Annotated in this window: 102 protein-coding genes, 1 tRNA gene and 1 riboswitch (2 of these 104 only partly in view); of the genes, 26 read left to right on the top strand and 77 right to left on the bottom strand. The window is 49.8% G+C overall.

Translation table 11 applies throughout. The features are described 5' to 3' along the window. The 4 genes from AC6R10_RS06725 to AC6R10_RS06740 form a co-directional block, all read left to right on the top strand. Positions 1 to 1852, top strand: partial view of a diguanylate cyclase gene (locus AC6R10_RS06725; protein ID WP_500671831.1) — the 3' portion only. The gene continues 59 nt to the left of window position 1, outside the view; the window shows 1852 of its 1911 coding nt (coding positions 60-1911); its start codon lies off the left edge, out of view; the stop codon is at positions 1850 to 1852. Between the two features lie 130 nt (positions 1853 to 1982). Continuing rightward, positions 1983 to 2699 (top strand): ABC transporter ATP-binding protein, encoded by a 717-nt coding sequence (locus AC6R10_RS06730; RefSeq protein ID WP_334552662.1) that lies wholly within the window; start codon positions 1983 to 1985, stop codon positions 2697 to 2699. A 2-nt stretch (positions 2700 to 2701) separates the two neighbouring features. Beyond that, positions 2702 to 4138: an ABC transporter permease gene (locus AC6R10_RS06735; RefSeq protein ID WP_500671832.1), complete on the top strand. Its 1437-nt coding sequence runs from the start codon at positions 2702 to 2704 to the stop codon at positions 4136 to 4138. Further along, positions 4135 to 5403: a DUF3526 domain-containing protein gene (locus AC6R10_RS06740; RefSeq protein WP_500671833.1), complete on the top strand. Its 1269-nt coding sequence runs from the start codon at positions 4135 to 4137 to the stop codon at positions 5401 to 5403. Before AC6R10_RS06735 ends, AC6R10_RS06740 begins: the two co-directional genes overlap by 4 nt. 80 nt (positions 5404 to 5483) lie before the next feature. Here the strand turns inward: AC6R10_RS06740 and AC6R10_RS06745 are convergent, their stop codons facing one another. The 4 genes from AC6R10_RS06745 to AC6R10_RS06760 form a co-directional block, all read right to left on the bottom strand. Then, a complete protein-coding gene (locus tag AC6R10_RS06745) occupies positions 5484 to 5966 on the bottom strand; it encodes an NUDIX domain-containing protein (RefSeq protein ID WP_500632253.1) in 483 nt (160 codons plus the stop codon). A 2-nt stretch (positions 5967 to 5968) separates the two neighbouring features. Next, positions 5969 to 6880 carry a histone deacetylase family protein gene (locus tag AC6R10_RS06750; RefSeq protein ID WP_500671834.1) on the bottom strand — a complete coding sequence of 304 codons (912 nt, stop codon included), beginning with the start codon at positions 6878 to 6880 and terminating at the stop codon, positions 5969 to 5971. A gap of 62 nt (positions 6881 to 6942) precedes the next feature. Further along, a complete protein-coding gene (locus AC6R10_RS06755; RefSeq protein WP_500626040.1) occupies positions 6943 to 7959 on the bottom strand; it encodes a LacI family DNA-binding transcriptional regulator in 1017 nt (338 codons plus the stop codon). A gap of 167 nt (positions 7960 to 8126) precedes the next feature. Beyond that, positions 8127 to 11219: a GH116 family glycosyl hydrolase gene (locus tag AC6R10_RS06760; RefSeq protein ID WP_500671835.1), complete on the bottom strand. Its 3093-nt coding sequence runs from the start codon at positions 11217 to 11219 to the stop codon at positions 8127 to 8129. A gap of 66 nt (positions 11220 to 11285) precedes the next feature. Here AC6R10_RS06760 and AC6R10_RS06765 point away from each other — a divergent pair, with 66 nt between their 5' ends. Beyond that, on the top strand, positions 11286 to 12236 hold the full coding sequence (locus AC6R10_RS06765) for an aldose 1-epimerase (RefSeq protein ID WP_500671836.1): 951 nt from the start codon (positions 11286 to 11288) through the stop codon (positions 12234 to 12236). Positions 12237 to 12275: 39 nt separating this feature from the next. On the opposite strand, the gene AC6R10_RS06770 is transcribed toward AC6R10_RS06765, so the two are convergent. From AC6R10_RS06770 to AC6R10_RS06820, 11 genes are all read right to left on the bottom strand, one after another. Then, on the bottom strand, positions 12276 to 14687 hold the full coding sequence (locus AC6R10_RS06770) for a glycoside hydrolase family 94 protein (protein ID WP_500671837.1): 2412 nt from the start codon (positions 14685 to 14687) through the stop codon (positions 12276 to 12278). Between the two features lie 86 nt (positions 14688 to 14773). Further along, a complete protein-coding gene (locus tag AC6R10_RS06775) occupies positions 14774 to 15865 on the bottom strand; it encodes an ABC transporter ATP-binding protein (RefSeq protein WP_487903504.1) in 1092 nt (363 codons plus the stop codon). After that, a complete protein-coding gene (locus AC6R10_RS06780; RefSeq protein WP_500671838.1) occupies positions 15865 to 17214 on the bottom strand; it encodes a GH1 family beta-glucosidase in 1350 nt (449 codons plus the stop codon). Before AC6R10_RS06780 ends, AC6R10_RS06775 begins: the two co-directional genes overlap by 1 nt. 13 nt (positions 17215 to 17227) lie before the next feature. Next, on the bottom strand, positions 17228 to 18124 hold the full coding sequence (locus AC6R10_RS06785; RefSeq protein WP_334552683.1) for a carbohydrate ABC transporter permease: 897 nt from the start codon (positions 18122 to 18124) through the stop codon (positions 17228 to 17230). A 2-nt stretch (positions 18125 to 18126) separates the two neighbouring features. After that, positions 18127 to 19092, bottom strand: coding sequence for a carbohydrate ABC transporter permease (locus AC6R10_RS06790; RefSeq protein ID WP_420378211.1), 966 nt, complete (start codon positions 19090 to 19092; stop codon positions 18127 to 18129). An 87-nt stretch (positions 19093 to 19179) separates the two neighbouring features. Continuing rightward, entirely contained in the window at positions 19180 to 20424 is a 1245-nt protein-coding gene (locus AC6R10_RS06795; protein WP_487903507.1) for an extracellular solute-binding protein, read from the bottom strand. 39 nt (positions 20425 to 20463) lie between these two features. Continuing rightward, positions 20464 to 21471, bottom strand: coding sequence for a LacI family DNA-binding transcriptional regulator (locus AC6R10_RS06800; protein ID WP_500632261.1), 1008 nt, complete (start codon positions 21469 to 21471; stop codon positions 20464 to 20466). Between the two features lie 288 nt (positions 21472 to 21759). Beyond that, positions 21760 to 23760 carry a methyl-accepting chemotaxis protein gene (locus AC6R10_RS06805; protein ID WP_500671839.1) on the bottom strand — a complete coding sequence of 667 codons (2001 nt, stop codon included), beginning with the start codon at positions 23758 to 23760 and terminating at the stop codon, positions 21760 to 21762. A 162-nt stretch (positions 23761 to 23922) separates the two neighbouring features. Continuing rightward, positions 23923 to 25260, bottom strand: coding sequence for a carbohydrate porin (locus AC6R10_RS06810; RefSeq protein WP_500671840.1), 1338 nt, complete (start codon positions 25258 to 25260; stop codon positions 23923 to 23925). A gap of 311 nt (positions 25261 to 25571) precedes the next feature. Further along, positions 25572 to 27518 (bottom strand): DNA topoisomerase III, encoded by a 1947-nt coding sequence (locus tag AC6R10_RS06815; protein ID WP_500671841.1) that lies wholly within the window; start codon positions 27516 to 27518, stop codon positions 25572 to 25574. Between the two features lie 95 nt (positions 27519 to 27613). Beyond that, positions 27614 to 27949, bottom strand: coding sequence for a Grx4 family monothiol glutaredoxin (locus AC6R10_RS06820; protein ID WP_334552696.1), 336 nt, complete (start codon positions 27947 to 27949; stop codon positions 27614 to 27616). A gap of 340 nt (positions 27950 to 28289) precedes the next feature. On the opposite strand from AC6R10_RS06820, the gene sodB reads away from it, so the two are divergent. From sodB to AC6R10_RS06835, 3 genes are all read left to right on the top strand, one after another. Beyond that, positions 28290 to 28874: a superoxide dismutase [Fe] gene (sodB, locus tag AC6R10_RS06825; protein ID WP_334552697.1), complete on the top strand. Its 585-nt coding sequence runs from the start codon at positions 28290 to 28292 to the stop codon at positions 28872 to 28874. Between the two features lie 122 nt (positions 28875 to 28996). Next, entirely contained in the window at positions 28997 to 29506 is a 510-nt protein-coding gene (locus tag AC6R10_RS06830) for a VC2046/SO_2500 family protein (protein WP_334552698.1), read from the top strand. Between the two features lie 219 nt (positions 29507 to 29725). Next, the gene (locus AC6R10_RS06835; RefSeq protein WP_500632264.1) at positions 29726 to 30388 is read left to right on the top strand and encodes an SDR family oxidoreductase; all 663 of its coding nucleotides are present in this window, start codon (positions 29726 to 29728) and stop codon (positions 30386 to 30388) included. On the opposite strand, the gene AC6R10_RS06840 is transcribed toward AC6R10_RS06835, so the two are convergent. The 3 genes from AC6R10_RS06840 to AC6R10_RS06850 all read right to left on the bottom strand — a co-directional run bounded on the left by AC6R10_RS06840 (position 30385) and on the right by AC6R10_RS06850 (position 32140). Further along, positions 30385 to 30846 (bottom strand): low molecular weight protein-tyrosine-phosphatase, encoded by a 462-nt coding sequence (locus AC6R10_RS06840; RefSeq protein ID WP_500671842.1) that lies wholly within the window; start codon positions 30844 to 30846, stop codon positions 30385 to 30387. The two genes, AC6R10_RS06835 and AC6R10_RS06840, sit on opposite strands and share 4 nt — an antisense overlap. A 140-nt stretch (positions 30847 to 30986) precedes the next feature. After that, the gene (locus AC6R10_RS06845) at positions 30987 to 31235 is read right to left on the bottom strand and encodes a DUF3297 family protein (protein ID WP_334552704.1); all 249 of its coding nucleotides are present in this window, start codon (positions 31233 to 31235) and stop codon (positions 30987 to 30989) included. Positions 31236 to 31345: 110 nt separating this feature from the next. Further along, a complete protein-coding gene (locus AC6R10_RS06850) occupies positions 31346 to 32140 on the bottom strand; it encodes a family 16 glycosylhydrolase (RefSeq protein WP_500671843.1) in 795 nt (264 codons plus the stop codon). 259 nt (positions 32141 to 32399) lie between these two features. On the opposite strand from AC6R10_RS06850, the gene cobO reads away from it, so the two are divergent. Next, the gene (cobO, locus tag AC6R10_RS06855) at positions 32400 to 33011 is read left to right on the top strand and encodes a cob(I)yrinic acid a,c-diamide adenosyltransferase (protein ID WP_500671844.1); all 612 of its coding nucleotides are present in this window, start codon (positions 32400 to 32402) and stop codon (positions 33009 to 33011) included. Between the two features lie 94 nt (positions 33012 to 33105). Here cobO and AC6R10_RS06860 read toward each other — a convergent pair whose 3' ends face one another. The 3 genes from AC6R10_RS06860 to apbC all read right to left on the bottom strand — a co-directional run bounded on the left by AC6R10_RS06860 (position 33106) and on the right by apbC (position 37330). Next, positions 33106 to 35277, bottom strand: a complete 2172-nt coding sequence (locus AC6R10_RS06860; protein ID WP_500671845.1) for an AsmA family protein — start codon at positions 35275 to 35277, stop codon at positions 33106 to 33108. A gap of 139 nt (positions 35278 to 35416) precedes the next feature. After that, positions 35417 to 36058 (bottom strand): uridine kinase, encoded by a 642-nt coding sequence (gene udk, locus AC6R10_RS06865; RefSeq protein ID WP_487903407.1) that lies wholly within the window; start codon positions 36056 to 36058, stop codon positions 35417 to 35419. Positions 36059 to 36256: 198 nt separating this feature from the next. Further along, on the bottom strand, positions 36257 to 37330 hold the full coding sequence (gene apbC / locus AC6R10_RS06870; RefSeq protein WP_500671846.1) for an iron-sulfur cluster carrier protein ApbC: 1074 nt from the start codon (positions 37328 to 37330) through the stop codon (positions 36257 to 36259). Positions 37331 to 37552: 222 nt separating this feature from the next. Between apbC and metG the strand changes: the two genes are divergently transcribed. After that, entirely contained in the window at positions 37553 to 39628 is a 2076-nt protein-coding gene (gene metG, locus AC6R10_RS06875; protein ID WP_500671847.1) for a methionine--tRNA ligase, read from the top strand. A gap of 206 nt (positions 39629 to 39834) precedes the next feature. After that, entirely contained in the window at positions 39835 to 40647 is an 813-nt protein-coding gene (locus AC6R10_RS06880) for a hypothetical protein (protein WP_334552717.1), read from the top strand. Positions 40648 to 40799: 152 nt separating this feature from the next. Here AC6R10_RS06880 and udp read toward each other — a convergent pair whose 3' ends face one another. Continuing rightward, on the bottom strand, positions 40800 to 41558 hold the full coding sequence (gene udp / locus AC6R10_RS06885) for a uridine phosphorylase (protein ID WP_334552719.1): 759 nt from the start codon (positions 41556 to 41558) through the stop codon (positions 40800 to 40802). Positions 41559 to 41858: 300 nt separating this feature from the next. Beyond that, entirely contained in the window at positions 41859 to 42275 is a 417-nt protein-coding gene (locus tag AC6R10_RS06890) for a CBS domain-containing protein (RefSeq protein ID WP_334552721.1), read from the bottom strand. Positions 42276 to 42425: 150 nt separating this feature from the next. Between AC6R10_RS06890 and AC6R10_RS06895 the strand changes: the two genes are divergently transcribed. Then, a complete protein-coding gene (locus AC6R10_RS06895) occupies positions 42426 to 43388 on the top strand; it encodes a GGDEF domain-containing protein (protein WP_500671848.1) in 963 nt (320 codons plus the stop codon). Positions 43389 to 43401: 13 nt separating this feature from the next. Here the strand turns inward: AC6R10_RS06895 and moaE are convergent, their stop codons facing one another. From moaE to moaA, 5 genes are all read right to left on the bottom strand, one after another. Then, positions 43402 to 43860, bottom strand: a complete 459-nt coding sequence (moaE, locus tag AC6R10_RS06900) for a molybdopterin synthase catalytic subunit MoaE (protein WP_487903401.1) — start codon at positions 43858 to 43860, stop codon at positions 43402 to 43404. Positions 43861 to 43862: 2 nt separating this feature from the next. Continuing rightward, positions 43863 to 44108, bottom strand: coding sequence for a molybdopterin synthase sulfur carrier subunit (gene moaD, locus AC6R10_RS06905; protein ID WP_334552725.1), 246 nt, complete (start codon positions 44106 to 44108; stop codon positions 43863 to 43865). Beyond that, positions 44101 to 44583 carry a cyclic pyranopterin monophosphate synthase MoaC gene (gene moaC / locus AC6R10_RS06910; protein ID WP_334552727.1) on the bottom strand — a complete coding sequence of 161 codons (483 nt, stop codon included), beginning with the start codon at positions 44581 to 44583 and terminating at the stop codon, positions 44101 to 44103. Before moaC ends, moaD begins: the two co-directional genes overlap by 8 nt. Before the next feature lie 9 nt (positions 44584 to 44592). Then, positions 44593 to 45105 carry a molybdenum cofactor biosynthesis protein B gene (moaB, locus tag AC6R10_RS06915; protein WP_487903400.1) on the bottom strand — a complete coding sequence of 171 codons (513 nt, stop codon included), beginning with the start codon at positions 45103 to 45105 and terminating at the stop codon, positions 44593 to 44595. 90 nt (positions 45106 to 45195) lie between these two features. Continuing rightward, complete coding sequence (moaA, locus tag AC6R10_RS06920) at positions 45196 to 46185, bottom strand: GTP 3',8-cyclase MoaA (protein WP_500671849.1); 990 nt, start codon at positions 46183 to 46185, stop codon at positions 45196 to 45198. After that, a riboswitch (molybdenum cofactor riboswitch) is annotated at positions 46174 to 46314 on the bottom strand. (Overlaps the previous gene by 12 nt.) Before the next feature lie 170 nt (positions 46315 to 46484). Between moaA and AC6R10_RS06925 the strand changes: the two genes are divergently transcribed. Beyond that, the gene (locus tag AC6R10_RS06925; protein WP_500671850.1) at positions 46485 to 47372 is read left to right on the top strand and encodes a YvcK family protein; all 888 of its coding nucleotides are present in this window, start codon (positions 46485 to 46487) and stop codon (positions 47370 to 47372) included. Here the strand turns inward: AC6R10_RS06925 and luxU are convergent. The 3 genes from luxU to uvrB all read right to left on the bottom strand — a co-directional run bounded on the left by luxU (position 47358) and on the right by uvrB (position 51363). Continuing rightward, positions 47358 to 47702, bottom strand: coding sequence for a quorum-sensing phosphorelay protein LuxU (luxU, locus tag AC6R10_RS06930; RefSeq protein ID WP_334552734.1), 345 nt, complete (start codon positions 47700 to 47702; stop codon positions 47358 to 47360). The genes AC6R10_RS06925 and luxU overlap by 15 nt on opposite strands. Further along, positions 47702 to 49081 (bottom strand): quorum-sensing sigma-54 dependent transcriptional regulator LuxO, encoded by a 1380-nt coding sequence (gene luxO, locus AC6R10_RS06935; RefSeq protein ID WP_334552735.1) that lies wholly within the window; start codon positions 49079 to 49081, stop codon positions 47702 to 47704. Before luxO ends, luxU begins: the two co-directional genes overlap by 1 nt. A gap of 251 nt (positions 49082 to 49332) precedes the next feature. Continuing rightward, complete coding sequence (uvrB, locus tag AC6R10_RS06940) at positions 49333 to 51363, bottom strand: excinuclease ABC subunit UvrB (RefSeq protein ID WP_487903397.1); 2031 nt, start codon at positions 51361 to 51363, stop codon at positions 49333 to 49335. 544 nt (positions 51364 to 51907) lie between these two features. On the opposite strand from uvrB, the gene AC6R10_RS06945 reads away from it, so the two are divergent. Next, positions 51908 to 51983: transfer RNA gene (locus AC6R10_RS06945), tRNA-Asn, on the top strand. Between the two features lie 833 nt (positions 51984 to 52816). On the opposite strand, the gene AC6R10_RS06950 is transcribed toward AC6R10_RS06945, so the two are convergent. The 12 genes from AC6R10_RS06950 to fabB form a co-directional block, all read right to left on the bottom strand. Continuing rightward, positions 52817 to 54385, bottom strand: a complete 1569-nt coding sequence (locus AC6R10_RS06950) for a polysaccharide lyase 6 family protein (RefSeq protein ID WP_500671851.1) — start codon at positions 54383 to 54385, stop codon at positions 52817 to 52819. A gap of 578 nt (positions 54386 to 54963) precedes the next feature. Next, a complete protein-coding gene (locus AC6R10_RS06955; RefSeq protein WP_500671852.1) occupies positions 54964 to 56805 on the bottom strand; it encodes an ATP-dependent nuclease in 1842 nt (613 codons plus the stop codon). A 367-nt stretch (positions 56806 to 57172) separates the two neighbouring features. Beyond that, positions 57173 to 58687, bottom strand: a complete 1515-nt coding sequence (gene purF, locus AC6R10_RS06960; protein ID WP_487903799.1) for an amidophosphoribosyltransferase — start codon at positions 58685 to 58687, stop codon at positions 57173 to 57175. Between the two features lie 35 nt (positions 58688 to 58722). Next, positions 58723 to 59214 carry a CvpA family protein gene (locus AC6R10_RS06965; RefSeq protein WP_334552740.1) on the bottom strand — a complete coding sequence of 164 codons (492 nt, stop codon included), beginning with the start codon at positions 59212 to 59214 and terminating at the stop codon, positions 58723 to 58725. A 62-nt stretch (positions 59215 to 59276) separates the two neighbouring features. Next, positions 59277 to 59810, bottom strand: a complete 534-nt coding sequence (locus AC6R10_RS06970; RefSeq protein WP_500671853.1) for an SPOR domain-containing protein — start codon at positions 59808 to 59810, stop codon at positions 59277 to 59279. Positions 59811 to 59819: 9 nt separating this feature from the next. Next, the gene (folC, locus tag AC6R10_RS06975) at positions 59820 to 61076 is read right to left on the bottom strand and encodes a bifunctional tetrahydrofolate synthase/dihydrofolate synthase (RefSeq protein WP_500671854.1); all 1257 of its coding nucleotides are present in this window, start codon (positions 61074 to 61076) and stop codon (positions 59820 to 59822) included. 43 nt (positions 61077 to 61119) lie between these two features. Continuing rightward, complete coding sequence (gene accD, locus AC6R10_RS06980; RefSeq protein ID WP_500626009.1) at positions 61120 to 62046, bottom strand: acetyl-CoA carboxylase, carboxyltransferase subunit beta; 927 nt, start codon at positions 62044 to 62046, stop codon at positions 61120 to 61122. Between the two features lie 174 nt (positions 62047 to 62220). Next, positions 62221 to 63015 (bottom strand): tRNA pseudouridine(38-40) synthase TruA, encoded by a 795-nt coding sequence (gene truA / locus AC6R10_RS06985; RefSeq protein WP_500671855.1) that lies wholly within the window; start codon positions 63013 to 63015, stop codon positions 62221 to 62223. A 94-nt stretch (positions 63016 to 63109) separates the two neighbouring features. Continuing rightward, positions 63110 to 67927, bottom strand: a complete 4818-nt coding sequence (locus tag AC6R10_RS06990; protein ID WP_500671856.1) for a FimV/HubP family polar landmark protein — start codon at positions 67925 to 67927, stop codon at positions 63110 to 63112. A 196-nt stretch (positions 67928 to 68123) separates the two neighbouring features. Further along, positions 68124 to 69137, bottom strand: coding sequence for an aspartate-semialdehyde dehydrogenase (locus tag AC6R10_RS06995; RefSeq protein ID WP_500632280.1), 1014 nt, complete (start codon positions 69135 to 69137; stop codon positions 68124 to 68126). Next, positions 69134 to 70267 carry a 4-phosphoerythronate dehydrogenase gene (locus AC6R10_RS07000; RefSeq protein ID WP_500629272.1) on the bottom strand — a complete coding sequence of 378 codons (1134 nt, stop codon included), beginning with the start codon at positions 70265 to 70267 and terminating at the stop codon, positions 69134 to 69136. The genes AC6R10_RS06995 and AC6R10_RS07000 overlap by 4 nt, the downstream gene beginning before the upstream one ends. A 234-nt stretch (positions 70268 to 70501) precedes the next feature. After that, positions 70502 to 71713, bottom strand: a complete 1212-nt coding sequence (gene fabB, locus AC6R10_RS07005) for a beta-ketoacyl-ACP synthase I (RefSeq protein ID WP_487902647.1) — start codon at positions 71711 to 71713, stop codon at positions 70502 to 70504. 130 nt (positions 71714 to 71843) lie between these two features. Here fabB and mnmC point away from each other — a divergent pair, with 130 nt between their 5' ends. Beyond that, positions 71844 to 73859: a bifunctional tRNA (5-methylaminomethyl-2-thiouridine)(34)-methyltransferase MnmC2/FAD-dependent 5-carboxymethylaminomethyl-2-thiouridine(34) oxidoreductase MnmC1 gene (mnmC, locus tag AC6R10_RS07010; protein WP_500671857.1), complete on the top strand. Its 2016-nt coding sequence runs from the start codon at positions 71844 to 71846 to the stop codon at positions 73857 to 73859. Between the two features lie 78 nt (positions 73860 to 73937). Here mnmC and AC6R10_RS07015 read toward each other — a convergent pair whose 3' ends face one another. After that, on the bottom strand, positions 73938 to 74210 hold the full coding sequence (locus AC6R10_RS07015; RefSeq protein WP_500632283.1) for a YfcL family protein: 273 nt from the start codon (positions 74208 to 74210) through the stop codon (positions 73938 to 73940). Between the two features lie 157 nt (positions 74211 to 74367). Here AC6R10_RS07015 and AC6R10_RS07020 point away from each other — a divergent pair, with 157 nt between their 5' ends. Then, the gene (locus tag AC6R10_RS07020) at positions 74368 to 76506 is read left to right on the top strand and encodes an LruC domain-containing protein (RefSeq protein WP_500671858.1); all 2139 of its coding nucleotides are present in this window, start codon (positions 74368 to 74370) and stop codon (positions 76504 to 76506) included. Positions 76507 to 76518: 12 nt separating this feature from the next. After that, entirely contained in the window at positions 76519 to 77028 is a 510-nt protein-coding gene (locus AC6R10_RS07025) for a hypothetical protein (protein WP_500671859.1), read from the top strand. On the opposite strand, the gene AC6R10_RS07030 is transcribed toward AC6R10_RS07025, so the two are convergent. The 3 genes from AC6R10_RS07030 to prmB form a co-directional block, all read right to left on the bottom strand. After that, entirely contained in the window at positions 77021 to 77551 is a 531-nt protein-coding gene (locus AC6R10_RS07030; protein ID WP_500671860.1) for an elongation factor P hydroxylase, read from the bottom strand. The genes AC6R10_RS07025 and AC6R10_RS07030 overlap by 8 nt on opposite strands. A gap of 112 nt (positions 77552 to 77663) precedes the next feature. Further along, positions 77664 to 78749 (bottom strand): chorismate synthase, encoded by a 1086-nt coding sequence (gene aroC / locus AC6R10_RS07035; protein ID WP_334555261.1) that lies wholly within the window; start codon positions 78747 to 78749, stop codon positions 77664 to 77666. Positions 78750 to 78942: 193 nt separating this feature from the next. Continuing rightward, positions 78943 to 79875 carry a 50S ribosomal protein L3 N(5)-glutamine methyltransferase gene (gene prmB, locus AC6R10_RS07040; protein WP_334555260.1) on the bottom strand — a complete coding sequence of 311 codons (933 nt, stop codon included), beginning with the start codon at positions 79873 to 79875 and terminating at the stop codon, positions 78943 to 78945. A gap of 63 nt (positions 79876 to 79938) precedes the next feature. Between prmB and smrB the strand changes: the two genes are divergently transcribed. Beyond that, the gene (gene smrB, locus AC6R10_RS07045) at positions 79939 to 80469 is read left to right on the top strand and encodes an endonuclease SmrB (RefSeq protein WP_334555259.1); all 531 of its coding nucleotides are present in this window, start codon (positions 79939 to 79941) and stop codon (positions 80467 to 80469) included. A 3-nt stretch (positions 80470 to 80472) separates the two neighbouring features. On the opposite strand, the gene flhB is transcribed toward smrB, so the two are convergent. From flhB to AC6R10_RS07180, 27 genes are all read right to left on the bottom strand, one after another. Next, positions 80473 to 81603, bottom strand: a complete 1131-nt coding sequence (flhB, locus tag AC6R10_RS07050; protein WP_500671861.1) for a flagellar biosynthesis protein FlhB — start codon at positions 81601 to 81603, stop codon at positions 80473 to 80475. 9 nt (positions 81604 to 81612) lie between these two features. Beyond that, a complete protein-coding gene (gene fliR, locus AC6R10_RS07055; protein WP_334555257.1) occupies positions 81613 to 82395 on the bottom strand; it encodes a flagellar biosynthetic protein FliR in 783 nt (260 codons plus the stop codon). A gap of 8 nt (positions 82396 to 82403) precedes the next feature. Then, the gene (gene fliQ, locus AC6R10_RS07060) at positions 82404 to 82673 is read right to left on the bottom strand and encodes a flagellar biosynthesis protein FliQ (RefSeq protein ID WP_500638021.1); all 270 of its coding nucleotides are present in this window, start codon (positions 82671 to 82673) and stop codon (positions 82404 to 82406) included. Between the two features lie 12 nt (positions 82674 to 82685). After that, complete coding sequence (fliP, locus tag AC6R10_RS07065; protein ID WP_334555277.1) at positions 82686 to 83540, bottom strand: flagellar type III secretion system pore protein FliP; 855 nt, start codon at positions 83538 to 83540, stop codon at positions 82686 to 82688. A 19-nt stretch (positions 83541 to 83559) separates the two neighbouring features. Then, positions 83560 to 83901, bottom strand: a complete 342-nt coding sequence (fliO, locus tag AC6R10_RS07070; protein WP_500671862.1) for a flagellar biosynthetic protein FliO — start codon at positions 83899 to 83901, stop codon at positions 83560 to 83562. A gap of 3 nt (positions 83902 to 83904) precedes the next feature. Beyond that, positions 83905 to 84315 carry a flagellar motor switch protein FliN gene (gene fliN / locus AC6R10_RS07075; RefSeq protein WP_334555254.1) on the bottom strand — a complete coding sequence of 137 codons (411 nt, stop codon included), beginning with the start codon at positions 84313 to 84315 and terminating at the stop codon, positions 83905 to 83907. A gap of 20 nt (positions 84316 to 84335) precedes the next feature. After that, positions 84336 to 85385 (bottom strand): flagellar motor switch protein FliM, encoded by a 1050-nt coding sequence (gene fliM / locus AC6R10_RS07080; protein ID WP_334555253.1) that lies wholly within the window; start codon positions 85383 to 85385, stop codon positions 84336 to 84338. 7 nt (positions 85386 to 85392) lie between these two features. Continuing rightward, a complete protein-coding gene (gene fliL, locus AC6R10_RS07085; RefSeq protein WP_334555252.1) occupies positions 85393 to 85890 on the bottom strand; it encodes a flagellar basal body-associated protein FliL in 498 nt (165 codons plus the stop codon). Between the two features lie 37 nt (positions 85891 to 85927). Beyond that, positions 85928 to 88030: a flagellar hook-length control protein FliK gene (locus AC6R10_RS07090; protein ID WP_500671863.1), complete on the bottom strand. Its 2103-nt coding sequence runs from the start codon at positions 88028 to 88030 to the stop codon at positions 85928 to 85930. A gap of 126 nt (positions 88031 to 88156) precedes the next feature. Continuing rightward, positions 88157 to 88597 (bottom strand): flagellar export protein FliJ, encoded by a 441-nt coding sequence (fliJ, locus tag AC6R10_RS07095; protein WP_500671864.1) that lies wholly within the window; start codon positions 88595 to 88597, stop codon positions 88157 to 88159. Between the two features lie 6 nt (positions 88598 to 88603). Continuing rightward, positions 88604 to 89926: a flagellar protein export ATPase FliI gene (fliI, locus tag AC6R10_RS07100; RefSeq protein ID WP_487902638.1), complete on the bottom strand. Its 1323-nt coding sequence runs from the start codon at positions 89924 to 89926 to the stop codon at positions 88604 to 88606. After that, positions 89926 to 90729, bottom strand: a complete 804-nt coding sequence (gene fliH, locus AC6R10_RS07105; RefSeq protein WP_500671865.1) for a flagellar assembly protein FliH — start codon at positions 90727 to 90729, stop codon at positions 89926 to 89928. Before fliH ends, fliI begins: the two co-directional genes overlap by 1 nt. 107 nt (positions 90730 to 90836) lie before the next feature. Further along, positions 90837 to 91889, bottom strand: a complete 1053-nt coding sequence (gene fliG / locus AC6R10_RS07110; RefSeq protein ID WP_487902636.1) for a flagellar motor switch protein FliG — start codon at positions 91887 to 91889, stop codon at positions 90837 to 90839. Continuing rightward, complete coding sequence (fliF, locus tag AC6R10_RS07115; RefSeq protein ID WP_487902635.1) at positions 91882 to 93624, bottom strand: flagellar basal-body MS-ring/collar protein FliF; 1743 nt, start codon at positions 93622 to 93624, stop codon at positions 91882 to 91884. Before fliF ends, fliG begins: the two co-directional genes overlap by 8 nt. Positions 93625 to 93639: 15 nt before the next feature. Then, entirely contained in the window at positions 93640 to 93951 is a 312-nt protein-coding gene (gene fliE, locus AC6R10_RS07120) for a flagellar hook-basal body complex protein FliE (protein ID WP_334555246.1), read from the bottom strand. Between the two features lie 96 nt (positions 93952 to 94047). Further along, positions 94048 to 95454 (bottom strand): sigma-54-dependent transcriptional regulator, encoded by a 1407-nt coding sequence (locus tag AC6R10_RS07125; RefSeq protein ID WP_500671866.1) that lies wholly within the window; start codon positions 95452 to 95454, stop codon positions 94048 to 94050. 2 nt (positions 95455 to 95456) lie between these two features. Beyond that, positions 95457 to 96515: a sensor histidine kinase gene (locus AC6R10_RS07130; RefSeq protein WP_487902633.1), complete on the bottom strand. Its 1059-nt coding sequence runs from the start codon at positions 96513 to 96515 to the stop codon at positions 95457 to 95459. Positions 96516 to 96635: 120 nt separating this feature from the next. After that, on the bottom strand, positions 96636 to 98102 hold the full coding sequence (locus AC6R10_RS07135) for a sigma-54 dependent transcriptional regulator (RefSeq protein WP_334555243.1): 1467 nt from the start codon (positions 98100 to 98102) through the stop codon (positions 96636 to 96638). Positions 98103 to 98357: 255 nt separating this feature from the next. Continuing rightward, the gene (fliS, locus tag AC6R10_RS07140; protein WP_500629280.1) at positions 98358 to 98768 is read right to left on the bottom strand and encodes a flagellar export chaperone FliS; all 411 of its coding nucleotides are present in this window, start codon (positions 98766 to 98768) and stop codon (positions 98358 to 98360) included. Between the two features lie 12 nt (positions 98769 to 98780). After that, entirely contained in the window at positions 98781 to 99104 is a 324-nt protein-coding gene (fliT, locus tag AC6R10_RS07145; protein WP_500629281.1) for a flagellar protein FliT, read from the bottom strand. After that, positions 99088 to 101112 carry a flagellar filament capping protein FliD gene (gene fliD / locus AC6R10_RS07150; RefSeq protein WP_500671867.1) on the bottom strand — a complete coding sequence of 675 codons (2025 nt, stop codon included), beginning with the start codon at positions 101110 to 101112 and terminating at the stop codon, positions 99088 to 99090. The genes fliT and fliD overlap by 17 nt, the downstream gene beginning before the upstream one ends. A gap of 20 nt (positions 101113 to 101132) precedes the next feature. After that, a complete protein-coding gene (gene flaG, locus AC6R10_RS07155; protein ID WP_334555239.1) occupies positions 101133 to 101561 on the bottom strand; it encodes a flagellar protein FlaG in 429 nt (142 codons plus the stop codon). Between the two features lie 70 nt (positions 101562 to 101631). Next, entirely contained in the window at positions 101632 to 102765 is a 1134-nt protein-coding gene (locus AC6R10_RS07160) for a flagellin (protein ID WP_334555238.1), read from the bottom strand. Positions 102766 to 103018: 253 nt separating this feature from the next. Next, a complete protein-coding gene (locus AC6R10_RS07165; protein WP_334555237.1) occupies positions 103019 to 104152 on the bottom strand; it encodes a flagellin in 1134 nt (377 codons plus the stop codon). 269 nt (positions 104153 to 104421) lie between these two features. Then, positions 104422 to 105555 (bottom strand): flagellin, encoded by a 1134-nt coding sequence (locus tag AC6R10_RS07170; RefSeq protein WP_500671868.1) that lies wholly within the window; start codon positions 105553 to 105555, stop codon positions 104422 to 104424. 127 nt (positions 105556 to 105682) lie between these two features. Beyond that, the gene (locus AC6R10_RS07175; protein ID WP_500628870.1) at positions 105683 to 106585 is read right to left on the bottom strand and encodes a Dyp-type peroxidase; all 903 of its coding nucleotides are present in this window, start codon (positions 106583 to 106585) and stop codon (positions 105683 to 105685) included. Between the two features lie 119 nt (positions 106586 to 106704). Next, on the bottom strand, positions 106705 to 107184 hold the full coding sequence (locus tag AC6R10_RS07180) for a DUF2919 domain-containing protein (RefSeq protein ID WP_500672020.1): 480 nt from the start codon (positions 107182 to 107184) through the stop codon (positions 106705 to 106707). Positions 107185 to 107317: 133 nt separating this feature from the next. Between AC6R10_RS07180 and AC6R10_RS07185 the strand changes: the two genes are divergently transcribed. Then, complete coding sequence (locus AC6R10_RS07185) at positions 107318 to 107659, top strand: DUF2956 domain-containing protein (protein WP_334555234.1); 342 nt, start codon at positions 107318 to 107320, stop codon at positions 107657 to 107659. Continuing rightward, complete coding sequence (locus AC6R10_RS07190; protein WP_500671869.1) at positions 107643 to 108002, top strand: DUF4156 domain-containing protein; 360 nt, start codon at positions 107643 to 107645, stop codon at positions 108000 to 108002. The genes AC6R10_RS07185 and AC6R10_RS07190 overlap by 17 nt, the downstream gene beginning before the upstream one ends. A gap of 47 nt (positions 108003 to 108049) precedes the next feature. On the opposite strand, the gene AC6R10_RS07195 is transcribed toward AC6R10_RS07190, so the two are convergent. After that, positions 108050 to 108337: a winged helix-turn-helix domain-containing protein gene (locus tag AC6R10_RS07195; RefSeq protein ID WP_334555233.1), complete on the bottom strand. Its 288-nt coding sequence runs from the start codon at positions 108335 to 108337 to the stop codon at positions 108050 to 108052. A 200-nt stretch (positions 108338 to 108537) separates the two neighbouring features. Between AC6R10_RS07195 and AC6R10_RS07200 the strand changes: the two genes are divergently transcribed. From AC6R10_RS07200 to AC6R10_RS07215, 4 genes are read left to right on the top strand one after another with little or no spacing between them, the layout of a single operon-like run. Then, positions 108538 to 108885: an ArsC family reductase gene (locus tag AC6R10_RS07200; RefSeq protein ID WP_500671870.1), complete on the top strand. Its 348-nt coding sequence runs from the start codon at positions 108538 to 108540 to the stop codon at positions 108883 to 108885. Between the two features lie 58 nt (positions 108886 to 108943). Then, complete coding sequence (dapE, locus tag AC6R10_RS07205) at positions 108944 to 110077, top strand: succinyl-diaminopimelate desuccinylase (RefSeq protein ID WP_500671871.1); 1134 nt, start codon at positions 108944 to 108946, stop codon at positions 110075 to 110077. A 2-nt stretch (positions 110078 to 110079) separates the two neighbouring features. Next, the gene (locus AC6R10_RS07210; protein WP_500671872.1) at positions 110080 to 110754 is read left to right on the top strand and encodes a M15 family metallopeptidase; all 675 of its coding nucleotides are present in this window, start codon (positions 110080 to 110082) and stop codon (positions 110752 to 110754) included. Positions 110755 to 110761: 7 nt separating this feature from the next. Then, positions 110762 to 111031 carry a DUF2897 family protein gene (locus tag AC6R10_RS07215; RefSeq protein ID WP_500671873.1) on the top strand — a complete coding sequence of 90 codons (270 nt, stop codon included), beginning with the start codon at positions 110762 to 110764 and terminating at the stop codon, positions 111029 to 111031. Between the two features lie 72 nt (positions 111032 to 111103). On the opposite strand, the gene AC6R10_RS07220 is transcribed toward AC6R10_RS07215, so the two are convergent. Together AC6R10_RS07220 and syd are read right to left on the bottom strand one after the other, a co-directional pair. Next, positions 111104 to 111880 carry a Zn-ribbon-containing protein gene (locus AC6R10_RS07220; protein ID WP_500625982.1) on the bottom strand — a complete coding sequence of 259 codons (777 nt, stop codon included), beginning with the start codon at positions 111878 to 111880 and terminating at the stop codon, positions 111104 to 111106. Continuing rightward, the gene (syd, locus tag AC6R10_RS07225; RefSeq protein ID WP_500671874.1) at positions 111867 to 112430 is read right to left on the bottom strand and encodes a SecY-interacting protein; all 564 of its coding nucleotides are present in this window, start codon (positions 112428 to 112430) and stop codon (positions 111867 to 111869) included. Before syd ends, AC6R10_RS07220 begins: the two co-directional genes overlap by 14 nt. A gap of 82 nt (positions 112431 to 112512) precedes the next feature. Between syd and queF the strand changes: the two genes are divergently transcribed. Together queF and AC6R10_RS07235 are read left to right on the top strand one after the other, a co-directional pair. Beyond that, positions 112513 to 113358, top strand: a complete 846-nt coding sequence (gene queF / locus AC6R10_RS07230; RefSeq protein WP_500671875.1) for an NADPH-dependent 7-cyano-7-deazaguanine reductase QueF — start codon at positions 112513 to 112515, stop codon at positions 113356 to 113358. A 42-nt stretch (positions 113359 to 113400) separates the two neighbouring features. Continuing rightward, positions 113401 to 115343, top strand: partial view of a tetratricopeptide repeat protein gene (locus AC6R10_RS07235; protein WP_500671876.1) — the 5' portion only. Its footprint extends 328 nt past the window's final position; the window shows 1943 of its 2271 coding nt (coding positions 1-1943); it begins with the start codon at positions 113401 to 113403; the stop codon falls past the right edge of the window.

Genomic DNA, 115343 nt, shown 5'->3' on the forward strand with positions numbered 1-115343 from the left:
AATCCCATTGTTGGTGATTGAGCTTTTGTTGCTGACCCTGTATTTCAGTATTAACGCCTACTTTTCTGAAAAAACCCGTTCGACTCTTATTGAAGAAGTCACCCTTTCGCTCAATGAAATCACCGCCAACGAAGCGCTGCGCGTGAACCTTCAGTTGCAAGCGGTCTCGCGTTCAGCGCAGCTCCTTCAGACCAACCACCAGCAGTTTTTTACTCAAGCGATTTGCACCTTGCCTCATGGTGAGCCTGATTTTGCGGTGCACGCCAACGGCGCGATGTACAAAATCAACGCCGTCGGTGCCAGCCTTTATTATTCTCGAAGCACTCCAATTGGCGAGGTGCAACAACAAAAAGCACGTTGCAGTGAAGCGCTCGACCCACTGTTGATGACCATAGTCGACACCAATCCGGCCATCGTTCAGGCGTACATCAACACCTGGGATGACATGAATCGCCTCTACCCGTTTATGGACGATGCGCCCAGTCAATATGGGCCAGAGATCGACATGGAAGCGTTCAATTTTTACTATGACGCAGACGCCGAGCACAACCCAAGTCGCGGCCCCGTGTGGACAGAGGTCTATTTAGACCCCGCCGGGCAAGGTTGGATGCTGTCGAGTTTAGTGCCCATCTACAACGGCGAGGTGCTGGAAGGGGTCAGCGGTATCGATGTGACGGTCGAGTCTTTTATCGATCATGTGCTGAGTCATGAATACCCTTGGCAGTCCGCCTCTTTTGTGATTGACGAAGCAGGGACCATTCTCGCCATGCAGCCTGAGGCTGAGCGCCTACTTGGTCTTACCGAGCTGAAGCACCACGATTACCAAGCTAGCGTCACCGATACTGTGACCAAGCCCGGCGCCTTTCAGCTCGCCGCTCTCACCACATTGCCCAGCGATATTGCTCGCCTCTCTTCACAGCCTCGTCAAATCGAGTTAGCGGGCCGTGATTACCTCGTTGACACTAACCTCATCGAAGAGACCGGATGGAAAATCATCACCCTTGTCGATATGGCGTCATTTCTCTCTCCCGTCATCAGCTTAACTCGCTTTTCACATCAGTTGGGGTATCTTGCTGTTGCGATTATGGTGTTGTTCTACTTTGCTTTTTTCTTGTATTTACAGTCCAAATCAAAACGCCTCGCCGCAGAAGTTTCTCGCCCGATTGAAGCATTAACTACGGCCACCAGCAAACTGGGCAAACATTGGCAGTTGGGCGATCTGGTGGATACCCACGTGGAGGAGATTCATAGCCTCAATCGCAATTTCCAAAACCTGTTTGATGAGTTGAAATCTCGCACCGCAGAGTTGGTTGAATCCACCATTAATGTCCGCGTGCAGATGCGCGAGAAAGAGTTGCTTGCTCAGCTTGCGCATACCGACACATTAACTGGCATGCCCAATCGACTTAAACTCGATGAAGTGCTTCAGCACCACCACAGCAAAGCCAAAACGGATACCCATACTTACAGCGTCTTGCTCCTCGACATCGACCACTTCAAACGAGTCAATGACACCTATGGCCACCAAACGGGCGACATCGTGCTGACCGAACTGTCTGACTTGCTGACACAAAACGTCCGAGATACCGATATTGTTGGTCGCTGGGGTGGCGAAGAGTTTCTGGTGATATGCAGCGGCGGCGATCCCGCCACACTCTCAGACTTAGCAGAACGACTTCGCGAAGTGGTCGCGACCTTCTCCTTCACCGACATTCCCGCGTTGACCATCAGTATCGGTGTCGCCAGATATCACGATGGCGATGACATCAATACCCTTCTCTCACGCGCTGACCATGCGCTCTATCAAGCCAAAGACCAAGGACGTAACCGCGTCGTACTCGCCTCTGACTGATGGCTTCGCGCCACGATCCCCCTAGAGTCGATAAACAGCGATGAGAATGTGGACTTAATCCACTTGATTGCAAATACGTTATAACATAACATTTGCGACCAATTCTCATTAACCAACTTGGAAAACTCCCATGACACAACCCGTGGTCGTCGCCAACGCTCTGTGCGTCGAGTTCGCACACAACCCGGTTCTCAATGATGTTCACTTTAGCGTCCAGCAAGGGGAAGTCTTTGCTTTGCTCGGTGGCAATGGCGCCGGCAAATCGACAACGCTCAAAACCTTTTTGGGCACCGTGACGCCATCATCAGGCCATGCCGAGGTACTCGGTCTCTCAACCACCACTCATATTGATGAGATTCGTAGTAAAGTCGCTTACTTGCCTGAATCCGTCATGCTGTATGGGCATCTAAGCGGCCTTGAAAACATCGACTACTTTTTGTCTCTCTCGGGCGTTACTCGCTCACGTCCTGAGGTGGAACAAGCTCTTGCGCAAGTGGCACTCCAGCCCAATGCCTGGCATCAACGTCTCTCCAGCTATTCCAAAGGAATGCGACAAAAAACCGCGATCGCCCTCGCGCTGCTGCGTGAAGCGCCCGTGCTGTTTCTTGATGAGCCAACATCAGGCCTAGATCCAAGAGCCATTGACGAGTTCAACCAGTTGATCAGTGCGCTTGCCAAACAAGGCACGACCGTGTTTATGGTCACCCACGATGTCTACGGCGCATGCCAAGTGGCCGACCGAATCGGCCTATTAGACAAAGGACGCATTGTCGGTCTGTTTGAGCGTTCAGAACAAGGCAGCATCGACACCGAACAAGTCCACGCCGCGTTCGCGCAAAGGGGCTAAGCATGAAAACTCTCTCTCTTATTCTGTTCGATGAGTGGCGTTTTTGGCGTCGCAGCAAAGTTGCCGCTACGGTGCTGGTGATCGGCGTATTACTCACTCTGGCATCTGTGGTGGTCAATCATGTTGAGACACAACACGCCGATGCTGAGCGTCGCCAACTTCAGCAGTACTCTGAATCCCAATTTATGGCCCAACCTGACCGTCACCCACATCGAATGGTCCATTACGGTCACTACGTGTTTCGTAATCCCACGCCATTGAGTGCACTGGATCCTGGTGTTGATGCGTATACGGGTCATGCGATTTTTCTTGAGGGCCATCGCCAAAACACCGCGATGTTCGCTGAGCAAAACCAGTCTAGCGGCATGACGCGCTTTAGTTCTCTGTCTCCTGCCTTTTTGGTCCAGGTGCTGTTGCCACTGCTAATTGTTTTGGTCGGTTACAGCTGCGTCACGCGGGAAAAAGAGGCCGGTACCTTGACCGTACTCATCACGCAAGGGGTGAACGCCCGTCAACTGCTGAGTGGTAAGTTCCTGGCATTGGTCTTGGCCGGAGTCGTCATGTTATTACCCTTAATTATTGCGAGCCTGCTCGCCATTGGCGAGGGTGAAAGTGTCTTGACCAGCAGCGCCTTTATCGCCGGTTACCTTGGCTACATCGTCATTTGGAGTGCGCTGGTGCTGTGGGTCTCGAGCGTGAGTCAACGCAGTCACGCCAGCTTCGCCATATTGATTAGCCTATGGGTGGTATTTGCGGTATTGATGCCACGTATTGCCAGTTCAAGTGCCGCCACACTGGCGCCGGCGATGGGCAAATTGGAGACAGATTTTGGCGTGATTGAGGAGCTGCGTCAGCTTGGCGACGGACACAACGCCGCTGACCCGGCCTTTGAAAAACTCAAACGCGATCTCCTTGAGCAATACCAAGTGGATGACATCGCCGAGTTGCCAGTCAACTTTCGCGGCGCCGTCGCCGCGTATTCAGAAGAGAAACTGACTAAGGTGCTCAATCGCTACGCCGAAGACAACATGGACAAAGAGCAAAACCAAGCGAACATTGCGCGCCAATTTGGTTGGTTATCGCCGACGGTCTCCATGGCCAACCTCTCTATGATGCTGGCTGGTACCAACTTGGAAACGCACCATCGCTTTTTACGCCAAGCCGAAGATCTGCGTTTTGAGTTCGTTCAAGCGCTAAATCACGTCCACCTGCACGATCTTGATTACCAAACTGACGTGAATCGCTATAAAGACGACGCGACAGCCAAAGCCGCGCGCGTCAACGCTCACCACTGGCAAGTGCTCTCCTCTTTTACTTTTACGCCACAAGCGCCCAACGCCCGCCTCGCCCAAAGTCTGCGATATGCGTTGCAAATGGGACTTTGGTTACTGATTCTGGCGGGCCTTATCCGTTTCGCGACTAGGAGATTGATGTCATGATGTCTTTAACGGATCTCATCCGTGAAACCCGTTTTCTCGCTAAACAAGGTTACGTTGTCGGCTTTTTGCTGGTTGTGTTTGCCCTGACGAGCTTTGCCATCGTTAGCGGCGTAAATGAAATTCGTGAGCAGCAAGAGACCTTAGTTCGCTTGCAGGCGAAGGATGCCACAGAGCGCGAACACATTCTCGCCGAGCAGCACGACTACGGCAGCGCCGCTTACTACAGCTTCCACCTCACCTACTCTGAGCCTCAGCCGCTTGCCTTTGCAGCCATGGGCCAGCGTGATGTGACGTCTTGGAAGCACCGCATCCGCATGCTAGCGCTCGAAGGGCAGATCTACGAAACCGACGCACAAAACCCGGAACTCTCCTTGGCAGGCTTTTTTGATTTTGCGTTTATCGTCAGCATACTACTGCCTCTGTTTGTGATTCTGTTACTCCATGATTTACGGGCGGGAGAGCGCGAAGCGGGTCGCTACGATCTGCTGTTGGTGAGCGCTAAACGTCAAGGCTCGCTATGGGCTGCGCGTGCGTTGATTCTCTGCACCGGGCTCGCGCTGGCACTGTTGGTCCCCTTTGGTCTTGGTGCATGGACGATGGCAGTGCCCATCACCCAAGTCCTCGCGGTGATGGCCATCGTACTTGTCCACCTCGCGTTTTGGGCATGGTTGACCTTACTCATCGGAAAAACACTCACACAGAAAGGTCAGCGCTCGGCGCGCATTGCCTCAGCTTTACTTGGTATTTGGTTAGCCTCGACGGTGGTGGTGCCCGTGGTCAGTGATAGCGTGATTAACCACACCATCACAGGTCCAAGTGGCGGCGACATCGTACTGCTGCAACGCGAAGAGGTAAACGGTGCGTGGGACAAACCCTTTTCTGATACTTGGGCGTCATTCTTAACTACCCACCCAGAATGGGCGCAAGCAACCGATATGCAATCACTGTTCGAATGGAAATGGTACTACGCGTTTCAGCAAGTGGGCGATCAAAAAGCCGCGCCACTGTCACAAGCGTATCGCCAAACACTACGCGAACGTGATGCCGCCGCTGGCTATGCAGCGTGGCTTTCGCCTTCAACGCTCACCCAACGTTGGATGACATCGCTGGCGAATACCGATGTTAAAGCGAGCATGCGCTACGAGCAACGTGTGCGCGATTTCCACCAATCGCTGAGACACTTCTACTACCCGCTGCTGTTTGGTGACGCGCCATTTAGCCATGATGAACTGGAGTCCATGCCGGTTTTCTCTGACGAGGGCTAAGGCTCGCTCACTCAAGCAATGAGCGAAAAAAAAGGCGCAGAGCAATCACTTGCCTGCGCCTTTTTCATAAATCTGCTCAGTTAAAGCTGGTTAATGTCTTCAAACGATCCTTGAATGTAAGAGCCGAGATGCGTGGCGTAGTGTCCACTTTCAATCAGCGCTAACAACTTGTGTTTAAGCTCCACTGGATAGAGACGTTTCTCTGCCAACTGTTCAATCGGCACCCACTCGACGCTTTGAATAAACTGCTCGTCATTCAGCCCTTTGAGGTTCTCTAAGTTCGGTGTGCCTTGATAATGGGTGATGTGATAAAAGAACTCGGCATGGTAGCGATGATTTTCCGTTTCAAGAAACTCGCGCACGCACACGAGCTCACCCACTTTCACGCTCAGCCCTGTCTCTTCAACGAATTCACGTTCAACACACGCCTTCGTGCTGCGATCAACCGATTCCATGCCGCCACCCGGCGGTATCCAGTACTCACCGGTAAAATCGTTGACTCTGAGCAACAACACGGCGCCTTGATCGACCAGTATGCCCGCGGCACGTATCCTGTGTTCCATGACTAATCCTTGTAAACATCCATTGCAGCTTGAATCAGCTGCATGTGTATCGGCACTAAATCCTCATGACGAGTGCGATAACCACCACCGACGACGCAGGCAATCGGCACACCTCGCCTCGTCGCTACTTCAAACATAGCTCTATCTCGTTGATATATCGCCTGTGTTGAGACATTAAAATACCCCAGTTCATCCTCTTGGTGAATATCCACACCGGCATCATAGAGAATAAAATCAGGCTGATGCAGATTCACAGCCATCTCAACCACGCTAGTAAAGTGACTTAAAAATGTCGCATCGTCTGTGCCCTTTGAAAGCGCCACATCAAGATTAGAATCCGGTTTGCGCGCCGGAAAGTTCTTGTCGCAATGAAACGATAGGGTAATGATCTCCGCCTCATCTCGACACAAGGTCGCCGTGCCATCGCCGTGATGCACATCGCTATCAACAATAAGCACAGTATCCACATGCTCATTGGTCAAGGCTCGTTTGGCCGCGATCACCAAATCGTTGATCAGACAAAACCCACTGCCAAAATCATAGTGCGCGTGATGGTAGCCGCCGCTCAAATGAATCGCCACGCCTCGCTCTAGCGCCGCGTCAACCGTTGCACAGGTACCCCCTGCCGAAGTGAGGGTGCGAGCGATCAGTTGCTCACTCCAAGGAAAGCCAATTCGGCGCATTTTGGCAGCAGGCAGTGCGCCGCGACACAAGAGATCAAGATATTGGTCGCAATGGGTAAGCGCGGCTTCCTCCATCGTGATGGCACTGGGCGTGACCCAATCGATACGGTGTCGCCAAGGCGCTTGCTTGCGTATCGCCTCATACAGATAGCGATATTTGTTGATCGGGTAACGATGCCCGTCAGGCAAGGGTAAATCGGAGTAGATCGGGTGGTATATCAGGGGGATCATGAGGACAACAAACACGTAACCATAACGCCCATGCTAGCAGCTCATGGGCGCAGGGAAAACGACTATCGATAGATGGACTTGGTGGATTGTCGAATCATCAAGTCTATCGGTGGTAAACGAGCCTCATGTCGTTCACCTGACAATAAGTTCAGCATCGAACGCGCAGAGACGGCGCCAATCTCTTCAATCGGCTGACGCAGTGTAGTTAAAGCGGGCGTAAAGTATTGAGAGGTGGGCAAATCATCAAAACCGACGATGGAGACATCCTCTGGCACTCGAAAGCCGTGGTCAGTTAGGGCTTTCATTGCGCCATACGCCGTTTGATCATTAGCGGCAAACAACGCAGAGAAATGCACTTTAGATTCAATCAGTTCGACCGTTTTCTCATACCCTGTTTCAGAGCTGAAATCGCCCTGTTTGATCAATTTTGGATTGGGTTTGATTTGCGCTTCGGTTAACGCTTTCTTGTACCCGGTAAAGCGCGCTCCCGAATCTGGCTGACTGGAGAGCCCTTTAATGTGGGCAATATTCACATGGCCAAGTTGCAACAGGTGCAGCGTTGCAATATATCCGCCCAGTACATTATCTAGATTCAAGGAGCGAACATTCTCCCCTTGAATGTCATAGCCTACCGCGACAACCGGAATGGATTTCGCCGTGGTGAGAATCGACTGCTCACTCAAGTTGCCCGTCACAACGATGATGCCATCGACGTTGCTTTTCATCAGGTACTCAAGCGCATGAATCTCCAGCTTATTTTGCCAATGTCCAGTCGCTAAAACCAAGGAGTAACCTTGCGCCAGCAATACATTCTCCATGTCATTGAGAATACGACTGGTGTAAGGACTGTCTGGATGCTGAATCAGCACACCAATCGTCATCGAGCGACGAGTGGTGCTTTGCTGCATATGAAAATTGGGCTTGTAACCCAACGTGGTGATCGCCTGCTCGATCTTGTGGCTCTTGTCATCAGACACATAGGTGGTGCGGTTTAAAAAACGCGACACCGTACTAGGCGAGACGCCAGCCAACGTCGCGACATCGTACACCGTGGGGGATTTTTTCTTCTTGTTTGTCATAAGGTTGCTCGGCTCATCATGAGTCACTCACCGTTAGTGGCTGAACTATAATGGGACTGAGTCGTGTACTCAATCCCAACGATTGCGGCTTTGTGAGGTTCAGGCAAAACTCAATGGCAACCAGATATGACATCGCTCTGCCTGCGCCCACGTATGCGCGTCCCTCATTATTGGTACAGATAAGCGAAAATCATTCCCGGTCTGAAGTATCGCCCTGCGGTGTACTTTAACCCCGTGCTGAGTAACCACTTATGCAGCTCAGCGTGATCCGGCCAATTATCCTTAGCAGCAAACTCGTCAGACGCGAGAGAGCGAATAAACTCATCGGTATCATCCGTCAGATTTGGATTCACACGCCCATCGCTAAGTAGATGACCTAAGTGTTGCAAATACGATACCCACTGCTGAGCGCGAGTCTTATCGATGTCAAATCGCTGCGCCATCGACTCTGGCGTCACCACGACCGAGCAATTGAAACCCTCCGGTGCGGCGAAAGGAATCTTCGCCATTTTGTACAGCGCCTGATAGACGGTATCCATCAAGGTTTCCGCTTGCGTTTGCTTACCCGCCAAACGCAGCGCGGTGGCAACACTGAATTGAACGCCAATCCAGACATCTTGCGCTTGGAATGCCTCGTGAGGACGCCCGTCCGCTAGGGTCATATTCGCCACCCCCAGCTTAGGACTGTTAGAAACAAAGTTAGTTTGGTAGATAAAATCCAAAGTTCGCTCAGTCCGCTGCGGCGCAAACAAGCGAGGTAGCCCCACCAATTGCAGGTAGCTGTCAGCCAGTAACGCATCACCAAAACTGTTATCTGAATCCTCCACCAGCTCAGCAAACTGAGAGGTAAAGGCGGCGGGTGCGCGGCTCAATAACTGCTGCTTCTTCACTTTACGCTGCGCCCTTTGGCCATCGTCACTCGCCTCGTCGACCTCATCAAGATACGCGTTCAACACCGCGGCATCGCTCACTGCGTCACCACTCACCGCTAACCCCAATCCTTGTAGATCAGCCAAACCTTCTCCTGTCAGATGCTTGGTTTGGACCGGCGTAACGAAAAAGTGGTAATAGCCTTGCTTCTCATCCCATAAGGCACGTTCGAGGGTTGCCAAAGCGCGCTCGCTACGTTCATTGTAACCCTCGCTCAGCGCCATCTCACCAACACATTGAGCTAACTCAGCTGCCGCGCGCAACCCTGCGGCCCATAAGCTACCACAGTAGATAGAGATGCCATGAGACGACAGGTTATCAAACGTATCGTCCGTGCCACGTGTCAAAGGTAGATCCTCACCAGGGCCAATCAGTTGACTGAGGTACTCGATGCTCTCTTTCACCGCCGGCCAGCACTGTTCCACCACCGCCTGATCGCCGGTTTTCTGCCAGTGGCGGTAGATCATCAGGATGTATTTAGGTGCGAGATCCTTCCACTCTTTGACGTTATGCCAACTGTAGGCATCTGGCTGAATATCGTAAGGGCTGCCAAGATCGTGTATCACCGCACCACGCTCGGCACGTGTCCCTTGGTATTTTTCGTCAACCAGCTCAGCGTAAGGTTTGTCTTCATACTCCCAATAGCGACGCAGAGTCGCGTCACTGGCTAAAATCGCCCGCGCAAAATGCTTCATCACCGCCCCATCGAGTTGCGGCAACAAATACAGCAGTGAGAACGAACCGTAAAAATAGACATCCAGTGAGTTAAAGAAGGGATAATCGACACACTCTTTGACCAGCAAGGTATCTTCGACGTCCCACACGGTTGATTCCGCTAAAAACGATAGGCTGTTCATCGCCATCGTCGAGTAACGCAGGGCACTCTCTTGGCCACTAAACTTGGCCACCGCCTGGTCATAAAAGCCTTGTTGCTGGGTGACAATACGCTGCTCTACCTCTGAAAGCTTAGGCAAGGTCTGGGTTAATATCGTTTCAGCGCGTGATGGCTCAGCGAAGTAGCGAGCGTACGCTTTGTGACTTTGCCAACCGTCGAGAAGGATTTTGCTGTGATCCATCACTTGCGCAAAACGCAGCGATTGCGTTTCACCCGGCTCAAGCTTCACCTGAACACAAACTAGAGCACTGAGTGGCTCACGGCCACTGTAGATACCGCGGTCAAAATGATCATTGGTTCGCCCTGTATGCAGTGCACGCCACACTTGTTGCTGCGCCTTGCTGGCGTAAACCTGTGATTTAAGCGACACGGTTATCTTGCCCGCTTGAACTGTGCTCGCTGACGCTTGAACGCCGTAAATCACTTCGCCTTCAATATCACTGGCATACGGTGAGTTGGACGCCAAGCGCACACCACTGAACTGCGTCTCACCTTGATCAAGCACAATCGGTTGATGCAGATGCCCAATAGGGTTTTGCACCAAGTGACAACACGAATCTTGTACGCCATCTCGCGCCTTTTGGTAGGTCGCTCCCATCAAGTTATTCAGCGGCTGGACCACGGTGACCCACTGAGCTTTATTGCTGCGGTTGGTGAGCTGAAATTGGTTCCAGTGCAAAGGTAGACTGCAAAGTTCTGGGGCATCTTTGACCACAGGAGAGACCACTTGGCGAGTTAACTCAATATCACCGAGTCCATGATAGTCATACTCCGCCAACGGATACAGCGCCCGATAATGCACTCGACTGGCCTCAACAGAGGGCACCACTGCGCCGCGTTGCGGTGTCAATGACCACGCGTGGGTCGACCCATTGACTAACAGACCATTAAAAAAGTCGATCGCGACCAGTAGCTGAGTCTCAACGCTTGTCTCGTCAGCCTGAATTGCCTGATGCGTCGCGGCGCTAAATTCAATATTCCAGCGTAGGAAGTGCTCTTTGTTGATCAAGTAGAACTGACCAGACAAAATAGTTTCCCTAATTAACGACAATAGCTCATCTTTATTTTTACATTGTGATGCCTCACGTAAAAATATCGCCGGATAGTAACTTAAATACAGTTTCGCTTCAGAAAAATCCGATATATCCAGATTCTCAACGTGATGTTCATCCATCACAGAAATATAGAAATCGTTGAAGTAGATATCATCCTCTTGGCAATCAATAAATATACCAGGAATGAAACTAAAATTCGGCGTTTTACCTTGCGGCGTTAGGGTGAACGTGTTGCCAATACCACCCACTGCCATACCTGTATTCTCAGGAGTGGTTGAGATAGGCGTATACCAAGGCTGGATAAATTCAACGGCGTTGCCTTTACTGCACAGAACATCCGATGTACCAAAATATGAAGTGTATGGAATTTTATTTATCATAATGTGAAAACCAACATTGAATATTTATATTCATCAATTAATATCATCTTCAAAGGAGATATTAATATGTTTAAAATCGTTAAAGGGAAATTTGGAGATTTTCACTCCACAACACTCTTAAATTCAAAACTCGGCATCTGCGTCGAAATTATTCAAGACTTTGGTGCCATTATTAACCAATATCGGGTCAATCATAGTCCTTTCTCATTTATTGTTGGCTACCAAGACAGTCAAAATGTGATTCAATCTCACCCTTTTTTCTCTCGTAGTGCCAAACTGTTTCCCTTCCCTAACCGCCTAAAAAACGGTCAATATCACTACCAAGGGCATGACTACAGATTAGCGGCGAACTTTCCTTGGTCTGAACATGCCGTACATGGCCTACTTTACAATCAACCGTTTCAAGTCGTTGAGACCGATGCACAAGAGCACTTCGCCACGGCGCGCTTTCGCTATGAGACCGACCATCTTGCCGACGGCTTTCCTTTCGCTTTCCGGCTCGACGTCAGCTATCACATTGATGATAATGGCCGCCTTCGCTGTTATACCGAGATCACCAATACCGGCGAATCCCCTTTCCCTTATGGCGATGCTTGGCATCCTTATTTTTCGCTCGGTGATTCGCTGGCGCAGTGCCAACTGAGCCTAAGCCCTCATCAAGAGGTCGTGCACCGCGATGATTTACCCACCGGCGAATACACGAGTAACACCGCCCTCAGTAGCCCAACGACGCTCGCCGATGTCACACTCAATCATTGCTATCGATTTCATCACAGCAGTGATCAATCGCTCACCCTAACCCGAGCGGATCAACAAGCCCGTCTCGACTACCAGCAAGGGGCAAATTACCCTTTTATTCAGCTCTACACGCCAGCGTCGGAGCCGAGTATTGCAATTGAACCTATGTCATGCCCTGCTGATGCGTTTAACAATCACATGGGTTTATTGGAACTTAATCCCGAGCAAACCGCGCAGTTTGAGTGGCAGTGCCACGCACACTATCAGCCACGGCGCTGATGCACCATCGTCGGGGAGGCGAGCCTCCCCGAGCATTGGTTAGCCTAGCGTCACCTCAATGCGGTGGTCACCCGCCGCCAATACGGGCACTTTATTGCCCTCGACACGTTCACCGTTAACACGTAACTCAGCCACCCCCTTACTCACCCGGTTAGGGTTATCGACATGGATGTGGTACGTGGCGCCGCGAAATTGTCGAGTCACACGAAATTCTGGCCACGCTTTGGGAATGCAGGGGTCGATGATCAATCCATCGATGTCCGGTCTTACGCCCAAAATCCACTGTGTGCCCGCGACGTAAGTCCAAGACGAGGTGCCCGATAGCCAAGCATTGCGTCCCAATCCAAACTGCGGATGCTCATCACCCAGAATGTTTTGTGGGTAACAGTATGGCTCCGATTCGAATGTCTCAATCACATCATTTTTCGAGGCAGGATTGATTTGACGATAGTACTGATACGCACGATCACCATTGCCCATCTTCGCCTCAGCAATCATCACCCAAGGGTTGGCGTGCAGGAAGATGCCGCCATTTTCTTTCGCCCCAGGTGGATACGTCGAGACGCCACCTAAGTTAGGATCAAAGCCGTTATAGCCTGGTGTTGACAGCTTAATCCCATTAGCGGTATTGAGTTTCGAGTAGACAGAATTCAGCGCCGTGGTGGCACGCTCGCCATCAGCAAACCCGGAAATCACTGGCCAGCTTTGACCATTAGTGTAGATTTGCCCTTGCGCGTTGATGTGTGAGCCAATTGGCTGACCTTGCTCATCAAAATAACGGATAAACCATTCGCCATCCCATCCACATTCGTTGACGGTGGATTTCATCTGCTCGTACTGCGCTTGGTATTGCTGCGCACGTTGCTCGTCACCCCGTAAGCGACACAAATCAAGCATATCCAACAGCGCTCTACCGTACATGTTGGCGACCATCATCGACTCGGCGCCAGTGGGTAAGTTAACCGTGTCATTCCAATCTGCAAAACCCAGTAGCGGCAAACCGTGTTGACCGGTATTGCTGCGCGTGAACTCTATCGCTCGGCATAAATGCTCCCACACTGAGGCAGATTCAAGCGGCTGACCCTGTTTATCTTTTTGATAAAACGGGATCGATTTGTCGAGAAACGCACCGTTGCCTGTTTCTTTGACGTATTGGGTGACCGCATAGATGATCCACAAGTGATCATCGCCATAGTAATCCGGTCGGTCTTCTTCTTCTCGCGAGTCACCGGCATTGGCTTCCATCGTAGAGGGGAAGAACTGGTGCATCGCGGAGCCATCTTGGTTTTGGACCGATAAAAGACGCTCAATAAACTCACGCGCCTCTTCCGGCATATGGGTAATCACGCCCAAGGTATCTTGTGATGAGTCTCGAAAACCAATACCACGCGCACCGTAGCCAAGCTGATACAGAGACAAGTAACGTGACCAGTTCTTAGTAGTATGACACTGACGCGGGTTGTGGATGTTCAGCATCGAGTTCATCGCCGGATCGGGCGTTTCTACCTGTACGGTCGCCAGGTAAGCTTGCCAATGATCGGCTAGCTCAGCAAAGGCTTTGTCCACTTGGGCGTGATCGCGGTATTTCTCCAGCATGGGCGCGGCCTCAGCCAAACTCGACATTTGCGTCAGTTGCACGACTGTGCGCTCACTCGCTTGAGGCTCAATCCAACCCAAACGCAAATTGAGCGCGCCGATGTTGTCGCCACGTAAACACTCGCTGTTGCCAAGTTCGTCTGCAAACAGCTTTTCTGGCGCAGCCCAACTGCCATAACCGTGATTTCCGAGAAACACTTGGCGGTCGCCATCGAATGAGGTCGCCACTCGGTCGGCGGTCATCAAGTTGACGGCATAATCGCGCTTCATAAAGGCGTATTGCTCTAAGACGGTATGACCGCTCGCCTGTTGATGCGCGTTGAGCGTCATCGTTTGCGGCACCCAGTCCGCGTTGACGAGCTGCTTAAGGGCATCAAAATGGGTAAATTCGAACACTGGCACAACGTCTACGTGCAAAGCCTCGTCACTGATGTTGGTGATTCGGATGTCTTCGAGCAAGACGGGGGCATCTTTAGGTACAAAGAAGGTCGCCTCACAGCGCACCCCATACCCTTCGGCGATGATGGTGGTGTATGACAGCCCGGTATGGTTCTCAAACTTATCGAGAGGTTTAAGCGTCGGCGTATAGAAGGGTGAAAACGCCTGAACGTCGCCTTGGCGGTTTTTCACCTTTAGGTATAAGGTCGACCCTTTAAACTCTGAGTTAGGCAATTGAGCGATGTATTTGGTGATGCGGTTGAGGGCTGGGTCACCTTTACACAATACCACGCCGCCATTGCTGTCGACCAAGCCGCCAAACTCGAGTGTGCCCACGTAGTTACACCACTTGATTGGCGTACATGGTGTGGTGGCGACGTATTCTTTGTTGTTATCGTCAAAATATCCGAAATTCATGTCACTATCCCTGGCTCCCCCAACCAGAGGGAGCAAATCATTAAATCGTGTAATAAAGCGAATTAGGTTTGCCGAGAGTGGCAGCCTTAACTCGCGAGCGAGTTTTCGCTCAGCGCGTCAAACAGATGAATCGCGTCGAGATCGAGGTATAAAGTCAAATCCTTCACATCCACTTCTGCCGCTTGGGTTTCAACCATCAACGGCTGACCACTGACCTCGGTTTTCAGCAAAATGCTGGCGCCGAGCAGCTCTTTGTCTTTGATAGTGACGGGAATCGGCAGCACGCGGTCATGGTCCACTTGCTCAGCACGCAAATGAATGTCGGTTGGGCGCACACCAAAGTGCAGTGCGAGGTTTTTCGACGCGTGCGCTTTGAAACGCTCTGGCAACGGAATCTCGACGTCGCCTAGGGCAACAAAGAACGCCCCTTGCTTTTCAATCAACTTCGCATCCAACATGTTCATCGACGGGTTACCGATGAACTGCGCAACAAATTTGTTGGCAGGGCGTTTAAAGACTTCGGTTGGCGTACCGACCTGCGCCACATAGCCATCTTTAAGAATGACGATGCGATCGGCGAGCGTCATCGCCTCAATCTGATCGTGGGTCACGTAAATCGTGGTGGTTTTCAGTTCACGATGCAGTTGCTTGATTTCTTCACGCATCACACCGCGAAGCTTCGCATCAAGGTTCGATAACGGTTCATCAAACAAGAACACCTTAGGTGTACGAACCATAGCGCGCCCCATGGCCACACGCTGGCGCTGCCCGCCCGATAACTCTTTCGGTTTACGATCAAGCAAGGGCTCGAGCTCAAGCATTTTGGCCGCTTTGCGCACTTCAACGTCGATGTCTGGCTTTTTCATACCCTTCAGTTTGAGAGCAAACGCGATGTTCTCGTACACCGTCATGTGCGGGTAGAGCGCGTAACTTTGAAACACCATCGCCAAATCACGATCTTTGGCGTCGATTTTGTTCATCAGCTTATCGCCGACAAAAATATCGCCAGACGAGATGCTCTCCAACCCCGCGAGCATGCGCAGCGTGGTCGATTTACCGCAGCCAGAAGGGCCAAGGAACACCACAAACTCACCGTCATTGACGGTAAAATCGAAGTGCTTTACGACGTCCACATCACCAAACGATTTTTTAATGTTACGAAATTCTACTTTAGCCATTAGTTGTTCTCCTCAGCGCGCTCTAGCAACATATTGCGATAGGCAATGGCGCTCTGTTTCAAAGTTCTTTGTTGAGTTTGGTAATCGACATGGACGATGCCGAAACGTTGGTGGTAGCCAAATGACCATTCGAAGTTATCCATCAGGCTCCACGCAAAATAACCATCGACGCGAACCCCCGCTTTGATAGCGTTGTCGACCGCTTCTAAATGCGATTGGAAGTAGGCCACACGTTGCGTGTCGTCAACGCGGCCGGCGCAGACTTCATCATCACCGGCAGCGCCGTTTTCTGTGATATAGACAGGCGGTAGATTGGCGTAGCGCTCTTTAAAGCGCACCAAGAGATCCGTCAGACCCTGCGGATAAATTTCCCAGCCAATGTGGGTGTACTCCGACTCTTGCGGTTTGATGGTCTCAATTTCACCTTGCTCGTTGTAACGGGCAACGCTGCGGCTGTAGTAGTTCAAGCCAACGTAGTCCACCGGCGCTGAAATCACTGCCAAATCACCATCGAGGATCATCGGCATATTGGCGGCGTGTTTTTCCATTACCACCGCTGGGTACTCCCCTTTGAGTACCGGATCCATGAACCAGTGATAACTCTCCGCTTCACAGTAATCTGCCGCGCCTTGGTCTTCTGGCGTTAGTGGGTAAGACGGCGTCGCGTTAAATACAATGCCATGCAAAGAGTCCGGTGCATTGGCGCGCAGGATTGGCATCGCTAAGCCGTGGCCAAGCATCAAGTGATGAGACGCTAAAAAGCCCTCTTTGTCCCCTTCGATACCCGGTGCATGAATGCCCCAGCGGTAGCCAAGAAAAGCGGCAACAAACGGTTCGTTAAGGGTGGTGTAAACATCAATTTTGTTGCCAAAATACTCGCTGACAACTTGGGCATACTCAGCAAACTTGTAAGCGGTTTCACGATTTAACCAGCCGCCCTTGTCTTCAAGGTATTGAGGCAGATCCCAATGATAGAGCGTGACATAGACCTTTAAACCACGAGCATGACACTCATCGATGATCTGCTCGTAGAACGCCAATCCTTGCTCATTGACTACGCCGTCTTGTGGCAAAATGCGCGGCCACGCCATGGATAAGCGGTAAGCATCCACACCGAGACTTTGAATCATCTCGATGTCTTGTTTCCATAAATGGTAGTGATCGCAGGCTACAGCGCCGGTGTCACCATTGTCGACTTTACCTGGCACGGCGCAAAAGGTATCCCAAATAGAGGGCGTACGACCGCCTTCATGGATGCCACCTTCGATTTGGTAAGACGAGGTCGCCACACCAAAGACAAATTCCTTACTGCGTAATTTTGAGTCACTTGGAAGTTGATATTTATTCATTTTCTTACCTTATCTAACCTTTTACTGCACCCGACGTTAAGCCGCTGATCATCTGTTTTGACGCGAAGAGATACGTCACCACCAAAGGCAAAATGGAAATGGTGGTCCCCAGCATCACCGCGCCCCATGGCGTATTAGGAATCCCTTGCACACTGCGCAGGGCTTGAGTAATCACGTAGTTTTCTGGCGTCGTCAGTACAACTAACGGCTGCATGAACATATTCCAGAAGAAGACGAACTGAACGATAGCCAATGTTGCCAACGCTGGTTTCATCAATGGCAAAACCACGCTCCAGTAAGTTCTAAACTCCCCCGCTCCATCCAGTTTAGCCGCTTCAAGCAACTCTTTCGGGATCGAGGCCACAACGTGCTGACGCATCAAGAAAATACCAAACGGCGTCGTAGTAAACGGCAGCCAAACCGCCATGTGGTTATCAAGCAAGCCAAGGAACTTGACGATCATAAAGTAGGGAATCAAGCTCAGTACGGGCGGGATCATCATGGATCCAACCAACATGCCAAACAGGATATTTTTGCCGCGGAACTTGAACACGGCGAAGGCATAGCCCCCCATGCTACAAAACAGTAGCGAAATCGTGGTGCCTAGGAAGGCGACATAAATCGAGTTAAACATCGCTTGCCAAAAAGGCATGATCTCTTGCAGTTTGGCGTAGTTGATCGCCAAGCTGTCACCAATGGCAAAGCTGATACCCGAACCAAAGATTTCGGTGCGGTCGCGTGTGGATAACAGCGCCGACCAAACAAACGGAAACACCGTCACAATCGCAGAGACAATCAGAATGATGCCCAATACGACCATCAGCACCTTAGTGAAAATTTCAATCGCTCGGTCGCTGGGCTTGATGGCTGCCCAAATCGACACTGGCGAAGTCGCAGAGTGAGTCGTCATGGTTATTGCTCCCCTAAGCCTTTTTTACCGAAGAAGAAGAATTGAATCGTGGTACACGCAGCGATCAAGGCAAACAGCAACCAAGAAATCGCCGAAGCGGTGCCCATCTCTAGCCATTCCCAACCCACTTTGTAGAGGTACATGGAGATGGTGAGGCCCGATTGACCCGTACCGCCAGTACCACGTGTCAGAACGAACGGTTCTTCAAACAGCTGCAGGTTACCGATGATGGTCATGGTGACCGCGAAGAAGACAAACGGACGAATCATAGGCAGTGAGATGTTCCAAAAACGGCGCAGTGCGTTGGCGCCATCCATACGGGCAGCTTCTAGGATGTCTTTGGGTATGGTCATCAAGCCTGTGGTGTAGAGCACGATGTTGAAACCGGTGTATTTCCAAAACACCATGATGGCAATCGATGGTTTCACCATAGTCGCGTCATCTAACCAACGAATCGGCTGGTACTCATTGACCCAACTGAACGCCCAGCCAAACAGAGAACTGTCAGCCAACGCCATCAAGGTTTGGTTGATGATGCCGGAGTTTGGCGAGTACATGTTGAAGAAGATCAGCGATGCCGCAACGGTAGAGGTAATAAACGGCAGAAAATACGCTGACGTTAACCAATGACGAAGACGGTCACCCATTGACACCAAAATGTACGCCACAGGAATGGCGACAAGGTGCTGAGCCACACCGGATGTGATGGCTAACCACAACGTATTTTTCAATGAGCGCCAAAGCCACGGGTCGGTCAATGCGATGTAGTAGTTCTCATACCCCACATATTGCATCGCGCCGAGTCCTTCGACTGGGTTCCACTCATGGAACGAGAGATAAACAGAAAAAAGTAACGGGAAAATCCCAAATACAGAAAAAATAATCAAAAACGGCAATAGGAATCCGTACGGTGTAAGCGCTTTCAAATTTAGGCGAGAAAAAAGACTCTGACCGGTTGAAGTTTCCATGGCGCTGCTCGCTGCTTGATTCATAGTAACGACCTCTTACCTAGGGAGACGCAGAGTGCGTCTCCCAAACTTAAAACAAACGTTGACTTACAGGTTGCGCGTACGACGCTTGATCAAACGCTCTGCTTCTTGCAGTGCGGTTTTGATGTCTTTTCCTTCATCCAGCACTTCCATCAACGCGTTTTCTAAGATGATAGAGCGCGCGACGTGGTCACCTTTTGCTGGCGCCACTGGCTTGATGTTCTTCGCCACTTCAGCAAACAACAAACGCGCTTTCTGTCCACCGAGGAAGGCCACTTCTTCTTGGAACAGATCGTCATCGTAGGTCGTCACGTTCGCTGGGAACGCAGCAATAGTTTCAAAGTGCTTGAGCTGCACATCACGGTTAGTCGTCATGTATTCAATCAACTTCCACGCTTCGTCTTGCTTAGTCGATTGTGTCGGAATAGACAGGAATGAACCGCCCCAGCTGCCGTAGATGCCATCTGGTAGGTTCGATACGCCCCACTTACCGGCGGTGTCTGGTGCGATCCAGTTATTTAGGTGACCCAATAGCCAAGCACCTGACAGCTGCGTGGCGAACGTGCCATTACGGAAACCTTCGTACCACTCGTTTGACCATGCCAAGATACGGCCATCTAAGCCTTTGTCACGGATCTGCTTCGCCACTTCGAACGCATGAACAAAGCGCTCAGACGTCACCACAGGCTCACCTTTGGCATCAAAGTACAGACCTTCGCCTTCCGGCACAGTCGTAAAGATAATCGCTTGCGCGACGTCCGCCGCAGAGGCAATCAACTGGACATTTTGTGCTTTAAGTTTTTCACCCGCCGCGATGTAAGAATCCCAATCTTTAATGGCTTCATTGACATCAATACCAGCGTTTTCAAAAATGTCCGTACGGTAGTACATCACACCTGGGCCTAGGTCGACAGGGATACCGTAGACATCACCATCACCGCCCTTGCCTTGTGTCCATGCATAAGGCGCAAAGCGATCGGCGTATTTGTCTGCCCCATATTGCTCAGATAAGTTCACCAAACCGCCAGAGGCAACAAACGGACCGATTTTTTCGACATCGACTACGATCACATCACCTGCGCCCGACCCTGTTGCCAAGTTGGTAGTCAACTTGGTGTGGTGGTCACCATGGTTGTTCATCAGGTAGTCGACCTTGATGCCAGACTCTTTTTCAAATTCAGGCAGAAGCACTTTTAAGCTGCTGTCAAAATCTGGAAATCCATCAAAGCGAATTTGACTATCTGCTGCTGTCGCTGTAGCAGCAAGCCCGAGTGCAACCGCGCTCGAAAGCGCTAAGGTCTTAAATTTCATGTCTTATCCTTAATCTTGTTATTGGTGTTTAAACGAGTGCTATAGGGTACTGTTTAGGTCCTTGACTGAATCTCGCACTACCAACGCGGGGTTGAGTTTGAAATTCACATCACGCTTGTTTTTGTTCAGTTTTTGCAAGGTGAGCTGTACGGCCTCAATGCTCATTTGCTCAATGGGGAAGTTGATTGTGGTTAACGATGGGGTCAGGTAACGAGCGAAAATGTTATCGTCAAATCCCACCAGCGACACCTCCTCCGGGATAGAGAAACCTGCGCTGCGTAGCACCTCAAATGCACCAAACGCCATGTGATCGTTCGACGCAAAAATCGCGCTGAATCGGCACCGACGCTTGAGCAGTTTTTTGGTGGCGATAACACCGGTCTCTTCGGTAAACCCTGCCTCCGAGACCAGCGCTTCGTTGTACTCCAAGCCTGCTTCCTCCAGTGCACTTCGGTAACCCTGCAAACGCCCCCGTGCGTCTGACTTATCCAAAGGCCCTGTGATACAAGCAATCTCGGTGTGCCCCTGCTGCAAAAGATATTGAGTCGCCAGTTTGCCCCCCAACTCGTTGTCAATATCGATGCAGCTCTGATACATCTCTGGAATAAAACGGTTCACTAACACAACAGGAATCCCTTGTTCTTCCAGAGCGATCAGATAGTCATCACACAGGTGTTGAACATGAAGAATTAATGCATCGACCCTACGTCCTAGCAAGAATTCCACTGACTCACGTTGCCCCTGCTCCGTGTTTGAGCCAGCTGTCACCACTGCGTGATAACCAAAGCGGCGCAGGTTTTCCTCTAGACAATGGAGAATGCCCGAGAAGAAAGGCCCACCTAGCTCCGGTACAACAATCCCTACGCTACCGGTACGACTCGACGCTAAGGCTTGAGCAATCGAATTGGGACGATAGCCCAGCTCTTTGATCGCTTTTTCCACCTTGAGCTTCTTGTCGTGACTCACGCGACTGGTACCGTTAATGACTCGAGATACCGTTGCCTGAGAAACCCCCGCATGCTCGGAAACGTGTTTAATTGTTGCCACTGAAACCTCAATACTGCTTTGACTTGAAACCGCTTACAGGCTGAGTATTCCGTAGTTGAAGGGAGGAATGAGTGAGTGTCATCACACTAATTTTTGGAAAAAAATGGCGGTTTTGGAAAAATAGAGAGCCGCTACAGTTTCAATCGTCGCCATGAAACAGTTTCATGAAATAACCACACATCTTTTATTTATCAGGCCAGAAAATAACCTAGTGGCATGTGTTTTTATGGGGCATAAAATACAAAAAGAGAGGTAAATACCTCTCTAATATAATACTTAATAGTGAAATTAATGGCGCAATATAAAGCTGGCCGTTAATTCAAATTGCACTTGCGCCAGTTGTTCCAATTCTTTTCCTTGAGTCGCGAGCTGGTGTGAGCGATCTAAATTCTGCTCTGCTAAGGAGTGAATGTGACTGACGTTCTTAGTGACATCACTGGCCACCGACTGGTGCTCTGTTGTCGCACACGCGATTTGATGGCTACGCTGAGAAACCTGATCCAATCGGCTATGCACTTCATGCAGTCGCGCATTGACTCGCTCGGTTTGCTGCATGCTTTGCCCCATCCCATTCAAACAACTGGCAATTTGTTGGCTAGCGAGATCCGAGCGCTGCTGCAATCGCTCAATTTTGTTTTGAATCTCTTTCGCACTGCTGGTGGTCTGCGCTGCTAAGATTCGCACTTCATCGGCCACTACAGAGAATCCTCGGCCATGCTCACCGGCGCGCGCGGCTTCAATCGCCGCATTCAGTGCAAGTAAATTGGTCTGCTCTGAAATACCGGAAATGGCCTCCAATATCGACTCAATGCTGGCACTTTCAGCCTCCAGTACTCCAATAGTTTCAGTGACTTGGTTAAGCTCTTCAGAGAGCGATTCCAACATCGCCACATTGCTATTCATCTCTGTCTGCGCGTGCTGGGAGTGCTCAACGGCGCCTGTGACTAGGGAGAGCGTCTGCTCTGCTGAGCTCGCGATGTCTGTCACCGAGCACTCGATTTGCTCCATCGCCGTCGCTACCAATAGCGTTTGCTCTGTCTGTTGACTGATCGCTTGATTGAGCTCTGCGCTAATGGTTTGGTTGGAGAGTGATGCCTCATTGACCTGCGCACTGGATTGACGAATACGCTCAATCATCTCCGACAGATGACGCACCACGACATTGACCTTTTGCGCCACCTGGCCAAACTCGTTGCGCGCTGAATAATCGACATCAGACGTAAGATCTTTCTGCGCGATGGCATCGAGTGCCCCCAGTAAGAGCCGTGTCGGTCGGCGCACCATACTGGCAAAACTCAAACCCAATACAAGCGCGACAACAATAGAGCCAAACGAGATGCCGATAAACAAGGTTTGAGTTGCCTCGGTGGACGATTTTGCCTCTTCATACAGGTCATTGGCGACCTGATTGGCAAAGCGTGACAAGCCATCGATATGTTCGAGCTGGCGATCAATGGCTTGTTCCAATTCCTGACGTAGTTGTCGCAATTGTTCTGCCTGCTCTACGGTTTGCAGGTGCCAATGCACTGCACCCTCTTGAGAAAACGCATGTAGCTTTAGGCGCTGTAAGGTACCTTCTAACGTTTGATAGACCTTTGGCGCTACCGCGGTTAAGGCTTGTTCGCTCTCCTCCAAATAACGCTGACGCGTGGTAAAACGTCGCGCCACTGAGCGCAGCTCTGTCATGTCTTTCTGCTTGTAGACCTCATTCGCTTCATTGCCCAGCAACGACACTTGACTGGTCAACCCATCCAACGCTCGCTGAGCTGACTCTGATTGTGCATTTGTACGCGCACGTTGAAGCGAGTTACTCAACTGCGTCATCAGTTGTTGGAATTGAGATTGAAGATAGTCACTGCGATCTTGCGCATCAAGCACATCGGTATAGGCGCCCATCACCGCTTCCAAACCACTGAGCGCCAATTGCCCTTGTTCTTTGACGGGTGTGAGGAATGGCATGAGCTGAGGTTGATGCTGCGCTGCCGATTCAAACCACTCCAACTGACTCAGATAGACATCTCGATTGACGGCTATCCGCTCTTCAAAAGGGGGCAACTCATCCAAATATTGAGCCGATAAAAAGGGCGTAAGACTACGATTGATATTAAGAAAATCTATGGTCAACTGCGCAGAGCGCAACATCAATGGAGTCGTATCACGAGTAATCGACTCCATCTTATCTGTGACATCTTGGCTACTGTGTACAGAGAGCCACGCCGATCCGACCATAATCGCAATCAAGCAGATAAAGCCCAAATAGAGGCGTGACACAAGGGTTTGAAATGGCATAGGTTCACCCGTTCTTGACCGAATCTAGAACACTTCGGTGTTTGACAAGGATAAAAAATGGGCACAAAACTGTGCCCAAACTGGAGTTAAATTGGCTGGTCGACCCGGTCCCACCAATCTGCCTTGTGGGACCAATAAGTTGGACAGTAAATTACCCTAGGCTTACCACCACGCTTCGAACATGGCACCGACAGCCACGGTGTCATACGTCGCGTTATCAACTTCTACTGAACCTAGGTCATTGAAGTTCTGTACATCTCTATCAACATCGCCGACAGTCGCGTAGAAACGTAGCATCGGACGGCTCCAAGGTAGTCCTCCCAGAGAGACGTTTTGAGACAACGTCAACTTCCAACCACTGTTTTCATCACCATTGCCGTAATCTTCAATGGCATAACCCGCTTCTAACCATGTTGAATGAACATCATCCCATTGGTATTGAGGGCGTACGATAACCGCATACTCAGTGACATCTTTATTTATTTCATCCGCATTCACGTCATTAGTGGCTTTTACATCACCTCCGGAAATATCTTTGTATGACACTAAGTAATCGATAATAAATTGTTCAGACGCTTTGTAGCCCCCTTCAACACTTGCGTAGAAAACCTGCTTGTCACCCGCGAGATCAAAGGCTGAATTGTCCGCTCCGTCCGCGTACTTCATGACAAGTTTGTTCGAACTCCCTAGACCAAGCACGGCGCCAACTTGCCAAGCTGTTTCATTTTTCACATCATCGCCGGCTTCATCAGAGGCAAAACCGTAGTTAGCATACAGGTCAAGGTTGCCAATACCTGCGTTAATACCATGTAACTTAGAGGTGATCGCATAACGGCCAGAGTCATTACCTAAAGCGCCATCTTCGCTATCCACTGCTCCAACAAAGCCCATATCCAACTTCACACCACCCAAGTTTAGGTTGTTGAAGCCCGCGCCTTGGCCATCATGGGTCATCCAGAAGTAATCATTCAAACCTTGTTGTGGACGCTGATGGAAGTCACGACCCGCCCACATGTAGAGCTCTGGTTGGCTTTCAAAAATGTTAGTGACGCCGGCATACATTTTCTTCAAATTCACGCCGCCTGATGAACCCCATTGGTCGTTGTTCCAATCATCCACCATGAAAACCAAATCCCATTTGGCACCATTGTCTGCTTGGAAGATTTTGGCTAATTGAACTTCACCACCGTTCGCTTCGTTACCCAAACGGCCAAGAGAGCGACCAGTGCTGCCCACTTCGACATAACGGTTGTCGCCTGACGAGTGGTGCGCGCCATAACGTGCGTAACCTGAGAAGATAATGCCTTGAGGCACTTGCGTATCTGGAGTCAACACAGCTTGTTGTTGGTCATTAACGTAGTCAATTTCAACCAGCTTTGACTCTAATTCTTGAATACGTTGCTCTAATGCCGAAATATCGGTTTCCGCAGCAAGGACAGAGGCAGAAGCGAGAGTGGAAGCCACCGCTAAAGTTATTGGTAAAACTCTAAAATGTTTCATGTTATATCCCTATTTAATTTAGGTTTGTTTTAATTCAGGGAAATAATAAGCAATGAAACCTTTGAAAATATTTGCCGACTTCACATCCGATTATTGAAATAAGCGTCATGAAACTGTTCTATTCAAGAGATTTAAAAATTAAAACAAGACTTTCATAGAGTTATGACGTTGTTTTTCAGGTTAGGCGAGGATGAAATCGGTTTCATTTCATGAGATTTGGCGAAATTTGTCACGAAAACGAGTCGATAAACAGGCGAACAAAAAACAACTCACATGAAAACTTTCAGCATTATGAAAGCTTTCATGCTCGCTCAACGGCTTTTCTTCGCTCTTGGTGATTTGCCTTTAAAAGAACGTCTCTTTTTGTAGGCCGGACGCTCAACCTTAGGTAAATGACGCAGCGATGGCGGCACGTCACCGGATTTGACCTGCTGCATCAATCCGTCGATGCTCTGTTGGAGTGCTTGCATGAAAGGTTGGTAGGCTTGATTTCGCTCGGCCATACCTTGCAACTGGTGCTCCCAGTGGGCGGTCATGTCAGGGTAGGTGGATTCGCTTGGCAAGGCGTGAATTAGCCCGCGCCCGGCGGCGGAGCTCAATATGGCTTTGCCTTGGCGGGTGAGGAGATGACGCTTAAACAGCGTATCCAAAATACCGGCTCGAGTGGCTTCGGTGCCTAACCCGTCGGTCTCTTTTAAGATGGCTTTTAATGCTTTGTCTTCAACGAATCGGGCGATGCCTGTCATCGCTTGCAGGAGCGTGGCTTCGGTAAAGTGTTTCGGCGGCTCTGTTTTCCTCTCCTTGATCTCTCCCTCTCGGCAGGTCAGCACTTCTCCTTTCGCCAGCGGTGGCACCGTCTCAACGCCTTGATCCTCATCATCCACTTTGCCCATCAGTGCCTTCCACCCCGCTAAGACCAATTGTCGACCTTTGGCGACAAACGCCCCGCCGGCGATCTCAAACACCAACTTGGCTTCGGCATACACGGCTGCAGGGTAAAACTGCATCAGATATTGGCGAGCAATCTGCTGATAGATTTTCATTTCACTTGCAGAGAGCGCATTGACTGACGCTTTTTTAGGCGTCGGAATAATCGCGTGGTGCGCATCCACCTTGCTGTCATTCCATGCTTTGGACTTCAAGGAGAGATTCGCCTCCTCCACCGCCGTGGACAGATCCTTGGCGTTATTGGCAATCGCATCACAGACCGAACGCGCCTGCGAGTAGTGCTCAAACGGCAGGTAGCGGCAATCTGAGCGTGGGTAGGTGATGAGCTTATGTTTTTCGTACAAAGATTGGCAGGTATCAAGCACTTGTTGTGCGCTCATACCAAAACGCTTGGCGGCGTCAATTTGCAGGGCAGAGAGCGAATAAGGAAGCGGCGCCGACTGTTTAGTCTGCTTTTGTTCGGACTCCACCACTGTCGCGGGCTGATTGGCAATACGGCTTGCAACGTTCTCAACCAGCTTGCGGCTCAATACTCGGCCTTCTTCATCGAGCCAAGGCTGACAGGCTTCACTCGGCTTCCATCTCGCGCGAATATCAAACGCCTGATCACCCTGCTGATAGGGAATCAACGCATGCAAAGTAAAATAATCTTTAGGTACAAACTGCTCAATATCTTCATCTCGGCGCACCACTAAGCCGAGTACCGGAGTCTGAACGCGCCCAACGGATAAAACGCCCTGATAGCCCGCTTTTTGCCCCAACAAGGTATAGGCTCGCGACATATTCATCCCATACAACCAGTCGGCGCGTGAACGCGCCAACGCGGAAACAGAAAGGGGGATAAAGTCACGGTTGCTGCGCATTTGGTCAAGCGCACGTTTAACGGCTGGTAAGTTCAAGTCACTGATCAGCAGACGTTGCATCGACGTCCTCTTACCTTGGGGGACGCGACAGTATTCAATCACTTCATCCACCAGCAATTGCCCTTCTCTGTCTGGATCCCCAGCGTGGACGATCTGCTGCGCCTCTTTCAGTAACTTACGGACCACTGTGAGCTGCTTGCTGGCGGACTTTCTCGGTCTGAGTTGCCACTGTGACGGGACAATAGGCAAGTCAGCGAGATTCCACTTTTTGTAGCGCTCGTCATAACTGTCTGGCTCGACCTGCTCTAACAGATGGCCAATACACCAGGTCACTACATCGCCATTACCGCAACGAATATAGCCTGACTCATTTTTCTTTGGGCCAGGCAGCGCGGCCGCGATCGCACGGCCAAGACTGGGTTTTTCAGCAATAAACAGACGGGACATAGGGAGTTTAGACGCGAGTCAAATGGCAAAAAATAAGGGCAACATTAACCAATGTCGCCCTTACAAATCAAGAAAAACTGTAAATATAACCAGTATTATTCTTCGTCGCTGCCTGCTCGCGCCGCGGCTTCTTTAATCAGTGGCTGCAATTCGCCTTTTTGGAACATCTCAATAATGATGTCACATCCACCGATCAGCTCACCTTCTACCCACAATTGTGGGAACGTTGGCCACTGCGCATACGCTGGCAGTTCTGCACGGATGTCTGGATTTTGTAGAATATCTACGTAAGCGAATTTTTCGCCACAAGCCATCAAAGCCTGCGCTGCTTGAGATGAGAAACCGCAACTTGGTAGTTTTGGGGAACCTTTCATGTAAAGAAGGATCGTGTTTTCTGCGATTTGCTGTTTGATTTTATCGATAGTTTCCATTGCTTCCTCTTAATGGAGTTACTGCAAATATTCTGGACATTCTAAACCATTAGCGCAGAATAAAAAGCCTACAATAAGAAGGGATTTAATCCTTGCACAGATTTGGGCTTGAATGCGACACTGTTTGCACAATGCGGTGTCTTGCAAAAGCCGACGGGCTCATGACGAGAATTTTGCAGTGATCGGATCCGAATAACTCTTTTAATAAAGTAAAAACTTGCTAAACTAGAACGCAAGTCAGCACATTGACCACAGCAAGCCGCGTGCAAGCTGTGAATAATAAATAACACTGGAAGCAATCGAAAGGGCTAACCCTTTCAAATCAATGGAGAATCGAGCAATGGCATTTGAACTACCCGCTCTTCCTTACGCGAAAGACGCACTAGAACCACACATCTCAGCAGAAACCCTAGATTTCCACCACGGCAAGCACCACAACACTTACGTGGTTAAGCTCAACGGCCTAATCCCAGGTACTGAGTTCGAAGGCAAAACACTCGAAGAGATCATCAAGACATCTTCTGGCGGCATCTTTAACAACGCTGCACAGATCTGGAACCACACCTTCTACTGGCACTGTCTTGCTCCAAACGCGGGTGGTGAGCCAACAGGCGCAGTAGCCGATGCCATCAACGCAGCCTTTGGTTCGTTCGACGCATTCAAAGCGAAGTTTACTGATGCGGCAATCAACAACTTCGGTTCTTCTTGGACATGGCTTGTGAAAAAAGCTGACGGCTCACTAGATATCGTGAACACGTCAAACGCAGCGACGCCACTAACAGAAGAAGGCACCACGCCACTACTGACGGTTGACCTATGGGAACACGCGTACTACATCGACTACCGTAACGTTCGTCCAGATTACATGAACGGTTTCTGGGCACTGGTTAACTGGGACTTCGTTGCAGAAAACCTAGCAAAATAATCCCTTCCCCCGAAAGGATTGGAATTTAGTCGCCTAAAAAGCCAGCAGTCAGCTGGCTTTTTTCATACCTGCTCTCAAGCTTTTTGCCCCCTCGCCGCTACATAGACATCAAGCGAGGACATATGCACACCCCGATTCATACCTTAGACAAAGCGAGCGTCATCAACGAGCTTCAGTTTGGCACTGGCATTAATCATGCGGTGCACGAAGGCCGCCGTGCCGATTTTGCGCTGATTCTCTCTTTGTTCTCTGATGATGTCCGCGATACAACGCCAGTGGAAAAAATCGATACGGTTGACAGCAGTGAAGCAGCCCTGCGCCGTCGATTTGAGTTGCCGTCTCCACAAACTCTGCGTTCGGATCAAAGCTCATACGCAGTTTCCGCGCAGCAAGCGGCGCTGTTTCACTCCAGTGGTCTCGCCAGTGCCAAGTTGTCTCACTACCTAACACCGGAAACCTTGACGTATCTACCCGAAGAGACACATGACCTTCCTGAAGAGGTCTATCACAACCTTTCTGGTCACCAGAGGCGTCAACTGGCAGAACAAACACCGCGTGAGCTAATGCCGGCCGATCTCTACAATCAGCTGATCCACGCTCAACGTCAGTTCCAAATTTCCCTACAAACTTAATGGGTTAACATCTTTGCTATTGACGCAGGATCACATTCTCGTTGTCTCATTTTGTATACATATTCACCCGTTCAACTAGAGAGTGTGAAATACCGCAAAGAAACACGCTCTGCTCAAAGATGCGCACAACTTATTTGAAGTTATTCACATATAAGTAACAGTTAATCTACCATGCTATATGAACAAAGTAGTCAAGTGTGACGAGAAGGAAGGCGAGCGATGGATATAAAAAATGCAGTAATATTAATTACTTCTGCAGGCTCTCAGCTTGGTGGTACGCTCGCGTCTCATTTCGCATCGCTAGGTGCCACCTTGGTTCTGTGCGACAAAAACTCCGCTCGCTTGCAACAAACAGTGCAAAGCTGTCAGCAGATCTCCACTAAAATCTACTCCTGTGCGATTGTCGATTACAGTGTCGATGCCATTCACGATCTGTTTCACTACATGGACGACACGCTAGGGCATTCACCCGATGTGTTGATCAACGCCATCACTAGCCATGCGATGCCGACCATTCTTGAACAGAGTGGCCGCGAGATTTTTACTCAGCAGCTTTCCCACATGGCAGCGACGCTATTTAGCTTCGGCCAAGCTACCGCAGAGCGAATGAGGACGGAAAAGAAAAACGGGGTAATCGTCAACGTTATCGCCCATGCGGATTATCGAGATTTATCTGGCTTCGACAACGCCACCTCCATGGTGGCCGGATTTACCCAAAGCTGGGCTAAAGAGCTAACGCCTTTCAACATTCGCGTTGGCGGTGTCGTGCCCAGCTATGATGTTGACGATGTTCATTGGTCGGAGATTCACGACGAGCTGATCCGCAATACCGAGTATATCGTCGCCAATGATTACTTCAGTGGACGCGTAATGGCCGCTTAGCGTTGCAAAATGGCCTCGCTCGCCTGCTCAATCAGATCGAGCACATTCTCGAACCCTTCATCTCCGCCATAATATGGGTCAGGTATTTCATCCACGTCTGCATCAATGTAACTGAGAAACAGTTTGAGCTTATGTTGATGCTCACGTGGGCACTGCGCTTGAAGATCGGCTAAGTTGTCCCTATCTGCCGCCAAAATGAGATCAAAGCGAGCAAAATCATTGGGCTCTACTTGCCGCGCTCGAATCCCTTTAAACGAATATCCCCGCTTTTTTCCTGCCGCCTGGGCACGTGGGTCCGGCGCATGACCTTGGTGGTAACCGATGGTTCCTGCCGAGTCTATCTCCACTTCAACGCCTAGCTCTTTTGCTTTCGCTCTGAGCACCGCTTCGCCCGTCGGAGAGCGACAGATATTGCCCATGCAGACGACAAGGATGGAGGAACACTGAGTGATGTTCATGATGGATTTCCTTTTCAGTTGACCAATGTGCCGGCGTTTTCTCTCATTGAGGAAACGCGCCGTCGATTCCAAGACAATACGCGCAGATAAAAAAAGAGTGAAGCACGGGCTTCACTCTTTCGAATTCTCATAGGGGCGGTTTACTTGTAGTAAGCCTCAACCTCGCCTTTGAGTTTAATCAGCATCGGTTGACCCCAGCGATCTTTTGCTTTCGGTGATGGGATTTTTACCCAGCCTTCGCTGATGCAGTACTCTTCCACATCGGTGCGCTCTTTGCCATTTAGGCGAATGCCGATTTGGTGTTCAAAACACTCAGCGATGTGATGTGGGCTGCGTGGGTTGCCTGATAGGTGATCCGGTAACTCAGGTTTGGCGTTGGTATCGCTCATACTTGTGACCTAATAGTAGTAATCAAAACGTGGATTCTAGTTGAGACGCTAGGCGGGTTCAACTCTCACATCAAGACAAAGGGTAAGAATACCGATTGTCGGCGCCTCAACTACTCGCCACTGGATAAGCGAAGGTGCAACAGACCATTGTCGACAAACGCGTTATCGGGATGAAAGGTAACCAGATTCGATTCAAAAGACCAATCCCCTGCTCCCCAGCGCGTGTGATCGAAACTATCAAAATCATCACGCCACACCTTCTCAAATTGCCCATCTTGATAGCGGTAGTACTCCATCCAATCCACTTGCTGGGTGAGTGGCAGTTGCTCAGGCTGAAACTTACCCACCCAATCCGCCGCTTCAGAGACCCAAAGGTTCATGCGGTAACTTTGTGGACTGTCTCGCATGTCTATCACCTGTTGCGAGTCCTTGGCTAATACGCGATGCAACACCTCACCATTGACCAACCAAGTGATTTCATCTGGAGTCCAGATGAGCGTGTATTCCTGAAAGGTATTCAGTGGCACGGGATGGAGATGTTCGGAGTGAATCCGCTCGCCAAGGGCGCCTGTGATGAGATTGGTTTGCAGTTGGTTGGGCGCTTTGCCGATCGCCTCGATATCTATCTCACGCCAAGGAATGCCGCCTTGCCAAGATTCATTATCATAGGTGAAAAAAGACGAGACGACGCCGGGCGCAGAGACCAACTTCATCCTCATTACGAACTTGCCAAAGGTGACCTTGTCATGGCTGTATACTTCTGCGCCATAGAGTGGAACAGACGTCGTATTTAACCGCCCAGATTGAACCAAAGTATCTTGATTGGACACGTCAGCTTGTGTGTTAAATGCGATAAAACTCAAGGCTGCGACCATCACGTATCGTTGCCAAGTCGGGTGTATCATCTCTGTGCCTCCTTCTCAAAATACATCTTGGTTATACACCGTGGCTAAGGGATACAACATTCGTAAATTCAAGTTGTTATCCACATCTTGAACAGCGACACTTTTTAGATTGGCGATATGAAATCTATCCCCGCAGGATGAAACTTCTCCCTCTCAAAATGTGATATCACGCGAGAGAGTAACCACAGTCGATGACGGTTTTTTCCCTTTGCGTTGTCCGCTATGATGGCGAGCAAAGGAATGATCACAAGGTAACGATATGTCAGACCAAGCACCTTCTCACAAAGAGCAAAAACACCAACAGCGTCAACAGAAAGTCAAAGAACAAGTTGATAAGAAAATTGCAGCGGCGCAAGAAGAGAAAGGCTTGTTGCTCATCATCACGGGCAACGGCAAAGGCAAATCCACCTCAGGGTTTGGCACAATTGCTCGCGCGGTCGGTCATGGTAAACAGTGTGCTGTCGCGCAGTTTATCAAAGGAACCTGGGAGAACGGCGAACGCAACCTGCTGGAAAAACTTGGCGTCGAGTTTCAAGTGATGGCGACAGGCTTTACATGGGAAACGCAAAACAAAACCACGGATACCGAAGCGGCTCAAGTGGTGTGGAAAGAGTGCCAGCGCATGCTCAAAGACGAATCACTGGATGTGATTCTGTTTGACGAGCTCACCTACATGGTGAGCTATGGGTATATTGAACTCGAAGAAGTCATCGAGGCACTCGAGCAACGCCCAGCAATGCAATCGGTGATCATCACCGGGCGTGGTGCCCATCGCAGTTTGATTGAGATGGCCGATACCGTCTCAGAAGTGAAAAACATCAAGCACGCCTTTGAATCCGGTGTCAAAGCCCTCAAAGGGGTGGATTGGTAACACGATTTCCCCATTACCGGGAGTTAAAAAAGCCTAGCTCATTGCGACAATCGCGAGCTAGACTTTTTGTTTGTTGCTGTGGTGCGCTGTGAGGTTAGTTGAACAAACCTTTGATCAAACTGTTGACGGCTTCCTTGGTTTTTTCGTCTTTGATTTTCCCGTCTAACTTCTCTAAGCCGCGGTCGATCTCTTTCTGCGCTTTTTGCTTCAGTACATCATCAAAAACTAACTTGAACTTAGGCGCATCCCACGAGCCGGAGATGTTAATTGGAATCGTGACATCCTTCAGCTCATCGATATCTTTACCGCCTTGACCTTCCAAAGAACCGACCACTGAAGTGCTCACGGTAAAGTTCACTGTCTGCTTGATGTAGTTCGCTCCGCCTTGACCACGGATTCGTAGCAGAGGGGATTGCATGGTGAGATCGTTGGTCGATACATTGCCTTTGTTAAGGACTAACGTAGCTTTCATCGCACTAAAGTCGGTTTTCTGAACACCCGTTGCGGCTTCCACTTTTTGACCTTTGATCTTGGCGTAGTTTTCACGAATCAACTGCGCAACGTTGATCCCATTGACCGCACCATCGGTGAAACTTATTCCTATCGTGCCAACAAGATTTTGCTGAATACCACTTGGAGTCAAACTGCTACCTTTGACGTCAACATCGATGTTACCTGTGCCTTCCAACTGATCAGTGTTGGCCACATCCACCAGCAAAGGCTGCACTTTCACGCCGCGAATCTGTTTTGTGGCACTGTAGGTCGCAGGGCTCTTACGCGCATCCAATCGTCCTGTGGCTGTGACGCTCCCCTGGTAGAGGTTAGCGGTAAAAGCGCTCAAATCAACCACACCTCGGTCAATCGAGAAGCTTGTGCTCACCTTCTCCATCTTGGCGTTGTTGGCCTTGAACTTATCGATGGTGATGTCACCCTTCACGTCCAAATTGGCCAACGCTGACAAGTCAGGTTCTACTTCTGCACTCGGTTGTTTCGCAGCTGACGTCCCCGCTTGTGACGTGCCTGATTGCGTTGAAGAACTAGACGTCGATTGAGATGAGTCGGAAGACTCGCCTTGATTTGAGCTGGCTTCGCCTAATCCAAGAAATTCATCCAAGTCGATGTTTGGACTGTGAAGCGCAAAGCGCACTTTCGCGATTTCGGCCAAGGTGACGTCGGCTTTGCCATCAAATTGCAATGCATTGGCAGTCAGTTTACTCAGCACAAGGCTCAGATGACTCTTAGTGAGATCAAAACGTATGTCCGATAACAAGCCAATAGCCATAGGGGATTGAGGTAGGCTCTCGCCTTGCAATTGACCGTCGAGCGTGAATTGATTCACTTGCACTAGCGTCATCGCTTTATCAACGCTCAGTTTGGCCGCGCCCGTCATATCGATGTCCATATCAGCGGCTTGGCCTTTGATCTCGAAAGTCAACGGATTCACCGCATCAAACTGAAACGTCTCTAGCGCCAGCTTAATGGATTCCATCTTGGTGCTTGGATCGCTAAAACGGCTATCTAGGTTGATATTGCGCAGCGCATAATCACTCAACCCGGGGGCTAATTTGAGCTCAAGGTCACCCTTGGTTTCAAACACTTGTTGGTTGTTTTGCCCTTTCGCTGCAAACGTCACTGAACTCCATTCATCGAACACAAACTCAGACAAGTTAAACGCCACATCGAACAGTTTGGTGAAACTACCTGTACGCAGGTCTTGGATCTCTACAGCGGCATTACTGACGCTCACGCCAGCGAGATTGATGCTCCAAGCGGCCCCAGCTTCTGTTGCGGTTGACGACGGCTCGCTGCTGGTTGAGCTTGCTACGTCCCCTGCCGTACTCTGGGTTTGAGTCGCCGGTTGCGATGAGGATGACGATTGAGTCAAAGCATCCAAATTGGTCGAACCATCTTTGCGCGTGATCAGCGCGAACTCAGCACCATCGAGGCGAAGTTTTCCAATGTTGAGCTGCTGGCTAAATAGCGGCATGACCGAGACATCAATACCCACTGAATCGACTTTAAACAGATTTTGTTTATCAAACCCGGCTGGGTTTCTCAGTTCAGTTTTACCGAGCTCAAAACCAATCGATGGGAAAAACTGCCAACTGATATCCCCCTCAATGACCAGATCTAAGCCGGTGTGCTTTTTGGCCTGTTCGACAATCAGGGGTTTAAATTGGTTGGGATTGACGAGGGTTACCAATGCAACCACCCCGCCAAGGAGGACCACAACGACGACCGCTATGGCTATGAGTAACTTCTTCATCAGCATTATCCTTGCTAAGTAAGAGACAATTTTAGGTCTTCCCCAAGTATAAGTCGTGATTGAACAAATACTTGTCGCCATAAAAAGAAAGTGGCACTTAAAGTGCCACTTCTCGCTAAAAAAATAAACCCCGCGGGGATTATGCTTTCAGAAGTTTTGCAATGTGCGCTTTTAACACGTCAATGGCGATACGGTTTTTACCGCCACGAGGCACAATGATGTCCGCATATTGTTTAGAAGGCTCAATGAACTGCATAAACATCGGACGAACCGTTTTCTGATATTGCTTCAAAACGGAATCCATCGTACGACCACGCTCTTCCACATCACGCTTCACGCGGCGCAGCAAACAGATATCAAGCGGCGTGTCCATAAAGACCGTCGCATGCATCAAATCGCGCAGACGCGGGTCCGTCAGGAGCAGAATGCCTTCAAGGATGATGACTTTCTTTGGGGTTAACGTGGTGGTTTTATCTAGGCGGGTATGCTCAGTATAACTGTACTCAGGGACTTCCACCGCTTCACCGCGGGTCAACTGTTCTAGATGGTCACAAAGCAAGTCATGGTCTAGCGCACTTGGGTGGTCATAATTGGTTTTTACACGCTCTTCCATGCTTAGGTGGCTTTGATCGTTGTAGTAGCTATCTTCCGTAATCACACCAATTTGATGATCGCCCACCTTCTCACGCAACTCACGGTAAATCGTACTTGCGATTAAACTTTTCCCAGAAGCAGACGCGCCAGCAATACCGACGATCACACATTGATTATTCTCAGACATTATTCTTGCACTCGATGTTTGAATTGGTGTCATATTCACTAATATTAGCAAGTGTGCAAATAGACGCATGCATATCAGTGTAAATTGGTTAAACCGCCTGATTATAGGGAGAAGCGCGGTTTGTTGCTAGTCACACTTAGCAACAAAACCGCATTTGAAGAGAGAAAAACGCAAGCAATCGATTACACCGAGTGAGGGTTACTCGACCATGGTGAATTGGATTGCCGCAGGGCGCTCCTCACCTTGCCAATACATGCGCGCAGTGATCGCTTCGGCAAGGGTAAGGTAGATTTGACTGTGCTCTGAGTCTGGCCTTGCCGCCACCGTAGGCACGCCTTGATCGATGTCTTCACGCATCGCAATATGCAGCGGCACTTGAGCGAGCAGATCCAACCCATATTCTTGTGCCATTTTCTCTGCGCCGCCTGCGCCAAAGATGTGCTCACGCTCACCGCAATGAGAACAGATATGGTAGCTCATGTTCTCGACCAAGCCGACAACTGGCACCTCTACTTTATTGAACATCGCCGCGCCTTTACGTGCATCGGCGAGCGCCAAATCTTGCGGTGTGGTGACAATCAAAGCACTGGTGACGGGGATTTGCTGCGCCAGCGTCAGTTGAATATCCCCCGTACCCGGCGGCATATCGACCACTAAATAGTCCAAATCTGGCCATTCGGTCTCATTCAACAGCTGAGCTAACGCCTTAGAGGCCATCGGCCCACGCCAAATCGCGGCTTCGTCTTTGGAGACCAGATAACCGATAGATTGCGTCACAATGCCGTGCGCCTTGATAGGTTGCATCCACTTGTTGTCTCTCACTTGTGGCTTCGCGTCTTGCTGACCAATCATCATCGGCACCGATGGCCCATAAATATCCGCATCCAACAAACCGACGTTGGCACCTGTTGCGGCGAGCGCCAACGCCAAGTTGACCGACGTTGTCGATTTTCCCACACCGCCTTTGGCTGAGGTTACGGCAAGGATATTTTTCACGCCTTTCACTTCCGCGCTCACATGAGTGCTGAGCGGTTTCACTTCGATTTGGATAGAATACGGGAAACGCTGGATTTGACCGCGCTCTATCTGACCTTCAATCCAAGTATTGAGTTCACTAGGCAAAGAGCGCGAAGAAAACGGCAGTCGAATCTGACATTGGTCGGCGGCGACATGAACGAGATGTGGCGTTGAGGCCCAATCGGCCACAAGCTGTGGATGTTGAAACTGATTAAGCCAGTCGCATAGCGCTTGCTTGGAAGTAAACTGCTGCATGAATGCTCCTTGTTATAAGACCCACTGAACTGGCAGAAGGCGCGCAGAAAACACACGCTCTTTGTACAGAAGGATAGCACTGCCCATGCTATCACTCCCGAGGTCCTGACAGAACCCTGAAAAAACTGGGTGTTTGAGCAACTAGATACCTTGGAGTCACTGGTGGGATAAGGTAGTATTACCGTCTATTTTTTCCTACACCTTAAGAAGCGAATATTAAGTATGGCAAACGATCCAAGAACCCTTGATCCAAGGAAACTGCTGGTAACTTGTGCCCTTCCGTACGCTAACGGTTCGATTCACCTAGGTCACATGCTTGAGCACATTCAAGCCGATATCTGGGTACGCTACCAACGCCTACGTGGCAACACTGTAAACTTCATCTGTGCTGACGATGCTCACGGCACGCCAATCATGCTAAAAGCACAACAGATGGGGATAACACCAGAAGAGATGATCGCTGCCGTAAGTGAAGAGCACCAAAAAGACTTCGCTGGCTTCGATATTAGCTTTGATAACTACCACAGCACACACTCAGAAGAGAACCGTGAGCTAGCGTCACACATCTACTTAGAGCTAAAGAAAAACGGCTTTATTTCTAGCCGTACCATTTCTCAACTGTTTGACCCTGAGAAAGAGATGTTCCTTCCGGACCGTTTCGTAAAAGGGACCTGTCCGAAGTGTAAATCCGAAGACCAGTACGGAGATAACTGTGACAACTGTGGCGAAACCTACAGCCCAACGGAACTGATTGATCCTAAATCAGCGGTCTCAGGCGCGACGCCCATCATGAAAGATTCTGAGCACTTCTTCTTCGACTTGCCTCAGTTCGAAAGCATGCTGAAAGAGTGGACACGTTCTGGTTCTCTTCAAGCTGAAACCGCCAACAAGATGCAAGAATGGTTTGAGTCAGGCCTGCAGCAGTGGGATATTTCACGTGACGCCCCTTACTTTGGCTTCGAGATCCCAGGTGAAAAGGACAAGTTCTTTTATGTTTGGCTAGATGCGCCAATTGGCTACATGGGCTCGTTCAAAAACCTGTGTGACAAGCGTGATGATCTCGACTTCGACGAGTACTGGAAAAAAGACAGCACAACAGAGCTTTACCACTTTATCGGTAAAGACATTGTTTACTTCCACTCTCTGTTTTGGCCAGCGATGCTTGAAGGCAGCGGTTTCCGCAAACCAGACAACGTATTCGTCCACGGCTATGTAACGGTTAACGGCGCGAAGATGTCTAAGTCTAAAGGCACCTTCATCAAAGCAGCCACTTACCTAGATCACCTAGATCCAGAGTGCCTACGTTACTACTACGCGGCGAAGCTCAACAGCCGCATCGATGACCTCGACCTCAACCTTGAAGACTTCACTCAGCGCGTGAACGCTGACGTCGTGAACAAGATTGTTAACCTAGCATCACGTAACGCAGGCTTCATCAGTAAGCGCTTTGACGGCAAGCTTTCAGCACAGTTTGTAGAGCCAGAACTATACAACGAGTTCGCAACAGCGGCTTCTCGCATCGCAGAGCTTTATGAGAGCCGTGAATTTGGTCGCGCAATCCGCGAAATCACGGCCCTTGCTGACAAAGCAAACCAATACGTCGATGAGAAAGCGCCGTGGGTGATTGCGAAAGAAGAAGGTAAAGACCAAGAGCTGCAAGACATCTGCTCTGTGGGTATCAACCTATTCCGCGTATTGATGACATACCTAAAACCTGTGATGCCTGCGCTCGCTGCACGCACTGAAGCCTTCCTAAACGAAGAGCTGACATGGGAAGGGGTCGCGTCACCACTGACCGATCACGAAATCACTAAGTTCAAAGCGCTGTTCAATCGCATTGATCCGAAGAAAGTGGAAGCGATGGTGGAAGCGTCTAAAGAAGATGCGGCAGCCGAAGTGGCAGCGAAGGAAGCAGCAGAAGCGGCTAAGCACCAAGCGAGCCAAACTGAGCTGGATAAAGATCCTATCGCCGATGAGATTGAATTTGATGCATTCGCCGCAGTGGACATGCGTATCGCTCGTATCATCTCTTGTGAAGAAGTGCCAAAAGCCAACAAACTGCTTAAGTTCCAACTCGATATCGGCGGTGAAACTCGTCAAGTCTTCTCTGGTATTAAGTCTGCTTACAAACCCGAAGAGCTTGAAGGCAAACTCACCGTGATGGTTGCGAACCTTAAGCCGCGTAAGATGAAATTTGGTATGTCGGAAGGCATGATCCTAGCAGCAGGCCCTGGTGGCAGCGAGCTATGGATTCTTGAGCCTCATGAAGGCGCACAGCCAGGTATGCGCGTGATGTAATCACCAGGCTCATATCACTCATCCCCGCGTGACACCGTCCGCGGGGATTTTTTGTGCCCTCAATCACAATATTAGGGCTTACTTTGCACCAAAACCGTTCAACCCCTTCGCCCTACAGAATATAACCCACTGTATTTAAACAACTTATAAGTTGGCACTGTTCCTGCTCTACCCACTTAGTAGTAGGCGAGTACAAGGAGTACGTTATGTTTGTGTTGATCTCAGTGGTTCTATCGATAGCCGTATTGGCTGTCATGCTTTACTTCTCTAAAAAGCGTCAAAGCACTTTAGAGCGCAAGTTTGAAACACTGGTCTTGCTGCGACAGGTGATGTTGCTTAGCCGCAAACATCGTAGCGCGACCCACTTGGCGTTAACCAAGGAGGTGACGGATAGTGAGCTGGAAGAAATTGAAGCGCTCTACGATCAAATGGTCGATATCACCAATGGCTTGGTGGCCAACGCGCCCTTTGACAACAAACCCATGTACCGAATTTTCCAATTAAAACTCAAAGGCATGCATAAAGAGTGGCAAGACAGAACCGTGATTCGCAACCAAGTCATCCACGGTAAAACCATTCGTCACTGCATGTTCTTGATGGATGAAGTCGCGATTGCATGGTTGATTGAGTCTGAGCGTGAAGATCTCAGTGATGAGTACCACATGAACTGGCAACAAATCCTCGACAGTATGGAAGTGCTGACTCAACTGCGTTTGTGCATTCCAGAAATCGATACTATTGATGGTCGCTTGCGCGTTAAATACTATTGCGACAAAACACGTCGTAAACTTAACCAACTGTCGATCATCAGTCCATTGAGTGTTGCCTCACCAGCCAGCAGTGCCGCGATGCGTGACCTGACTGAAATCGCCATCAGCGAAGAGCTAGATTGGACAGAAGAAGCCTTGTATGAACTGACCAGTGACGTGTCTGCGGTCATCTCGCAAGTCTATGACCAAGTGTTATCGGACATGACGGAAACGCTCTACCTGCCACTTCCTCGAGTAGCGATAGCGTGAACGGCTAACGATACACGTTTTAGCAAAATCTATTGTTGCCAATCTATTGTAAAAAAATAAAAACGGCCAGGTGATAAGACCTGGCCGTTTTCATCATTGTTTGCTCAACGCGAATATGCGCTAAAGAACTCTGATACTTAGAGCTTTGTTACTTAGAGCATTTTGCGCGCCGCTTCGACGACAACTTTAATCGAGCGTGCTTCGGTTTCTTTTAGCGTAGAGTGATCAGGGATCTCTTTTTGAGTTCGGTTGATGATGACACCCGCCACACAACCTGCTTTTAGGCCAGAGCTTGCACACATCGTCAATAAGGTCGCTGACTCCATCTCGAAGTTCAGTACGCCCATATCTTGCCACTCTTTCATCGAGCCTTGGAAACGTTTCACCACGCGACCTGAAAAGGTATCGTAACGCTCTTGACCAGGGTAGAAGGTATCACTGGAAGCCGTGACACCCATGTGAACCGTTGCACCTGTCTCTTCTACCGCCGCTTTCATCGCTGTTGCCACATCAAAATCAGCCACCGCTGGGAACTCCATAGGCGCGAAATGCAGACTGGCACCATCGAGACGCACAGAGCCGGTTGAAACAATCATATCGCCAACATTCACATGCGGTTGGATTGCACCAGTGGTACCAACACGTAGGAAGGTACGCACACCACACTGCGCTAACTCTTCAACCGCAATAGAAGTCGATGGGCCACCAATACCGGTGGAACACACAACAACAGGCTTGCCCTCTAATTCAGCGCGGTACAGCGTGTATTCACGGTGACTGGCGAGAAAGACGGGATTATCCATCTCTTCAGCAATTTTTTGCACACGTGCAGGATCGCCAGGGATGATCGCGAGTGTCGCACCAGCAAGATCGTCTTTCGTAACACCAAGGTGGAAAACAGCTTGAGACATAGGGGAGGCTCCTTATAGTGACAGGCTCATCGAATGAGTGGCGGCCTGTTCTTACATTTGTTTGGGTACCCGGCTACTCTAACCAAGTCAGCAATAATATAGAGTGATTTAGATCACACATAACAAAGCAACAAAACATTCAATTTCACAATAAACCGTTTTGCATCACACTTTAATACGCAATATCGTCAATTTTGCACATAAAACCGCCGTTTGATCTCACGTTTTCTCATCGCTACATCCATCACCCCGAGGTCGACAGCGATGCCTCCGAGAGCGAAATAAACGACGAGACGTAGATTAGACCGGATGCTTAAAGCAATCGTTGATGGTTTTACCGATCGCGCGTAACACATCTCTTCTCGTGATGATCCCAACCAATCGACCATTATCAATGACAGGGTAGACCTTGGGCTTACCGACCTTCATCATATCCGCTAACTCGATAATAGAGGTCTCAGGGGTCACTGAAAGTACCTCCTTGCTCATACAGTCCGATACGATATGGGTATCTTGGCAGTAGTAACTCACCTTGATGAGTTTATCCAACAGGTCTTGACCCGATAGAAAACCAATCACTTTTTTGCTCTCGTCAATCACGGGCCCACCGAGATAATTCGAGTTCATCACCTTTTCAAGCGCCGCACTCAACGACATATTGGGGGTAAATGTCACCGCTTGTAACGTCATATAGTCTCTGACCTTTAATGATTCCATCTGCGTCTCCTTGTCCGTGCTCTGGGCGGGTCATACTATATATTGTCGTCTAATTTCTTGATTTCACAAATGGCGCTGCGCATTTTTCCACCGACCCTCAACTTAATGACTAAACTGTAATTAGTGATAGCGATGGAGAGGTATGAGCCCGTGAACTCAACGTTGACTGAATTGATGAAAGTGAACCCCGCGTTGATGCATACGGTGTTTGCCTCTTTGCCTGAGCCGACCTTTTTAATCAGCAAAACGGGCGTCTATGTGGAGGCGTGGGGTGGACGCGATACGACGCGTCACCATGACCCAAGAATCATTATCGGGCTAGATCAGTACCAGGTACTCCCCGCTGATAAAGCGGTGTGGTTTAGCCAAGTGGTGGTCGATGTCATAGAGAGTCAAACCCCGGCAGAGCTGGAATACTCCCTTGACCCAAAGTCGTTGAGCTGTTTTAACGAGGTGGAAGGGCCAAAAGATCGACAGTTTTTTAATGCGTTGGTGATCCCCCTCCCCGATACGGAGTTTGTCCTCTGGACGGTTCGCAACATCACCGAGCACCAAAATGCGCTAGAAAGGTTGGCAAAGCAGCAGCTTGAATTGGAAAAAATTACCCATCTTGACCATTTGACTAAGGTCTACAACCGCTACGCCTTGGATGTGATGGTCCCGGATGTCTTAGAGCTGGCCTATCTTAACCAAACCGGATGTGCGCTGCTGATGATCGATCTTGATTGTTTTAAACAATACAACGATCGCTATGGCCATTTGAAAGGCGATGATGTGCTTGAATCACTGGGGGCAACGCTGATGAACTGGTGCAGTGCGCACGACCTCTGTTTTCGCTATGGTGGTGATGAGTTTCTGATTGTGTGTCCCAACATCAGGGAGAGTGAGTGTTTCGAGCGTGCAGAGCAATTGCGAGATCAGGTTAACGCTCTAGCGATTGAGCATCTATCTTCAACCGTAAGCAATTGTGTGTCGATTACGATTGGCATCCATTATTGCCCGCACATTCCCCACCCGATGAGCACTGAGCGTCTAGTCGCTGTCGCAGACAAAGCGCTGTTCTTTGCCAAAAAACAGCGCCGGGGTACGATTCATCAAATCAATCAGTGGTAGAGCAAGGCATCCACTAGGGTTGTTGCCAGCGCTGTGCGGCTTGCGCATCGGACTCACGCGATTCCACCCAGCGCGTATCGGTTGTCGTGCGCTCTTTTTTCCAAAACGGCGCTTGTGTCTTAAGGTAGTCCATCACAAATTCGCACGCTTCAAACGCGGCTTTGCGATGCGCACTCGTTACGCCGACAAACACAATTTGATCGCCAATATCAAGATCGCCAATACGGTGGATCACACGCACACAATCCAGCGGCCAACGCGCCAATGCGCTGTCGCCAATCTTTTGCAGCGATGACTCCGTCATTCCTGGGTAATGTTCAAGGGTAAGACCGATCACTTGGTCGCCCAAGTTCATGTCCCTCACCTTGCCGACAAAGGTCACCACTGCGCCAATACTGGCGTCTTTCGCCAACTGACCATACTCCTCACCGACATCAAAATCATCCGCTTGAACAGAGATACGAACCGTCATCGTTAGCCCCCAGTCACTGGTGGGAAAAAGGCCACTTCATCGCCATCTTTCAGCGGATGGGTAAGCGGCACAATCGCTTGATTCACCGCTGCGAGCAGTTTACCCGCTTCAAGTGCGAGAGACCATTTGCCCTCTTGCTGCGCAAGATGCGCACGCAATGACTCCACGGTGTCAAATTGGTCAGGGAGCGTTAATGTATCAACGCCAACCAACTCGCGCGTCTGCGCAAAAAACAATACGTTAATCATAATCCACCTTGAAATGCCCGGATTTTCCGCCCGTTTTCTCCAAAAGACGCACCGAACCGATCACTATGTCTTTTTGAACCGCTTTACACATGTCGTAGATGGTCAGCGCCGCCACTGAAGCCGCGGTCAATGCTTCCATCTCCACACCGGTCTTACCGGCGAGCTTGCACACCGACTCGATGCGCACCTGACTCTTTTCGGTCAGCGCTTCCAACTGTACTTCCACTTTGGACAGGAGCAGCGGGTGGCATAACGGAATCAAGTCCCAGGTTTTTTTCGCGGCTTGAATACCAGCAATACGAGCGGTGGCAAACACGTCACCTTTGTGATGCTCTCCAGAGAGAATCAGTTGCAGCGTCTCTGGCGCCATGTGAACAAAAGCTTCAGCGCGCGCCTCGCGCACTGTGTCTGCTTTGCTCGACACATCGACCATATTCGCTTCACCCGAAGCATTGATGTGAGTCAGTTCACTCATGCGATCCCCTTATACTGATAAGTGAGGCATAAAGTTACAAGGACGATGGCTGGCATCCAACTGCTGCTTGATGATCTTAGTCCAGCCTGTGCGACACGCGCCTGTCGAACCCGGCATGGCAAAAATCACGGTGTGATTGGCAAAGCCAGCAATGGCGCGTGACTGAATCGTTGAAGTGCCGATTTCTTCAAAAGAGACCATGCGAAATAGCTCGCCAAACCCTTCCACTTCTTTATCAAATAAAGGCTTCAGTGCTTCAGGCGTACTGTCGCGAGAAGTAAACCCCGTACCGCCAGTGATCATCACCGCTTGGATTGACTCATCCGCAATCCACTGAGAGACGATGGCACGAATCTTATACATGTCATCAATCACAATTTGTTTATCGACCACCTGGTGTCCTGCCTCTTGAGCTTGCTCGACCAAGTAGCGTCCCGAGGTATCGTTTTCTTCGTTACGGGTATCCGACACGGTTAACACTGCGATTGTCGCCGGTTGAAATTTGCTTTCTGCGTGACCCATTTGTTCACCTTTCACATAATTTACGTTGTTATTTTTTCCATCACGAGTGTCCCCCGTGATCACAATTTCGCTTTCGTCACTCTGACGTGGCTATCCACCGATAGAGGCTAAATGAGGTGTAGCACCTGAGTTTCCATCATGAAGAAAGTGACTGACGGATTTGGTTTGAAGTGCTTGCTGAATACGCGACGTCAGCGCCGCTTGTTGACCATCACTTTGGAGCAAATCTCGCAGATCCACCCCCTCTTCACCAAACAGACATAAGTGCAATTTTCCGATTGCCGAGACTCGTAGACGATTGCAACTTTGGCAAAAATCCTTCTCGTAAGGCATGATCAAACCAATTTCACCTTGGTATTCTGGGTGAATAAACACCTGAGCCGGGCCATCGTTACTGGCCCGAGCCTTGAGCAGCCAGCCGTTGGCAATAAGCTGATTGCGAATCGCCACACCGGAGACATGATGTCGTTGAAACAGCTCATCCATCTCACCCGTTTGCATCAGTTCAATGAAACGTAACTGGATTGGCCGGTCTTTTATCCAAGCGAGAAACGCCGGCAGTTCTTGCGCATTGAGATCTTTCATCAACACGACGTTCACTTTGATCTGCGAATACCCCACTTCAAACGCTTTATCAATGCCCGCCATGACTTGGGTAAATTTGTTCTCACCGGTGATCTGGTGGAACATGCGCGAGTCAAGGCTATCGACGCTAACGTTAATGTGAGTTAACCCAGCTTGCTTCCACTGTTCAACCTGCTTCTCCATCCGGTAGCCATTGGTCGTAGTGGCGACTTTCTTGATGCCCGGCGTACTTGAGACGGTATGAATGATATCCGTGAAGTCTTTACGTAAGCTGGGCTCTCCGCCTGTGATGCGCACCTTGTTAGTGCCGCACTCGGCGAACGCATTGACGACCCGTTGGATCTCTTCTATCGATAAAAAAGACGAGCTACGACGCCCCGCAGGTTGATAACCATCAGGCAAGCAGTAGGTACATTTGAAGTTACAGACATCTGTAACAGAGAGACGCAAGTAGTAAAACTTGCGTTGAAAACTATCTTCGAATTGTTGCGCCACGAAACACCTTTCCAAACACGGGAGGCATGACCATTTCCAATCAAGCCCTTGTGACCTTATGTCACTGGCTTAGCGCGCTTATTCTCTTGTTGAAAACTTAGCCCGATAAGCTCGGAGTTATGGCAACCGGTTCCGTTTTGAACCAGCAGCTAAGCGATAAAATACTTAAAATTTGTGGGCCTTTCTACCTTTGGCGTAAAAAAACCGAATCTCGCGCCCAAAATACCCACTATTGAGTACTTGCGGCGCCTCGATTACTCTACATTGTAGTTCATAGTGATAATAACAATGACACACACATGACGTTATACAATACAAAAAAAGTGGTCGCAGTTGGCGGCGGTCACGGTCTAGGGCGCATGTTGGCGGCTCTAAAAGATTTCGGTAGTAACGCCACGGGGATCGTGGCGACGACAGATAACGGTGGCTCAACTGGGCGCATTCGCCACTGCCAAGGCGGCATTGCCTGGGGCGACACTCGTAACTGTATCAACCAATTGATCACCGAACCCTCCATCAGCTCAATGATGTTCGAATATCGCTTCAAAGGCGCGGGAGAGCTCGATGGTCATAACCTTGGCAATCTTATGCTCACGGCACTGGATAACCTGTCCGTGCGCCCACTGGAGGCGACCAATCTCATTCGCAATATGCTTAAAGTGGATGTCAATATCATCCCCATGTCAGAGCACCCTTCTGACTTGAAAGCCCTTGCACCTAACGGACGCTGGGTCACCGGTGAAACCAGTGTCGATGAAATGCCAGATAAGTTGATTCGTTTAGACTTAGAGCCAGAGGTACCGGCGACGAAAGAGGGCGTCCTCGCTATTGAACAGGCAGATGCAATCATACTTGGCCCTGGCAGTTTTCTGACCAGTATTATGCCCCCGCTGCTGCTGCCTGAATTAAGTAAAGCCATCGCGCTCAATCGCAAAGCGACACTGATTTTCGTCGAAAACTTATCCAAGGAGCATGGTCCTGCGGGGAAAATGTCCTTAAGGGAAAAACTCGAATGGTGTGAACGCGCATGCCAAGGGCGTAGGATTGATGTGGTGCTCGGTGATACGCCTCACCCTGAGCTCAGCGAGTGGAACTGTGTGACGACGCACCTTGCCTCACCCAATCGCGACTGGCGTCACGACCGAGTGAAATTGCAGAGCGCCATTGAACACTTAATTGACCAATAACGAGTGGTAACTTTGCTTGGTCTCGTGCAGCAGAGCAATCATGGCATGCTTTGATTGCTCTACGTCTAACTCCGCCCCGGTTTTGACTTTGGTATCTATTTGCGTAGAGAGATGGCACAGGGCATCGGCGCCAAAACTGGCGGCGCTGCTTTTCAACGCGTGGCTGATCTCTTTAAGGTACTCTAACACGTCCGTTGCACCGTCATCAGAGAGATGCTCAATGTAACTGCTCAGTTCCCCTAAAAAGATGTCTAATAGCACGGGGACATTCTCTTGGCCGATTTCATCGGCCAACTTATCGACTTTAGCCTGATTCAAAACAGGTTCCATTAGCTTTCCTTAGCGTTCCACGCTTGTAATTTTCGATAGAGCGTTGACGGGCTGACATCCAAATACCCTGCGGCCTTCGGGATATTGCCATCACATGCGGCGATCGCCTGCTCAATGGCGTTTTTCTCAGTCAACCATAACGGAAAAATCTCATGCACTGAAATCGTCTCCGGTTGCGGTAAAGAGACTCGGATTTCATTGGTCGCCGGTTGGTTTAGCGGCGGCGGCAACATGTCTAAGGTGATCTCGCGGCCATTATTAAGCACAACGACGTTCCGTAACACGTTTTGCAGCTGACGCACATTGCCCGGCCACTCATAACGTTTAAAACGTTCGACCACATCCGGTGCCAGACGAACAAAGTCTTTCCCTTCCTCATTAGACATGAAACCCAACAGCGAGTAGGCAATCTCTATAATATCTTCGCCACGCTCACGCAGTGGCGGGAGATGCAATGGGATCACATACAGGCGATAGTACAAATCTTCCCGAAAACGCCCTTCTTCCACTTCTTTCCAAGGATCTCGGTTAGTTGCACATACAAAACGCACGTCTACACTTTTCATTTTAGACGACCCGACTTTCTGGAAAGTACCGGTCTGGATAAAACGCAGCAATTTGGTTTGCAAGTCTAGATCCATCTCACACAGCTCGTCCAAAAAGAGTGTGCCACCATCAGCCAACTCTGCGGCGCCCTGCCTGTCGGTTGATGCGCCGGTAAACGCCCCTTTCACGTGGCCAAACAGCTCACTCTCAATCAAATCCTTAGGAATCGCCGCACAGTTGATCGCAATAAAGGGCTTATCGCCACGTTTACTGGTGGCATGAATAGCCTCGGCGCACACTTCTTTACCTGTGCCACTCTCACCAGTGATAAAAATACTCGCTTTACTGGTTGCGGCGGAGTCTATGGTGCGATAGACCGCTTGCATGGTTTGGCTACTGCCGATAAACCCTTGATAACTCTGATTTCCCGGGTTATCGGCTTCGTTTTTCAACTTAGTGGCTTTACGAATCGCGTTGTTCACGGTTACGCGCAGGCGATCGGCTTCACACGGCTTAATCATGAAATCTTGCGCGCCAAGACGCATCGCTTCTACCGCGCTATCAATCGAGCCGTGGGCAGTCATAAAGATAACAGGGACATCCGGATCTTTCGCTTTCACCGCGGTTAATACGTCCATCCCCGTCATATCGGGAAGTCTTAAGTCGAGTAGGATGAGATCCGGTGTGCGAAAATTGAGGCTCTCAATCGCATCACGCCCAGTGCCGACGATATTGATGTCTATCCCCAGCGGCGTGAGATACGAGCGATAGAGCGCCGCAACGGACGCCGTATCTTCTACCATGAGTAGGTATTTGGATTTTTGAGTATTCATTGCCTAGCCGTCTATTTTTATTTTGCATTCGACTAAATGATTGCATTGCGCATTGCATTTTGCAAATTTATCACCTAAAAAGCGCGTAATTGAATGAAAATCACGCTTTAAAAGTTGGCACGCTAGATGCAACAAACACTGTGACCCTCATGGGTCACCTAGCCAACTGACGTTGTTAGTGAACAAAGTATTCACAAGAATAGCCAATAGAACTGATTTCTGTTGGCTTTTTTTTGTCTTGTGATCTGGGATTAGCTGTTGGCAATAAATTGCTGCCTCAGCTTGTCAATTTGGTCACGCTTCTCAGCAGCAAGCTCAAATTCCAACTCTTGCGCATGACGATACATTTGCGCTTCGAGCTGACTGATCGCTTTCTCTAACTCTTGTGGGCTCATATTGCCATAGGATTGAGACAACTCGGCGACTTTGGACAAAGGCACGGCGTTTTGATTCTTCTGACGCTTCGACTTCGTGATATCACCTAGCTCCATAATATCTTTGATATTACGTTTTAATGCTTGTGGCTCTATGCCCATTTTCTCGTTGTAAGCTTGCTGTTTCTCGCGACGTCGATTCGTCTCGTCCATCGCTTTCTTCATCGACTTGGTGATGGTGTCCGCGTACAGAATCGCTCGACCCTCAATGTTTCGCGCCGCGCGGCCTATGGTCTGAATCAAGGAACGTTCTGAACGCAAGAAGCCTTCTTTATCTGCGTCTAAAATCGCTACGAGAGAGACCTCAGGCATATCGAGTCCTTCTCGCAACAGGTTAATACCCACTAGGACGTCAAACTCACCAAGTCTCAGATCGCGAATGATCTCGACCCGCTCCACCGTATCGATGTCTGAGTGTAAATAACGCACTTTGACGTCATGCTCGGTCAAGTACTCAGTGAGATCCTCCGCCATTCGCTTGGTCAGCGTCGTGACTAACACACGCTCATCTTTCGCCGCTCGAATACGAATTTCTGACAGTAGATCATCTACCTGAGTCGCCACGGGGCGCACTTCAAGTTGTGGGTCAAGCAAACCCGTCGGCCTAACGACCTGATCGGCGATCTCCCCATCCGATTTCTCTAGCTCATAATTACCTGGCGTCGCTGAAACAAAAATGGTTTGCGGTGCCAATGATTCAAACTCTTCAAACTTCAACGGACGATTATCGAGCGCCGACGGCAGACGAAAACCAAACTCCACTAAGGTCTCTTTTCGTGAGCGATCCCCTTTGAACATCGCGCCGATTTGCGGAACTGTAACGTGCGATTCATCAATCACCAACAAGCCATCGTGCGGTAGATAGTCAAACAAGGTCGGCGGCGGCTCTCCCTCATTTCGACCACTGAGGTAGCGGGAGTAGTTTTCAATCCCCGAGCAAAAACCCAACTCGTTCATCATCTCTATATCAAACTGAGTACGCTGGGAGATCCTCTGCTCTTCAAGCAATTTGTTGTTTTCCAGCAACGTTTTTTTACGCCCTTCCAACTCTACCTTGATTTTTTCTATCGCATCTAAAATACGATCTCGAGGGGTAACGTAGTGCGTTTTTGGATAAATGGTAAATCGCGGTAGGTCTCGCTGTTTCACCACACCCGTGAGCGGGTCAAACACGCTGATGCAATCTATCTCATCATCAAACATCTCAATCCGTACCGCATCTTGATCCGATTCAGCCGGAAAGATGTCGATCACCTCTCCACGCACTCGAAATTGGCCGCGCTCGAACGCCACGTCGTTGCGGCTGTATTGCAATTCGGCCAAACGACGTAGGATATCACGTTGGTCCATCACATCGCCGCGACGGATGTGCAACATCATTTGCAAATAGGATTCAGGATCGCCCAAACCATAGATCGCAGACACCGACGCGACGATGATGGCATCTTTACGCTCAAGTAGCGCTTTGGTGGCCGACAGGCGCATTTGCTCTATGTGCGAGTTAACCGAGGCGTCCTTTTCAATAAAGGTGTCGGTGGTGGGTACGTAGGCTTCAGGCTGATAGTAATCGTAGTAAGAGACGAAATACTCAACAGCATTATTAGGGAAAAACGACTTCATCTCTCCGTACAGCTGCGCAGCCAGTGTTTTATTCGGTGCAAGTAGAATGGCTGGCCTTTGTGCTTGAGCAATCACATTCGCCAGTGTGAACGTCTTGCCAGAGCCCGTAACACCGAGCAGTGTTTGATGGGCAAGCCCTGCATCAAGGCCCTCGAGTAACTGCTTGATCGCGGTTGGCTGATCCCCTGATGGCTGATAGTCTGAGACCAGATCAAATACTTTATTCATACGCATGTACACCGTGAGACAATTTGGTCTATTTTGGCTGTATAGATATACAGACTCAATAGGCGAGAGAAAAATAAATTACCGATTTTTCTTATCTGTAGAATTTACTCTAGATCATCATATTCATTCCTGTTAATATTCCTCCCCCTAAAGGAAATCTACTCCTAAAATCCCTCTCTTTTACTCCACAGCTTACTCACATTTCAAGCTAGTTTGTTACATTCTATTTTTGTTATGCACAGGCTAAGATCTCGCCGTTTCTCAGGCATTTTCTCGATTATCATCTGATAGAACAAGGTGTTGTAACCCAAACTCTTCACGTTACAAATTAGAGTAAAGGCATTAATTTTGACGGAAATTTTACTTGATCAGATCTCATGCACACACTTATCCACAATTTTGGTGGATAAGTAAATAGAGCCCAAATGCCGCAAGGGCTACAGAAAAGTAAAGCTTTTTTTATGATTAATTTTTGCGTTTTTACGCAGAATGAAACTTGACAGATTTTCTGGTACTGCTAATATTCCGCTCGCTTTAGAGCAATTCCCCCTTAGTTCAGTTGGTAGAACGGCGGACTGTTAATCCGTATGTCGCAGGTTCGAGTCCCGCAGGGGGAGCCAAATTCAAGAAAGCCCAGCTTAAAATAAGTTGGGCTTTTTTACGTTCAGAGCTTTGTGAACGGTGAATATGTCGCAGCCGGATGGCCGGCCCGTTCGAGTCCCGCAGGGGGAGCCAAATTCCTAAAAATGCCCAGCTTATACAGTTGGGCATTTTTACGTTCAGAGCTTTGTGAACAGTGAATATGTCACAGCCGGATGGCCGGCCCGCTCGAGTCCCGCAGGGGGAGCCAAATTCAAGAAAGCCCAGCTTAAAATAAGTTGGGCTTTTTTACGTTCAGAGCGTTGTGAACAGTGAATATGTCACAGCCGGATGGCCGGCCCGTTCGAGTCCCGCAGGGGGAGCCAAATTCCTAAAAATGCCCAGCTTATACAGTTGGGCATTTTTACGTTCAGAGCTTTGTGAACAGTGAATATGTCACAGCCGGATGGCCGGCCCGTTCGAGTCCCGCAGGGGGAGCCAAATTCAAGAAAGCCCAGCTTAGAAATAAGTTGGGCTTTTTTACGTTCAGAGCTTTGTGAACGGTGAATATGTCACAGCCGGATGGCCGGCCCGTTCGAGTCCCGCAGGGGGAGCCAAATTCAAGAAAGCCCAGCTTAGAAATAAGTTGGGCTTTTTTACGTTCAGAGCTTTGTGAACGGTGAATATGTCACAGCCGGATGGCCGGCCCGTTCGAGTCCCGCAGGGGGAGCCAAATTCAAGAAAGCCCAGCTTAGAAATAAGTTGGGCTTTTTTACGTTCAGAGCGTTGTGAACAGTGAATATGTCACAGCCGGATGGCCGGCCCGCTCAGAGTATAGATGGCTGAACGAACCAGATTAAATTATTGAAATCGATTAGTTGATAACGATAGTTGAACCAACCATTTCTTCATTTAGTACTGTTAGGTTAGACGCACCTACTGTACCCACCGCTTTCAATAGACCTTGCTCGTCACGCTCCATTGCTGGTGCGTCTGTAGTAACACCCTCAGGCAATTGGTCTAAGCCTTCGATTTGACCATAGAAGATATTGTTCACAAACTTAGAACCAACCATCTGGAATTTTTCGCCTTCAAATTGTCGGAATGCGTTTGTACCATCTTCAGTTGCGATAGACAGGTTGTTTTCAAATAGCGTATTAACAGCTGGGAAGATTGTTTCAACACGTTCATCGTTGGTTAAGCTCACACGGTGAATTGCATTACTCGCAAAGATACCTTGTGTGTTGTTCACTAGCGTGTTGTTCTTAACCACAACGTCTTTTGGTGTCCACTGTTTTTGCAGTGTTTTGCCGTCCGTTGAGTCTTTACTTAGCACTTCGCCATTCGCTACATCGATGATGCCTGTGTTCAGCACAAGAGCGCCACGGTAAGTACCTTTACCCAATGTACCTTCGATATAGTTGTTTTCAATTATGTGGTTCTCATCATAGATACGGATACCGCCTGAGTTAGCCGTGTTACCCGGTAAGATCACGTTGTTTGTCACAACATTATTATGGCCATGACGTAAAGAAATCATCGAAGTACTGTTTTTGATTGTGTTGCCATCAAAAGTGATGCCGCTCGCTTTCACAGAGATAAGCTCGATCTCGCCAGAGCCGTTTTTACCGACATAACCACTGATATTGTCGAAGTAGTTATTGCGGATAATACTTTGTGAATCAAACAGTGAGTTGTGGCTGTCACCCACGCGGATCGCTTGTCTGTCGTTGCGGTTGGTTCTCACCATTTTCGGGTTTGAGTTTTCGATCAGCTCCATATCTAAAGCCGTCAGGTCTTTAAAGATGTTACCTTCGATCAGAGTTTTCTCTAACTTGTCTGATGTTGCGACAACAAGCATCGCGCCGCGCTTGTACTTACCTTCAAAAGTATTGTTGGTAATCTTGTTATTTTCGCCGCCAACCGTGATCCAACGGATGTTAGGGTATTTTCCTTTCTCATCTGCTACGTATTCGTAATCGTTGAACTTGTAGATAACAGAGTTATTTAAGGTGTTGTTTTTACCAAAGATACCAAACACGCCCATGATGTTTGCATCATGACTTTCAGTGCTTAGTGTTGCGCCCCCATCAGTGAAGACTAAGCTTTCAATTAGGTTGTTATCACCCTTAATCAAGAACTGAGTTGAACCGTTAAAAATGGCAGTTCCAGGCTCTTGAGCAACAATCTTGACGTTGCTCGCAGATAAAGTCACACGACCTAAATCGGCATAGCGACCTGGTTTGATGCTAATAACGTCGCCATCTTGCGCGTTGTTGATGCTCTCGCGTAGCTCCAGCACCTCTTGTGCAGAAGCCACAGCAACACCTTGATCAACCATAACTGCTGTCGGTTGGGTAACTTGTTCTGTGCTTGCGTGGCTCGTTGTCGCGCTTGCGAATAGTAATGAACCTAAAATAAATGCAATTGGTGACTTTTTCATTAGTATCTCTTTCGTAGGGTATTTGAGTATGAGGGAAGGTTAGCAACACACAAGAGGGCGAGAAAACTGACTCGCCCTTGGAATGTGGTCTGAATCGCATCGGCTTTGTTAAACTGCGGATAAATTAAAATAATTTAATAATACAAATATACTGTGCTATTTAAGGGTTGTAAAGGGTCTTGGTTCAGGTTAATAGATCTCTTAGATTTTATTTTAACTTATTGTTTTTAAATACTTAAATTTGGGATCGTCTTAACTCTTAGTAGAAGTTTTAAACTAGACCATATGAGAGGCTCTGCAAATCAAGGATAATTTGTAATATTAGTGCACTTGCCATAACGAAATATTGATCGGGATTTTGGGAAAGATATAAAGTATGAATGAGTTGGTAATTCTTCCTGCTAGCAGTGTTCCCACTAGCACGTTTCTGGACAAAAATGAGTCAGTGATTATGCTAAATTAGAAATTCATAAATTACTTTCAGTATGGAAAAACCACTAAGTAATGCTAAGTTGCTACTCCCAAGCATCTGCGAGACTAGCCTTTAATTTTCTGTAGCCACAAAATAAAGTGTCGACTTATTGCGTTTTAGTAGGCGCTAGCAAGAAATTTTCTATGATATCCAATGGCTCTTTAAATGCATCAAGCAACGCATCTACTAGAGCTTCGTCTTCCGAAGACTCAATATGACGGCTTAAAGCATCTTTGCCCTCATCGGTGAATCGATAGTTTAGTAGATCCTTTTGATGCTCAGATAGCTTACTAATAAGGTCATCAAAGCTAATGTTGTCATTGCATATTTTTTTTCGCCCACACTCAGTTAACTTTTCATAGTGGTCGTTAACTAACTCGACCCAACCTTCCGTCTTAGCTAGCTGCCAAAGTGAAGGGGGCATTAACCTTTCCAGATCAGTATTTATGTTTAATCCGCCGACTTTGAACATTGCTTTTAGGTCATCATTTGGCTTCAATAAAAAGCGTTTTATATGCTTGGAAGCAACAGCATCGTCTAAAGTCTCTGAGGCCTTTTTTCCTGCATCATCGTTGTCCAAAATGATAAGAGCTTGCAATTTATCCTTGGGCTTAACGTGCTTTTGAAGCAAATGAAATGCTTGTAGTCTATCGGCTGCCGAATTAGCACCGTTACTAGCATTTGATGGGACAAAAATATGAACCTTGTCATTAAGTCCTTTTGCTTTAAGTAAACAGCCAAAAACTTTCTTATCACTTTTTCCCTCAAGGAAAAGGTGAGGTAGCTTAGTTTTAGACAGTTTATTTTTAAGATTTTCTTGAGCTTGGATGTACTCTTTCTCTCTCTGATCCCACTCTTTTCTTTTATCTTCAACTATTGGTGCAATTAGCTGTAGAAAGCCCATATTACCATGCAATGCTTTCTCGTCAGTCTGACTAACAAAAGTGGCGTTATCTTTCTGTCCAACATAGTAACTGGTTGTCTTAACATTCGAAGGTAACTTTTCAGATGAACCAATAGAGTAAATTGCTGGGGAGTGAGTTGTAATTAGTATTTGAGTGTGATTTTTTGCAGCTTCAATTAACTGCCTATTAAGCTCGAAGCAGGATAAGAACTCAACGTTATTCTCTGGCTCTTCGAAAGCCCATATCTGGGGTTTAATTGTATTTCTCTTTGCCGCTTTTTGCTTCCTAGACGCAATAAATGACAGGATCATCGGTATGTGGCGGATCTTTATTCCATCACCTCTCCTGGTCAATGGAATTTCATCTGCATTAAACTCCAATGCTCCAAAAATGCTCCTAAGGTTTTTGGGGAGTTTGACCACATTACTACCCGAAAACTCATCATCTATTGCTTTTGTAAGGTCTTGAACATGAGTATTGATCTCTTGTTCGAAACTTGAAGCAGATTGATGTAAACCTTGATCAGACAAGTTAGCCAATGAATCATATAGTTTAATTTGCAAATTCTGAAAATAATTCCAGTCTTTTGTTGCTGGTATATACTCGAAATCAATTGCATTTAATAAATTTGGAATTTTGCTGCGAGGAGGAAAACCTTTAGCTCTTTTTTGTATCTGGTTATTCCTGATTGTACACAACCCACTTTCTTCATAGTCGTTTCGAACCCCTTCTTCCCGCCATACTTTTTTCCAGTAAACATGGTCTTGTGTTAAGTTTTTTCGATAGCTTTTGGGAAGCTTTAAGGCAAGTTCAATAACAATCTCTTGCGCTCGTTGGTTATACTTAGGAGCATATTTATTGTGATCGTTCTCAAAATTAAAGTTCTGATTGTGATCTGTTTGCCCATTGAAGAACAGGTTTAGTGCTCGTAGCACATTGGACTTTCCAGCATCATTCCTTCCAACAAATGTCGTGATCTCTTCAGCCTTAAACGCTTGGTTAGAGATAGAACGGAAGTTCTTGATAGAGATCTGGCGTATCATTTACTGCTCCAAAGTTATCTTAGAGCCTTAATACTAATACAAAAGTATACTTTTCAGTAGGTTAAATTTCTTAAGCGAAATGAGAAGTGCTACCCAGTAAGAAAAAAAGGGGAGTAGCCTTGCACTTGGGTTTGCCATTAGATTCTGTATTTCAAAAGCAGTTCGCAAAGACTACTCATTCATTAGTGCTTAGCTCACTTTGGGGCGTACCATCTAATTAATGAGATAACGCTTGTTCAGCTAATTAGGGCTTTAAACCCAAAAAGTAATCGCACGTTATTGTCATCTGACAGCAGCCGGATTGCGCAATAAAAAATGGTCATCCGTTGGATGACCATTAAATACGTTTACGTAGAGAGCGTGGAGGTTACGCGCCTTCGTTATGCAACTCTAAGTTAGCAAGCTCTTGCTGAATCTCTCGCTGCGTTTTTGCATCATCGCTGCGCAAAGACTCAAGAAAGTCTAAGTACTGCTGATTGATGTCGCCGGTTACGTATTCACCGCTAAATACCGACGTTTCGAACTGAGAGATGTCTGTGTTGCCTAGGCCAACGGCGTCCGTAAGGTCTTCCAACGTCTGGAAAATGAGCTCATCGGCACCAATTTGCTTACAGATCGCTTCGTTGTCTCGGCCATGGGCGATAAGCTCATTGGCGCTTGGCATGTCAATGCCGTACACGTTCGGGAAGCGAATCTCTGGCGCAGCAGAGACCATGTACACTTTCTTCGCACCTGAATCGCGGGCCATTTCGATGATCTGCTCTGACGTAGTACCACGTACGATAGAGTCATCAACCAACAACACATTCTTGTCTTTAAACTCTGAACGAATCGCGTTGAGTTTACGACGTACTGACTTCTTACGCTGCTGCTGACCCGGCATGATGAACGTGCGGCCAACATAGCGGTTTTTCACAAAACCTTGGCGGTAAGGCTTTTCAATCGCTTGAGCGATTTGTAGGGCGATGTCACACGAGGTCTCTGGAATCGGGATAACCACATCAATATCCAGATCAGAAAATTCGTCACGAATTCGGTCGCCCAGTTTCTTGCCCATTTCCACGCGCGCGCTGTACACCGAAATCTTATCGATAAATGAGTCAGGACGTGCAAAGTAAACAAATTCGAAAATACATGGGTTGAGTCGAGGGTTATCCGCACACTGCTTAGTATGCAGTTGCCCATCAAACGTTGCATAGATTGCTTCACCTGGCGCGACATCGCGCATAAAGTCAAAACCGACCGCATCCAGTGCCACTGATTCAGAGGCAACCATGTACTCAGTGCGACCTTCAACCTCGCGTTTACCTAAACACAATGGGCGAATGCCGTTAGGATCGCGGAACGCTATCATGCCGTGACCGATGATCATAGCCGTCACCGCGTAAGCACCACGAATCGCGCGATGCACGTTGGTGACAGCACGGAACACATCTTCAGAGGTTACATTACCTTTGACAGTATCAATTTCATGAGCCAACACGTTAAGCAACACTTCTGAATCAGAGGTGGTGTTGATGTGACGACGGTCTTTCTCGAACAACTTTTCGCGAATTTCGTGTGCGTTTGTGAGGTTACCGTTGTGAGCCAGTGTGATACCAAATGGTGAGTTCACGTAGAAAGGTTGCGCTTCAGACGCGCTTGAGCTTCCTGCTGTTGGGTAGCGAACATGGCCGATACCCACTGTACCTTGAAGTCTTTGCATGTGTTTGGCTTCAAACACATCCTTTACTAAACCGTTCGCCTTTCTCAGACGAAAACGATTGCTATCTATGGTACAAATACCCGCGGCATCTTGGCCACGATGCTGCAATACCGTCAATGCGTCATAGATAGACTGGTTTACAGGCGTTGTGCCCACGATTCCAACAATACCACACATGTCTTAACCCTCGATTTTCGACAATGGCTGGAGCGCTATAGCGCCCCAGATAAGAAACTAGATGTTGCTTGTAGGTGTTCAAAAAAAGGTGCGATGATGCGGCTGAATTCCGGTACCAACTGCGACCCTTTCCACCACTGTGAGTCTGGAAACGACGTAAACGCATCCATGAAGAATAGTGCCGCTGACACTATAAGAACACCTCGTAAACCGCCAAACACGATACCAAGGACTCTATCCGTTCCAGACAAACCTGTCTTCTGCACTAATTGAGCAATCACATAATTGACGATAGCACCGACAATCAGAGTTGCAATAAACAGAGCAGCGATCGCGGACCCGTTTCGAATCATGTCATCTTCGATATTGGTGAAATACATCGCCAATTTCGCGTAGTACTGACTGGCAATAAAAAAGGCGCCAAACCAGATAACAAGAGACAGTGCTTCTTTCGCGAAGCCACGAATTAAACTGATCAGCGCTGAGAGGCCGATCACACTTAAAATGACAATATCTAACCAGTTCATGTTGTTCTACATCTTAAGTTGGCGCGCATTTTAACAGAAAAAACGCTGACGCAAACGTTTTCTTATGGATTTAGTGGTTTAAATTTAAGCAATCGGCCTTTTGAGCCAGTGATCTTTTCCAGTTCAATCACTTGGCGTTCGAGTTTACTCTTCGACACATCAGGACCAATAATTACTCGGGTAAAACCATTCTCTAATTTGGTGTGTGCTTGGTATCCGCGCTTTTGTAAATCATCCACGACGCTCTGTGCATTCTCTGCGTTTTTTAACGCCATCAGTTGGATGATCCATGCACTGTCTTGATACTCATTGCGTTCAGGGATGGCTTTAACGATCACCTCGAGTGGCGCCTCTTCTGCACTCCCCTCTTGAGTGACGACCGCGACAGGTGTATCGGGCAGCGCTTTCGAGTCATCCACCGGCTCGAGAATCTCAAACGATTCCAGATCGCTTTCAAGCTCCGGTTTTAGCGGAATACTGGCGATCTCTTCCTGATAGTGGCTTTTCTTGCCATCGAGCACATCGGGCAATACGATGACGCCAATCGCCACTAAGATGATGGTACCGACTAAGCGGTTTTGAAATTTGCTCGCCATTTAATCTCCTTATGTTTGCCAATGCGCCAACACTTCCCCAACGGTATGAAATGAGCCAACAACCAGTATCACATCGTCTTGGCCCGCCTTTGTCATCGCGGCTTCAAAAGCCAGCACCGGAGAATCAAAGGTTTGAGTCGCGGCTGGTAAATGACTTGCCAGTTCATTAGCGTGCGCGGCGCGAGGACCATGCAGTGAAGCTGGATACCAGTGCGAAGAGAGCTCGCTCAAGATAGCCAGCGTCGCCTTGATGTCTTTATCATGCAGCATGCCCACCACAGTATGAATCACACGTTTTGGGTATTGCTTGGCTACACGTTCAACCAGGTATTGCGCTGAATGTGGATTGTGCGCGACATCCAAAAGTATCACTGGCGAAGTGTGCAGAATTTGCATGCGCCCTGGCAAGGTGGCGTTTTTAAGGCCGTTGACGATATTGATATCTGTGATATCCAGATTGGCGTTTGCCAGCGCCGTTAAGGCCGTCGCCGCGTTCTGCAGCGGCAGTCCGGGAATGGGTAGCTCGTTTAATTCAAAAGTGCCAAGTTGCCAGCGCCATTGTGTCTCTGATTGTTGCTCGTAGTGGTATTGAATCCCCACTTGAAAGAGCTCAGCCTGAATATCATCGGCGTGTGCTGCCACGGTTGATGGCGCTTTCGGTTGACCGCAAATCGCTGGTTTGCCTGCGCGAAAGATGCCGGCTTTCTCAAAACCAATCACGTTAATGTCATCGCCCAGCCAATCGACGTGGTCGATGGCTAAACTGGTAATCACGGATACGTCATGATCGACGACATTAGTGGCGTCTAAACGCCCGCCCAAACCGACCTCAAGCAAGACAACATCCACTTGCTCGGTTTGAAACAGGCGTAACGCCGCAAGCGTGCCAAACTCAAAAAAGCTTAGGCTGATATCCCCACGCTGCTGTTCAATGAAATCGAAGGCTTGGCAATGCTTCTCGTCGGCTAAATCGACGCCATTGATGCGCACGCGCTCGTTGTATCGAATTAAATGAGGAGAAGAGTAGACACCGACTTTATACCCTGCGTCCAGCAAAATCGCTTCCATCAAAGCGCAGGTAGAACCTTTGCCGTTGGTGCCAGCAACGGTAATGACTGTCGGAGCGGGTTTGGTTAAGTTGGCTTGTTGTGCGACGGCTTGGACTCGGTCTAGCCCGAGATCTATCGCTGAGGTATGGATGTTGGCTAAATAATCAAGCCACATCGTAAGAGGGGATGTGGCTTGTGGAATTTGGGTTTGACTCATCTAACTGAAACCATAAATTGTGGTGGTTTGTTAGTGTGTTACTTTACCCTTTTTCGTCCGCTTCTGGTACTTCATATGCAGGTTCATTTGGCGCATCATTCACAGAAACCACCAATGGCGACGGTTGATTGGTCATTTTGGCCAACAAACTGCCGATGCGTTGACGCATTTCACGGCGATCAACAATCATATCGATAGCCCCGTGTTCCAATAGGAACTCACTGCGCTGGAAGCCTTCTGGAAGATCTTCACGAACGGTTTGTTCAATCACACGGCGACCTGCAAAACCAATCAGTGCTTTGGGTTCACCAATATTGATATCGCCTAGCATCGCTAAGCTCGCCGATACACCGCCCATGGTTGGGTCCGTCATTACTGAGATGAACGGCAAGCCTTTTTGCGATAGTCGCTCTAACGCTGCACTGGTTTTTGCCATCTGCATCAGAGACATTAGCGCCTCTTGCATTCGCGCACCACCACTGGCCGAGAAACAGACTAAGCCACAGTTGTTTTCCATCGCCGCTTCAACCGCACGTACGAAACGAGCGCCAACGACTGAACCCATCGAGCCCCCCATAAAGGAGAACTCAAACGCACACGCGACCACAGGTAGACCCAACAGCTCGCCTTGCATAACGATGAGCGCGTCTTTTTCACCACTGCTCTTTTGCGCAGCAGAAATACGGTCTTTGTATTTCTTCGAATCGCGGAACTTGAGCTTATCTTGTGGCTCAAGCTCAGTGGCTAACTCAGTACGATTGCCTTCATCCAAAAATGTTTCAAGACGACGACGCGACGACATGCGCATGTGGTGATCACATTTAGGACAAACTTCTAGATTTCGCTCTAGTTCAGCGTGATAAAGCACTTGTTCACACGATGTACACTTGGTCCATACCCCTTCAGGGATTGACGCTTTTCTCGATGTGCCGATATTGCTCTTTTCTAAAATCTTTTCAAGCCAACTCATGGAAGACCTTTTCTCTCTCGATCCCCGTTCAATACAGGGATTCAAATTCTGAATTTACGCGTGAGGATTAAAGCATATTAAATGCCAAGTGTAGACAAAAAACTGGTTGTACCTATTTTCTGGCTCTCTGTCTCACGCCCTAACGTCCTGATTGATTCGACAATTTATCACGAATTAGTTCAGATTGTCTGGCAAAAACAGAGGTCCGATCGGTACGCGTGGCAACTGATACTCATCCGGATAATCCACATCCACCAAATATAATCCTTCTGCTTTCGCTGTGGCGCCCGCCAATTTTCTGTCTTTCACGCCAAGCAACCACTCTATCCACTCGGGCTTTTGCTCACCGCGTCCCACGCAGATAAGGCTGCCGGTAATATTACGCACCATATGATGCACAAAGGCATTGGCCTTAATATCAATCACGACATATTGCCCGTGACGAGACACATTCAGGTGCATCACATTGCGCCAAGGGCTACGAGATTGGCATTGCACCGCTCGAAATGAGGTAAAGTCGTTTTCGCCGAGCAAATACTGCCCAGCTTGGTGCATCAATGCTTCATCCAGTTCACCGTGGTAGTGGCTCACGCCTGACGAGAGGATCCCGGGTCTCAGAGGGCTATTGAAGATAATATAGCGGTAGCGTCGCGCGGTCGCAGAGAAACGAGCATGGAACGACTCCGGTACCTCTTTCGCCCAGCGAACACAGACATCCGATGGCAAATTGGCGTTCACGCCCATAGTCCACGCCACCATTTTTCTTTCTGCCGTGGTATCAAAGTGAACCACTTGGCCAGTGCCATGTACGCCTGCATCTGTCCTGCCAGCACATTGCACTTCAACGGGGTGATTGGCGACAACACTCAACGCTTTCTCGAGCGCTTCCTGAACACTTTTCACCTCTTTTTGGCGTTGCCAGCCATAGTATTGAGTACCGTTATATTCGATACCTAACGCTATTCTCATCTGCAGAATCTCTTTAAAAATGGGCCGGGCAGTATACCTTTAATAAGGATAAAAAATAAGAGGGCCGCAGCCCTCTTACCTCACTCTAACTCGCTTATCCGCGGTTGATTTTGTCAATCAGACGTTTGGCTTCTCGACGGATCTCGTCACTGCCATCGACAATCGCCTCTTCGAGTAGTTTGATGGCCCCTTGCGCGTCATTCATCTCAACGTAAATCTTGGCGAGATCAAGTTTTCCTGCCGCCTCTGCGTTTGAATCGACGTCAATCTCATCACCAATGTCACCGATCACATCAGGGAAATCATTCAGGCCAACATCCAACTTGAGCTCGTCATCCAGCTCTTGCTGCTCTTCCATCTCCACTTCTGCCATCAGTTCATCAATGGTTCTAAACTGATTTTTCTGCGGGCTGAAGTCGTCGGCGCTGTCTTGAATGCTCCAATCTTCATCGCTGACCTCAGGTTGCTCAAGAGCATTATCTTGATCCCAAACCCCACGCTCTTCTTCAGGAATGTCATCCGAAATCTGTGCCTGCTGCTCGGGAGAGAGCGTAAAGCCGTTCCAATCTTCGCCGCCCATCTCGAGCATAGCGTCAATATCCATACCGGCACTGTCAGACGTCGTGGCATCGATCGGGCTGTCAAATGAGAAGCTAGGTGCGGCATCCTCGCTGTCTGCAAGCAACTCATCAAAGGCTTGCTCATCAAACTCTTGTGCGGCCATTGCCTCAGCGACGTCGATATCAGCGCGGCGTTCGGAAGGAATTTCCGACAGCTCAGGCGTCTCCAAGTCGTCTAAATTGAAATTGACCTCATCGGCACTCTCTGCGTCCCCATCTGTGGTCGGCATGTCAGCCAGCGCTTCGTCTTCACCATATTCAGGCAATTCCAGCTCATCAAACTCGGTCAGTTCCTGCCCAACAGGTTCGCCTTGGTCATCAGACATCGGCTCTGAAGCCATATCTGCAAGTGCGTCATCCTCATTATATTCAGGCAGCTCAAGCTCATCGGTATCGACTGATTCCGTCGCTTGATCCTCTTGAGGAGAGTCTGTACTCGGCGCTAGCGCCTTCTCTTCAAGATCAATGAATGGCTCATCGCCCAAATCCGCCAGAGCATCGTCTTCGTTGTATTCTGGAAGCTCGAGATCATCGAAGTCGAAAGTCTCATCGTCACTGACTGATTTCTCTGGCTCTGGTGTGACAGGTTCTTTGGCCACATCCGCAAGCGCATCGTCTTCACTGTATTCTGGAAGCTCTAAATCATCAAAATCGAGAGTCTCATCGTCACTGAGCGATTTCTCTGGCTCTGGTGTGGCAGGTTCTTTGGCCACATCCGAAAGCGCATCGTCTTCACTGTATTCTGGAAGCTCTAAATCATCAAAATCGAGAGTCTCATCGTCACCGACTGATTTCTCTGGCTCTGGTGCGGCAGGTTCGTTGGCCACATCCGCAAGTGCGTCTTCTTCACTGTATTCTGGAAGCTCTAAATCATCAAAATCGAGAGTCTCATCGTCACTGACTGATTTCTCTGGCTCTGATGTGGCAGATTCTTTGGCCACATCCGCAAGCGCATCTTCTTCACTGTATTCTGGAAGCTCGAGATCATCAAAATCGAGAGTCTCATCGTCACTGACTGATTTCTCTGACTCTGGTTCGGCAGGCTCGTTGGCCATATCCGCAAGCGCATCGTCTTCACTGTATTCTGGAAGCTCGAGATCATCAAAATCGAGAGTCTCATCGTCACTGACTGATTTCTCTGGCTCTGATGTTGCAGGCTCATTGGCCACATCCGCGAGGGCATCTTCTTCAGTACGTTCTGGAAGTTCCAAATCATCGACGTCAGAGATATCACTGACAGATTGCGACAGTGGATCTGCACTGTCCGATGTATCCGCATCGGTTTGTATCTCTGGCGTTGGGTCTTCCACCAGCCAATCTTCATCTTGCGGAACACCAAACTCATTCGCAGCGACTTCAGGGGCTGATGATGACGCAAGCTCCGGCTCGTCTGATGATTCTTTCTCATCCGATTCCGGTGCTTCTACCGCTTCGCTCTCCTGTGTGTTAGAAGCTGGTTGATCAATGCCCTGGTCCCATCCAGCATCAACGGCAGGTGTAGGCTCATCCTCTACAGGTTGTGTTGGTTCTGGCTCAGTCGCTAACTCTTCCTTAACCTGACTCTCTTCTAATAGGCTCTCTTCAACGTGTGGCTGCTCAACCTCTTCAATGGCAGACGTCAGCCAATCATCATCGTCAGCATCATCACTTTGGTCATCATCACTCTGGGTAGCTGGCTCTGCTGGCTTTCCCTCACTGCCGCTTTGCGGCAGCAACTCGTCACTATCGAGCGGCGTCTCTGAGTCATAATCAGGATTTTCCACTTCGTCGATAGCGGCGCTTAACCAGTCGTCTTCATCTTCTTCTGGCTCTGGCTCTGGCTCTGGCTCTGGCTCTGGCTCTGGCTCTGGCTCTGGCTCTGGCTCTGGCTCTGGCTCTGGCTCTGGCTCTGGCTCTGGCTCTGGCTCTGGCTCTGGCTCTGCAGGGATGAGAGCAGACTCGTCCTGCTCGTCAAGCGCTAACGTAGATAAATCAAGGTCTTGTTGTTGTTCGTCGAGCAATGGGTCACCTTGCGGGGCAACACTCATCATATCGTCGATGAACTCTTCGCTAGAAAAACCTTTCTCTGGTTCTGGTTCTGGTTCTGGTTCTGGTTCTGGTTCTGGTTCTGGTTCTGGTTCTGGTTCTGGTTCTGGTTCTGGTAAAGCCTGTTCCTCTGCTTGCGCTTGGTCAAGTAAGGTATCGACATCTTCACTCACGCTCTCGCTAGGCGACACGTCGTCAGCAATGGCTTCTAGGCTCTGTTCACTACTCTGCTCAATATCAAGCAGCTCTTCGAACAAGTCAGTGGCGTCATCGTTGAGATCCTCTTCGCCATCTTGCCCTACCAGTTCATCCAGCAGATCCGTGCCCGTATCAAGAGGGGCATTTAACTCATCGGCACCAATCAGCTCATCGAGTTCACTGTCGAGTAAAGATTGTGAATCCTCAAACGGGTCCTCTTCATCGACCTCCAGCAACTCGTCGAGTAACTCGGTGCTCTCAGGCTCAACGCTCTCCTCAATATCGGCGCCAATCAAGTCGTCGAAGTCATCCTCTTCGTCATCATCGAGCTGGAAGTCTGACTCTAGCATTTCGTCAAGCAGAGCGGCGTCATCGACCGAGTTAGACTCGAGTTCCTCTAAGTTAGCTTGCGCCTCCGCTTCTGCGAACAGCGCATCAATATCATCATCGGATGCAATTGAGGTTTGTGTCAGTTCGTCATCGGCCTCATCACTCAAGTCAAACGCATTTTCCGCTTCATCAAGCAACTCATCGAAGTCAACATCGCCTTCATCACTCTCTTTGTTCTGCTCAAACAAGTCATCCAACATGGATTGATCGAGTTCGCTACTTTCTAGCGGGTCTTCATCGCTGTCACCGGCGAGCAACGAGTCAATGTCATCTTGACTAAAGTCACCCCCATCCGAGAGGTCGAAACTGTCATCTTCATCGTCGTCCATCACGACATCATCAAGCGCACGTTCCATCTCTTCCAAGCTGAGCGCTTTATCGTCCCCTTTGACGCTGATACCGTTGGCACTGTCCACTTCATCGGCAAGGGTTTCATCCAGATCGCCGTCATCGCCGATACCGGCGAATGGGTCCTCACCCTCTTCGCCCTCGAGGTTGAAGTCTAAATCGCTGTCATCAAGGTCGGCAAACACATCCGCTTCATCACTTTGCTCTTCCGATTCATCGGAGAACAGCGCTTCACCGTCATCTGACTCGCCAAACAAGTCATCATCAAGCAGAAGATCATCACCAATATCTTCATTGAGCGTATCGGGGACAACAGGTGCAACCGTTGGCGTCGATTCCGGTGTGGTTTCTGCTTGAGGCTCAGATTTAGAACGGCGCCCGAGTAACAACATGACCAACAAACCAATGATCAAACCAGGAACCACCGCCATTGCAGCCACTGCCCAAGTGTTCGATAGCAACTTATCCCATTGGCTTGGCGCCATTTTTTGCTCTTCCGCCAACTTGAGACGTTCGGCTTCCAGCAGTTTTTCAACTTCGTTGCGAATGCGAGATTCATCGCCCAAGGAGTCTTTGAGTACGTCCACTTCCGACTGAACCTGTGCAAGCATCAGGCGCAATTTGTGGTTTTTCTCCTCCAACGCCATCAACTCTGTTTCGGAGGTTTTGAGCTGATTTTCTAGCGTCGAGACTTCACCTTGGCGCTCTTGATTGGCAATGTCTTTCAAATCGCTGTTTTGTGAGGCACTGTCTTGTGGGCGACTTTCAGGTGCACTCGGCACATCTTGCGCCGGTTTGGCCATCATGTCTGGCGTTGTAGACTCAACGACCGGAGCTTCGACTGGCGCCGTGACCGCAGGGGTTGCCCGTTGAGGCTGAGGCGCTGGGGAGACGGGTTGAGTCGGAGTTAAGCGCGCTTGATGCGCCGCCATCACATTGACCGCTTGTTCAGTGGTAGCACTCTGGATTTGCGCTAATGAAGGGATACGAAGATTGCTGCCTGGGATCAGTTCATGGATATTTTGGTTGTCGAAAGCTTGGGGATTGATCTGATAAATAGCGTAGAGGGTTTGCTGCACAGAGACTTGATTAGAGGGTCTCAGTTGCGAAGCGATGCTCCATAAGGTCTCTTGTTCGCCAGTCGGTCCGTAGAAGCGTGACGGTTCATTCGCTAGTCCAGAGCGACGCGCAAGGGGCTGTGCAAACTGTGGAGAAGACTGAATTTCGCCATTTGGACCCTTTAGGCGAATGCTTTCTGCACTAACGATGGATGTCTGAGTCACGGCCACCAATGCCAAAGGCAAAAGCAGGCGCTTAAAAATATGAAGCATAAAAGGCTCAGCTATGTGCTTAATAGTTTGAAAACGTTGATCTGTTAAATATATCGGATAAACGCAGTAAAACTATAGGCTGAGAGCCAAAAAATGTGTGTCCTACGCCATAATCGCATGAATCTCACACTAATTTTCTTACTTTGATTAAAAAAGCCTCGCACTAGGGCGAGGCTCTTAAAAGCGAAGCACACACTCAGTAGTAATCGCGAACCAACACTTCGGCGATTTGTACCGCGTTGGTCGCCGCGCCTTTGCGGACGTTGTCTGCCACCACCCACAAATTGACGCCACTGTGGTGGCTAATGTCATTGCGGATTCGTCCGACCATGACGTGATCTTTGCCGCCAGCATCGCGAACTTGGGTCGGAAAATCCTCGCCATGGAATACTTCAACTCCTTCGGTTTGCTCCAGCATCTGCACGACTTCGCTTGCGTCAATCGGCGCACGAGTTTCTACGTGGACCGCTTCAGCATGGCCATAAAACACCGGCACGCGAACGCAGGTCGGGTTCACTGTAATGGATGGATCATTAAAGATTTTTTGCGTTTCCCACACCATCTTCATCTCTTCTTTGGTGTAGCCGTTTTCCATCATCTGATCGATCTGTGGAATACAGTTGAACGCGATCTGCTGAGAGAACTGGTTGGTTTCAGCAGGTAGCCCATTGAGTAACTTGGCCGTTTGCCCTGCCAGCTCATCAATACCGGCTTTGCCTGCTCCTGACACTGATTGGTAAGTCGAGACATTGATGCGCTCGATTCCGACGGCATCATGAATTGGCTTGAGCGCCACCAGCATTTGAATGGTCGAGCAATTTGGGTTAGCGATGATGTTGCGGTTACGAAATTCCGCAATCGCTTCTGGATTGACCTCAGGCACCACAAGAGGAATGTCATATTCGTAGCGGAAATGTGACGTATTGTCGATCACGACAACGCCTTCCTCTGCAGCGATGGGTGCCCATTTCGCCGACAAATCGCCCCCAGCAGAAAACAGCGCTATATGAACTTGAGACCAGTCAAAATTCTCAACATTCTCTACTTTGATCGTCTTGCCATTAAAACGGTAGCTTTTGCCTTCACTACGCTCACTGGCAAGTAGGTAGAGATCACCCACGGGAAATTTACGTTCTTGTAAAACGTCTAAAATCGTCTCACCGACGGCGCCTGTCGCGCCCAGAATGGCAACATTGTATTGCTGGCTCATTGATTTACCTCAACCTGAAAACCTAGTTTGGCTAGGGGTGACAACTGACAATCAGCCGTCCCCACTAGCGTGATGGCACTGTATTCGCGTCTATCCCAGTAATTTTTACGCATGGCGTCAAAGGCGCCGGGCTGACCGATTTCTCGGCGAAACAGTGCATCATCTTTACGCACATCATAGACGAGCTGTGTGATCGTGTGTAGCGTCGCCTCATCCCACGCTCGATTAAGCTCAAGACGAGGAACCGGCGCGATCGGCAACAGATCACTGGCGTTCGCGCTCAACTCTTGATTTAAAAACTCACAAAAGGCATTAAAGATCATCGTCGTGCCACGAGCTTTCCCCTCAAGCCCATATCCAGCCACATGTGGGGTCGCGAATGCTAGCAGAGGCAGCAACTCCATATCAACCTCAGGTTCAAATTCGAACACGTCCAGTGCTGCAATAAAGCCATCTTGACGCGCAAGCCGCGCCTTAAGTGCACTGTTGTCCACGATGGGACCCCGCGCCGCATTGATCAAGATTTGGTCACCGCGTAAACGGTTGAGTACCGCTTCATCGATAAGGTGATGGGTAGGATACTCGCCCTCTTTCGTAATTGGCGTATGGATGGTGATAATATCCGCTTGCTCGAGCAAGGTATCTAGCGGAGTAAACGAACGCGCGTCGCCTTGCGCTTGTTTTGGTGGATCGTTGATGAGCACTTGAATGCCGATCCCTTCCAAACACGCTTGTAAGTAGCTGCCCACCTGACCAGCACCAATAATGCCAACGGTTTTATCAAACACCGAGAAACCGTGTTGCTGCGCTAGCACCATCATCACACTCACCACATATTCAGCAACGCCGACTTTGTTGCATCCGGGAGCGGCGGTAAAGAAGATACCTCGTTCACGCAATAGTGCTTGGTCGACATGGTCCATCCCCGCCGTTGCGGTGCCGACAAATTTCAGTTTATTGGCGTTGGCGATAAGCTCTGCGTTCACTTTGGTGACGGAGCGAATCATGAGCGCATCCACATCGATAAGGTCTTGCGCAGTGATTTGTCGGCCTGATTTCAACACCACCTCACCCAGTTGGCTAAATAGCCCCTCGGCGTAAGGCATGTTTTCATCGATTAAAATTTTCATGGTGTGCTGTCTTTGATCAAAGGGCGTTGGGGCGATTGTGCAGAAAAGCAGGCTCGGTGTCGAGTAGCACGCCCCACCTGACGTAAAAAAGCCCGGCGCATGGCCGGGCAATTATCCAGAACAAAAGGATCCTAACCCGCTCTCCATGGGTCAGAGTCTGCGTCTGTTCGGCGGTGAGTAAAACTCTTCACCACCAGTCCTGGAAACGGGTGTCTGGCGAACCAGCGCGAGCGATTAAGCTTGGTACTTTTTAATCACCAACGTCGCGTTCGTTCCACCAAAGCCGAAGCTGTTTGACATCACAGTGTTCAACTCAGCGTCGCGCGCTTGAGTCACGATATCAAGGCCTTGAGCCGCTTCGTCGAGATTTTCGATGTTCACACTTGGGGCAATAAAGTTGTGAGTTAGCATCAAAGTTGAGTAGATGGCTTCATGCACGCCTGCAGCGCCCAATGCGTGACCTGTCATCGCTTTCGTTGCTGATATTGCTGGGCTGTTTTGACCAAACAGCTCTTGAATCGCACCCAGCTCTTTAACATCACCCACCGGTGTAGAGGTGCCGTGCGTGTTGACGTAATCAATGCTATCGACAGCTTGCATCGCCATCTTCATACAACGCACCGCACCTTCACCTGATGGCGCCACCATATCGTAGCCGTCAGACGTCGCGCCGTAGCCAACAATTTCGCCGTAAATTTTCGCGCCGCGCGCAAGCGCGTGCTCAAGCTCTTCAATGACTAACATACCGCCACCACCAGAGATAACGAAACCATCACGGTCCGCATCGTAGGTACGAGACGCTTTTTCTGGTGTCTCGTTGTACTTAGTCGACAGAGCGCCCATCGCATCAAACATCATGGTTTGAGACCAATCGAGCTCTTCACCACCACCAGCAAATACGATGTCTTGTTTACCCAATTGAATCAGCTCCATCGCGTGACCAATACAGTGCGCAGAAGTCGCACACGCCGAGCTCATTGAGTAGTTCACGCCGCGGATCTTAAACGGTGTCGCAAGACACGCAGAAACCGTCGATGACATAGTGCGAGGCACCATGTATGGACCAACACGTTTCACGCCTTTGGCGCGCATGGTGTCAGTTGCCACCGTTTGATTGAGCGCAGATGCGCCACCTGAACCTGCCACAATACCGGTACGATCGTTAGAGACCAACTCTGGAGTCAGGCCTGCGTCTTCGATCGCTTGTTCCATTGATAGGTAAGCATACGCAGCCGCATCACCCATAAAGCGCATCTGTTTACGATCGATGTGCTCTGCTGGGTTGATTTTTAGATCACCCCAAACCTGCGAACGTAGACCGTGTTCTTTAAACTGCTCAGAGGCAGTGATACCAGATTTTCCTGCTTTTAGAGACGCTAACACTTCTTCGGCGTTGTTACCGATACTCGAAACAATACCCATACCGGTGATTACGACACGTTTCATTATGACAATCCTATAAATTAAATTTCCGCTAGATAATAACGAAGTTGCCCTGCAAAAGTGGTCAGCTTTCCCATAAATCCGTACAATCTTCACACTTTTAATGTCTAAATAGAAAGAATTCTGACTCTCTATGACCACTATTTCGCACGCCCAGCTTGGCTGGAATGAAGCTGGCACACCAGTTTCCGACCAATTTGACGACGTCTACTTCTCCAACGTCAATGGTCTTGAAGAAACCCGTTATGTTTTCCTGACCCAAAATCATCTTCCGCAAAGATGGCAGGAATATGACCAACGCCGTTTTGTGGTGGCAGAAACCGGTTTTGGCACAGGGCTTAACTTCCTTGCGTTGTGGCAATGGTTTGATGAATTTAGACAGCGCCATCCTGATGCGCCACTTAAAGAGTTGCATTTTGTCAGTTTTGAGAAGTACCCCCTAAGCAAAGAAGACTTGGCCAAAGCGCACCTCGCGTGGCCTGAGCTGGCCAGCTACGCGCAAAAGCTGCAAAAGCACTATCCGATTGCGGTGCCTGAGTGTCACCGTATTGTGCTCGATGACGGTGCCGTGACGTTAGATCTCTGGTTTGGTGACATTAAAGATTGCCTCCCTCTGGTTCCAGTCCCTGAGCAAGGTTTCGTTGACACCTGGTTTCTCGACGGATTTGCTCCGAGTAAAAACCCAGAAATGTGGAATCAAACGCTGTTTGACGGCATGGCGAGACTCGCCAAACAAGGCTGTCACTGTGCCACCTTTACTGCCGCCGGTTTTGTCCGTAGAGGGCTGATTGAAGCGGGCTTTGCGATGAAAAAAGTCAAAGGCTTTGGCACCAAAAGAGAGATGATCGCGGGTGAGTTGAGTGAACGCACACCTTACAGCAACCTCTCCCCCCTATTTGCGCGGCCAAATAGCGCAGATGCAGAGTCGATCGCCATTGTCGGTGGTGGCATTGCAAGCGCAACCTTAGCCACGGCGCTGATTCGACGCGGGAAACGCGTCACGCTCTATTGCCAAGATAAAGCCGCAGCAATGGGCGCCTCTGGCAATCGACAAGGCGCGGTGTACCCACTGCTCAATGGCACCCACAGCGGCGTGTCACGCTTTTTCGCCCCTGCTTTTCTCTTTGCCCGTCAATTTGTCGAGCAAGCCAGTGAACACTTTCATTTCGACCACGACTGGTGCGGCGTCACTCAATTGATGTGGGATGAAAAATCACACACCAAACTGAGCAAACTGAATCAAGTGGGCTTTGATGCTCAACTGGTTACGCCATTGGACCCAGCGCAGACGGCGCAAACCGTCGGCTTACCGTTGACCATGCCTAGCGTGCATTATCCATTGGGCGGCTGGCTCTGCCCGGCACAGTTAAGCCAAGGATTGATTAACGATTTATCGGCACACCCTCTTTTCGAGGTGCGCTTTGAGCACAAGGTCACCGAGCTAAAAGTGCATCCAGAGGGCACTTGGACGGTATGCAGCCAACAGGAGTCCCGCACCTTTGATGCGGTGGTGGTCGCCAATGGGCATCAGTTTACCGACCTTACGCAGACCTCCACTCTGCCACTTGGACGAGTGAAAGGACAAGTAAGTCATATCCCGACCACCGAGCGATTAAGCAGCCTGCGCAACGTACTTTGTTACGATGGCTACATGACGCCAGTAAACCCGAAGACCCAGCAGCATTGTATTGGCGCTAGCTACGATCGCACGAGCCTTGATACAGAGTTTGATCCTGCTGCGCAAATCGATAATGGTGAAAAACTCAAGCGCTGTCTCCCCAACCAAGATTGGACTCAGGATGTCGATACCAGTGACAACCAATCTCGCCAAGGCATTCGCTGCGTTAGCCGCGACCATCTGCCGTTTATCGGTGCGGTGGGCGTGCAGAGGGCGACGGTGGAGCAATACAAAACATTAGCAACACAGCAAGAGGATGAGGCGCTGCCGGTACCAAGTTATCCAAATCTATATTGCATGTTGGGGCTTGGTTCGCGTGGATTGAGCAGCGCACCGTTGCTGGCGGAAACACTTGCTTCACAGATGTGTGGCGATCCGATGCCACTGCCTATCGACATCCTCGACGCCTGTCACCCGAGTCGGATGTGGGTAAGAAAATTAAGAAAGGGGAAGCCTATTACTGAGTTGTAATAGGCTTTAGTCAACAAGGCCCGATTGGCTGGCTTAGGCTCTTAAGACTCAGGTACTTAAGACTCAGATACTTAAGACTTAGGCACGTAAGGCTTGGTCAGCTAACTCGGCCCATAGGTCATTCACTATGGTGCGATCAGCAGGTGACAACTCGCTGCGCGCCTCATCTAAACTGGCTTGAATGCGGTGCTTGAACACGTCAAGATCGACGATTCCCTCTTCTTCACACGCCGCGGCGGAGAGAGAAATGTGCCCACGCAGGTAGCCACCTGCAAACAACTCATCTTCCGATGCTGTCTCAATACGCGCATCAATTAGCGCAAGCAACGCTTCTTCGTATTCCGTGATCATTCTCTGTAGCTACCTAAAATCAGTTTGATTCTCAAAAAGAGGCCAAAGCTTCTCACATTGAGAAACCCAAGGCAAATGCTTGTGTTCACAAGGGGTTGTCCTCTGGCATATCGGTTGCAATAGGGAGTTATGCACCGCAAACAACCAAGGAATTGCTATGAAGATGTCCCGATTGTCCGTCAACGTTCTCGTCGCCTTATCCCTCGCAGTAGCGCATCACAGCGCGCGTGCTGAGGTGCCTTTTGCGCAATGTCCCACTCAGGCGTTTCTAATTCAAAACCCAAATGGCTTCCCAGTGGCATATGGTGTCGACATCGACCTCGGCAGCTATCGCGCGCTCGAGTCCAATATGGGCAGTGCCAAGCTTAATGGCGCCGGTTACAGCAAGCATGATGATTTTATTTACGCGTGGGATTACGATGCCAAGACTCTAGCTAAACTCGATGCCGAATTCGTCAAATACCCGCTCGAGATGACTCAACCCGCCGGTGTACCCGAGCGCATCTATGTCGGTGATGTGGCGGTGCATACTAATGCGTGGTTTGGCTACCACCCATCATACGGCTTAATTAAGGCGGATCTCGAGACTCTGGTCATGACGCAAGTGGCCAATCCCTCTGATTTCGGCACGCCTGCGATTTATGACCTCGCGTTTCATCCTGACAATGGCCTCGCCTATTCGATTGATGCTAACGGTTACTTGATTGAGATTGACGTTGAAGCCGGGAGTTCAACGCGTCTTAACCAAGTGTTGAACAAAGATCTACTCGGCTACAAGCTCACCTTTGGTGCTATCTATTTTGACGTTGACGGTAATCTCTATGGCAGCAACAACGCCAACGGTTTGGTGTTTCGTGTCACCCTAGACGGTACTCAATCCAGTGCGGATTTTTTTGCCTACGGCCCTTCCAGCAACTCGAATGATGGCGCACGCTGCGCGTTAGCGCCAGTGGTCGCCAGTGACAACACAGACTTTGGCGATGCGCCAGACAGCTATCAAACCAGTTACGCTGCGCTCGGCGCGCGCCATGGTATCAGTGGCTTGACGCTCGGGCTCAGCGTGGATGGTGAGAGCGAGGCTTATCTTCCTCCATTGAGTGATGACAGCGCCGATGGACTCAACGACGACGATGGTGTCGCGTTTCCCGTCCCGCTGCAAGTGGGCCAAACCAGTATGGTGCAAGTCACGATCACTGGCGCAAGCGCCGACAGCGTGCTCAATGGCTGGATTGACTGGGACAGAGATGGGCAGTTTGACTCCAGCGAACAGATCATTACCGACCGCTCGGTCATTGATGGTAAAGCCTCTGTCTTCTTTGATGCGCCAACATGGGCGCAGAGCGGCGAAACCTGGGCGCGTTTTCGCCTCAGTAATACCTCTGGCATCGGTCCAAGTGGCGGCGTGCCTGAAGGGGAAGTCGAAGATTATCTGGTCGATATTACAGAAAGTGGGGTGACCACTGAGTCATACCCAGCCGGCGGTGAGTACACGACGTTTGCCTATGAAGATCAGTACCCGATGCAGGGCGATTACGACATGAATGATGTGTTAATGAACGTGCGCTACACCGAGTACCAACTGGACGGTCGAGTGATTCGTCTTAAAATGGAGGGGCAAGTCGCGGCGTTAGGTGGCGATTACCACTCTGGCTTCGCCATCCGCCTTCCAGGCATCGCCCAGAGCGACATCAAACAAGACTCGGTGCGCCTTACTGTCAATGGTGAAGAGCAAAGCCGCGTCGTCTTAGAACCTGACACCATTGACGCTGTCTTCATCATCGAAGAGGACTTGTGGGACATTACTGAACCGGGAGAAGCGGCCAATTGCAGCATGTTTCGCACTCAGGAGCAGTGTGGCACGAGCTACCGCCCCACTTGGACCCTGCACGTTACCCTACTCAACGCGCCGAACTTAGCGCAGATGCCCGATTTTCCCTATGACCCATTCATCTTTGCCGCACCCGGCCATTACCATGGTGATATAGGCCATCAATTGTCCGGCTCTCACCCTGGCCGTAGCTTAGAGATCCACCTAAAGAATCAAGCACCGACGGTCAAGTTTGATCCCCGCTACCGAGCAAATGGCGTCGACGCCTCGTCCGGTGACACTTACTTTCACACCAGCAACGGGCTACCTTGGGCGATTGAAATCCCCACAAACTGGGCCCACCCACTGGAGCAGGTCGATATTCTCAACGCCTACCCAAGTTTTGATGAATTCGCCCAAGATGATAACGGCACCACCGCCACCAACTGGTACACACTCGCAGTACCCAGCCGAATTTACATCGACTAAAGGAGACGCCCGATGAGACAGCCTACACACTTCAACCCTTACTTTACAGGCGCACTATTGCTCGCCTCCCTTGGCCTCTCTGCTTGTGGCGGAGGAGGCGGCGGTGACGAGGGGGGAAGCTCCGCGAGCGCCGATGCCGTGCAGCCATCCCCATCCGCTACGCCAGCGGCAACCACCGAGGGACTCCAAGCGCTCTCGATCAGTTATGACAATGACCTTGCGTCGGTCTACACGCTCAATATCGACGTCATGCTCAATGAGTTGAATGGTAAAGTCGCTTACCTATCGGTGTGCGACAATCGCACGGCGCAAGGCGATCTCAGTTTTGTTGACTATGATCAGTGCTTAGTGAAGTCTTCACTCAATAACGGCTTGGCGCAGATTGATTTGAGCGTCGCCAACCATTGGTCATCACTGATTGCTGTGGTGTGGGTTATGGAAGAAGGCAGCGTACCAACCTCATACACCTATCAACATCAAGGCGAGTCAGAGGCGGTGTGGCTGATTCCAAGCTCTATTTGACGATAAAGGCGTCAGGTTTAAGTGGCGGGGTTTGGTAGAAGGCACGCAATGCCTCAGACAATGCCAGCAGACGCGGCGGCAACCCCGTCGCTAAAATGGACATCACTTCTTGATGAACTTTTTGCATGAACCCGAGGCGGTCGGGTTCAACGTCGCCATTGAGATTGTCGCAACTGACACTAAATGCAAAGCCAGCGCTGACCGATAGAATCCACTCGTACGCCTGCGGACGTATCTCCACTTGCTCAAACTGCGCTTGAACTTGTTCACTGCGGCCATCGGGGTGATACCAATAGCCAAAATCTTCTAGTAAACGGCGCTCAGGGCCTGCCACACACCAATGAGCGATTTCATGCAGTGCAGACGCATAGAAACCTCGTGCAAACACGATGCGATGGTAAGGAGTAGAGTCATCCGCGGGAAGATAGATAGGTTCATCACCGCCAAGTTCAAGACGGGTCTGATACTGCTCAAAAAAGGTCTGATTGAAGAGTGCAATCAAATCGCGATAATCGTGGGTCATCTATGTGGAAGTTCAAAGTAACGATGCGCGCCATTGTACCCGACTCTGCAGCCAGCGTTAAGACGCGCTACAGCGAAAAGAAAACGGCTTCCTTGCGAAGCCGTTTGTACGATTAAATTTTCGGGGTTTGCGTCGTGACACCGTGGTTTTGACCGCGATGACGCAGCAAGTGATCCAGCAACACAATCGCCAGCATGGCTTCAGCAATCGGCACTGCGCGAATGCCAACACAAGGGTCATGGCGGCCTTTGGTAATCAGCTCGGTCGACTCCCCTTGCTTGGTGATGGTTTCGCCCGGTACGGTAATGCTCGACGTTGGTTTGAGCGCGATATTCGCGACAATGTCTTGCCCGGTCGAGATACCGCCTAAGATGCCACCAGCATGATTGCTACCAAAACCGCTTGGCGTGAGGGTATCACGATGCTGGCTGCCTTTTTGGCTTACCACATCAAAACCATCGCCGATTTCGACGCCTTTCACCGCGTTGATGCTCATCAGTGCATGCGCAATGTCGGCGTCTAGGCGATCAAATACTGGCTCGCCAAGTCCAACGGGTACGCCAGTGGCGACCACTTGCAATTTGGCACCGATAGAGTCGCCCTGTTTTTTCAAATCTCGGATCAATTGATCGAGCTGCTCGACCTTATCCACATCCGGGCAGAAAAATGGGTTGTTCTCGATCTCATCCCAATCGACTTTCTCAATGGCGACATCGCCCATCTGCGATAGGTAAGCGCGAATTTCGACACCAAACTCTTGCTTAAGGTATTTCTTCGCAATCGCGCCCGCCGCAACGCGCATTGCTGTTTCACGAGCAGACGAACGGCCTCCACCTCGATAATCACGCACTCCATACTTTTGATGGTAGGTGTAGTCAGCATGACCGGGACGGAACTTGTCTTTGATCTCTGAGTAGTCTTTTGAGCGTTGGTCGGTATTTTCAATCAGCAAACCGATCGAAGTCCCGGTCGTTTTCCCTTCAAACACACCGGAAAGGATTTTTACTTCATCAGGTTCGCGGCGTGCAGTGGTATAGCGAGAAGTGCCTGGACGACGACGGTCGAGATCCGTTTGAATATCTGCTTCTGAGAGGTCTAAACCTGGAGGGCATCCGTCAACGATACATCCTAGTGCGATACCGTGACTTTCTCCGAATGTGGTCACTCGGAAATGTTGTCCGATACTGTTTCCTGCCATTACTTCCTCGTATTATTTCAGCCTTGTCAATTAGGCTTTACACGTCAATTGTTCGTTTTTTCATAGTGTCTTTATTACGGTTTGATGTAAAGCCCCAAGCCAGAACTATTTTTGTTCACCTAGCCGCGAAAACGCTAGAGAGCAAAACGCCGAGCAAAAGCTCGGCGTTTGGGCGTGCACAGTTGGCAACAAATCAGTCTTTGTACAACTTGAATTCATCGGCGCAAGCGACGAGTTGGTCACGAGTCAACAAGAAGACACCATGCCCGCCATTTTCGAACTCTAGCCAAGTGAATGGGATGTCTGGATATTGCTCCATCATGTGCACCATGGAGTTGCCCACTTCACAAATCAAAATACCCTTATCGGTCAAGTAATCAGGGGCATTGGCAAGAATGCGGCGCACCAGCTTGAGACCATCACTGCCCGCCGCTAAGCCGAGTTCAGGTTCATGGGTGAACTCTTGCGGCAAGCTGTCCATGTCTTCTTGATCCACATACGGTGGATTCGTGACAATTAAGTTGTAACGCTCTTTCGGTAAATCGCGGAACAGATCCGAGCGAATTGGGAAGACTTGTTGCTCCATGCCGTGATCTTGAACGTTCTGTTCCGCCACTTGCAGCGCGTCGGATGAAATATCAATGGCGTCCACTTCCGCCTCTGGGAAGGCGTACGCACAAGCGATGGCGATACAACCACTGCCGGTACACATATCCATAATGCGCGTCGGCTCTTCGATTAGCCAGGGTTCGAACTGAGCTTGAATCAGCTCACCAATCGGAGAGCGTGGCACCAAGACACGTTCATCGACGAAGAATTCCAAACCACAGAACCAGGCACGATTCGTCAGATAGGCGGTAGGCGTGCGCTCATTGATGCGTTTCACCACACGCTCGACGACGCGCAGGCGCTCACTGCTGGTCAAACGAGAGTTGAGAACATGGGGAGGCACATCAATCGGCAGATAGAGTGTGGGTAGGATCAACTGAACGGCTTCATCCCAAGCATTGTCAGTGCCGTGACCGTAAAATAGGTGAGCGGCGTTGAAACGGCTGACCGTCCAGCGAATCATATCTTGAAGGGTATGCAGTTCCGATACCGCTTCTTCTACAAAAATCTTATCCAAAATTGCCTCCGAAAAGCGCTACAATACTGCCAATAGCATTAATCATACATATTGAAATCACCCATGAACAAAAAAGACACCGATATTGATGACGATTTCGCCCTCTTCAGGGATGCAGTACAAGGCGTAAAAAAGTTGCGACAGGATACCATAGTCCAACAGCCAAAAAGAAACACTAAGCAGAAAGAAATCACACGCAGCGCACGTGAAGCGAGCGACTCGGAGTTTTACTTCTCTGACGAGTTTGTACCGCTCCTCAATGAAGAAGGGCCAACACGCTACGCCCGCGACGACGTGTCACAGTATGAGGTGAAGCGACTCCGCCGTGGCGTGTACGTGCCTGATGTCTTTTTGGATATGCACGGCATGACGCAACTGGAGGCCAAGCGTGAACTCGGCGCGATGATTGCCTATTGCATCAAAAACGAAATTGCCTGTGCCTGTGTTCAGCATGGCATAGGCAAACACATCCTGAAGCAAAAAACGCCGCTATGGCTGGCCCAGCACCCCGATGTGATGGCATTTCACCAAGCACCGCTTGAGTTTGGTGGCGATGGCGCGTTGCTGGTTTTACTCTCGATCCCGGAAAAATAATCATTACTGGCGTAAATCTGGCGGGATAGGGAGTTCGGACGCCTTGAGCTTCGGCCTTTGACCGCCACGTTTGCGATACTGCTTGAGCTGGAACACATACGCCAACACTTGAGCCACTGCGGTAAACAGCCCATCTGGGATCTCTTGCTCCAACTCTGTTGAATGATACAGCGCCCGAGCCAATGGCGGAGCGGGGATCACGTAGATATCATGCTCTCGCGCCACTTCTCGAATTTTAAGCGCCATGTGATCGGTCCCTTTCGCGACCACAATCGGCGCGCGATCTTTATCTTGCTTGTACCTGAGCGCCACGGAAAAGTGCTCTGGGTTGGTGACGATCACATCCGCTTGTGGCACTTCTGCCATCATCCGCCGCTGCGCTGCTTCCCGTTGTAGCATACGAATACGGCCTTTTACCTCAGGTTTACCCTCGGTCTCTTTGTACTCGTCTTTGACCTCTTGTTTGGTCATTTTCAATTGGTTGGCGTGTTGCCAGATTTGGAATGGAATATCGATGGCGACCACCACCAATAGAGAGCAGCTAATCAAGAGCACAAAGTTGAGTAAGATATCGAGCGCATGGAAGATGTTTTGCGGGTAAACGTCCATACTCAGCTGAAACAAATCCTGCTGCGCTGAGTTGATAAGAAAGATCGCCACGCCGGTCACCAGCGCCACTTTGAGAATGGATTTCAGTAGCTCGACCCAGCTTTGCAGACCGAACATGCGCTTAAAACCACTCAGCGGGTTCATTTTTGACCACTTGGGCGTCGCGGCTTCTGCAGAAAAGCTGATGCCACCAACACCCGCTGCGCCAATCAGCGCGGCAACAAACAGCGTCACCAGAATCAACAATAATGGCAATATCAAACTGCCTAACGACCCGAGGGCGATGTCGAACAGTTTGACTTGATCAAACACTTCCTCACGCGACAAAGTGAACAAGCGGCGCATTACTTGAAACAAGCCACGTGCCAGCCCTTCACCAAACCACATTAAAGCAATCGCGCCCACTACAAGGACGGAGACCGACACCAGTTCTTTAGACCTTGCAACCTGCCCTTTCTCTCGAGCCTGTTGCAAGCGCCTGGGCGTGGCGTCTTCGGTGCGTTCTTGACCGTCGGATTCTGCCATCGCGCTCCCTTAACAATCCAACCGGATGAAGCGGCACACTTGCGCTTCACCTTGTAACCAGAATAGCTCATAGTGGCTATACAGGCCGGCGATAATGTACCAACAGAGCAGCAAACCCACCATCAGCGCAAAAGCAAAACCGAGCGAGAAGATATTCAACTGCGGCGCCGCACGCGTCATAACACCAAACGATAGGTTGATGGTCAGTAGCGCAATAATGCCAGACAGCGACATACTCAGTGCAACGTTAAACATGATCCCCAGCCAACTCGCCAACTCTTGAAAATCGGCATTCGTCAGCGACCCTGAGCCTATGGGTAGAGATTGAAAACTCATCACCACCAGCATGATCATCTTTAAGTGGCCATCCGTCGCCAGAAAGAAAAGCGTTGCCAAAAACATGAACAGTTGACCAAGCAGCGGCGTATTCTGTCCATTGGCAGGGTCGACCATAGACGCAAAACCCAAGCTCGACTGCATACCTAAGATTTGGCCTAGAATGACGAAGGTTTGAATCATAAATTGGGTCACGGTACCCATCGCCACGCCGATGATGATCTGCTCAAGTAACGTCATAAAGCCGGCGAATGAGAGCAGCTCTATGTTATCGGGGACGGCGGGAATAGCGGGCATAACGGCAAAGGTGATGGCTAAGCCCAAATAGAGTCGCACGCGAGTGGAGACAAACCGCGCGCCGGTGACCGACATCACCATCAACATGGCAGCAATACGCGTGTAGGGCCAAAAGTAGTTGGCAATCCAGTCGAGGACGACGCTAGCGGGATATTCCATACCCGCTCCTAGTAGAGAACCTGAGGCAGCCGCTCAACCATGGCAAAGAAATACTCCATGAGCATTTGTGTCATCCAGTGAGCAAACAGCATTAACGCTAGCAATGTGACAATCAAACGTGGCAAGAAACTCAACGTTTGTTCGTTAATCGACGTTGCGGCTTGGAAAATCGCCACCACAAGACCAATCAGCAAGCTTGGGATGATGATGGCGCATACCATGACGAGCACCATCCACAGTGCGCCGCGAAACATTTCGACAAAAACTTCTGGCGTCATGGTCTCCTCCCGCTACAACGCAAAACTGCCGGCCAAGGTCGACAAAATCAGGTTCCAACCATCCACCAGCACAAACAGCATCAGTTTGAATGGCAGCGAGACGATCATGGGCGAGAGCATCATCATACCCATGGCCATCAAGACAGAAGCGACCACTAGGTCAATGATGAGGAAAGGCAAAAAGAGCATAAAGCCGATTTGAAACGCCGTCTTGAGCTCAGAAGTAATGAACGCCGGGATCAGCACCGCCATCGACACCTCTTCTGGAGCGGTTGCGTCGGAGCCCGAAATGTTGACAAAGGTTTCCAGATCTTTAACACGCGTCTGTTTGAGCATGAAATCTTTCATTGGCACTTGCGCCAAATCGAACGCGTCACGTGCCGTGATTTGTTCATTGATGTAGGGTTGAATCGCGTCGTCGTTAATTTTACTCAGTACTGGCGACATGATGAAAAAGGTCAGAAAGATAGCAATGCCAATGATCACTTGGTTCGACGGCGTCTGCTGCAAACCCATCGCTTGACGCAAAATCGACATCACGACAACGATGCGGGTAAATGAGGTCATCAAAATGACCATGGCAGGCAAAAAGCCCAGCATGGTCATCAAAGCGAGAATCTGTAGATTGACGGAATAGTCTTCTGTGCCGTCAGGGTTGGTGGTCATGGTAAAGGCTGGGATACCGCCGCCTCCGCCGGTCAAGCTACCGGTCGACAACGTTTGTGCGCTGCTACCGGAAGCGCCTTGTTCACGCTCCATCGCCGAGACAGTCACAGACGATGCGCCCGCCGCATTACTCGGTACCGATGTCGCTAACTCCTCCTGTGCGACCACCGCCGTAGAGAGAAGAGACCATAGCAAGGTCATCCAGACCCAAAAAGTTCGACTACGATTTATCATTCTTTTTCAATAGCTGAGTCAGTTGGCTTGCAAACGGACTGGTGGCTAACTCCTCCTGAGAAAGTGGCTTATCCAACTTCGCAATCAACTGGATAGACTGCGCCGTCACGCCGACTAAGAACTGCTCTTCTCCGGCTTGAACAATCACGATACGCTCTTTGGTACCCACCGCGATTTGGCGTACTACGTTCAACCCCGGCTGATTGCCAATAGCGGGAACGCGCATTCGCTTGAGTACCCAAGCCAAAAACAAAATAAAAGCGACAACGAACAACAGCGACCCAAAGGTGGTCGCTATGTCTAACTGGCTATCGGTTGCAGGCCCCATGGCTTAACGAAGCTTCTTGATACGCTCAGTTTGGCTGATAACGTCAGTCAAACGGATACCAAACTTGTCATTGACCACCACCACTTCACCGTGGGCAATCAAGGTGCCGTTGACCAATACATCGAGTGACTCCCCGGCCAAGCGCTCAAGTTCGACCACTGAACCTTGGTTGAGTTGCAGTAGGTTACGAATGCTGATCTGCGAGCGGCCCACTTCCATAGAGATGGTGACCGGAATATCCAAGATGGTATCGAGCTTACGGCGCTCGTCATCGGAAATGGGTGAGGAGGTATCTTCTAACTCATCCAGTTGCGCTGACATCACTTCATCCACATCGATCTCTGGCGCGTTGGGATCTTCTCCTAGGGCTGCCGCCCATTCGTCCGCCAGTTTCTGATCGTCACTTGGTTCCATACCTAATTCCTACTCTTCAATTAATCTTCAATGTCGCCTTCGTCATCTTCTAACTCGGAGATGACATCCTTGCCCAAGAAGGCAATATCGGTTTTCACTACATCGGGACGCTTAATTTTTTCCGATATTTGCACCGCAAGGTTTTCCCCTGAGCGGCCCATTTTGACCCGATAGGTCGGTAACTCTTCCACAAACATGGTGGCGTGCTCTGGCATATGGATCGGGATAATATCGCCAGGGCGCAGCTCCATCAGGTCGCGCAGGGAAATATCTTGCTCGAGCAAGTTAACGCGAAAGTTCACTGGGACATCCATGATCTCTTCGCGTAGCGCCGTGCTCCAACGCACGTCAGTTTCCATCTTATCCGATTGAACACCGGCATCGAGCAACTCACGGATCGGCTCTACCATTGAGTATGGCATCACGACATGGAAATCGCCGCCCCCGCCATCCACTTCGATATGAAACGAGCTCACAACGATCACTTCCGTCGGGCTGACAATGTTCGCCATGCTCGGGTTCACTTCGGAGTCGAGATACTCAAACTCGACCCCCATCACAGGCGACCATGCTTCTTTATAATCTTCAAAGACGATTTTGAGCAATAATTGAACAATTCGACGCTCGGTCGGGGTAAATTCACGCCCTTCAATCCGCGCGTGAAAACGGCCATCACCGCCAAAGAAGTTCTCCACCAAAATGAACACTAAGCGTGCTTCCATGGTGATCAGCGCCGTACCTTTTAGAGGTCGAAAGCGCACCATGTTGAGACTGGTCGGTACGTAAAGTGTATTTTGATACTCGCCGAACTTCATCATCTGCACGCCGTTGATCGAGACTTCAGCGGTTTTACGCAGCATGTTGAACAGGCTGATACGCATATGACGAGCAAAGCGTTCGTTGATCAGCTCGAGGGTTGGCATCCGACCACGAACAATGCGGTCTTGAGAGGAAAAGTCAAAATCGACGGCGCTCGCGTCTTGCTCGTTACTCTCTTCTTCTATCTCATCGACGTCATCGACGCCGTGAAGCAGCGCATCGATCTCATCTTGGCTTAATAGATCAGTCACGCGTCACCTATTGCATTACAAAATCAGTAAATAGCACACGTTCAATCACAGGCTGACCCACAGCTCTGGTCAAACTGGCCTTGATGTCATCCGTCGCTTTGTCGCGCAACTCCACGCGTCCATTGACGCTGCGTAGTTGGTCCACCGTTGCTGAGGCAAACGTGCTCAGCAGGGAACTCTCGATCAGTGGCGAGTGATAGCGGGCCAGGTTTTCATTTTCGCTGCCACGCACCATCAACTGCACTTTTATCTGCACCATGCGGTCACGTTTGTCGCCCGTCACGTTAAACAAAAATGGCTGAGGAATATTGACATAAGAGACAGGCTCGGCGGGCGTCACCACTTGCTGTTGCGTTGCAGCCTGTTCACCCGAGGGCTCATCTGACCCCATCAAAAAGAACGCGGCACCACCACCGCCAAGTAGCAAGACAACAACAACGGCCACTATGATCAGTAATTTGCCTTTCCCTTTGGGAGCTTCTGCGGTGATATCTTCGTCTGCCATAACTTAACGGTCTCTAAATCCTAGTTTTTCTAACAGTTTAAGCGTAATAACTGATTCCATCACGCTTTGTTGCTACATTCAAATCAAGATTGGTGTCTGGTTCAAGGTTTTCTTCACCGCCAAAGGCGTGATTGCTGCTCCCTTGACCATTTCCTTGCCCACTGCCTGTTGCATAGCGTCCTTGCTGCTGGCCAGAGGCCTGTTGCTGAACGGAGGTGTCTCCCAGCTGAACCCCTTGCTGAGCGAGCATTTCACGCAGTCTTGGCATCGATTGCTCGATAATATCGCGCGCGCCTTGGTTGGCGACGGTAAAGTGGACTGTGGCGCCGTCACCATTCATGTTCATGCGAATTTGTAAGCGGCCTAGCTCAGGTGGATCAAGGCGAATGTCGATGTTTTTCAAGTTTTTCGACATCATCATCTGTACGCGCTCTGCCACTTGATCCGCGGCTACATCACGGCTGAGCTGCAAAGGAACTTGCGCAGGATTGGCTTGCTCCGCACGCATGCCATTAGGTTGAGTGCCAAGCTGCTGCCCACTCGCGGCAGCCAACTGCTGAGCAAAATGCTCGCCCGATGCCGCCTCTTTGCTCTCCCCACTTTGGGCGGCGCCCATCGCGACTTTCGCTCCCAACGCCGATTTTAACAGTGCCTGCTCTTGCAGTGCCGGGTTCGCTGCCACATTCGGCATCGCGCTGGCGCTTAGGTCGGTGGGTATGGGCGATGTGGGAATCGCTTGCGCGGCAGCGTTAGGAATAGGCGAAGTGGCAGCCTGTTGCAGTGGCGTAGGTGTCACTGACTGCGTTTGATGCATCGCTTGTTGTACTGAGTGCGCGAGCACCGCTTGCTGAGATTTCACTTGCGGATCTCGGGCCAGATTGACCTCCTCTTTGACCACCGCCTCACCTTGTACGGCCCATGGAATGGCTGTTGCTTGCGTTGGCGTTTCGGTATCCGTAAGAGTATCGGCCGATACGGTTTGGGGCTCTGCAGTCAAGGAGGCAGCAGAGACATTGGCCGCTTGCTCTGCTCTGTTCGTATCAACGCCAGCTTCGCTTAATTCCGTGCCTACCGTCATGGCGCTGGCATTCAGTGCGTTTGGCGCTGCGGTCGCATCGGCTTGATGTTGCTCGGTGTTGAAACCGTGTTGAGTCGACTTATCTACAGGCAGTGCATCGGTTGGTGTGGGTTCTTGTCCCGCTTTTGCCGCCACACTCGCGGTCACTGCAGCGGCAACCTGAGGCGAAGCACCATCTTGTTCGCTATCCACAAGTGGAGACTCCACATTAAGGTACTTTTTCGCCGATTGCGCTTTCGCCTGCTCAGATACCTCGCTTACAGCAAGCGATTCGCCATCGCTGCCAGTAGCCGAGACCGAAGACGCGGCGGCTTGCACTGCATTTGCATCTTGACCTTCATCTCTCGCCTGGCTATTTGCGTGCAGGGTTTCGCCGTGCACTCTCACCGTTTCACTCTCATTTGAGCGCACAAAGGATTCTGGTTGGGTCTTTTCATCGCCTTGAGCGGAGATGGCGGCGGCTTGAACAGACACTTGCCCTTCAGCAGACACTTTAGGCGTATCCGTTGCAGGTTCGAGCTTGGCGGCATTGGCTTCATGAGGCAAGTTCTTGCCGTCTTTTGCCTTGAGGGCGCGATTAGATTCATCCAGACGCTGCAATACTTGGTCATTGTCGGACACAATTTTCGCCGCTTGGTCTTTCGGTAGGGAGGCGTCGCTATCATCCGTCGCAGCCAACACCTTAGCTGAGGCTGCATGGTCACTTTCGCCTTTTGCACTGTCGGCTTTCGAACTTACCGATTCGGCCTCGAGTAACTCGTCGGTAGATTGATTGGCAGTCGATGTCGACTTATCGCTGTTAGACGTTGACTTTGACGTTTCACTTGCGCTTGCTTGCTCTGTGGGAGCTTTTTCTGTGGGTGCTTTCTCTACAGAGACTTTGCCTTGCGCTTTTACCCCATCACCGGAGTCGTCGCCTTTTCCGCCTTCACCTTTAATCAGCCCAGCGAGTTTAGAAAAAAAGCCTTCTCCACTGTTTTTCTCAGTGCTGGCCTCACCCGTGCTTGGCGCGACCTTAGCGGCTTTTCCGCTGTCAGAAACAGACGATAAATTGATATTCATAGTTGAGCTACTCACAGTTAATCATCTCGAAACAGCGCAGAGACGGAACAGGGGTTAGCTAGATATCAGCAAAAATCACGCCATAGTTGGATTCTAATACGAAGTTTTTACGATGCTAATGAGCGATCAGTTCGGCTTTCGACGTGAATATTGCAAGGTGGCAAACTCATCCATCAGCTTTTGCTCGCGATGCTCTTGTTCACGCTCTTTTTCACTGCGTTTTTTCTCCATCAGCCATTCATACGAACGTCGCTGTTTGCGACGCTCCAGCCAGTGCTGCTCACAGCTTTCTACCTGACTCTTAAAATGGTGCTCAGCTTTCTGCTGCTTGGCGAGGGTCTCATCGAGCGTGGTTAAAAAGCGGTTTAAGTGGGTATATTGGCTAGCCGTTAACCCTTGCTGACCTCTTTCAACCAGTTGCTGGCAGTAATCTAGGCGGTATTGCTCAATCTGTTTGAGCTGTCGGTAATAGCCTTCTAGCTCACCGCGAGCCTGTGTAAGCGCCATGACCGCCTGATTTTCCTGTTCTTTCGCCTGCTCTAGCAAGAATGCCAATGCGTTATCCATCGACTATCACTCCCCTTGCAGCAAGTTCTTGAGCATATTTACGCACATATCGTACGGCACGCTCTCTTTCATTCCTTGCTGCAGATAACCATCGAGTTTCGGCTTGATAGTAAACGCGCCATCAATCGCCGCATCGGTACCCGGTTTGTAAGCACCAATAGAGACCAGATCTTGATTCTTGCGGCAGATTGAGAGGATTTGTCTCACCGCTTTGGACATCAAGATATGCTCATCGGTGGTGATCTGTGGCATGACACGACTAACCGATTTTTCGACATCAATCGCTGGATAATGACCCGCATCGGCCATCTCACGCGAGAGCACAACGTGACCATCGAGAATGGCTCGCGATGCGTCTGCTATCGGGTCCTGCAGGTCATCCCCTTCGGTCAGTACGGTAAAAAATGCGGTAATGGAGCCCTGATCGGGGCCACCGTTACCGGCTCGCTCCACCAAAGCGGGCAATTTGGCAAAGACCGAAGGCGGGTAACCTTTGGTTGCGGGCGGTTCGCCAACCGATAGCGCAATTTCACGCTGCGCTTGAGCAAAACGGGTTAAGGAGTCCATTAGAAGCAGAACATCGAGCCCTTGATCGCGAAAATATTCCGCAATGGTCAGGGCGGTTTGGCACCCTTTCAAACGCATCAACGGTGAGGCGTCGGCGGGCGCTGCAACCACCACGGAGCGTTGGCGACCATCCACGCCCAAAATTTCTTCGATAAACTCTTTCACTTCTCGGCCACGTTCACCGATCAAGCCAACCACCACCACTTGCGCAGTTGTGCCTCGAGTCATCATACCAAGTGTCACCGACTTACCGACACCAGAACCGGCGAACAGACCAATACGTTGGCCTTTGCCCACCGTCAATAGGCCGTTGATCGCTTTAATGCCCACATCCAGCGGCTCCGTGATCGGCTTACGCGCCAGCGGGTTAATCGGCTGCGCATTAAACGAGGCTTTTTTCTCGGTATAAATCGGGCCAAGACCATCGAGTGGGTTGCCTACGCCGTCAATCACTCGACCAAGAAGCTCCATACCAACAGGCAAGCCTGCATCACTGGTCAGCGGCGTCACTTTCGCCCCGGGCAGCACGCCGGTGATCTGCTCACTCGGCATCAAAAAAAGGTTGTCGCCAGAAAAACCGACCACTTCGGCTTCCATTTCACCGTGCATGGTTTCCACGGTACACAAACTGCCGATCGGAGCGCGGCACCCGGTCGCTTCGAGCGTTAATCCCACCACACGAATCAACTTACCGGACGCCACTGGGCGACACGTCAACCCGTGGGTTTTGTACTGGCCAAGACGCTGAGCGAGCTCGAGCATCACTCACCACCTTGATGGCGATTGACACCACAAAAGCTTTGGATCACGCTGCGAATCCTATCTTCAAGGCGATAGTTGACACTCGACTCCCCCGCTTCAATTTGAACATCGCCCCGATTGAGAGCAGGCTCACTCATCAAGCTCCAATTACGCAGGTTCAGTTCCTCTTCGCCATAGGCAGAACGGATAATAGCGACATCGTCGGGGTGAAGTTTTAAGGTAATCGCGTGACCGGAAATAGGCAGAGATTCAACCGACTGTTTGATGGTGTCTAGAATGACTTGAGGATTGGTTTGAACTTCGACATGCACCACCTCTTTCACCAAGATGAGGACCATATCGACCAACTGTTTTTCCACTTGGGCGTTCATCAGCTCAAGCGGCTGAGCGAATTGGTTGGCTAAATTGATGAAGGTATCCACTTGTTCTTTGATAAAGGCTTCGCCTGCCGTGACACCTTCTTGACGGCCTGCTTCGAGCCCTTCTTGATGGCCTTCCGCTAAGCCTTGCTCTTTGCCTTTCTCATAACCTTGCTTGAAACCGGCTTCTTGACCTTGCAGCAATCCGTCTTGATACGCCTGCTGCTTGATGTGCTCAATTTGCTCATCGGTCAGCTCAACGGGCGCCTCTTCTTCAGGTTCGGTGGGCAAAGGCATCCAGCTCGGATCGTAATTCAGCGCCGTTTCTTTCGCTTGCTTGTGAGTGTGTGACGTGTAGTCAGGCATGCCCCAGCGCTCCGCTTTTTGGACCACCACTTCTTCATCATCCAATCGTAAAAAACCGCGCTTTCTTTCTCCGGCCATAACACTTTTACTCACTGAGTTACTGATCGTTCACTGAATTACTGATAGCTCTTCGCGTTGATTTGCGTGGCGGTCATCACTCGGTTGAGCGGTGATGACCCAAACCATTACAAGAACTCGTCTGCGCCGCCACCAAGCATAATTTCGCCCGCATCGGCCATGCGACGGGCAATCGCCAAGACTTCTTTTTGAGCGGTTTCCACGTCCGACACCTTGATCGGAGGCATGGCTTCAAGATCATCACGCATCATCTCAGCTGCACGCTTAGACATGTTCTTGAAGATCTTCTCGCGCAATGCGTCATCGGCACCTTTGAGTGCACGCTGCAACGCATCTTGCGGAACATCACGCAGCAATTTTTGGATACCTTGGTCGTCGACCTCGATCAAGTTCTCGAACACGAACATCAAATCTTGGATCTGTGTCGCCATATCTTCGTCTTGATCGCGCATTTGCTCCATCAAAACGCCTTCGATGTTGTTGTCCATGTAGTTCATGATTTCGGCTGCGGCTTTCAGGCCACCAATCTTGGCGGCTTGGGCCCCCGCTTGACCCGCAAACTGCTTCTCCATGATTTCGTTTAGCTCAGCCAATGCCGAAGGCTGCACTTCCTCGAGGTTCGCAATACGCATCATCAAATCAAGACGATCGCGCTCGGCAAACTGAGACAAAATCTCCGCCGATTGATCGGGCTCTAGGTAGGACAAGACAATGGTTTGAATCTGCGGGTGTTCGTTGACGATGATGCTGGCCACTTGACGCGGGTCCATCCACTTGAGGGAATCAAGACCTTTCGAGCCCGTACCCAGCAGGATTTGGTCAACCAAGTTATTCGCTTTGTCTTCACCGAGCGCCGCCACTAGGGCATTACGCATGAAGTCTTCGCTGCCCATACCAATGTTGGTGTATTTTTGGATATCTTCAAGAAAAGCGCGGTGCACCGCCCCGACTTTGTCTTGACTTAAATCCGACGCGCGCGCCATAGCGCTACCCACGCGTTGTACTTGTTTGGGCTCTAAGTGGCGAATAATGCCTGCTGCGTCCTCTTCGTTGAGACTCAACAATAGAATCGCCGCGCGCTCCTCACCCGGTATTGATTCAATATCCACGGTGTTTTCAGATTCTTCACCGCCACCCTGTGGGACCATTTCGTTAGGCATTTTGCATCCAGTTCTTCACAACTTGTGCCGCGAGTTCCGGCTCATTCGCAACCAATGCACGAACCGCTTTCAGCACGTCTTCATCTTTGTGTAGATTTGGAAGGTCAATACTTGAGCCAAACTCAAACAGCTCGCCACCTTCTAAATCACTCCCAATTAAGCTTGTTTCACCATCGGCGCCAATCGGTAAGCCATCTGGGCCATACAGTTGTTCGTCGTCATCCGATGCTGGGTTGAGCAGTTTCTTCATGGCTGGGCGCACAAGCACCAGTACCACCACGATAATCACGAGCGCACTAGCAAACCAACGTACCCAGTCGTTGAAATTCGGGTGTTCCCATAGTGGCACATCTTGGACGATGTCCATCTCTGGCTCGGCAAATTGCATGCTCAGCACATTCAACAAATCACCGCGATTTTCGTTAAAGCCAACAGCGCCGACCAACACTTGTCGAATCGAATTTAGGTCAGCATCCGAGAGCGGCTGGTAGGTCGTCTCACCGGTTTCAGGATTGACCACAGCACGATTTTTTATCGCGACGGCGACCGTTTGGCGATTCACGACACCGGTTTGACGACGCTCATGACTGATGGTGGTATCGAGTTCGAAGTTGCGCGTCGCCTCTTTATGCACAGAACCTTGGCCAAGTAGCGACCCATCTTTCATTTGGGCCACATCTTGAGGAATGGAGGCGTCAGCAGGCGGTTGGTTACTCAGTGCGCCTGGCACGCCAGCGACCACATTACCATTGTTGTAATCTTCAAGGGTGTATTCACTGCGCGTTGCCGGCGTATTAGGGTCAAAGCTCTTACGCGTTTGTTCGACCGCACTAAAATCAAGTTGGATATCGACCTGAGCGGTGTAGTTACCAAAGCCTAATATCGGGATCAATACCGAATCAATTTTGTCACGCAAGGCTTGTTCTTGTTTACGCTCTAGCTCATGCTCTTTGCGTCTTGCCGCAGAGGCTGGATCTTGCGAGCCAGAGCTCAGTAAACGGCCATGCTGATCCGTCACGGTAATGCGGGTCGGCTTCATGCCCGGAACTGCGCTCGCGACCATATCAACAATCGAGTCAACCTCTTCTTGCTTAAGGCTGGTGCCGGTACGCAAAGTCAAAAATACCGACGCCGAGGCCTCTTGATTGTGACGCACAAACACACTTTGCTTAGGCAGCGCAAGCAGCACACGCGCTTTGCGTACTTGGGTCATCTCTTCTATCGCTTTAGAGAGTTGGCGCTCACGGCTGAGCTTAAGACGCTCTTGCTCGAGACGTTGAGAAACCCCAAATCCCATGTCTTGCAGCAAGATCTCATCACCCGCCTGTTTCTCGGTGTTGAGCCCCGCGCGGACCATATTGAGTTTGAGTGAGTTGTAATCGCTCGCAGGCACCAAAATAGTGTTTCCGTCGAGTTTGTAGTCTAGCTTTTGCTGATCAAGGTAATCTAAGACAGGAATCAATTCCTCGGTATCGTACGCTCCGAGTGGGCGCATATCGGGCTCTTTAACCCAAAAAAACAGCATCACAATCAATGCGACACAGATTGAGATCGACAGAACCAGCACCACTTGGCGCAGCAGGTCGAGATCGCCCACCGCCATATCAAACTTGGAGCTGCTTTTTTCATCAAGATCGGGGTTTTGACCACCGCTATCGATATCCGTCGATAGCATAGTGCTATCGACATGGTCATCCGCTACGGTTAGGTCTGTGGATTGAGTTGGTTCTGCCACCGTCGATACCTACTATTAAACTGGCATATTCATCAATTCTTTGTACGCTTCAACAAACTTGTTTCGTACTTGGATTGTCGCATCAAAAGCCACGCTCGATTTGTTGCGGGCAATCATGACATCAGACAAAGAGACATCTTCATCTCCGCGGTCAAAGCGCATTTGTAAGTTGCTCGAGGTTTTCGAAAGTTGATTGACGTTATTGATGGCATTGTTGAGTAAGTCGCCAAAATCCGCCCCGACCGTATGACCGGTGGCGGCAGGTCTGGTGTTACTTGCTTCAAACATCATGGCTTGCATTTCGCCCTGAAAACCGTCAATTTTCATCCGTACCTCGATTGTCAACTCTTTGACATTTTGTTCTGCTGTTTCTCTGACGCTGCAAACTGCATGCCACGTTTGAATGAGACGAAAAATAGCACGTTAGTTAGGAATATCAATCCCCGCATCACGCATTTTCGCTAACTTGTAGCGCAAGGTACGTGGGCTGATACCCAGCTTCTCGGCCATCTCTTTGCGGCGCCCTTGGCACTCGGCCATGGTCTCCAAAATGATCGCGTATTCTTGGTCACGAAGCTCGCCTCCCAAGCCACTTCCCCCTGAGAGCTGACGCGATGCCTCCGCTTCAGCAATCGGCTTGACGTCCGGCGCCATCACATGCCCCTCTTGAACGACTTGTTGTAAGCCTGACGCGTCATGCCAATCGTGCCCTTCCAACAGAATGTGCTCAGCGTGAATCTGCCCTTGATCGCTAAGAATCAGGGCACGTTGCACCACGTTATCCAATTCACGTACGTTGCCAGGCCAACGGTAAGTCAGCAATTTATGAATCGCACTTTGCTCCAACTGCGGAACCGGCATCCCAAGTTTTGAACAGTGACGCTGCATCAAGTGATTAGCGAGCGGTTCAATATCCCCCGGTCGGTCACACAGTGCTGGCCAAGTAATCGGAAAGACATTGAGGCGGTAGTACAAATCTTCGCGAAAATGCCCTTCTTGGACGTATTGCTTAAGATCGCGGTTACTGGTCGCCAGTACGCGCACGTCCAGTTTGATGCTTTTGCGGCTCCCCAAACGTTCCACTTCTCGCTCTTGCAAAACACGCAGCAATTTGGCTTGTAGGCTCAAGTCCATCTCACTGATTTCGTCGAGCAAAATCGTACCGCCTTGCGCTTGCTCAAACTTACCCGGACACGCTTGAACGGCGCCCGTAAAGGCCCCTTTTTCATAACCAAATAAGGTGGCTTCAAGCATATTATCTGGGATAGCGGCGCAGTTAATCGCGACAAAAGGGCCCTCTTTGCGCAATGACGCATTATGTATGTAGCGCGACATCACCTCTTTGCCCGAACCGCTTGGGCCAAGCACCATCACGCTCGCATCGGTTTTCGCCACTTTATCGGCCAACGCCAGCAGCTTAAGGCTTTTTTGGTCTGCGACTACAGCGTCGCCATTGTCATCCGATTTGATCGGCGCGTATCGGCTGACCATATTAAGTAGGACTTCTGGAGCAAAAGGTTTTGCCATGTAGTCAATGGCGCCCTCTTTCATCGCTGACACGGCATCTTCGATATTGGCGTAGGCCGTCATCAATAGCACCGGCAAGTTAGGCCAGTGCTGCTTGATGTTTCTTAGCAAGGCGAGACCGCCCATGCCTGCCATTTGCACATCAGAAACAACGATATCCACCTCTTGGCTTTTTAGCTTAACCAACGCGTCTTCGGCGCTGTCCGCTTCAAGCCATTCGTACCCCGCCAGCGCTAACGTATCGACCAACGCTTCGCGTAGACCTTCATCGTCTTCAACGATCAGTACTTTGCTTTGAGCCATTGTTATTCTCCAGTGCTTAGATCTTGATTGGGTTCCACGTTGCGTTGCAACGGAATACACATGGTGAAGCATGCGCCATCACCCGGTTCTGATATGAGCTCTAAACGCCCATCGTGTGCTCGACACACCATCTGGACCACCGCAAGGCCAAGCCCAGTACCTTGGGAGCGTGTGGTGAAAAAGGGCTCCATGATTTTGCTTTGCAGCTCAGGGGGTACCCCTGGGCCACTGTCTTGAACCGAGATTTTCAGTTCACCCTTCACGGGCCTAAAAAAGACGTCGAGTTGAGACTCTTTGCCTGCAATTTGGATCGCATTCATCACCAAATTGCTCAAAGCTGAGGCTAGCGCATTGGCATTGCCGAGTAGTAAGGTCTCTTCTTGCTCTACTTCTAAATGATAGTCTATCTGATTGTTCTTTAACGCGGTCTCCACCATCGGGGAGAACTCATCCACTAACTCGCCAATGCAAAAAGGTTTAACGACTTTGTTGTCGCCGCCTTTGGCAAACAGCAACATGTCGTTGACCTGTTTTTCCAAGTCATGCAATCGATCCATTAATTTGGATTGAAAGCGGTCTTTCGTTGCAGGAGGCAGATTCGGCGCCGCCAAATTGGAAGCGTACAACATGGCACTCGACAGAGGCGTTCTCACCTGATGGGCCAGCGACGCCACCATGCGCCCAAGCGAAGAGAGCCGCTGCAAATCACTGATGCGCGACTGCAACAAACGCGTCTCGGTAAGGTCAGTGATGAGAATCAATTGCCCCGTCGCCGAGGCGGAAATCGCCAGTCGGACTTTGCGCCCGTTGCGCAAAGAAATTTCATGGCCATCGTCTTCACGCGGCGCAAACGCGTGCTGAATCACTTCAAACCAACGAGCCCCCACCAGCGGAACTTCAAGGAGTTTTTGCGCTTCAGGGTTGGCTTCTCGCACAACACCTTGTGTATCGAGCAAAATGACGCCTGCGGGCATCACATCCAACACTTGCTGATAACGTGCTACTTGCTCTTCGAGCGTGCCCAATGGCATCGCGGGTTCTGTCGGTGGGTTTGAGGTCATGTCGACATTCTTATCGTAAATACAACAATAGCCTGAAATGCAAATTGCATACCAGGCTATTTTATATATTTTTCAAAAACTTACAAAAGTCGATTATTTGACAGTTGAGTTTTTGGCACTTTAGCGCTGCAAATTATATTTACGCATTTTCTCAACTAAGGTGGTGCGTCGCATGCCTAACATGTCCGCAGCGCGTGCCACAACACCACTTTGCGCTTCAAGGGCTTGATTGATCATGTTGACCTCAAGCTCTGCGAGCATCTCTTTAAGATTGACGCCTTCGGGCGGCAGATCTTGCGGCGCGTTATCAAACTCTTGAAATGGGTCGCTCCCTTCGAAGCTAAAGTCTTCAGAGAAAATATCATGCAAGGCATCACGCTCCTGCTCTTCAACCGACTCCGTGGAGTGGTACTCTGGTTGAAACTCAGGAATGTCACTATAACGATACTTGGTGGGTAAGTGGTTAACGTCAACCAAACTGTTTGGATAGAGGATAATCATACGCTCTACCAAGTTCGCGAGCTCGCGGACATTGCCAGGCCACTCATGTTCCATCAATGAATTGATAGAACGAGGCGTGAAGCAAATAGGCTGCGATCCTTCCGATTCCATTCGCGTCATCAACTCTTGCAATAGCAACGGAATGTCTTCTTTACGATCACGCAGAGCGGGCATTTCGATTGGAAAAACGTTGAGACGATAGTAGAGGTCTTCGCGGAAAGATTGATCCACAATCATATTATCAAGGTTCCGGTGAGTAGCGGCAATCACTCGTACGTTGACACGAATCGTGGTGTTGCCCCCAACACGTTCAAATGTGCGCTCTTGCAAAACCCGCAACAGTTTAACCTGCATCGGCATCGGCATATCGCCGATTTCATCCAAAAAGAGCGTACCGCCTTCTGCCAGCTCAAAGCGCCCTTTTCTTGAAGTGATCGCGCCGGTAAACGCGCCCTTTTCATGACCAAACAGTTCGCTTTCCAGCAGGTCCGGTGGAATAGCGCCGCAGTTGATCGGCACAAAAGGCCCATTGCGTCGCGCTGAGTGGTAATGAATATTGCGTGCCACCACTTCTTTACCTGTACCGGACTCACCCAGAATCAATACATTCGCTTCCGTGCCAGACACTTGCTCGATTAGGTGACGCACTTCCTTAATGCCCATGCTCTGGCCAACCAGACTTCGGAACAAGGTGTTTTTTCGAGTCGATGCAGAGACATTTACACCTTTGCGGCCTAGAAAGTCTTTGCAGTGGCGTAAGGCTTCACTGAGTTGCGGGTAATTTAATGGGTATTCGAGATCGCCAACATAATTGGTCAGCTCATCGACGGGATAAGAATGCGTACCGGCTATCAGTAAAGGGATATGGTTGGCAGAGGCCAGTTTTTCACTCAGGCTTGCAGGCAGTGAGTCTCCAATCAGGGAACCGACGATACAGCCGCCCCACAAACCAGACCAATTGGGCTCTTCTAATTGGCGAGAAGAGATGGCCTCACACTGTTCTCCTACAAACTCCAATATGTTACTCAGATTGATTCGCGCCTGCGCGTCATCCTCAATCACGAGAATTTTTGCTAAACCTTGCATAGGTGAGAATATTTGCCTTTTATCAGAAACGTTGTGGCTGTTTTATCTGTTCTAACGTCTTTCAATTACAGTGTAGGTGTAACGACAGAGAATGTATAAACTTCTACAACAAAAATAAGCCACTAGGCTACGTAGTGGCTTATATTCTATGTGATAAATAGCAAAAGGCAACCGAGCAATAACTCGGTGTGATGTTAAGCCAAAAGCGCGTTAATGAAAGGCTTTCGACTTAACATTTCTTGACCGAAGTGCGGGTTAAATGCCCACTTCTGCTGCGGTAAGGTTATGAAACTCAGTGGGTATTTGATCCCATGCTGATTTGATTTCACGTATAATCTCAATCACATCGTCAATAGGCTGCGGTTCATTTTTATGATTCGCTTCCGTGATCTGAGTGATCATAAACTCATAGAGTTGGTCGAGATTCTGTGCAATGTCACCGCCATCATCCATCGATAAGCAGCTGCGTAAGCTGATGATGATGTCTAACGCTTTACCCAAACGCTCTCCCTTCACTGGAACATTGCCAGCTTGCATTGCTGCTTTCCCTTGAATAAGACGCTCGATAGCTCCAGCCATCAGCATTTGCACTATCTTATGCGGGGAGGCCGCACTGAGCTGGCTATCAACCGATACCTTCTTGTAAGCCTGTAAAGAACCACGCATAACTATCCTCTTTTATAAAAACTTTTTGTACTGCTGAACCGAGCGTTGACCATGACGATACTGTTTTAGCGCTTGGCCTGCGAGGGCCGTTTTCTGTTGCATCAACTTCACCATGGCTGCAGTGTCATCTATGGCGCGTTGCCAAGCCGGCAATTGCGCTAACTCAGGGCACTGTTCGATCATGCAGAGTAACTTCTGCAATATCTGTTCCCTTGTATCGACTTGGGCGGTGATTTCTTCAGTATTTATGTCATCTATTGAAAGCAGATGGCCAATAGCTTGATCAATATCACACAAAGTGGCCAGTTGCGCCGAAAAATCATCCGCCAAGTGCATTCATCATCCCTGCTAACTGTGATTGCATTTTACTGGTCGCGTCCTGCATCGCCGAAAATTTGGCGTGAGTTCGCTGCTCCAAACTCTCCATGCGGCGATCCAGTGCCGCCTGATCATCTCGAAGACCATAGTTGCGCTCAATCATGCTCTGCTCACGAGTTCGAATCGACCCAGTCGCGCCAGTTAACCCTTGAATGGCATCTTCCACTTTTTTGGCAAACCCTTGATTGCCACCAAAGAAGGCTTCAAGCTTATTGAAGTTATTGTTGATTTGCCTGTCGAGCATCGCGTAATTAATCTCAAGATTACCCTGACGTGTGGTGGTGATACCAAACTCGGTTAATGTTTTGAGGTCATCGGGCGCTGGCTCAATAGCGGATGAGAAGACAGATTTCAACCTAGCATCGGCATTGCGGACGATACTGTCGCCTGATAGTGGGCCCGCCATGCCTGTACGGGGATCGACTCCAGACAGTTCTTTTGAGACTTGATAGAACTGATTGTAAGCAGCAACAAACTGCTCAATATCTTGGCGTACACCTTCTCGGTCATACTCAATATCGATTTCCGATGCGGGTTTTCCGGGCGTCGTACGACCTTTTAAGGTTAAATCGACCCCTTCAATGGCATTTTCTATAATATTGTTGTCACTCGACAACTGGGCGACACCATCGAGCATCACTTTGGAGTCTTGGGCTGCTTGGACCTGCGTCATCCCGCGATAAGACTCAAAAGAGCGTTGTGCGTCCTCAAGGGCTTTTTGCGCGGCATCGACACGTTCTAGATATTCGCGCTCTTCTTTCGGTAATTTTGCTCGCTCCAACTCTTTGGCTTGTTCTGCTGTCAATTCGCCAGAATCAACGCGCTGCTGAAGCGCTGCCTTTTCGGAGGCCATCTTCTGCTCAATACGAGCTTGTTCCGCTTCGAGCTTGGCTTGCGCCTCTTTCGGCGTCACGTAGGAGTCTGTCAGTGTGCCTGACGCGGTGTTACTCCATCCAGGGACATCACCGGCTTTCTCGCGCGCTTTGGCATCGAGCTCAGGCTCTGGTTCCCAATAAGAGTCGAGCAAAGTCCCTGAAGCGGTTTCCGTCCAACCTGGAATGCGATCTTCTGGTTTGATGTACTTGTTCGCCTCAACACCCGCGCCGGCCGCCGCTGCCGCTGCACTATCGGACAGCTCATTCCCTGCTGACGCATCTTTTGCGGCGTTAGGGTCGGCTTGAATGGCCGCTTGCTTTGAGGCATCGGCAATTTCCTGATCGACAAGTTTTGCCGCTTCGATGTTTCTTTGCGCGATTTTGTCGGCAACCGCTTGCTCTTCTGGAGTGAGAGGGACAAGCAGCTCTTGCGCCTGAGCGCGCGCACGTTCAAGATCTTTCACGCGCTGCTCAAGCGTTTTGTATTCTAGATTTTTAAGTAGATCACCCGGCTGTGCGTCTGCAAGCAGCGATACGCTGTTCTCTTCGCCGGATTTATTGGAGGCGACGATAAGACGAGGGCCGTCGACGTCGTTAATGATTGAGGCGCGAACGCCTGGATTGGCTTTATCGTTGTTGATACCACGTACAATATCGACCAGTTTCGAGCCGGATTGAACATCGACATCAAAACTTCGGTTGCCCATCGAAATCTGCAGCTTGCCCGGTCCAAATTTGCCATCTGCTGGCAAAACATCAGACGCAATTTTATGACTTTGGGCAAGCTGCAACACATCGATAGCGTATCGACCAGCGATAGCTTCTGTGGTTGCCGTCGCGGAGACAACAGAGTCATCGGTCGTATCGACCTTTCTTGCTGCAAACGCTTTCTCTGTACGAAAGTTTTGCATCAAGCTTCTCATCGTATCCAGCGACTCTCTGAGTCGCCCATAGGCACTGATACTAGACTCAATTTCGGCTCGCTCATTGTCGATACGTTGCTGCTTAGGCACACGCTCCGAATCAACAATTTTGCTGACCATGGAATTGATGTCCATGCCAGTGTTCATCCCAATAGGGCCAAAACTCATTCAATCACCTCGAAGTACGATCACACCGTTTGGTTTACTAAGCCCGATGAGTATCGAGCCGTTTGTTCCCTTAGGCGCCGCAATATTACCAGCATCTCTTCGTCGGGTATCTGGCGGATAATATCGCCAGTACTCGCTTCGTAAATAGTGACCACATCTCTCCCCGACTCTTCATCCACTCGAAAGGACAACCCTTTGTTGATGGACGAAATGAAATCATTCATCTCCTCGACCAAACGTTGCCTTTCTTGGCTATTGAGCTTTTCACGAGCTTTCGCCGCTTCTATCGCTTGCGTGACAGACTCGGCAGACTGCTTGCTCATTTCATGGGTAGAGGCCTTTTCTTTACTTAAAGAAATGGACTGCGCACCATCATACTTAGAAGCAATTTTAGTGCCACTTTCTGAGCCGTAAGGCTGGATGTTCGATGTGTTAGATGGTATGTCCATAACAATCTCCCTTCCACCTCATAGGTCAGTAGCGCATGCTACTACCAATAAGCTCCTGCGAACCTACCGATTAACCTAATAAGCTAAGAGCTGCCGACGGTGACTGCTTAGCTTGCGCTAGAACCGACGTACTCGCTTGCTGAAGAATTTGCGATTTGGTCATCGCTGTCGTCTCTTTGGCGTAATCTGTATCAAGGATACGGCTACGCGACGCGTTGACGTTCTCGTTGATGTTATCCAAGTTACTGATCGCATGACCAAAGCGGTTCTGGAACGCACCGAGTTCCGCGCGCTGACTGTCCACGCTCTTTAGCGCGCCATCAATCACTGACACTGCCAGTTGCGAGCCCGCAACGGTCGTGACATCGACATCTGCGACGGTTTTATCTTGCGCGGCGCCAAAGCCGATCTCTCCACCAAGACCACCGCCAATGGTGACATCACCAGAGACTTTATTGGTCGCAGCGAACAGTTGCAGTTTGCCATCTTCGCCAACCGACGCTTTCACATCTTCACTTTGACCATTGATGTAAGTGGCCAATTGCTCGATGTCATCGCCTTCTTTCGCGTTGATGGTCAAGCTTTTCGCCTCACCGTGCACGTCAGTATAGTCTAAAGTCAGGTCGCTCGCGCCTGCACTCACTGTCCAATCGGGTGTTTTACCCGCCGTAGCAATATACGCTTTACCGCCCATGTCTGCTGTATCAGAACGCATGTTGCCCATGGATAACATCACCGCCTCACCGGAACTGGCACCAATCTGGAAAGACTGGCTACCAAATGAACCATTGAGCAATTTGTTGCCACCAAACGAAGTGGTTTCGGCGATACGATTCAATTCATCGTTCAGTGCCGTGACTTCTTCTTGGATCGCAATTCGCTCTGAACGCGAGTTCGAACCATTTGACGATTGCAGTGCCAAATCACGCATACGTTGAAGGATGTTGGTGGTTTCATTCATCGCACCTTCAGCCGTCTGAGCAATAGAGATACCGTCATTGGCATTCTTCACCGCCATGTCAAGACCACGACTCTGAGACGTTAAACGGTTTGAGATTTGTAGACCGGCAGCATCATCACGGGCACTGTTGATTTTGTAACCCGATGACAAACGCTCCATGGATTTCTGCATACCATCCGACGCCCCATTGAGGTAGCGCTGAGCGGTCATCGCAGACACGTTCGTGTTTACGTTAATTGCCATATATTGATCTCCTTTGGCATTAGGGGTGATGCGCTGTCGTGTCTCTCACCTCACTTCGGCGCATCTCATTTCTCTCAGTCTTGTAACGGCGAAGCAAAAAATACCTTTAGAAAAAAAATGAAGTTTTTTTCTCTTTGCCTCACATCCGTACAATTTCGTGAAACTGATCTAACTACCATGAAAATTCTTGCAAACACCAAACGTAAAAAATCCAGCCGAAGCTGGATTTTTATTTGATAAGCGCGGAGGGCGATTAGCCAAGTAGGCTGAGTGCCGAGTTTGGCGCCTGTTTCGCTTGAGCCAAGATTGAACTTGACGCTTGAGACAGGATCTGAGATTTGGTCAGTGCTGTTGTCTCTTTCGCGAAGTCAGTGTCTTTGATTCGGCTCTTCGACGCGTTCACGTTTTCGTTGATGTTGTCCAAGTTGTTGATCGCGTGGTTGAAGCGGTTTTGGAACGCACCCAACTCTGCACGGTGACTATCCACATATTTAAGCGCCGCATCAACAATCGCGACAGACTCTTGCGCGCCCCCTACCGTCGTCACGTCAATGGTGTTCACTGTTACGTCTTGACCTGGGCCCATGTTTAGCTCACCCGCTAGACCACCAGAGAAGCTCACTGCGCCGTCAACTTTGTTGGTACCTGCAAAGATTTGCAGTTGGCCATCTTCATCAACCGAGGCTTTTACCATGTCAGTTTGACCGTTGATGTAAGTTGCAAGCTCTTCAATATCATCCCCTTCTTTCGCGGTGATATTGATGGTTTGTGCTTGGCCGTCGGTGTCAGTCAGGTTGATCGTGAGATCATTGGTACCCGCTTGAACAGACCAGTCCTTATCTTTACCGTTTTGTGCAACGTAGCTAGTACCACCCATGCCAACGTTGTCAGAACGCATGTCGTTGAGCGTCAGCATGACGGCTTCACCGTTGTCTGCACCGATTTGGAACGATTTCGTTGCGTAAGTACCGTTAAGCAACTTGTTACCACCAAAAGAGGTTGTTTCCGCGATACGGTTTAGCTCGTCGTTTAGAGCTGTGACTTCTTCTTGAATCGCCACGCGCTCAGATTTTGAGTTCGAGCCATTCGCTGATTGAAGCGATAGGTCACGCATACGTTGCAAGATGTTGGTTGTCTCGTTCATCGCACCTTCAGCAGTTTGCGCGATAGAGATACCGTCGTTCGCGTTACGTACAGCGACATCAAGACCGCGGCTTTGCACATTCAAACGGTTTGAGATCTGTAGACCTGCTGCGTCGTCTTTCGCGCTGTTGATTTTAAAACCAGAAGATAGACGCTCCATTGAAGCTTGTTGTGCATTGTTCGCGCTATTTAGGTAACGCTGTGCTGTCATTGCTGCTACGTTAGTATTTACATTCACTGCCATGGTGATTTCTCCAAATTGATTTTCCGATGTATCCGGTTTCCGACGTCTCGGAAAACCAAAGTAGTTCTCTCAAAGTTACTTTTATTAACGGCGTGAGGCGGAAAAGCTTGAGACATTTTTTTTGTTTTTTTCGAAAAAAAGGCAGTTGGGGAGGAAAACGTGATTAACGGGCAATAATCGTTAAAAAATTCATTTTTTCGCTAAAGCTTTATTTAGACCTGTCGATAGCTTTCTCTTTTTTGAGATTTTTGTTTTCTCAATAATGACGATTAATTCAACAGCGTTAACGCCAGATTGGGTTGCTGTTTCGCCTGGGCAAGGATAGAGGTACTCACTTGTTGCAAGATTTGCTGTTTGACCATCTGCGTCGTTTCACGTGCGTAGTCAGTATCCTTAATGCGGCTGTTGGAGGCGGCAAGGTTTTCGTTGATGTTGCCTAGGTTGTTGATCGCATGATCAAAGCGGTTTTGCATTGCGCCTAATTCTGCTCGATGGCTATCGACGTACTGCAGCGCCGTATCAATCACTGATACCGCTCGTTGCGCGCCGCCGACGTTGGAAATATCCAGATTATCGACCGCCTCGTAACCCACCAGCCCCAGTTGCAATTCATTGGCTAAGCTGCCCGAGAAAGATAAGGTTCCTGATGTTTCTTTACCGGCGATAAACAGTTGCAGTTGCCCGTCGTCATTCACCGAGGCGGAGACTGTATCCGTTTGCCCATTGATGTAAGTCGCCAGTTGCTCTATGTCATCACCCTGTTTGGCTTTTATTTGGATTTGTTCTTGCTCACCTGCGGCGTTGGTGTACTGAATATTGAGCATCGATGCCCCTTGCGAGACCTGCCAATCTGAACCTGCAGATAAGCCAGCACGGTAGCTAAACCCGCCCATCGCTAGGGTGTCGGTGCGCATGCTTTTTAGTGACACCTGAACCGCCTCCCCTGAGCTAGCACCGATTTGAAACGAAGAGGTTTCAAAGCCACCATTGAGCAATTTTCGCCCACCAAAAGAGGTCGTTTCTGCTATTCGATTCAATTCGTCGTTTAAAGCGCCCATTTCTTCTTGTAACGCCTGCCTTTCAGCTTGACTGTTCGAACCGTTGGCCGACTGCAAAGAGAGATCGCGCATACGCTGTAAGATGGAGGTCGTCTCTTGCATCGCCCCTTCCGCGGTTTGCATGATTGAAATGCCATCATTGGCATTGCGCATTGCAACATCGAGCCCGCGCATTTGTGACTCAAGACGATTAGAGATTTGTAAACCCGCTGCGTCATCTTTGGCGCTATTGATCCGGCTGCCCGAAGAGAGCCGCTCCAACGATTGATTGAGCATCTCTGTCGCGCTACTCAAATATCGCTGCGCCGTCATTGCTGACACGTTGGTGTTTACGGTGATCGCCATGATTTCACTACAAATTCAATTAAAGTCCTACAGGTTATATCGGCCAATCACGCCATTCTTTAATGACAAATATGAAAAAGCCGAAGCTGGATGCTTCGGCTCTCGCGTTTAAGCTTTATGAGGGAGATTATTTGACGCTTAACTCCGTCAGCATTGCCTCAGAAGGCGCGAAGAAGTAAGCCCCGGTTACCGCGGTGGTAAAACGCAACAGTTGATCCGTCTTGCCATCTGTCACACCGTACATACTCTCAAGCATCGCTTTGAAATTGTGCAGCGTATTACAGTAAGCAATGAAGAGCAGACCATGCTCACCCGATACTGAACCATACGGTAAGCTGTGACGCACAATTTTCAGTCCTTTCCCGTCTTCTTTGATGTCAACGCGGCCAACATGCGATGCCGCTGGCACGTCATCTAACTCAATAGAATCCGGTTTTGTACGACCAACCACTTTTTCTTGAGCTGACACGTTAAGGCGATTCCATGCAGGTAAATTGTGCACGAAGCGCTGAACCATCACGTAACTACCACCGGCGAATTCACCTTCAGGGATGATCGCCACTTCATGACGTTGCCCCTCTTTCGGGTTTTCTGTGCCATCGACGAAATCGGTCATATCACGAGAGTCTAGGTAGCGGTAACCGTATGTCTCATCCACAATCTCGACCTCATCGGCCACCTCCGCCATCAGCGTACGCAGAAGGTAAAAATGCAGATCATGACGCAGTGAGTGACAGTGAATCAGCACATCGACATCACTGCTTGGCGCCACCACACTTCCCTCTCCCAAAACAGGGAACGGTATCAATTCGCTTGGCATTGGCGCATCGAGCTGCGACCAAAATGCGTGCGTAAACGCAATCGACAGGGTTAACTGTGCGCCCGGTTGCTGCTGATTGAGCTCAGCCACCTTGTGCGGCAGAGCTTGAAGCTTTTCAAGCACCTTTTGCGGATTCTGTTTGATTTTGAGAAGTGTGTATTGAGCAAATGGGCCAGCCTCAGGGAGAATGGCACTTTGTGGCGATGACATTGTTATAACCTCACGTATTTATTGTTCTTTATCCCAGTACGTTGGGAGATCAGTATCTGTTCAATTCTTCTTTAACGGTGAATGCACGATTTACGTAGATGCCTTTTACGTAGATGCTTTTACGTAGATGACTTGGTTGACTCATTTTCGACGCCAAGCTGAAAGCAATCTTTCACACTGCGACTGTGAATTAGATAGATAATGAGCCAAGTCAGCAATAACCCGATGCCACCCTGTGTCCAACTGAAGGCGCCTTGATGCAAGTATACCTGGTAAGCCCACTGCAACCACTGAGCAACCGCAATGACTAAGGTGAGCGGGCGACCGTAATACAACACACGAGTGAGCCAAGTGCGCTCGGGACTGCGCAAACCATAAAGCCACATCAACGCAATCGTCGGCAACCCCATCAGTAACCCAAGATAGAGCCCCGTTTGATTAGGGTACACGATAGTCAGTATCTCACTTCCGGACTCTCGACTGGCGCCAGCGACGACGAAGACAATCCAAGCGCGAGCAAGAAAAAACCACCCTAGCCATAGCCATTTTGGCGCTTTTAAAAAACCGTGTTGATCATAGTGTTCGATGGCGTAACGCACGACGTTATTCATTTTCTAAGACGACTAACCCACACTGTAAAGTAAAAGCCGCCACTTTGCGACCCGCAAGCCCCCACAAGCCAAAGCGGCGTGCTATGATAAGCCTTTGTTTACTTTCTCAATGAAGACCGCCATGAAAACCAGCCCTTCCCCTTCACCTGAAACCAAGCAAGACGCGCTAGCCATCGCAAAAGCAACGCAAAAGCCGGGGCAGACCAAAGAGCAAACCAAACTTATTGCTCAAGGGATCGAGAAAGGCATCGCATTGTATAAAAAGCAGCAAAAAGAGAAAGCTCGCCAAGCGGATAAGGCTCGTAAGAAAAATCAGAAAGCCAAAACCGCGCCGACACAGGAAGTGGCGCTTTCCCCTGAACCACAATCGGTTCCTTCTCGCTCAAAGACCAACACTTGGCTCCCTTGGGGGCTACTTATCATCAGTTGGATAGGATTTATTGCTTATGTCGTTAGCCAATAAACATAGCGCTTTACTTACCTTTTGCGCGCTCACCTTTTGCGGACTTACATTGGTAGGGTGCGCGTCACCGAGCATGAGCCTCAACCCTGCGGCGCAGCACGTTCATCTTCGCCAAGATGCCACCTTTGATCCTCTGCGATGTCAGTTCCTTGGTGAAGTGACCGGCAGTGAAGGCCATTGGTACAGCTACTGGTTCTTTGCCAACGATGTGATGATCCAAGGTGCAACCAATGACATCAAAAACCGTGCTCACGCACTAGGCGCAAACACGGTGTATATGGTTTCTCCGCAAGATTTCGTGACCTCATTTACACTCATGGGCAACGCCTATTTGTGTCCGTAAACGAGTACCTAGTATGAGCGGTGCCCCGAGTGGGTTCAATTCACTGGCTAAGCTTTAAAGCCCAAACTGGCTGCGATGTCTGAGCGGCGCTCAATCACCCACTGGCTGTCAAACGGACCCCAGTCTGAAAGCTGGTAATAGCCGTCATTATGGCGGCGTCCATCTTGAACAAACATCAATTCAATACCGATACCGGGCAACGCTTTGATCACATCTTGTATGGTGCGGCGTGGCCACCCCGTCTGTTCAATCAGCTTGGGGACATTGGGCCTTTCTAAATTTTCAACGAGCAGTGCAAGATATAGGCGTCTTGCAAACACAGGACTCAACTCCATTGATAACCTCCTAAAGATTTCTATGGTCATTATTTCTGTTTTGCCTGGCGATGTGTTGCGTTTGATCAATAACTCGACAATCGAAATTCGTTGCAACACATTTTTTTTGCTCAATGAAATATATCGATCACACTTTTGTCTCGTTGCTCAGTTCCTGCTACGATGCGAAAACAATAAAAACAGTCATAAAAAGGTAAGTCATGACCATCACTATGTACGGAATTCCTAACTGCGATACGATCAAAAAAGCCAAAAAATGGTTGGAACAACAAGGCATTGAGTACCAATTTCATGACTATCGCAAACAAGGTATAGAAACGGAGCTCGTCGAGCGCTTTTGCCAACAGCTTGACTGGCAGCATGTGCTCAACAAACGCGGCACCACATACCGCCAACTCAGCGATGAGCAAAAAGTCACTTTAGACAAAGAAACGGCCGTGTCGCTGCTCGTTGAGATGCCAGCGATGATCAAACGTCCGATTCTCGATGTCGACGGTACGCTCCACCTTGGTTTCAAAGCAGACCAGTACACAGCGATTTTTTCGTAGAATCCCTCATATTGCATCACCCACATTGTATTGAAATGAATAATTAAGGAACTCAAGGATGACAGATAGCCCAACATTGGCTCTCGCAAAAGATTTAATTAGCCGCCAGTCGGTGACCCCAGAAGATGCCGGCTGCCAAGATGTAATGATTGAACGCTTAAAAGCCTTGGGGTTTGACATCGAAGTAATGGTATTTGAAGACACCACCAACTTCTGGGCAAGACGAGGAACTGATGCGCCGCTGTTTGCCTTTGCAGGCCACACCGACGTCGTGCCTGCGGGTAAGATAGAACAGTGGCAGACGCCCCCTTTTGAGCCGACCATCAAAGATGGCGTCTTATTTGGTCGCGGTGCAGCGGACATGAAAGGCTCACTGGCCAGTATGATTATAGCGGTGGAGCAGTTTATAGCTGAGCATCCTGATCATAAGGGGTCGATTGGTTTTTTGATTACCTCAGACGAAGAAGGCCCCTTCATCAATGGCACAGTGCGCGTGGTTGAAACCTTAATGGCACGCAATGAGCACATTGATATGTGTATCGTTGGCGAACCATCCAGCACAGACATCGTTGGCGACGTAGTGAAAAATGGTCGTCGTGGCTCCATCACCGGCGATTTGACCGTTAAAGGTATTCAAGGCCACGTTGCCTACCCGCATCTTGCCAAAAACCCAGTGCATGAGTCGCTGCTCGCCATTCATGAACTGGCCACGACAGAGTGGGACCAAGGGAACGATTATTTCCCACCCACCAGCTTTCAGATCCCCAATGTGCACGCAGGTACCGGAGCTTCTAACGTCATCCCGGGGGAGTTCAACGTTCAGTTTAACTTGCGTTTTAGTACCGAGCTCAATAACGACACCATCGTCAAACGCGTCCACGACACATTAGACAAGCACCAACTCGACTACGATCTGAAATGGACATTCAATGGTGACCCGTTCCTAACCGATACCGGTGCGCTACTTGACGCTGTTGTGGATGCGGTGGATGCGGTCAACCAAACGAAACCGCAACTCCTCACGACGGGCGGCACCTCAGACGGCCGATTTATTGCCCGAATGGGAGGGCAAGTGGTTGAGCTTGGTCCGGTCAACGCAACCATCCACAAAGTGAATGAGTGTGTAAAAGTCGATGATCTTGAAAAGCTGACATTGATGTACCAGAAAACGCTCGAAAATCTGTTGGTGTAGCCATGACGCCCTCGCAACTGACCGGCAAAGCCTCCGATCACCTAAAAGAGGTGTGGGTGGGAGAAAAAGCGTTTCTGGTGCACCCGAACGCCACACACGCATTGCTGACGTTAAGAGAAGCGGCGCTTGAGGCTGGATTTGACCTGTGCGTTGCGAGCGGTTTTCGGGATTATGATCGGCAAAAAGCGATTTGGAATCGAAAAATGAGCGGAGAGGCTGCCGTGCTCGACAGCCACAGCCGTCCGCTCGACGCTCAATCGCTCACCATTGCAGAGCGTATCCATGCCATCATGCGCTGGTCTGCGGTGCCAGGCGCGAGCCGTCATCATTGGGGTACGGATTTCGACGTGTATGCACGTAACTTACTTCCTCGGCATACTTCTCTAAAACTGGAACCTTGGGAATATCACACCGGTCACCAGCAACCTTTCTATCTGTGGCTTAGTCACACTCTGCAAGACTACGGTTTTTTCTTTCCCTATCACACCGATCGTGGCGGTGTCGCTCCCGAGCCTTGGCACATCAGTCACCGCGCTACCGCAGAGACTTGCCTTAGCCACCTCACCCCAGCCTTGCTGACTGAGCAGTGGCACGATCCCGAGCTACTGGGAAAAGAGTACCTGATCTCAAACATCGATACGCTGTATACTCAATTTATCACCAATATTAGCGCGTAGGCTTGCAATGGAACTGTTCACTAACCCTTGGTTTATCATCATTCTGGTCGTCTGTTTTATGGTCGGTAACATCGCGGCATTGCGCTATGTCTCCTACTTGAAACTCAAACCGACTAGCAAAACGCAGCCAACAGATACAGAGCAAGAGCGCCGCAGTGATGAAGCGCTACTCAAAGAGCTACTCGAAGAAAGCGAGAAAAGCACGCCAGAGGGCAGCGACCCAATGACCAATAATAGTGCCAGTAGCAGCACCACTCACCCGCAGAAAAAAGACTAAGTTACCTCTCCTATTCTGAGCATTACGCGGAGCCACCTCCGCGTATCAGCCAAGTCGGTTTAGCCCAGCTATCTATTTGATATGATCCCACGACATGTTTGAGACCAATCTGCACTCGTCGCATTTAAAATGAAACACATCATGAAGCGGCTCGTCTAAGCGCCAGTCGCCACCACACTTGGGGCACAACCTAGCCTGCTCGGTCGCTAGGCTCTCGCCTCCGACGCGATACTGATAGTAGTAAGTGGGGATTTGCGTGATGTACTCAATCCGGCCGCGCAAATCCCAGCCACGCTTGAATAGCACGCTGTCCACGTCACCAATCTCATGCAAGGCCGCATGTTCGGCGCGGCACGCACCGGCCATTTGCAGCTCATCGCACGCTTGCCATTCCGTCTGCCATTTGATCACCGCTTTATGATCGCCATTGAGCGTTGGGCCATTGCGATACAAAGGGATAGGCAGCAAGGTATCGCCACTACGAAGCGGCGAGCAAGTATGCACATACGTGGTGTAGAGTACCTGCCAGCTTGGCGTACTGTCATCGGCGGCCTCTTCCGAGTTCATATCTCGGCCCAACAAACGCATTTTTGGGGCCAGCAGCGCCGCCTCAGCTAGGCGCTTGAGACACACTTTGACAAAGTCGGAATGATGTCTTGGGTGTAAGCTCTCTTTCTCAGGGCAAACGACACGGACAAAAAATTCGCCATCGCCCATCACAATAGGGAACTCTCTGCCGAGCACCTGACCGTTGTAACGTAGCGCATCCATCAAACCGTTAATGGCTTTGTCGACCGCACTGATGGTGGTGTTATCAAAGCACTCAAACTGTAACTCAACCACGTACATCGCTTGATACCACCGGCTCTAACTGGGAAAGAAATTCATCAATACTTGGCGCGAGGACGTCTCGCTTTGCCGTGCCGAGGCGCTCAAGAATCACGTTCCCCGTCAAATTGCAGATCGAGACCACATCGAGCTCCGCCTCTGTCGCTCCGATAAACACCGTAGGTTTGAGTTTTAAACGACGCTGGGTAACCAAATGCCCCAGAATGTTCTCTTGCAGGCGCTCAAAGTCGTCATCACTCCACACTTGCAAGAGCGTCAAGTCATTGCCTTGCCAGGTCACGTCCATATCGGCGCTGTATTGAATACCGTAAAAGATTTTGATGTCATCGTGAAGGGTCAGCTCAATCGCTTGTTCAACGTTGGAAAAATCCGCTTGACGCTCTCTCGGCTGAGCTTGCCACCAGACTGCGTCCTCATCCTTGTGTACAACACAGGGTGAGACCAAGTCCGCCAACTCTGCGCTTTTCGGCAAATGACCTTGACGGTCAAGGTAGGCTTGGCGGTAGCGGTCACTCAACGAGAGTAACGCCTCAGCTGCGATATCTTGCATTCAAATCTCCAACATCAATGTTCGCTTTTAGGGGCGGGATTGCGTAAAATTCTCGCCATTCTAATGGAAAATGAACAAAAGTATGAGCAAATATTCTGATGCCAAAGAGCTGGCTGGCCTAACCCTTGGACAAAAAACCGACTACGCCAACCAGTACGACCCAAGCTTGCTTCAACCGGTCCCGCGCAGCCTCAACCGCGACGATCTTCAGCTGGGTGACACCTTGCCATTTATGGGCTGCGATCTTTGGACTTTGTATGAGCTCTCATGGCTAAACAGTAAAGGACTGCCTCAAGTCGCGATTGGTGACGTCGCCATCCCTGCCACTAGCGCCAACTTGATTGAGTCGAAGTCGTTCAAGCTCTACCTTAACAGCCTTAACCAATCCCGCTTCGACAGTTGGGATGAGGTCGAACGCACGTTGACCCGCGATCTCTCGGCCTGCGCAGGTGAAACCGTGTCCGTCACCCTGCACAGCGTTGAGGACTATACCGACAGCGTGATTGTGACCATGAATGGCGAGTGTATCGATCACCAAGACATTGAAATCACCCATTACGACTTTGATGCGAGCCTGCTGAAAAATGCCACGCTAGCGGAATACGTGGAAGAGAGCCTCCACAGCCATCTATTGAAATCGAACTGCTTGATCACCAATCAACCTGATTGGGGCAGCGTCGAGATTCAGTACCAGGGCAAGCAAATCGATCGCGAAGCGCTGCTGCGTTACCTTGTCTCTTTCCGTGAGCACAATGAGTTTCACGAGCAGTGTGTGGAACGAATCTTTACCGACATCATGACCTACTGCCAACCAGAGAAGCTCACGGTCTATGCCCGTTACACACGCCGTGGTGGTCTTGATATCAACCCATATCGCTCGAATCAATACCCAGAACCGTTGCACAACCAACGCATGGCGCGCCAATAACATTCGCTCCTCTTAATTTGGTCAACAAGGATAGCTACCACCATGATTTCACTTCGCTGGCGCTCGATTGTCTTTGCGTTTGTTTTGCTGATCTCTCGCCCGTTATGGGCCAACACGATCTATTCATCCGCCGTGTTGAACGAGGCCAGCGGCGTGGTGGATGTCGTGCCAGCGCAAGCTCGTCAGTTGGTGCAAAATTTCTTAGAGCAGCGTGATTTAATTGGTCAGACGGAGCAAAGCCCGAACGCTTTATCCCGTGACGATTCTGAGAGCCGCACTCGCTCTCCAGGCAGCACCATTGACGCTCTGCGAATTCTGTCAAAAGCCGAATACAACCTGCACAACCCAAGAAACGCGCTCCTGCACCTTGAGCAAGCGGAAGAATTAGCGGCAAAATACCAGCTCCCCTATCTGCTGCTTGACGTGCGTATTGATGAAATTCAACTGCGTTGGCAAATCAGCGCTGATGGCGCCGCCGCCCGTGAAGGGCTCGAGCTGGTCGAGCAAGAAATCAGTCAAATCGCCAACCCACAGCAATTTGCGCGCGGATTGCAATACCGCACAGCCATGTTACGCGCCGCGATAGCGTCACAGGAAGGGCAATTAGATCTCGCCAATCAACTCTACCTGCAAAGTAGAGAGTATGTGGACAACTCCAATTCTGACCGTACGTTTATCCGCTTTCACACCACCTATGGACAGCACTTACTCGCGCATAAACAGTACAACCAAGCGCTCTCCGAGCTTCTTGCCAGTTATTGGAAAGCGATTGAAGTAGACTCAGGGCAACAATTGGCAGAGGTCAACCAAGTGCTGGGACAACTCTTTTTTGAGCGCCGAGTGCTGGATAAAGCGGCGGACCACCTCTCCCAAGCAGCGGATTTTTATGACAACTTTGACTCATCCCCTCGATTAGCCCCCTTGCTCAAACGTATGGGCGATATCTACTACCAGCAAGGGAAATATAACTTGGCGTTAGTGCACTACTTCAACGCCATGGACCATGAGAAGATGCGCACCAATATCGAAAGTGTCATCGACATTCGTCTCTCGCTCGCGACCACTTACCTAAATTTGGTCAACTACCCACTGGCAGAGCAATATTTAGAGCGCGCGCAAGATCTGTTGCAGTACACAGATACCCCACGTCTAAAGGCACACGCTCTGTTGCTTGAAGCCGGTTTGGCTCGCCATCAAAAGCTCGCAAAAGTGGTGTTGGATCGCGCCTTCAAAGCGCTCGCTATCGGTGAATCGCTTAATGACATCACCATCCGTAAACACGCGTTCCAACTGCTCTACTACGGCTATGAACTGAGTGGGGAATACAAAGAGGCGTTAGAGTTTCTGAAACAATTTAACTCCCTATCCATTATTGAGCAGCAGCAACTCGACATCATAAGCGAAGACGCGTTTCGCCAACAAAAAGAGTTCGTCGAGCAATCGCTTCATCTAGCGGGCCAAAAAGAAGAGCTGATTGAAACCCACGCCGAGTACCTCAAATTTCAGAAAATCACAGTGACGCTGTTTGTGGTGTGCGCGCTGCTGTTTATCTTCTTAATACGTCGAGGGCATGTCATCAATGTTCAACGTGAGGAGTTGGATCTGCTCAACGAGCTGATCTACACCCATTCACGTTCTGGCTTGAAAAACTTACGCATGTTGAACGCGAAACTACCGGCATCATTGGAAGAGAGCAGTCATAAATTTGAGAAGTGGCATGTTGGCGAGCTGATTCATGAGCCACTCAATGACCGTCTGCGCTTCGTAATGATTGATGTCCCCTTCCTACGTAACATGTATTTGCAACACGGCTACGCAGAGGGGTTAAAACTGGAAAAAGCCTTTGGTGATTATCTGCACAGCCGTATTGAATCTCCGGCGCGTATATATCACTTTTCCGATGCCAACCTCCTCTACATTGAGCCAGCCAGCGAAGAGAACCGAGATCCTGAGCGACTGTTTGAACGCATTCAGCAGTGGATCTG

Source organism: Vibrio sp. R12-SG2-ISO1 (assembly GCF_059834045.1).

Coding starts and splice junctions, on each gene's coding strand:
- AC6R10_RS06730 (WP_334552662.1), top strand. CDS start 1,983: ATGACACAACCCGTGGTCGTCGCCAACGCTCTGTGCGTCGAGTTCGCA.
- AC6R10_RS06735 (WP_500671832.1), top strand. CDS start 2,702: ATGAAAACTCTCTCTCTTATTCTGTTCGATGAGTGGCGTTTTTGGCGT.
- AC6R10_RS06740 (WP_500671833.1), top strand. CDS start 4,135: ATGATGTCTTTAACGGATCTCATCCGTGAAACCCGTTTTCTCGCTAAA.
- AC6R10_RS06745 (WP_500632253.1), bottom strand. CDS start 5,966: ATGGAACACAGGATACGTGCCGCGGGCATACTGGTCGATCAAGGCGCC.
- AC6R10_RS06750 (WP_500671834.1), bottom strand. CDS start 6,880: ATGATCCCCCTGATATACCACCCGATCTACTCCGATTTACCCTTGCCT.
- AC6R10_RS06755 (WP_500626040.1), bottom strand. CDS start 7,959: ATGACAAACAAGAAGAAAAAATCCCCCACGGTGTACGATGTCGCGACG.
- AC6R10_RS06760 (WP_500671835.1), bottom strand. CDS start 11,219: ATGATAAATAAAATTCCATACACTTCATATTTTGGTACATCGGATGTT.
- AC6R10_RS06765 (WP_500671836.1), top strand. CDS start 11,286: ATGTTTAAAATCGTTAAAGGGAAATTTGGAGATTTTCACTCCACAACA.
- AC6R10_RS06770 (WP_500671837.1), bottom strand. CDS start 14,687: ATGAATTTCGGATATTTTGACGATAACAACAAAGAATACGTCGCCACC.
- AC6R10_RS06775 (WP_487903504.1), bottom strand. CDS start 15,865: ATGGCTAAAGTAGAATTTCGTAACATTAAAAAATCGTTTGGTGATGTG.
- AC6R10_RS06780 (WP_500671838.1), bottom strand. CDS start 17,214: ATGAATAAATATCAACTTCCAAGTGACTCAAAATTACGCAGTAAGGAA.
- AC6R10_RS06785 (WP_334552683.1), bottom strand. CDS start 18,124: ATGACGACTCACTCTGCGACTTCGCCAGTGTCGATTTGGGCAGCCATC.
- AC6R10_RS06790 (WP_420378211.1), bottom strand. CDS start 19,092: ATGGAAACTTCAACCGGTCAGAGTCTTTTTTCTCGCCTAAATTTGAAA.
- AC6R10_RS06795 (WP_487903507.1), bottom strand. CDS start 20,424: ATGAAATTTAAGACCTTAGCGCTTTCGAGCGCGGTTGCACTCGGGCTT.
- AC6R10_RS06805 (WP_500671839.1), bottom strand. CDS start 23,760: ATGCCATTTCAAACCCTTGTGTCACGCCTCTATTTGGGCTTTATCTGC.
- AC6R10_RS06810 (WP_500671840.1), bottom strand. CDS start 25,260: ATGAAACATTTTAGAGTTTTACCAATAACTTTAGCGGTGGCTTCCACT.
- AC6R10_RS06815 (WP_500671841.1), bottom strand. CDS start 27,518: ATGTCCCGTCTGTTTATTGCTGAAAAACCCAGTCTTGGCCGTGCGATC.
- AC6R10_RS06820 (WP_334552696.1), bottom strand. CDS start 27,949: ATGGAAACTATCGATAAAATCAAACAGCAAATCGCAGAAAACACGATC.
- sodB (WP_334552697.1), top strand. CDS start 28,290: ATGGCATTTGAACTACCCGCTCTTCCTTACGCGAAAGACGCACTAGAA.
- AC6R10_RS06830 (WP_334552698.1), top strand. CDS start 28,997: ATGCACACCCCGATTCATACCTTAGACAAAGCGAGCGTCATCAACGAG.
- AC6R10_RS06835 (WP_500632264.1), top strand. CDS start 29,726: ATGGATATAAAAAATGCAGTAATATTAATTACTTCTGCAGGCTCTCAG.
- AC6R10_RS06840 (WP_500671842.1), bottom strand. CDS start 30,846: ATGAACATCACTCAGTGTTCCTCCATCCTTGTCGTCTGCATGGGCAAT.
- AC6R10_RS06845 (WP_334552704.1), bottom strand. CDS start 31,235: ATGAGCGATACCAACGCCAAACCTGAGTTACCGGATCACCTATCAGGC.
- AC6R10_RS06850 (WP_500671843.1), bottom strand. CDS start 32,140: ATGATACACCCGACTTGGCAACGATACGTGATGGTCGCAGCCTTGAGT.
- cobO (WP_500671844.1), top strand. CDS start 32,400: ATGTCAGACCAAGCACCTTCTCACAAAGAGCAAAAACACCAACAGCGT.
- AC6R10_RS06860 (WP_500671845.1), bottom strand. CDS start 35,277: ATGAAGAAGTTACTCATAGCCATAGCGGTCGTCGTTGTGGTCCTCCTT.
- udk (WP_487903407.1), bottom strand. CDS start 36,058: ATGTCTGAGAATAATCAATGTGTGATCGTCGGTATTGCTGGCGCGTCT.
- apbC (WP_500671846.1), bottom strand. CDS start 37,330: ATGCAGCAGTTTACTTCCAAGCAAGCGCTATGCGACTGGCTTAATCAG.
- metG (WP_500671847.1), top strand. CDS start 37,553: ATGGCAAACGATCCAAGAACCCTTGATCCAAGGAAACTGCTGGTAACT.
- AC6R10_RS06880 (WP_334552717.1), top strand. CDS start 39,835: ATGTTTGTGTTGATCTCAGTGGTTCTATCGATAGCCGTATTGGCTGTC.
- udp (WP_334552719.1), bottom strand. CDS start 41,558: ATGTCTCAAGCTGTTTTCCACCTTGGTGTTACGAAAGACGATCTTGCT.
- AC6R10_RS06890 (WP_334552721.1), bottom strand. CDS start 42,275: ATGGAATCATTAAAGGTCAGAGACTATATGACGTTACAAGCGGTGACA.
- moaE (WP_487903401.1), bottom strand. CDS start 43,860: ATGACGGTTCGTATCTCTGTTCAAGCGGATGATTTTGATGTCGGTGAG.
- moaD (WP_334552725.1), bottom strand. CDS start 44,108: ATGATTAACGTATTGTTTTTTGCGCAGACGCGCGAGTTGGTTGGCGTT.
- moaC (WP_334552727.1), bottom strand. CDS start 44,583: ATGAGTGAACTGACTCACATCAATGCTTCGGGTGAAGCGAATATGGTC.
- moaB (WP_487903400.1), bottom strand. CDS start 45,105: ATGGGTCACGCAGAAAGCAAATTTCAACCGGCGACAATCGCAGTGTTA.
- AC6R10_RS06925 (WP_500671850.1), top strand. CDS start 46,485: ATGACGTTATACAATACAAAAAAAGTGGTCGCAGTTGGCGGCGGTCAC.
- luxU (WP_334552734.1), bottom strand. CDS start 47,702: ATGGAACCTGTTTTGAATCAGGCTAAAGTCGATAAGTTGGCCGATGAA.
- luxO (WP_334552735.1), bottom strand. CDS start 49,081: ATGAATACTCAAAAATCCAAATACCTACTCATGGTAGAAGATACGGCG.
- uvrB (WP_487903397.1), bottom strand. CDS start 51,363: ATGAATAAAGTATTTGATCTGGTCTCAGACTATCAGCCATCAGGGGAT.
- AC6R10_RS06950 (WP_500671851.1), bottom strand. CDS start 54,385: ATGAAAAAGTCACCAATTGCATTTATTTTAGGTTCATTACTATTCGCA.
- AC6R10_RS06955 (WP_500671852.1), bottom strand. CDS start 56,805: ATGATACGCCAGATCTCTATCAAGAACTTCCGTTCTATCTCTAACCAA.
- purF (WP_487903799.1), bottom strand. CDS start 58,687: ATGTGTGGTATTGTTGGAATCGTGGGCACAACGCCTGTAAACCAGTCT.
- AC6R10_RS06965 (WP_334552740.1), bottom strand. CDS start 59,214: ATGAACTGGTTAGATATTGTCATTTTAAGTGTGATCGGCCTCTCAGCG.
- AC6R10_RS06970 (WP_500671853.1), bottom strand. CDS start 59,810: ATGGCGAGCAAATTTCAAAACCGCTTAGTCGGTACCATCATCTTAGTG.
- folC (WP_500671854.1), bottom strand. CDS start 61,076: ATGAGTCAAACCCAAATTCCACAAGCCACATCCCCTCTTACGATGTGG.
- accD (WP_500626009.1), bottom strand. CDS start 62,046: ATGAGTTGGCTTGAAAAGATTTTAGAAAAGAGCAATATCGGCACATCG.
- truA (WP_500671855.1), bottom strand. CDS start 63,015: ATGAGAATAGCGTTAGGTATCGAATATAACGGTACTCAATACTATGGC.
- AC6R10_RS06990 (WP_500671856.1), bottom strand. CDS start 67,927: ATGCTTCATATTTTTAAGCGCCTGCTTTTGCCTTTGGCATTGGTGGCC.
- AC6R10_RS06995 (WP_500632280.1), bottom strand. CDS start 69,137: ATGAGCCAGCAATACAATGTTGCCATTCTGGGCGCGACAGGCGCCGTC.
- AC6R10_RS07000 (WP_500629272.1), bottom strand. CDS start 70,267: ATGAAAATTTTAATCGATGAAAACATGCCTTACGCCGAGGGGCTATTT.
- fabB (WP_487902647.1), bottom strand. CDS start 71,713: ATGAAACGTGTCGTAATCACCGGTATGGGTATTGTTTCGAGTATCGGT.
- mnmC (WP_500671857.1), top strand. CDS start 71,844: ATGACCACTATTTCGCACGCCCAGCTTGGCTGGAATGAAGCTGGCACA.
- AC6R10_RS07015 (WP_500632283.1), bottom strand. CDS start 74,210: ATGATCACGGAATACGAAGAAGCGTTGCTTGCGCTAATTGATGCGCGT.
- AC6R10_RS07020 (WP_500671858.1), top strand. CDS start 74,368: ATGAAGATGTCCCGATTGTCCGTCAACGTTCTCGTCGCCTTATCCCTC.
- AC6R10_RS07025 (WP_500671859.1), top strand. CDS start 76,519: ATGAGACAGCCTACACACTTCAACCCTTACTTTACAGGCGCACTATTG.
- AC6R10_RS07030 (WP_500671860.1), bottom strand. CDS start 77,551: ATGACCCACGATTATCGCGATTTGATTGCACTCTTCAATCAGACCTTT.
- aroC (WP_334555261.1), bottom strand. CDS start 78,749: ATGGCAGGAAACAGTATCGGACAACATTTCCGAGTGACCACATTCGGA.
- smrB (WP_334555259.1), top strand. CDS start 79,939: ATGAACAAAAAAGACACCGATATTGATGACGATTTCGCCCTCTTCAGG.
- flhB (WP_500671861.1), bottom strand. CDS start 81,603: ATGGCAGAATCCGACGGTCAAGAACGCACCGAAGACGCCACGCCCAGG.
- fliR (WP_334555257.1), bottom strand. CDS start 82,395: ATGGAATATCCCGCTAGCGTCGTCCTCGACTGGATTGCCAACTACTTT.
- fliQ (WP_500638021.1), bottom strand. CDS start 82,673: ATGACGCCAGAAGTTTTTGTCGAAATGTTTCGCGGCGCACTGTGGATG.
- fliP (WP_334555277.1), bottom strand. CDS start 83,540: ATGACCTTGCTATGGTCTCTTCTCTCTACGGCGGTGGTCGCACAGGAG.
- fliO (WP_500671862.1), bottom strand. CDS start 83,901: ATGGGGCCTGCAACCGATAGCCAGTTAGACATAGCGACCACCTTTGGG.
- fliN (WP_334555254.1), bottom strand. CDS start 84,315: ATGGAACCAAGTGACGATCAGAAACTGGCGGACGAATGGGCGGCAGCC.
- fliL (WP_334555252.1), bottom strand. CDS start 85,890: ATGGCAGACGAAGATATCACCGCAGAAGCTCCCAAAGGGAAAGGCAAA.
- AC6R10_RS07090 (WP_500671863.1), bottom strand. CDS start 88,030: ATGAATATCAATTTATCGTCTGTTTCTGACAGCGGAAAAGCCGCTAAG.
- fliJ (WP_500671864.1), bottom strand. CDS start 88,597: ATGGATAACGCATTGGCATTCTTGCTAGAGCAGGCGAAAGAACAGGAA.
- fliI (WP_487902638.1), bottom strand. CDS start 89,926: ATGCTCGAGCTCGCTCAGCGTCTTGGCCAGTACAAAACCCACGGGTTG.
- fliH (WP_500671865.1), bottom strand. CDS start 90,729: ATGGCCGGAGAAAGAAAGCGCGGTTTTTTACGATTGGATGATGAAGAA.
- fliG (WP_487902636.1), bottom strand. CDS start 91,889: ATGCCTAACGAAATGGTCCCACAGGGTGGCGGTGAAGAATCTGAAAAC.
- fliE (WP_334555246.1), bottom strand. CDS start 93,951: ATGAAAATTGACGGTTTTCAGGGCGAAATGCAAGCCATGATGTTTGAA.
- AC6R10_RS07125 (WP_500671866.1), bottom strand. CDS start 95,454: ATGGCTCAAAGCAAAGTACTGATCGTTGAAGACGATGAAGGTCTACGC.
- AC6R10_RS07130 (WP_487902633.1), bottom strand. CDS start 96,515: ATGACCTCAAACCCACCGACAGAACCCGCGATGCCATTGGGCACGCTC.
- AC6R10_RS07135 (WP_334555243.1), bottom strand. CDS start 98,102: ATGCAAGGTTTAGCAAAAATTCTCGTGATTGAGGATGACGCGCAGGCG.
- fliS (WP_500629280.1), bottom strand. CDS start 98,768: ATGCGTGGTTCTTTACAGGCTTACAAGAAGGTATCGGTTGATAGCCAG.
- fliT (WP_500629281.1), bottom strand. CDS start 99,104: ATGCACTTGGCGGATGATTTTTCGGCGCAACTGGCCACTTTGTGTGAT.
- fliD (WP_500671867.1), bottom strand. CDS start 101,112: ATGAGTTTTGGCCCTATTGGGATGAACACTGGCATGGACATCAATTCC.
- flaG (WP_334555239.1), bottom strand. CDS start 101,561: ATGGACATACCATCTAACACATCGAACATCCAGCCTTACGGCTCAGAA.
- AC6R10_RS07160 (WP_334555238.1), bottom strand. CDS start 102,765: ATGGCAATTAACGTAAACACGAACGTGTCTGCGATGACCGCTCAGCGC.
- AC6R10_RS07165 (WP_334555237.1), bottom strand. CDS start 104,152: ATGGCAGTGAATGTAAATACTAACGTAGCAGCAATGACAGCACAGCGT.
- AC6R10_RS07170 (WP_500671868.1), bottom strand. CDS start 105,555: ATGGCGATCACCGTAAACACCAACGTGTCAGCAATGACGGCGCAGCGA.
- AC6R10_RS07175 (WP_500628870.1), bottom strand. CDS start 106,585: ATGTCATCGCCACAAAGTGCCATTCTCCCTGAGGCTGGCCCATTTGCT.
- AC6R10_RS07185 (WP_334555234.1), top strand. CDS start 107,318: ATGAAAACCAGCCCTTCCCCTTCACCTGAAACCAAGCAAGACGCGCTA.
- AC6R10_RS07190 (WP_500671869.1), top strand. CDS start 107,643: ATGTCGTTAGCCAATAAACATAGCGCTTTACTTACCTTTTGCGCGCTC.
- AC6R10_RS07195 (WP_334555233.1), bottom strand. CDS start 108,337: ATGGAGTTGAGTCCTGTGTTTGCAAGACGCCTATATCTTGCACTGCTC.
- AC6R10_RS07200 (WP_500671870.1), top strand. CDS start 108,538: ATGACCATCACTATGTACGGAATTCCTAACTGCGATACGATCAAAAAA.
- dapE (WP_500671871.1), top strand. CDS start 108,944: ATGACAGATAGCCCAACATTGGCTCTCGCAAAAGATTTAATTAGCCGC.
- AC6R10_RS07210 (WP_500671872.1), top strand. CDS start 110,080: ATGACGCCCTCGCAACTGACCGGCAAAGCCTCCGATCACCTAAAAGAG.
- AC6R10_RS07215 (WP_500671873.1), top strand. CDS start 110,762: ATGGAACTGTTCACTAACCCTTGGTTTATCATCATTCTGGTCGTCTGT.
- AC6R10_RS07220 (WP_500625982.1), bottom strand. CDS start 111,880: ATGTACGTGGTTGAGTTACAGTTTGAGTGCTTTGATAACACCACCATC.
- syd (WP_500671874.1), bottom strand. CDS start 112,430: ATGCAAGATATCGCAGCTGAGGCGTTACTCTCGTTGAGTGACCGCTAC.
- queF (WP_500671875.1), top strand. CDS start 112,513: ATGAGCAAATATTCTGATGCCAAAGAGCTGGCTGGCCTAACCCTTGGA.